Below are 115,343 nucleotides of genomic sequence, written 5' to 3' on the forward strand. Positions count from 1 at the left end.
GCAGGATGGTTTTTGAAACAGATGTAAACTCACTCTCGCCCATTGAGGCACTGATGAAGCTCAATGAACTGAAAAAGGTATTAGAAGGAGGAAAGTAAGTGAATCTTTTTGAAATTAACTATCAAGCCATTTATGCAGATTGGCTGCTAAGTTTTGCTTTGAGCGCATTGTCAATAGCATCTAAGAACTCTTCAGTGTAAAGATAGTGTTTGCCATGTTCCACATTGTTTCCGTGAATACAAATCGCTAAATCCTTAGTCATTTTACCACTCTTCACCACTTCTATACATGTTTGTTCAAGGGTATTGCTAAAATTAATTAATTGCTGGTTGTTGTCCAATTTACCTCTGAACTCTAATCCTCTTGTCCAAGCGAAAATACTTGCAATCGGGTTAGTAGAAGTAGGTTTTCCTTGTTGATGTTGTCTGTAGTGGCGGGTAACAGTACCGTGTGCAGCTTCAGCCTCCATCGTCTTACCATCAGGGGTAATCAGGGTTGAAGTCATTAATCCCAAAGAACCGTATCCTTGTGCAACCGTATCAGATTGTACATCGCCATCATAGTTCTTACAAGCCCACACAATTTTGCCATGCGTTTTCAAAACAAAAGCAACCATGTCGTCAATCAGTCTGTGTTCGTAAGTAATTCCTTTGGCTTCAAATTTAGATTTGAATTCAGTTTGATAAATTTCTTCAAAAATGTCTTTAAACCTGCCGTCATATTTTTTCAGAATGGTGTTTTTGGTACTCAAATACAGGGGCCATCCTTTCATTAATGCTTGATTCATACATGCTCTGGCAAAACCTTTGATTGATTCATCATGGTTGTACATTGCCATTGCAACGCCATCATTTTGGAAATTATATACTTCAAAAGATTGCACTTCGCCTCCGTTTTCAGGAGTGAATGTAATTGTGAGTTTGCCAGGACCTTTGGTTACAAAGTCAGTTGCTCTGTATTGGTCGCCAAATGCGTGTCTGCCAATACAAATAGGTGATGTCCAATTTGGAACAAGGCGAGGTACATTGTCAATTACAATAGGTTCTCTGAATACAGTTCCATCTAAAATATTTCTAATGGTTCCGTTAGGAGACTTCCACATATTTTTTAGTTTAAATTCCTCAACACGTGCTTCATCAGGAGTGATGGTGGCACATTTGATACCTACATTGTACTTTTTGATGGCTTCAGCAGCCTCTACCGTAATTTTGTCATCGGTTTCATCTCTTTTTTCTATACCTAAATCATAATATTTGATATCAAGGTCTAAATATGGAAAAATCAATTTTTCCTTGATTGAGTTCCAGATGATTCTGGTCATTTCGTCTCCATCAAGTTCTACTACAGGGTTGGCTACTTTAATTTTTTGCATAATTTATATTTGTCTGTTTGAATTATAAGGGTCGCAAAAATAACCATTTTCCTATGTAATTACAAACGGGTGTAAGGATTTGTCGTGTGTGTTGATTTTCAAAAAATTAGGGTAAAAGTTGTGCAACAATTGTTAATTCTTGAAAATGCAGGGGCGTACCTTTGCAGAGTAATAAATTTAATAGAATCATGACTTTTTGTTGGCACAACAATTGTCATTAGATTGATAATCAATAATCAGCGATTTGAATTACACAGGCAGTATAAAATCAAAATTCCCAAAAGTCGGTACCACGATTTTTACGGTAATGTCAGCAATGGCAAAGGAACATGATGCACTTAATCTTTCACAAGGCTTTCCTGATTTTGACCCTCCTCCGGCTCTGATACAAGCAGTTTATCAAGCTATGCAAAAGGGTGCAAATCAATATGCCCCCATGGCAGGTCTGATGAGTTTGCGGGAACAGATAGCCAACAAAATGTTTGACCGGTATTCTGCTCAATTTGACCCCGAAAAAGAGATTACGGTTGTTCCGGGCGCTACAATCGGCATTTATGCAGCAATAGCATCTGTTATCAGGGAAAATGACGAGGTGTTAATTTTTGAACCTGCATATGATAGTTATGTACCTGCAGTGGAAGCAAACGGAGGTAAAGCGGTTTTTTCGGAGTTAAAGTTTCCAAACTATAAACCCAATTGGGATGAAGTCAAAAAGCTCATTACAGTGCGCACAAAGATGATTATTATCAATAGTCCGCATAACCCGACAGGCAGCATTTTCTCAGCTCAGGATATGATGAAGTTGGAAAAGTTGGTGAAAGACAGGGATATTGTGATTCTGAGCGATGAGGTATATGAACACATTATCTTTGATGGAGTTGAACATCAAAGTATAGCGCGTTTCCCCAACCTTGCTAAACGCAGTTTTATTGTGTATTCTTTCGGTAAGACTTATCATGCAACAGGATGGAAAATGGGATATGTGATTGCACCGGAGGAACTTACTGAAGAATTCAGAAAGATTTATCAGTACATGGCTTTTGCTTGTAATACTCCTATGCAACACGCATTTGCCGAAATAATGCAACAATCTGATTTGTATGACGAATTGGGAGTTTTGTATTGCGAAAAACGAGATTATTTTTTGCAAGGTTTGAAAAATTCTAAATTCAAGTTTAAACCTTCTTTAGGAACATATTTTCAACTGTTGGACTACAGTAAAATCAGCGAGTCAGATGAAATGGAATTTGCAGAATGGTTAGTAAAAGAAAAAAAGATTGCGGCAATTCCTGTTTCAAGTTTTTACAGAAAAAAAGACAATAATAAGGTGTTGCGCTTTTGTTTTGCAAAAAATAATGACACCCTTAACCGCGCCATAGATATTTTATGCAATCTTTAAAATTAGCTATCATTCAATCCGATATTGTTTGGGAAGATGTTGAGTCTAACTTAACCCATTTTGCTGATTTGCTTGAAACAGTCAAGGTGGATACCGATTTGATTATGTTGCCGGAAATGTTTACTACAGGGTTTAGTATGAATGTCAAAGCACTTGCAGTACATTCTGTGTCAATGGGTTTGCCTTGGATGCAGGAAAAAGCTAAAGAGCATTGCTGTGTGATTGCGGGGAGTATGATGGTAGAGGATTCAGGTAAGTTTTTCAATAGATTGTTTTATGTCTTTCCCGATGGAACACATGCTCACTATGATAAGAAACACTTATTCTCCATGGGTAATGAACAGGAGTATTTTCATGCAGGTACTGAACCTGTCATTGTAGAAGTAAAGGGTTGGCGGATTAAACCTCTTGTTTGCTATGATGTCCGTTTTCCCAGTTGGTGTCGCAATCGTGAGGATTATGATTTGTTGACTTTTCATGCAAGTTTTCCCGAACGCAGAATTCACCATTGGGATATATTGTTACAAGCAAGAGCCGTAGAAAACCTCTGTTATGTGGCTGCTGTCAATAGAGTAGGGGCGGATGCTTTTGGAATTGAACACAATGGCTCATCTCAAATTCTTGAACCCGATGGAACCATTATAAAAATGAACAAAGGCGAAGAAGTGGTCTTGTATGCTACTTTGTCAAAAAATAAACTATTGGAAACAAGACAAAAATTCCCCTTTTTACAAGATAGAGATATCTGAACGATTGCACGGTTATGGACTTATTGCAAAATAGCTTTAAAAAACGAAACCGTTGAATCTACACATCTTTTATTGTATTCGTCATTAAAGCCATGTCCTTGTCCCGGATATTGGAAGTATTTGTTTGAGAGTTTGAGAGAATCCAATTTGTGTACAAAATATTGACTTTGATACAGAGGTACAATGACATCGATATCACTATGAAAAGTAATTGTGGGGATGTAGTTGTCTTTGTTCACAAGATGATATGGGCTTAAACTAGTGTATAATGCAGAGTCCCAATAAACACCTGTATATTTTTTGAAAATTTCTTTTACGTTGCCACCTAAGAAGATATTGAAAGAGTTGTAATAAGTCCAGTCAGCAAAATGGCTCGGACCAAATATATTGCTAACGGCTTTGATATGGTTGTCTGTATTAAATTTATAAGAGTATAGTAAGCTGAGATGTGCTCCTGCGCTTGCGCCAAGCATGGCAAAGTCTTTTGATATGCCTAAGGTAACACTGTTGTCAATCAAATAATTGACTGCACTTTTCAGATCCTCAGATATTTGTGTGTGAATAATACTGCTGCCGTTTGCTAATCTGTAGTTAATATTTGCAATGGCTACTTCGGGCCACTTTTTTTGAATGGATTGAACAAAATATGCCATTTCGGATTTGTCACCGCCTATCCATGCACCACCGTGAATAATGATGATGGTTTTAGTGGAAGCAGTGTTCCTGCCTTCGGGTAAATATATGTCCATTACTTGTTTCGCATCATTGCCATAAGCCACATTCGTATATACTGTGTCAAGATTGGAAGTTTGGTTGTTGTTATTTTTACCCTTGCTCGAATCGGGAGTGCAGGCATAAATAGAAAAAGATAGGCTGATGAGTACTGCTATAATATTTCTCATATTCGATTGGTTATATTGCAAAAGTAAAGCCTTTCTGAATAATTATTGAAAAAACAAAAAGGTCGGTGTCCAACCGACCTTATAAATCAAAAGAATACGAAAAATTAAAACCCTTCTTTGACAATGTTTTCTTCATTGATACCCAATGATGCTAAATGTTGTTCTACAGCTTTCATCATTGGTGGAGGTCCACATAAATAAAAATGTTGATGGTTGTTTTCTCTGTGTTTGTTAATTATTGCTGCAGAAACAAATCCATGCTCAAACCCCGGTACGTTTTCATCTGAAAGGATATTGATGAATTTATCCCCCAACATTTTATTTAATAATGGCTTCTGAATAATATCTTTCTGTGTTTTATTGGCGAAAATCAATTTGTTGTTTCTTAATTGCCCTTTTTGTTCCAAATCTTTCAGAATTGCAATAAATGGTGTAATGCCGGCACCTCCTGCAATAAATATTCCCTCTCCTTTGTAGCGTATGTCGCCATATACATCACCAATAATGACTTCATCACCGACTTTTAAGTTGCGGAGTTCATTGGTTACCCCATTATGGTCTGTGTATGTTTTGATATTGAATTCAAGGTGATTGTCTTCGGGTAGAGATGTGAAAGTAAATGTACGCCATTCTTTCTCCCAATTGGGTTGGTTAATTGCAAAATCTGCTGCTTGACCGGGTACAAAAGTGAAGCCCGGAAGCTTTTCAAGAACAAATTTTAACACATCGTGTGTTAGTGGTTCTATTGATTTGATTTTTACTGTATGTGACATAATTTTTTATTTTGATGTTCGAATGTAGTGTAAGAATTCATTTTTGGTTGCTTCGTTTTTAAACTGCCCTAAGAAACAAGAACTGGTTGTGGAGCTGTTAGTATCATTGATTCCGCGAGATTGCACACAAAGATGATCTGCTTCAATCACCACTCCTACGTCTTCTGTTTGTAGTATTTTTTTGAGTGCATCTGCAATTTGTGTTGTCATTCGTTCTTGCAGTTGAGGACGTTTTGCATAAAACTGAACTATACGATTGATTTTTGATAGTCCTATTACCTTGTCTTTAGGGATGTATGCAACGTGTGCTTTGCCAATTATGGGAACAAAGTGATGTTCACAAGTAGAGAATAGGGTAATGTCTTTTTCAACCAACATGTTGTTGTATTCTCCTTTGTTTTCAAATAGTTTGACTGATGGCATATTGTCGGGATTGAGACCGCTAAAAAGTTCTTTGACATACATCTTGGCTACTCTTAATGGGGTGTCTTTGAGGCTGTCATCAGTAAGGTCGAGACCAAGAATTCTCATGATTTTGCCAAAGTGAAATTCAATTTGCTCAATTTTTTCGTCCTCGCTCAACTCAAATTCACGAAGGTCAATATGTTCTATTATTTCGCTTTCTGGTTGATAGGGCTTGGTTGCGTCTGTTTTTGTTGTTTCTTGCATAATTATATTTGTATTTTCTTTTGTTTTTTAGGACATAAAAAAACTTTGGATATGGTCTGATGAGCTACTTTCATTAGGATGGGACTTTATAGCTTTATCCAAAAGGTACCCAAAGTTTTTAATGAGTTTTGACTTTTTCTATTGCATGTCGTTTATAATGATTTTTCCTTTCATTACCATGTGAATGCTACAATAGTAGTCAGTAGATTTTTGGGGTACAATCTGCCAAGTATCACCATTTTGCATAGCAGGAGATTTCCAAATGCTGTCAACATCAGTAGCATCATGTGCTACAATGTCTTTATTTACAAATATAAGTGTATCACCTTTGTTAATTGTGATTTCCTGAGGTTTAAACTGCATTTCTTCGATGATGATTGTGTCGCTTGCAAAAGCAGGTGTCGCAGCCGAAACAACGGTACTGTCTGCTTGGTTGTCAGCAGTGGTTGTTCCTGTGTTGTTGCAACTGCTTAAGAAATACATACTGAATAATGAAGCTAAACCGATTTGCAATACTCTACGTATCATGATGTTAGTTATTTAGAAAATTCTTTTTGTACCATTTTGGCATGTTCAAGGTGTGCTTTTAATGCAGGTAGCACTTTGACAAGCAGGGCTTTAAGTTCAGCGTTTTGCGCTTGTGGAATTAAAACATTCTCAACAGTGCTGATGACTGCTTCGTGATATGAAACCTCATTGTCAATGTAGGCTTTGTCAAATGCAGCTCCGGTTTTTGAGTTAAGTGTTTTAGTGATTTTTTTAGAATCTGCTAACAATGATTTTGTAATATCATTAGTTTCAGGAGTTACACCAAGTTTGGTTGCTAAATCCACACACATTTTGATAACGCCATTATGGTCGTCAATCATGGTTTGGGCAAATCTTCTTACAGATTCATTTTTGGATTTTTTCAATGCAATTTTGCCGTAGTCCACATCTATTTGGTTTGCGGTTACTGCTATTGAAGCAATTTGGGGGTCTGATACTTTGGGTGCATTTTGTGCACTTCCATTCAAAGGCATTATAAATGTTGCGAAAAGCATTGTACTTGCCAACACAGAAAATTTTCTTAAATTTTTCATTTTACTAATTATTAGATTGTTTTTTTAAATTGAATCATCTTTATATCATTTGATTCACTCAATTAGAGTCGGAGTGTTTCAATTTGGTTACATGTTTTTATGGGATAAAATCATTGTTTTGTCCAAACAAGGGAGTTTAAATTTTGTTTGTTTCTCTTAATACTCTCGCAACCATGTTGTTACAATGAATATCGTGAAACTCAAATAGCTCGGATGGAGAATATGATTGTTCTATTATTGATTGCAGCATTTTCTTAGCCCTGTTTAATTTGGTTTTGACATTGCTTTCACTGAGTTCAAGTAAATGTGCAGTTTCTGCTGAACTTAAACCGTTGATTTCTCGCAGTGCAAATACCATTCGATATTCGTGTGGTACTTGACTAAGGGCGTCTTCTATTATTTTGCCTAATTCACGGTTGTGATAAATTTTAGAGGGGTCAGGGTTGGATTGTATTAACATGGGTGTGTCGTTATCGTGTACTTGAGAAGCAATTTCATGTTTATAGCTTGCTTTTTCTTTTTTCTTATAACAATTATTGAGCATGATACGGATAAGCCAAGTTTGAAAACTTGAGCGTCCTTTAAAATCTCTTAAGTGGCTATATGCCTGAATAAATGTCTCTTGAATGAGGTCTAAGGTGTCGTCATGATTGAAGTTGTAGGAACGCCCGATTTTGTATAAGTGTGCATTGTATTTTCTTACAATGAATTCATACTGTGCACCATTGCCATTAATGATATAATTGATAACCGTCTGCTCTTGAGAAGTTTCAGATTTGCGCATAATTCTTTTGTTGCATTTTCTCTATTAGAGTCGGTAATGCGACAAAAGGTTACAATACAGTTTGATTTTTTTTTAATCAGCACAAAATGTGTTTACTTAGCATTCTTAATCAACGCTTCAAGAAAGTCAGATGTGATTGGGTTCTCTGTAATAGCTTCTAATCCTTCTTTGTGTTGCAGTTGTTCTGCAAGCTCTTTCATTGATTTTATGGCATATTTGAGCAAAGCAGGACCCAAACTCACTCTGGCAACTCCAATTTTTTGCAAAGTGTTAAACGAAGGAATACCTTGCAAAGTAAGAATGTTTACAGGCAATTTAACCGCTTCAACTGTTGTTTGAATGTCTTGTAATTTTTTCATTACGATTGGATATAAGCAGTCAGCACCGGCTTCTTTATATGATAGACCTCTTTCAATGGTTTCAGCAAGGATATCTTCGGCACTGCTTTCCTTGCGATAAATATATGTGTCAGTTCTTGCATTGATAAAAAAGTGAATGTCTCTCTCTTGAGCAGTTTCGCGTATGGTCTTTATTTTGGCTGCCTGTGTCTTGTAATCCAGCAAGCGGTGTGTTTTTTTATCGGAATCTTCGATGTTTATCCCAATAACACCGGCATCTATAAGCGTGTTGATGTGTTGGGAGAGTTGCTCGTTACTGTCGGAATAGCCACTTTCAAAATCTACAGAAACAGGAATGGATACTGCGTTTGCAATTTTGGTAACTTGGGAAAGGAAATCATCAAAAGTCATTTTTTCTCCATCCAAATGACCTTGTGTAAATGCCATTGAAGCACTTGCCGTTGCAATGGCTTTATATCCGATTTCTTGTAATAATAGTGCTCCTAAAGGCTCCCAAATATTTGGCAGAATGAGCAGTTCCCCTGAATGATGTAAGTCAAAAAAGAGTTTGGCTTTTTGCTGTTGATTTGCAAAATTTTTCATGTGAATAGTTGTCAATACTGATGACAAGTGCGAACAAAAATTCAACTAAAGTTTTGGCTTCTTAAATACCGGTACGGTTGAGCAAGGTTCACCAAACATGAGAGATTGAACATGAGGCAATAGCATATTGGTTATTTCAACATAAGCGGCTTCTGAAATTTTGATTTTGCTGCAACCTTTAATTACCAATTTTGCATTGTGATAATCTTGAGAGTTAATGTGTTTGTGCAAATTCTCAAGTAAGAGTATGGTTTCTAATGTATCTAAATTCCCAAAAACAACTTTTTTGGCAATCCCGTTTAATTTACTTGCAACGAGCATATATGCCCAAGTCGGCACGATTGCATCTGCTGTGCATGTTATTGCGACATATTTGTTTGCAAATTCTTGCCAATCATTTGTTTTGATATAGTCTCTAAACTCTTTTTCTTTCAGTATTAAGCCCATGTAGAGATTTTCCCTTAAGTCAATCAATACGCGCTCTCCGGCTGGATAGTATTGCTCTAAATCCAAAGTGATAATGCCACTTGCCTGAATTTTGTTTACGATTTCCATCAGTTGTGCAAAGGTATAGAATTTCTAACCTGTGTAGTTCAAACAGTTTTGGGTGAATAGGTTTTGAAAATTAAAAACACCCTAATATTACGCCAAAGGAAGTTGTAAAACAGACTCTTTCAATTACTTTTGGCAGGTTAAAAGACTATTACTAATCAATCACAAAATGAAACAAATTGCAACCATCTATCTAAGCATAGCCACGCTCTTTATGGCATGTGGCAGACCTGCACCGCACACCGGAGAAGCAACTGAAGTGGCAAAGAAAGAATGGAAAACCCATGAAAACTCAATTTACTCCATTCAATATCCCAAAGATTGGACTTTAGATGAAACGGGGAAGATGGGGGCAGTTTTTGTGTTATTCTCTCCTGAACTTTCCGATCCTACTCAATTTAGAGTAAATATCAACTTGATAACAGAAGATCTGAGCCAACGTAATATTGGTATTGATGAATACATGCAGCTATCAGAAGACGCGCTCAAAGAGTATATTGCAGATGTTAAAATCATAGAGAATAAAAGAATTTCCAGAGATAAAGGTGTATATCATAAACTGGTTTTCTCAGCGGTAAATCAAGGTGCAAAACTGAAATGGGAGCAGCATTTTCATTTGAAAAATCAGACAGCTTATGTGTTAACACTGACAAGCGATGAAGCCAATTTTGATAAATTTAAAGACGTAGGCGAAACAGTATTGCAATCTTTTGTATTAAAGGATTGAGGAGGGAAGGGAATCTTTTTGCTTATTTTGTAGAGTACAAATCTAGTGTGATGGATGCACAATGAATTTATTGTTAAATCAAAAACTTTCAGAGAGTTATAAAAGTAAAGCTCGAATAGCGAGAGTGCTTACTGAGCAGTGGGTCTTCAATAATGCATATTGTCCCGGTTGTGGAAATCCTACTTTAATTTAATATGGAAATAATAAACCCGTGGCTGATTTTTTCTGTAAACATTGTGCAGAACAGTTTGAATTATAGAGTAAGGGACGTAGCTTTGGAAAATTAATTGCTGATGGTGCTTATTCCACTATGATTGAACAGATTACTGCAGATAATAATCCGAATTTTTTCTTTCTTACTTATTCAAGAGATTGGGTGATGAATGATTTTTTTTAATCCCAAAACAGTTTTGTACCCCCGAAATGAATATCAAAAGACCGCCCCTGCCAAAGACTGCAAGAAGAGCAGGTTGGGTTAGTTGTAATATTGATATTTCTAAAGTCTCGGAAGCGGAGAAGGTGCTCATAGTAAGAAAATCAAAAATTATCAATCGTGAAATAGTAAAAGAAACATTTAATAAAACTTTATTTCTCAGGTCATCAAGTAAAGAAGCAAAAGGCTGTATTTTGGATATATTGGCGTGTGTTGATGCAATTAAAAAGGAGACATTTACTCTTGATGAAGTATATAAATTTGAGGAAGATTTAAAGAAAAAATATCACAACAATAACTTTATTAAAGATAAAATCAGACAGCAACTTCAAGTTCTCAGAGATAAAGGAATCATTGAGTTTGTTAGTCGTTGACAATATAAAAAAATAGAATATGGAAATGTTTAAAATTGAAGTACAGGAGTTTTTATCAAGAATAATTGAAGTGGAAGCTGAAACAAAAGATGAAGCGATTTCAAAGGTGCTTCAATTGTATAGGGATGAAGAAATTGTTTTAGATTTATATGATTATGTGTTGACGGAAATTGACGAGTATATTGATTAAATTTTACATTGCATTAGCATTTTTCTACATTTATTCTGCTGTCTTATCGCTAAAATAATTATAAGACTGTGCTGGCTTTAGAGAATGTTTTGGGCAACAATTATGCAATCCCAAATCCCTTATTTTTGCCGCATCGAACTTTATCTGCAATACAGTTACTGGTGGTTAGTTGTAATTCTTATGATAACAGGAGTGGCAACTTGGTGGCTCTATCCAAAAGCGAAAGGAAATTCTAAAACAGATATTCTGTTTTGTTGGATTAAGCGAGTATGCAGATTTGGCGGGCTTTTTCTTTTGTTGTTATTGCTGCTTTCACCTGTGTTAAAGTTTTTGAGTCATGAGCAAGAAAAACCCTTGCTATTATTTTACTTGGACGATTCCCATAGTATAAAGGCAGTGGATTCGGTAGCAGCAACACAATTTCATCAGCAATGGGAGCAGTTTGCAGACCACATGCAAGGCGACTTTGATGTGCGAAAATTCTACTTTACGAGCGAAGTAAAAGATAGTTTTTCGGGATTTAATGGCAGAAAAACCCGCATGGAAGCTCCGACTGAGTACACACGGTCTGCATTTAAAAGAAAAAATACAGGGGCAATGATTGTGGCATCTGACGGTATTCTGAACGCAGGGATTAATCCTGTATATGCTCCTTTAGGTGATGATATTGCTGTGTTTACGGTGGGGTTGGGTGATTCAACACAGAAGAGAGATGTGTTGGTGAAAGAAGTGAATCACAATAGCTTGGTTTTTCTCAATAATGCTTTTACGGTTGTTGCCCATATTCAGGCTTTTGGATTTGAAGGAAAATCGGTCAAAGTAAGTCTTTTGCATGGAGGGAATGAAATACAATCATCAAATCTTACTTTCAGCTCATCTAATGATTATAAAACCATTGAATTTGTTGCTAATGCTGATAAACCGGGCTATCAGCGATATGCAGTTCAAGTGAGCGCTTTAGAAGAAGAACAAACCTTGACGAATAACCAAAAAGACTTTTTTGTTGAAGTCATAGACGGGAGAGAAAAAATTCTTTTGTTGTATCAATCGCCACATCCTGATGTGAATGCAATGGCGAGTGCATTGGCGGGTAATAAGAACTTTGAAGTCAAAACAATGTTTGCACAAGATGCGGAAGAAGCAGATTTGAAGGATGTGAGTTTGGTGATAGGCAATCAATTTCCATCGCGAAACAACAAGGATGCAAAATTGATGACGTTGATTCGTAATAAAAAAATTGCGTTTTGGGGTGTAATTGGAGGGCAAAGTCCGGTGGATCAACTATCTGTAGTATTGCCGGAACTCAGTATTGTGCGCAGGGGAAACTCTTGGAACGAAGCACAGTTAAGCATTAATTCTCATTTTAATGCTTTTTCTTTTTCTGAAAAACTATTGGAGCAACTACCGGATTGGTCTCCACTCTTTGCACCTTTTGGACAATATCGCAGTAAGTCAAATATGGAAGTGCTTGGGTATCAAGCCATCAGTAAGATTGCAACGGAATACCCCTTAATTGCTTTTACTGAAAATGACGGAGTAAAATCTGCATGGACGTTTGGAGAAGGTGTTTGGCGTTGGCGCATCAATGATTATGCGAGAAACAACAGCCCGGAATTGTTTGATGAATTATTCAATAAGATTGCTCGTTTCTTGATGATTAAAGAAGATAAACGAAGGTTTAGAGTGTATCCTATAAAGAATGAATTTGAGGAAGACGAGTCTGTGCGTTTTCAAGGGGAACTTTTTAATCAAAACTTTGAACCCATACAAGATGCTGAGATTGTGGTATCGTTGACAAATGAGGCAGGTAAAGATTTTACGTTCAGAATGAGCAATGCCGGTGCAAATGCCGGATATGATTTGGATGCAGGTAACTTTGAGGTAGGTTATTATAAATACAGTGCATCTGTAACAGGAAGGACGGAGTTTGAGAAAGTGAAAGGAGGTTTTTTAATCAAACCATTGCAAATCGAGCTTACACAATTACGTGCTGATTTTGGGCTTTTAAGAGAATGGGCAGCAAAGTCAGATGGTGCATTTTTTAATCGAGACCAATGGGATGAATTAGAAAAAGCCATCCGAAATGACCCTCGAATCAAACCGTTGATAAAAACAAAAACTAAAATTGAAGAACTGATAAAAATTGAAAATCTGCTCTTGATCATTGCCTTGCTTTTTGGTTTAGAATGGTTTATGAGAAAATGGGAAGGCGCATACTGAGCACAATTGAAGCAATTTTGGAGTCTGAAAATAATCTTGCAGGTTTTTTAATTTCATGCAAATTTGTAGCCCTATGAATTTATTTCGCAACGGAAGGGTAACAAAGGCGATGTTACTCTTTTCTTCTCTTGCATTGTCTTCAACGCTTTTTGGACAATCTGACACTTCCTCACAGCTTATTGATGACGTTATTATTCAAAGTGAAAGGATTCAAATTCCTTTTAATAAACAAAACCGCGACATTGTGATTTTGGATGCAAAAACGATTCAAACTTTGCCGGTGCAGTCACTTGATGAGATTCTGGGTTATATCTCAGGATTAGACATAAGACAACGTGGTCCTTGGGGTGGTCAAGCTGATGTGAGTGTAAACGGAGGAACATTTGACCAAACCTTGATTTTGCTCAATGGGGTTAAAGTCATTGATCCGCAGACTGGACACAACATGATGAACTTGCCAATCAGTCCTGATGCAATTGATAGAATTGAGATTATGCGAGGTTCTGCTGCAAGTGCATACGGAATTAATGCAATCAGTGGAGTAATTAATATTGTTACAAAGAAACCCAATGCAAGCAATGTATGGGTTAATGTAGGTTCCGGTTCTTCATTTGAGTCAGATACCTCTAATAGCATGCTGTATAGCGGTACTAACATAGGGGTGTCGGCAAGTTTTAATCATAAAAAAGTAAATCAATTTTTGTCTTTATATTCTCAAAATAGTTCAGGATATCGCTACAATACTGCGATGTCTAATCAGAAATTATTTTATCAAAATGAATTTGGATTGGGTGGAGAGAGTAAAATACAAATGATGGGCGGTTTTGTTTATAATGACTTTGGTGCTAATGCCTTTTATGCTGCACCGGGTGATATTGAATCGAAAGAGACTGTGCAGACAGGAATTGCTGCGGTCAAAGGAGAGTTTAAGCTAAGTCCGCATTGGAAAATGCGTCCAATGTTGAGCTATCGCTATGGGTTTGATGATTATTTATATACTCGCAAAAACCCTTCACTATATCGCAATCAACATTTTACACATGTAGTTGAAGGAGCTATTCATAATACATTGAAAAATCGTGTTGGAGTTTTTGGTATAGGAACTGAATATCGCTTGGAAACCATCAATAGCAACAGTCTTGGAAAAAGGAAAAGAGATAATGTTGGAGTATTTGTTAATTATAACTTTTCAAAAATTGAAAAACTTACTGCCAATGTTGGCGCATATCTTAACTACAGTGATTTTTTTGGATTGAAACTGTTGCCCTCTTTAGATGCAGGTTATCAACTCAATTCCCAATGGCGCATTTTTGCCAATATAGGCACAGGTACTCGTCTTCCCACCTATACTGACTGGTATTATAGGGGACCTCAGAACATTGGTAATAGCAATTTGATGCCAGAGAATGCAGTTCATTCAGAATTAGGGGTGAGATATAATAACAAAAGAAATTTCCAATCCTCAGTTATCGGTTTCTATCATGAAACAAATGATTTTATAGATTGGGTCAAAGACAGTATAGCGGCACCTTGGCAACCGGAGAATTTTCAAACAATCAGGATGCCCGGAGTAACAGTGAATGCTGACTATATTTTGTTTGTCAATGCAACAAAGAATACAGACAAGATTCAATTCGGATTGTCATATACCCGTTTAGAACCAACAATTGTAATTTTACAAGGCAATGAGAATCTGATTTCGCGTTATGCATTAGAAAACTTGACAGATCAACTTGTGATTCGTATGCAGTATAAGATGAAAGAAAAGTATTCAGTGATGGTTGCCGGAAGGTATGAACAAAGAGTACGTACTAAAGATTATGTGTTATTAGACGCCAAATTTGATGCAAGTTTTGGGAAAGTTAAAGCATATCTCAGTCTGAATAATCTACTCAATGTAACTTATATTGAAGCGGGAGCAGTGCCTTTGCCAGGCAGATGGGCTGTTGTGGGTGTGCAATGGCAATTGAATAGGTAATGCAGTGTTTTTATGGAAACAATCTGCTTTTAACCCATATCCCATCTTTTAAGTCATAGCAAATACGGTCGTGCAAGCGATTGCTTCTGCCTTGCCAAAACTCAAAATGAAATGGAATAAGTCTGAAACCTCCCCAATGGTCAGGGCGCTTTATTTCACTTGGATTTTCTTTGTTTAATTTCTCAAATATTTCTTCCAATTCAGCACGGTTTTTAAGTGTCTGACTTTGTGCTGAAGCAATGGCTCCTAATTGACTTTCGTAAGGTCGAGAATGAAAATATTCATCACTTTCAGCAGCACTCACTTGTTCAACCTTGCCTCTCACTCTGATTTGTCGAGCAATATCTAACCATAACAAGTTAATTGCTGCATAAGGATGTTGAATGAGTTCTTTGCCCTTGGATGAGTTGTAATTTGTATAAAACACAAAACCACTATCCACGCCCTTAAGCAATACTGTTCTTAGGTTAGGATGTCCGCTTTCATCAACAGTAGCTAAATTGATGGCGTTGGGTTCTAAAATATGACATGCTAAAGCATGCTGAAACCAGTTTTCAAACTGTTTAAATGGATTGCTGTCGGCATCTTTTTCGTCAAAGGGAGCCTGCATATAATTCTGTCTGAGGTTTTGAAGTGTTTCTTTGTCCAACATTCCTACAAAAGTAGTACAGAACAGCCTATTTTTGCACTTGATTTTGGAGGATGGAAAAGAATTCTAATACAACAGTTGTAGTAGGACTTTCGGGAGGTGTTGATTCCTCTGTGGCGGCATTGTTGCTCAAGGAACAGGGGTACAATGTGATTGGTATTTTTATGAGAAATTGGAACGATTCCTCTGTGTTGATTGATGATGAGTGTCCTTGGGTCGAGGACAGTAATGATGCAATGTTGGTAGCAGATAAGCTGGATATCCCTTTCCAGACTCTTGATTTGAGTGAACAATATAAAGAACGCATAGTCGATTATATGTTTGCAGAATATGAAGCAGGTAGGACTCCCAATCCTGATGTTTTATGCAACCGTGAGATTAAGTTTGATGTGTTTTTGGAAGCAGCGATAAAGTTAGGGGCGGACTATGTTGCTACCGGACATTATTGCCAAAAGCAAGAGCAAATTGTTGATGGAAAGACAGTGTATTCGCTTATTGCCGGAGCAGATGCCAATAAAGACCAGAGTTATTTTCTTAGCCAAATCTCACAAGAACAGCTTGCAAAAATTCTCTTTCCTATAGGTCATTTGCAAAAGTCCCAAGTGCGGGAACTTGCTCATCAAGCAGACTTGGTAACAGCAGAGAAGAAGGATTCGCAAGGGCTTTGTTTTATTGGAAAAGTGAGTCTGCCTGATTTCCTTCAAAGAAGATTGGCTGTCAAGAAAGGGTTGGTCGTAGAGATTTCACCCGATTCGCCAGCGTTTCAAAGACGTTTGAATGAAAAACCTTCTGATGAACATTCTGAGGAGTTTTTAGAATGGCTCTGTCAGCGTTGGCATTTTGTGAAAGAAGATGGAAAAGTTATCGGTGAGCAAAATGGCGCTCACTTTTATACAATAGGACAAAGAAGAGGACTGAATATTGGGGGGAAAGCGTTGCCATTGTTTGTATTAGCTACAGATGTAATTGAAAACGTGATTTATGTTGGACAAGGTGAGAATCATCCAGGACTTGCGGGCAAAGGGTTGTTTATGCAAGCCAAAGATGTTTCTTTTATTCGTGAGGATTTAGCTCCTGCATTGGGACAGGCTCTCGCTGTAAGGACACGTATTCGCTATAGGCAACCATTATTTGATGCTGCATTGGTTAGAAAGCCTAATGGTTATTATCTTGTATTTGACCACGAACATAATGCAGTAGCCCCGGGTCAGTTTGCTGCATTTTATCTTGAAAATGAATTAATAGGCAGTGGTGCGATTGCTCCATAGTGAGCGTGATCTGACATTTTTTTGTATGTTTGTCAACATGAAAAGACTTGCTCTGCTTTTTTGCATCTTACTTGGGATAGGCACAATTACACAAGCGCAGACAGTACCGGATTCAGTCAGATATTTTAGAATTAACAAAACACAAAGGGATACTTTACCTGATTTAAGTAACGAAATCAATATAAAGGTTAATTTGTTGCATTTGCCTTTTGGAGCAGGTGTTCCTTCTATTCATGCTGAATTCAAAAAGACAAAACACCTTTCCATAAACCTATCTATTTTTTATATATCTGTATTTGATGTATTTACTTTAACGAATTCAAGGTCTTTTGGTAGCAATGTTGTCGGACGTTATTATTTTGGAAAATTGAAACCTGTCAGTGGTTTTTATTTAGGCTTGGGAGCCTCTGCATTTATGGTCAATAGGGATGCGAATGCTACGAAGTCAAATTCAATATATCTGGGACCAAGAGCGGAGTTAGGATATAAAATCAGTCCGCAGCGCTGGGTTTTTGATTTTGGTTTAGGAACAAACTATTATTTCGAGGGTGGATTTCCTACCATGATGATAGGGGTGGGGTATAAAATTAGAAAATGATACATTAGTAAAATGAATGTTTCTAACTTTGCATTCAAAATAAGCAGCACATTGAAAAATGAAGTAAAATTGCTGCATCAATAGCAAGATATAATATGGAAATAAGAGTTCATAAAGAAAATGGTTTTGAATATGTGGAAGAAGGGGAAGGAGAAGTGTTGTTGTTATTGCATGGACTGTTTGGGGCACTTAGTAACTGGCAGCATGTGCTAGATAAATTCGCTGATAGATACAAAGTAGTTATACCCTTGATGCCAATTTTTACTATGCCACTCATGAAATTAGGTGTAAAAGGCTTGTCAGATTTTATCTATTCGTTTGTTCAATACAAGGGATATGATAAAGTAACCTTGTTGGGGAACTCTTTGGGTGGTCATGTTGGGCTTGTATTTGCGACTACACACCAAGACAAAGTCAAAGCGATGATGCTCACCGGTTCTTCAGGATTATATGAAAATGCTTTTGGCGGTTCTTACCCAAAAAGAGGCGATAGAGAGTATATTAGAAAAAAAGTAGAAGTTACTTTTTATGACCCTGCAACTACTACAGAAGAGTTGGTTGACGAGGTGTTAGCTATCACCAGCGATAGGAATATGGTGCTAAGGATTCTTACTATGGCAAAAAGTGCCATTAGACACAATATGCGTAAAGAAATTCCCTCTATCAAGGTTCCGGTTTGTTTAATCTGGGGTAAGCAAGATATTGTAACTCCGCCCCATGTAGCAGAAGAGTTTAGTCAATTGTTGCCTGACAATGAATTGCATTGGATTGATAAATGCGGTCATGCTGCCATGATGGAGCGTCCACATGAGTTTAATGAAATCTTAGACCGCTTTTTAACAAGGGTCTTACCTACAAAATAATAGTATGATTTCCTCTCAACTTCTCAATCCAAATTTATTTCCCTTACAAGCCAGTATGGGAGTGTTGGAGGCAGAGATGTTGTTTGAACAAGCCCAGGTGTTTTATCTCCCCGTTTTGTCACCTGAAAAACAAGTGTTGGGCTTGTTGTGTCTTGATCGTATGTTGGAGTTGAAGGCGGCTAATCAACATGATTTACAGGCTGTATTAGATAAACTGATTACTACAACGATACTACCTGATTCTTGTCATTATTTTGAAATTATTAATTTACTGAACCGATCGGAATCTGATGTGCTCCCTGTTGTGAATGAGCAAGGTCAGTATGTTGGTTGTGTTTCGCTGCATGAAATTATTCGCCAAGCTGCAAACCTACTTTCGGTGGAATATCCTGGAGCAATTGTAGTGGTTGAAACAGATGTTAAAAATTACAGTCTGGCAGACATAGTCAGATTGATTGAAGGCAATGATTGCAAGGTGTTGGGAATAGAGATAGTTGAAGTGCCGCGTTCGAGTAAAATTCATGTACATATCAAACTGAATACGGGTGTGCTCAGGTCTTTACTTGCAAGTTTTGAACGGTTTGGATATACTGTTTATGCACACTTTATGCGCCAAGATATTGCTGATGATACAGATGACAAATATCGTCAGTTAATGAATTACCTTGACTTGGATTGATTGCGGCTTGCCGGTACAAAAAGTGCTACTCTAAGAAAAAAACAATTGTGCTTACTACTCTTGCTTTTTGAAGATAAGGCTCTTGTGGTATAGAACTTTCTTCCTCATCATAGTAGTAATAATTGCCTGCAATGGTGATTTGTCCTTGAGAAGCAGTTTTAATCTTGCCTAATTTTGCTTTTGAATCATTGGCAAATTGCTCACCTGCGATACGCGCATTTTTGGTACTTTCAGCTATGAGTTTTGGTTTTATTGTATTGAGCTCAGGGAAAATATAATTAGCAGAAATGTTGGAGGTAAGGTCTTTGTTAATTAGGTCCATTTTGATTTGAGCAAGTTGTTCTTCTGTTTTTTTGATTTCTATGGATTTGATGTAAATATATTGCCAAACAGTATAACGGTCAATTTTTACATCGACTTGTTTTCCGTTAACCCATGATTTCTCATAGTATCTTTGACGGTCTGTAACATCCTTTTGTCCAATGGTAATCAATGAATCATGAATGCCAAACTCTTTGAGATAAGCCAACACTGCATTCTTTTTATCTTCGCTCGTTCTCAAAATTTCTTGCACATTATCTCCATTCATTGAAAAACTTACATTGATGGTGGCGGATGTAGCTTCCATATTCATTTCTGCGAGTCCTTTCACGGTTACAACGCGGTCTTTATCACTAAAAGTTTTTAGTCCTCTATAAATAAAGACTCCCAAAAGTACGAGCCCTAAAAAGAGGGATATTCCCATGAAGATTGATACTGCTCCTGATTTTCGTGCCATAGTTTATTAATTATTTTGATGAAACGTCTTTGCTTAGTTTTTATTCTGCAAGACTATTCAAAAGTAGCGAAATTTTGATTGCTTTTATTGAAACATTATTGGTTATTTTATATTAGAGGTGATGTTGAATTACTTGTCAATTTTAATATTAATGCTAATAAAAAAGCCAATTTCTCTCTAAGAGAAATTGGCTTCTACTACGAAAAATATTTAGTTATCCCTTTTTGGGTGGTTTGGCAATAGACTCTCTCATGTCAGTGTCCGCCATAATGTTTTTCATTTTATAATAATCCATTATGCCTAAATTGCCATTTCTGAAAGCTTCTGCCATAGCTTTTGGGACTTCGGCTTCTGCCTGAATAACGTTAGCACGTGCCTCCTGTGCTTTTGCTCTCATCTCTTGTTCACTTGCAACCGCCATTGCTCTTCTTTCTTCAGCTTTTGCTTGAGCAATGTTTTTATCAGCTTCTGCTTGGTCAATTTGGAGTTTAGCACCTATGTTTTCACCAATATTAATATCGGCAATGTCAATAGAAAGAATTTCAAATGCAGTACCGGCATCTAAACCTTTTGCTAATACAGTTTTAGAGATTCTATCAGGCTGCGCAAGCACTTCTTTGTGTGAGTTTGATGAACCGATTGTGGTTACAATCCCTTCACCAACACGGGCAAGTACAGTTTCTTCACCCGCACCTCCAACCAATTGGCGTATATTTGCTCGTACAGTAACTCTTGCAGTTGCAATCAACTGGATACCATCTTTTGCTACAGCCACGACCGGAGGAGTTGTAATTACTTTTGGGTTTACAGACATTTGAACTGCTTCAAACACATCTCTACCTGCAAGGTCAATAGCGGTTGCAGAATTAAAGTCTAGAGGGATATTTGCTTTGTCAGCTGAAATCAATGCATTCACTACATTGATGACATTACCGCCTGCAAGATAGTGAGCTTCTAATTGGTCGCGAGTAAGTTTAATACCGGCTTTTGTTGAATTGATTAAGGCTTTCACAATAATTGATGGTGGAACTTTTCGCCATCTCATAAAAATCAGTTGAATTAATGAGATTCTTACACCGGATAACAGTGCAGAGAACCACATTCCAATTGGTACAAAATAGAAGAATACCAAGAAGGCGATTATCATTCCGATAAAGCCGCCCATGTAAATTAGTGGGTTAAATGTGTCCATTTTATTTTAGTTAAGTTTAAATTTTGTTTACGTAAATTTTGCCTTGAGATAATTCAATGATTTGTATATCACAGCTTTGTTCTATCATTTCTCCTCGTGTGGATACTTCTGTTATAATATCTCCAAATCTGGCAGTACCCATTGGGCGTAGTGTGCTTAATGTGCGCCCTTGCATACCGATTTCAGGAATGAAACCTTCGATTTCATTTGATTTGCTTGTGATGTTTGTGTGAACAGTAACCTTTTGCCATAAATTGGTTTTTACTCCCCAAATTACCATCAGTATGAGCAGAGCAGCCATGCCGACAGTGCTCCAATTCCCGATAGTTGTACCATAAAGTTCATATACTTGCCAAATTGCAGCAATCCAACACAGTACACCAATAATGCCAATGACAAGTCCAGGAGTGATAAACAACTCCATTAAAACAAGTAATAAACCTAATCCAAGAAGAAATACTATCCAGCCCATTTTGCTTAAAATCGAGGGGTAAAATTAAAATAAAAATTGCTTTGATTTACAAATACGTTCACAATTCTTGTTTTTGGCTATTTTCGCGGCACTGACAAAACATGAGCAATAGTTTACAAGATATCAATTATAAACACGAAGAGATAGAAGCCAAGTGGCAACGTTATTGGGCTGCTAACAAAAGTTTTCGAGTAGTCAATTCTCCGACTGATTCGAAAAAATCATTTTATGTGTTGGATATGTTTCCTTATCCGAGTGGGGCTGGATTACATGTGGGACATCCTTTGGGGTATATTGCTTCTGATATAGTAGCACGGTATAAACGTCATTGTGGCTTTGCAGTTTTGCATCCGATGGGATATGATTCTTTTGGATTACCTGCGGAACAATATGCAATTCAAACAGGACAGCATCCCGCTAAGACAACCGAGGAGAATATTGCAAGATATAGAGCCCAACTTGATAAAATTGGTTTTTCGTTTGATTGGGAAAGAGAGGTAAGGACTTCTGACCCTGAGTATTATAAATGGACACAATGGATTTTTTTACAGTTGTTTAATGCTTGGTATAACCCAATAAACAATAAAGCAGAAAATGTCAAAACGCTGATTGCTCATTTTGAAAGTAACGGTACAAAAGGTATTGAATGTGATAGAGTTGAATCATTTACAGCTTCTCAATGGGGTACTTTTTCTGAACAACAACAACTTGAGATATTGATGAATTTTCGTTTGGCTTATCTCAGCGATGCATTTGTAAATTGGTGTCCTGCATTGGGTACTGTATTGGCTAATGACGAAGTCAAAGATGGTTTGTCTGAGCGCGGAGGATTTCCGGTTGAACGAAAGAAGATGAAACAATGGAGTATGCGCATTACAGCATATTCCGAGCGTTTGTTGCAGGATTTGGATGGATTAGATTGGAATGAAAATATTAAAGAGATTCAACGTAATTGGATAGGGAAGAGTGAAGGTTGTAGTATTCGTTTTTCGACAGAAGAAGGAGCACAAATTGAAGTTTTTACCACTCGTCCTGACACCCTATTTGGTGTGTCTTATCTCACGCTTGCCCCTGAACATGAGTTAATACATAAAATTGTTAGTCCGGCTCAAAAAGAAAAGGTTGATCAGTATATTGCCTATACGAAAACGCGCAGCGAACGCGAGCGTCAGTCAGATGTTAAAAAAATAACAGGAGAGTTTACAGGAGCTTACGCCATACATCCATTTAGCGGTGAAAGAATACCAATATGGGTTGGAGAATATGTGTTAGCAGGTTATGGAACCGGAGCCGTAATGGCAGTGCCGGCACATGATGAAAGGGATTTTGCTTTTGCAAAATATTTTCATTTACCTATCAAGCAAGTCATAACAACACCACAAAGCTGGGATATCTTGAAAGAACCCTGGTGTGAAAAACAAGGGCAAGCAATCAATTCCGATTTTTTGAATGGATTAGATGTCAACGAAGCTATCCAAACAATGATTGAAAACGTTGTTAAGAAAGGTCTTGGGGAAGGAAAAACGAATTATAGGTTAAGGGATGCAGCCTTTGGCAGACAGCGATATTGGGGGGAACCTATCCCTGTTTATTTTAAAGATGGAATGTCTTATCCGATAGCGGATGAGCATTTGCCTTTGATACTCCCGGAGATTGATTCTTTTTTGCCGACTGAAAACGGAGAGCCTCCATTGGGACGTGCAACCCGTTGGAATTATAATCCGCAAAGAGGAGTTGTTGCAAATGGTGAAGGTTATCCGATAGAACTCACAACTATGCCGGGATGGGCTGGAAGTTCTTGGTATTTTTTCCGGTATATGGATGCACAAAATAAGACTGAGTTTGCTAGTACAGATGCACTCTCTCGTTGGAAACAAGTGGACTTTTATGTGGGAGGAGCAGAGCATGCAACCGGACATTTGCTGTATGCAAGATTCTGGACGAAATTCCTTTTTGATATGAATTTTGTTCAGATTAAAGAGCCTTTTCAAAAAATGCTAAATCAGGGAATGATTTTGGGCGAAAGTGCATTTTGCTTTAGGGTCGAAAATGAAAAGAAATTTGTTTCTAAAAATCAAGTGGGGAACTTGAAAGTGCGTTCTGTTCGTGTTGACTTGTCAGTTGTGAATGATTTGTTAAATGAATTGGATATAGAAAGAATGAGGCAACATCCTCTCTATCAGGAGTTTAAAGATTTTGAATTTTTGTGTGAACCTAATGGGAAGTTCATTGTTGAACGTGAAGTCGAGAAAATGTCAAAATCAAAATACAATGTGGTCAACCCGGATGACATTTGTAGAGAATATGGAGCAGATACATTGCGCTTGTATGAAATGTTTTTAGGCCCGATAGAGGATGCGAAGCCTTGGAGCACTAAGGGAATTGAAGGTGTTTATAAATTTCTGAAAAAGCTTTGGCGTTTATTCTACAACGAAAATGGAAGTTTTTATTTGAGTAATGAAAAGCCGTCTGAAAAGGAGTTGAAAACACTGCATAAAACAATAAAAAAGGTTTCGGGAGATATTGAGAGTCTGTCTTTTAACACTTCAGTGAGTGCTTTTATGATTTGTGTCAATGAGTTACAAGATCTTCAATGTAATAAACGCCAAATATTAGAGCCTTTGTTAATTCTGTTATCACCTTTTGCACCACATGTTACAGAGGAACTATGGGAGCAATGCGGACATGAGGGAGGAATATCAACGTGTCAATGGCCCGAATTTAAGGAAGAATACTTGACCGAAAGCAGTATAGCGTATCCTGTCTCAATCAATGGGAAAACCAGAGTGCAAATTACCTTGCCGGCAACAGCAAATCAAGAACAAGTACAAGAGGCAGTGTTGGCAAACGAGATTGTGATAAAGTGGATGGAAGGGAAGCCGGTGCGTAAGTTTATTTTTGTTCCGGGAAAAATTGTCAATGTGGTAATCTGATTCAGGTTGGATTATTTTTTCGCTCCAAATACCTGAGTCCAATTGTTGCCTGATTTAGCCACGCCCATATCCTTAAACTTACTGTTCATAATGTTTTTGCAATGAGGTTCGCTGTGAATCCATGTTTCAACAACAGTTTCTTCATCAGGATAGTCGCGGGCAATATTTTCACCCCAAGCACTCCAATTATAATTTACTCTTTTGATTCTATCGCCTCCGTTGCTTCCATCAGAACCTTCGTGGTCAAAAAATTGGTTGTTATTCATGTCTTCAGCATGAATAGTGGCAGCTTGAGTTAATAGGTCATCCCATGTAATGGGAGAAACAGCCAGAAATTGGGTGTTTCCACATTTGCAACCATTCATGCGATAGTTATTAACTAACTCAAGTAGTTTTTTTTGAGAAGCTGTGAGGTTTGAGGTGTCGTTTATGTTTTCTATCTTACATCCATTAAAAGAAGCAATGCAATGATTCCTATTCCGATTTTCTTCATGTTCAAAATTTCAAGCCGCAATACTAACAAATTCCGATTTATTCAATCGCTGCTCATTCAATATTTTCGCCCTTTCCATTCGATTTTTGTGGGTGTCAAATAGAAAATAGCCATGATAGGAATTGCAATATATAAATACAAGTCATACAGGAGCATGTTTAACAATGATGGAGATTTTTGACCCACAAGGCGAGAGGTAGTCATGAGTTGTAAACTTTGTAAAATAAATTTAGCAAACCAAATAGCAAGCCATAGTGGAGGATTTGTAAATGCAATCCAAATCATAGCAATGTAGTAGATGGCAAGAACCAACATTAAGGATTTCCAAATAAAAGGAAGTTCCATTCCGCCTCTCATCCAGCGTTTGCGTTGGTGTAGCCAGTCATAAAAAGTGGGAATGGGGTCGCAAGACAGTACGGTTTGAGGATTGATAGGGTTGCGTATTTTATACCCTAACGCATGCACAATTTTAAAAAGTTTATAGTCTTCTGTAATGGAAAAGGGGAGATTTTCATATCCTCCGGAACGTCTGTATGCTTCTGCTGTGATAGCCATATTGTTCCCGACTGCTGTAACATTAGTTCCAATATTTGAAAAGCTATTATTTAGGCTCATAAAATATAGCCAATCTAGGGATAGTAAGTTTTGGAAAAAGCCACCACTTTCGCTCACTGTTATGCCGGATACAATTGCAGTTTTTTCATCAAAAGCTGCAAGTAGTCCTTTCATCCATGCAGGATTCATTTCAATGTCTGCATCTGTGATAAAGAAATATTTGCCTTTGGCTTGATTTGCCAAAAATGCCAATACCCTTGCTTTGCCTTTAGTTTGTTCGTATTCACTCCCGTCCAGATGGAATACCTGAATGTGGGAATGTTGTTTGGCAAAAGATTCAGCAATATTTCCTGTATTGTCTTCTGAACAATCATTGCCTATGAGTATCTCTAACTTGTCTTTTGGATAATCTAATTTTACTAATGTAGATAAGCATCTGGGAAGGTTCTTTTCTTCGTTGCGTACCGCTAAAAGCAGACTGATGAAAGGGAGATGTTCGTCAGGTTGTAAAGGTTCTTTTTGAATAGGAGTTTTTAAAAGTGCATAATAGCCAACAAGTTGCACAACAATATGAGCAATTGCAATGATGATAAAGAACCAGGTGATAAGTGTTAAAATCATGTCGCCTTTAGAGCAGGGCAAAAGTAGTGGTAATCTCTGTAGAATTAATTGACTTTGTTACTCTTCTGTAAAAGTTTGGCAAACTTGTTCCTTTGCTTGAACACATGCCTGTCTCGCATGAAGAAAAGTGACTGTAACCAAAGGATTATTAAGCAAGCGAATTGCTACCTTTGTATCCATTATGGAAGATATCATTCACAATTTAAAAATCGTGCATGAACGCATTGAAAAGACATGTAGAAGAGTAGGTAGAAATCCTGAAGAGGTGAGGTTGCTTTTAGCCACCAAAACTGTTCAACCGGATAGAATTAAGATTGCAATTGAAGCCGGAGAGCGACTGATTGGAGAAAATAAGGTGCAAGAGTTAAAAGATAAAGATGCAGCACTTGCTCCACTCAATATTGAACGACATTTTATCGGACATCTACAAACAAATAAAATCAAAGACGTAGTCAAGTATGCAAGTTGTGTTCAGTCTTTGGACAGGGTAGAAGTTGCAGAACAACTTGACAGACGCATGCAGATGTTAGGCAGAAGTATGGATGTGTTTATTCAAATTAATACTTCTAATGAGGAGAGTAAATTTGGTATTGCACCAAAAGAAGCGGTGGCATTTATAAAGCAAGTTAAGCAATTTCAAGCATTGAAAATTAAAGGGCTTATGACTATCGGACTTTTGGATGCTGATACAGAAATCATGAGACCTTGTCTAAAATTGTTGCGTCAAACAAGAGATATTGTGCTCAATGAAGGCATAGAAGGAGTTGACTCCTTGTTATTGTCTATGGGTATGTCCCATGATATCGAAATTGCAATTGAGGAAGGAAGTAATATTGTTCGTGTAGGTTCTGCTGTCTTTGGGAATAGAATTCCCGGTAAAGAAGTGTGGCATTAAAGTCTAAAGTTCGGATAGATTACCCGTGATTTGCCAAAACATCCATAGCAATAAAAGCCATCAATCCGGCACCGGTTTTAATAGCTTCTTCGTCAATGTTAAATTGCGGATTGTGGACGTTGTTTGTTATTCCCTTGCTCTCGTTGCGGATTCCTAATCTGTAAAAGCATGCAGGCACTTGGTGAGAATACCATGCAAAGTCTTCGGCAGCCATCCATATTCCTAATTCTTCTACTCTGCTTTCATCCAAATATTTGAGTGCAGAAGATTTGCATTGTCTTGTCAACTCAGGATTATTTTTCAAAAAGGGATATCCGTGTTCTATTTTCAAATCAAATTTAGCGCCCCTTGCTTCCGTTATATTTTTGACAAATGTATGAATCAATTCATGTGCCTTTGCTCTCCATTCTTCGTCCAGAGTTCTGAAAGTGCCTTCAATGTAAACTTCGTCCGGGATAACGTTGGTTGCGCCATTCGCTTGAACTTTTCCAAAAGACAATACACAAGGAATATGAGGAGGGCAAAATCTGCTCACAAGTTGTTGTAACTCTACAATCAGTGTTGCAGCAATGGTTACGGGGTCTATGCCTAAATGCGGCATTGCGCCATGTCCCCCTTTGCCTTTGATAGTTAAATATATCTCATCTGTACTTGCCATATACAACCCTTCTCTAAATCCTACGCTCCCAACATTAATCAAAGGCATAACATGTTGCCCCACAATCATATCTACCTTAGGATTGTTGAGTACCCCTTCCTTGATTAATAGGCTGGCTCCTCCGGGTAATTTTTCTTCTCCTGGCTGAAAAATCAATTTGATTTTTCCTTTGATATTTTCTTTGTTTTGATTGAGTATATAAGCTGCTCCCAACAAACATGTTGTGTGCACATCATGCCCACAGGCGTGCATAACACCGTCATTTTGAGACTTGTAAGATACATCATTTTTTTCAACAATTGGCAGTGCATCCAAGTCAGCTCTCAGCGCTATGGTCTTTCCCGGTTGAGTGCCTTCAATCATCCCAATTACTCCGGTAGTAGCCATGCGTTGGTTAGGAATTCCCCATTCGTTTAGAAAAGATTCAACGTACGAAGCCGTTGTGTGTTCTTCAAAAGAAAGTTCAGGATTTGAATGAATGTATCTTCTAATGTTTACCAAACGTTCAAACAATGATTCAGATAAGTTTTTGATATGGTCTATCATAAATAAAGCGCAATAATTAGCTTTTTTTGTTTGCTACAAAATAACGACTTTTGCCAATCCAATTACACAATGAAATTGTCAAAGTATATCATCGCTTTTTTGCTCTTAGGTACTGTTATTTTTATAGGTTGTGATGATGGTAAAGAAGTCGAATTTTACCTTATTCAGCGCACAAAAGATTATTTTAATTTTACTGATAACACCCGTTGGGTATATGATGTTGTTTCAGATTCTTCTCATCCGGTTGAGACATATACACTCCAAAACAAAATACGAAACATTAGAGCGGAAGGCAACTCAGAGATTATGGCGTATGATTTAGTAAGAGATGCTCAATACAAAATCAATGTGCGTTGTGAAGTGGGTCCAACTGAGTTTGCAGATAGAATTTCATTCTTGGTTGAAGAAGGCGCAAGCAAAACTGTTTCTGCATTTGTATGGGCACAAACCCATAGGTTCTATGCTGAAAATAATGATGAGATAAATAATATTGGAGCCGATACGCTTAATGGGAAAGCGTATCAAGATGTATGGCAGCTAAAAACAAAACGTAATGGAGATTTTAAAGAAATAAAATTTGCCAAAGGTTATGGGTTAATTTACATTGACTTTAAAGACGGACGCAAACTTTGTTTGAAAGAACTTAATAAGTAACCCAAAATTTTACTTAAACAAAAGCCCCAATCGGAATGAAGATCGGGGCTTTTTATTTTTAAGGTGTTGTTATTGATGATATTACATAGCCATATCAGAAATAAACTGCAATCTGCAGAGTCTGAGTTCTTCAATTGAAAAATCACCGTCAAATGCTTTGAGTGCTATTTCGATATTGTCTTCTTCTTGTTTTCTGAAAAAGTCAAACACCTCATCCAAGTATTCTTCATCCATGAGTTCGGAGAGGTAATACATTAAATCAAGTTTGGTTCCAGAGGCAACCATTTGTTCAAGTTCATCAATGAAATCACTAATGCTAACTCCTAAAGATCTCGCAATATCTTCAATGTCAACTTTCTTGTCAATATTTTGGATGATTGCAATTTTCTTTCTTGATTTCTCACCGGAAGTTTTTACAACAAAATCGTCTGGTCTGTCAATGTCATTTTCCTCTACATATTTTGCAATAAGTCGGATAAATTCCTCTCCATATTTTTCGGCTTTATTTCTGCCTACACCATGAACCTTTTCTAAGTCATCAATAGAGATTGGATATTTCATTGCCATATCTTCCAATGATGGATCCTGAAAGATGACATAAGGTGGCAGGTTGTTTTTCTTTGCTACCGTTTTCCTTAGGTCTTTAAGCATATTGAAAAGCACAGTGTCAGTTGAGCCTTCTACTGTTGCAGTTTCAAATGCTTCCTCATCCACACTTTCATATTCTATATCCACTGCCATGAGGAGAGAATAGGGGTTTTTAATAAACTCTCTGCCTTTGTCAGCCAGACTATAGAGTCCATATTTCTCAATATTCTTGTAGAGGAAGTTGTTGAGATAAGCTAATCTGGCTATACTTTTCCAAAATAAGTTGTCTTTTTCTTTACCAAAACCAAAGTCTTTCTCTTTATGATGTCCGTAATCTTTGATTGAGTCTGTTTTTTTGCCAATGGCAAAATTTACTAAATGATGGACGTTGTACTCACCTTTAAGCGTGGTATTCATCACTTGTAAAAAATCCACCATTTCATCCCTAACATCTTGTTTAGACTTAGGGTGGCGACAATTGTCGCACATTTCATTACAGTTTATTTCGTCAAATTCTTCTCCGAAATAATGTAATAAGAACTTGCGTCTGCATTGGCTTGATTCTGCATAAGCAGAAGTTTCATCAATTAAGAGCGTTCCAATTTCTTGCTCTGCAACAGGCTTGTCTTTAAGAAACTTTTCAAGTTTTTCTATATCGCTTGGATTGTAATACATGATACAATCACTTGAGATCCCGTCTCTACCGGAGCGGCCTGTCTCTTGATAATATCCTTCTAAGCTTTTGGGTACATCATAGTGCATCACAAAACGCACGTCCGGTTTGTCAATACCCATACCAAATGCAATCGTTGCCACAATCACATCTGCGTCTTCCATCAAAAATGCATCTTGGTTTTTTACTCTAGTTTTTGCATCCAATCCTGCATGATAGGGAAGCGCTTTTATTCCGTTAATGGCTAACATTTCAGCTATTTCTTCCACCTTTTTTCGGCTCAGGCAATATATAATTCCAGATTGCCCGTGGTGAGATTTAATATAGCTGACCATGTTCTTATATACTTTGTCTTTACTCTTCTTGGGACGTATGTCGTAAAATAAGTTTTCACGATTAAATGAAGATTTAAAGACTTGGGCATCTAACATATCAAGGTTTTTTTGGATATCATTTTGAACCTTGGGTGTTGCTGTCGCTGTGAGAGCTATAATAGGAACCGAAGAGTCAAGCTGGTGAACCATGGCTTTGATTCTTCTATATTCAGGTCTGAAATCATGTCCCCATTCAGAAATACAATGGGCTTCGTCAACCGCTACAAATGATACCTTGATTGTTCTGAGAAATTCTAAGGTTTCCTCTTTCTTCAAAGTTTCAGGAGCAACATACAATAACTTGGTGTTGCCTGAGGTAATATCTGATTTTACTGTGGTAATATCGGTTTTAGATAAAGAGGAGTTGAGGAAGTGGGCAATTTTATCGGTGCTGGAAAAGCCTCTGATAGAATCCACTTGGTTTTTCATCAAGGCAATGAGCGGAGATATAATTATGGCGGTACCGTCTTGCATCAATGCAGGCAGTTGATAACACAAACTCTTGCCTGCGCCTGTTGGCATGATTACAAAACAGTCGTTTCCATCTAATAAACATTGAATGACTTTTTCTTGTTCACCCTTAAAAGAATTGAAACCGAAGAACTGTTTCAGTGCTTCTTTGGGAGTCATTGTTTTATTTAATGTATTCATATTCAGTGATATACTCGAAAATTCGGGCTTTTTATTTGGGTGCACTAAATTAACACAAAAAAGTATTCAGAAAAGATATTTATCTTTCATTTTAATTTGCAAAGGTTTTGATAACAGAAAAAGAAATAATTACATTAGGAAAAGGTGCTCTTAGAGCGGAGATTGAAGGATTGAAGCACTTGGAAAATTCATTTCCGGATGATTTTGCACCACTTGTTCAATCAATCTTGCAGGTGAAAGGGCGTATTATTTTAACAGGCATTGGAAAAAGTGCAATCATTGCAGAAAAAATAACTGCCACTCTTAATTCCACAGGTACACCATCGATTTTTATGCATGCAGCAGAAGCAATACATGGAGATTTGGGGATGGTTCAGCAAGATGATTTAATCATAGCGTTGTCGCATAGTGGCAATACACCGGAAATTAAATATCTGGCAGGGCTTATTGTCAAAATGGGTAATCCGCTTGCTTGTATATGTGGAAATAAAGAATCGGCACTTGCAAAACTCTCTCAATGGGTGATAGCATATCATATTGAGCGAGAAGCATGTCCTTTGAATTTGGCACCTACCACAAGTACTACTTTGCAATTGGCATTGGGAGATGCATTGGCGATAGCGCTGTTGAGTAGCAGGAATTTTACTGCAACCGATTTTTCTAAATTTCACCCGGGAGGCAATTTGGGCAAAAAAATTTATTTGACATGCGGAGAAATTGCTTCTCAAAATGAAAAACCCGAAGTGCAATCTACAGATTCAATACAGCAAGTGATTGTTGAAATTTCACGCAAAAGATTAGGCGCAACGGCTGTTTTTGAACAAGATAAATTAGTGGGAATAATTACTGACGGAGATATTAGAAGAATGCTTGAAAAAAGTGTTAGTTTGCAGCATCTTGCCGCAAAGGACATTATGAGTAAAAATCCAAAAGTGTTTTCATCAAAAAGTCTTGCAGCCGAAGCGCTGGAGCTTTTAAAGCAGTTTAAAATTTCACAGTTGATCGTAGCCGATGAAGATGGAAAATATGTAGGCATGATTCATATTCACGATTTATATAAAGAAGGATTAGTTTAGTGATGAAGAAATTCAATCAGAATCATTATGCCATAATTATGGCTGGAGGTATTGGCAGCCGTTTCTGGCCCTGGAGTAAGAAGGCATATCCAAAGCAGTTTTTAGATATATTGGGTACAGGTCAAACCCTGTTACAACTCACTTATAGCAGGTTTCTCAATATAGTTCCGCAGGATAATATTTACATCATTTCAAATGAAATTTACACTCCGCTTATTCAAGAACAGCTCCCCAATATAGCAGTTGACAATATCATAAAAGAGCCGCAAGCCATGAACACCGCCCCTTGTGTGGCTTATGCTTCTTCGAAAATTCACAATTTAAATAAAAATGCAGTTTGTGTATTTGCTCCCAGTGATCATTTGATTTTAAAAGAAACAGTTTTTGTTGATACCGTCTTAAAGGGGCTTGAATTTGCAAGTAAAGAAAATTCTTTAGTTACGATTGGGATTACTCCTAACAGACCTGATACAGGGTACGGTTATATTCAATTCCTGACGCAAGGCTCAGACAATCTTGCACATAAAGTAAAAACCTTTACCGAGAAACCGGATCTTGAGTTAGCGCAGACGTTTGTTGACAGCGGAGAATTTTTATGGAACGCAGGTATTTTTATTTGGTCAACCAAGGCTATCATTGATGCTTTTGAGACACTGCAACCGGATGTGTTCATGCTATTTAAAGATGGTAGTAAGGTTTATAATACACCTGCTGAGGAAGCATACATTCGTAAAATTTATCCTCAAACAAAAAGTATTTCAATTGATTATGCCATCATGGAGAAGGCAGGCAATGTGTGTGTTATTCCGGCTGACTTGGGCTGGAGCGACTTGGGAACATGGAAATCCTTGTTTGAAGTTCGTGAAAAAACACTTGAGAATAATGTGATTCATGGGGATAAAATTTTAGCCTTAGACACAACGGGCTCTTTAGTGCTCAATCAAGAAAAAGAAAAAATAGTGGTTGTGAATGGATTGAAGGAAATGATGGTAATCAATACCCCGGATGCATTGATGATTTGTGAGCTTAACCGCGAACAAGAGGTGAAACACATTGTGAACGAGATTAAAAATAAGTACAAAGACAAATTTTCTTAATCCAATGCCTGTCTTGTTGCATAAACAATGAGTGAATTAGAAATGTAATTACTTACTTTTGCTTATATGAAAAAAGGCTTTATAGCTATTGCGTTTCTCTTACTCACTTTTTATTGTGCTAAAGCTCAGACTATTCTCACACTAAAAGATTGTATTGCACTTGCCTATAAATACAATCCACAAATACGCTCTGCTGAGTTACAAGCTCAAATTGCAAAAATTGATTGGAATAGCGCAAAATATTCTATGCTTCCTTCACTGTCAATGGGTGTGAATCATGGTTATAACTTTGGCCGTTCGATTGATCGATTTAGTAACCAATTTGTTACAAACCGTATTCTGACTGATTACTTTTCTATGAATGCAGATTGGGTGGTTTTTAATGGATTTCAAAAACAAAACAGTCTGAGAGCATCTCGTTTTAATTATCAAGCAGGAATGAAAGAGTTGGAAGCATATAAGAACCAAGTTGCATTGAATGTCGCTTCTGCTTATTTGTCTCTTTTGTTGTCAAAAGAACTTGTTAAGAGTATGGAGAGTCAAGTGAATGCTAGCAGAGAGCAGTTGGAACGAACTAAAAAGTTAGTGCTTTCCGGAGCAGCTGATAGGAGTGCTGAATTGGGATTGGAGGCTCAACTGGCAAATGAGAATTTATCCTTAGTAGAGGCTCTAAACCAAAAGGAAATGGCGCGTGTCAATTTACTTAACTTAATTCTGCTTCCACCTGCTGATAATTGGGATATAGAGGAGCCATCTGTTAATCAAACGGATTCCCCTGTTTTTGAATTAGATGCAGTCTATCAAAATGCGTTGAAAAATGTACCTGATATTCAGAGTAGTTTATTGAAAGTACAGAGTGCTGAAATGTCTGAAAAGGTAAATAGGGGAATGCAACTGCCTATGGTGTCCATCTATGCGAATATGAGTACGGTCTTTTCTCAAAATGCCCTTCAAATTACCAACATGACACCAATAGGTACACAAACAATCGGTTATGTTGATGGTACCAATCAACCGGTGTTACAGCCAACTTATAGAACTGAAACGAAGGTTGTGCCCTTTAATGAACAGCTAAATAATAACTTCGGAAGGACAGTGGGAGTGAGTTTTAGCTGGAATATTTTTAATGGAATGTATGTTCAGCACAATATTCAGAAAAGTAAACTGAATAGGGATATACAACAACAGAATTTACAGCAAACGCAAAATACGCTCAAAGCCAATATTGCCAAGTCAATTGCAGATTATAATGCCTCTATTGCAAAGAAAATTGCTGCTCAAAAGTCATTAGATGCTGCTCAATTGCAAATGGATTTTGCCGTCAAACGTTTTGAAAACGGATTAATGAATTTCTTTGATTATACAAATGCTAAAAATCAATTGCTGAAAGCAGAGATAGCTGTGTTGCAAGCCAAATATGAATGGTTGTTTAACCGAATGGTAGTGGAATTTTATAATGGTAATACAATTGAAATTAGGTAGCTTACAGCTTGTTTAGCACCTGATTGTATTCTCTTGTATTCCCTAAGATATCAATAGCACGTTTAATGTCTTTGTCAAATTTAAAAATAATAGGGTAGAGGTTCTTTTCGCCATAGTAACGTTTCGAAATCTCAATATTCAAAAGGCTAAGTACAATATCCTTGTAGCGTTCCCAATCCTTATCCTTGTTTTTGTTGATTTGAGTTTTCAAAGAAGTGATAGAGTTCTCTACATCTTGATTTAACTGTTCTTGGATAGCGGTGGATTTGATTCTTTCTACTTCTATCTCTGTTTGTGTTTGATATGTGAAACCTTTTGACAGGCAGAATTGTCTGAAATCATCATAAACAGAAGGTTTTAAGCTAAAAGATTCTATAGCAACGGAGTCCGGATTTTGTTTAAAATATTCAGTTGCAAAATCAAAAATATAACTACCGTTCCTAAGAGCAGAGAAAAACGCGCTGGATATTGGTTTTTCCTGTACAATATCCGGCTTTATTCCTGTACCTTCATATACTTTACGTTTGTTTTTAGTAAAGAAAGGTTTAGTAAGCGCAGATGAATCCTTGTGCTTGTGTTTACTGTAATCAATCTCTTGGATGCATCTGCCGGAAGGTATGTAGTATTTGGCGATTGTAACCTTGATTTGGTTTCGATAAGGCAAAGGAATTACATTTTGTACTAAGCCTTTACCGTAGGAGTTTTGTCCGATCACAATGCCTCTGTCCATGTCTTGAATTGTGCCGGCAACAATTTCAGAAGCAGAAGCCGAGTTTTCATTAATCAGAACGACAAGTGGAATAATGGTGTCAAGTGGGGTGTCGAAAGTTTTGTATTCTTGGTAGTATTCATCGGTTCTGCCACGTGTAACGACCAAGACTTGGTCTTTGTTTAAAAATAAGTTGAGAATCCTGATAGCATCAATCAATAAGCCTCCGCCATTGTTCCTTAAATCGAGAATAAGTCCTTCTAATTGTGCATTTTTCTTTAGCTCTAAGAAAGCACTTTTGACCTCTGCGGCAGAACCCTCCATAAACTGATCAAGTTTAATATAGCCATACTCTTTGGTAGCCATACCATAATAGGGGACATTGCTGAAATCCGTTTTTTGCCTTTCGAGGTTAAATTCAAGCAAGTCAGTGCCACGCATTATTTTTATTTTTAATATGCTTCCTACCGCACCTTCGAATGCTTCATAGGTTTCAGAAACAGATTTGTTTGAAAAATCTCTTTGGTTAATTTCCATTATGATGTCACCTAATCTTACGCCCAACAAATCTGCGGATGACCCCGATTTTATAGCAGTAATCACTATACGGTTTTGCATGAGTGCGACTTCTATTCCGGGTGTACCAAAATCGCCTTTTCTTTTAATAAGCGCATCTTCAACCTCCGATTCTGTATAGTAATTAGTGTAAGGGTCAAGGGAGGCAAGCATTGCGTCAATACCGGTTTTCATCAGTTCGCCAGGATTTACTTCTTCAACATAATTCAAGTGTACTTCTTTGTATGCAGACGCAAAAATTTCAAGGTTTTTTGTTACTTCAAAAAAGCCGGAATCTTTGATAGCAGAAAGTCCAATTATCAGCATCACGCCCAATGCAGAGAATCTTTTCCATTTCTTATTAAAGAATTTTGATAACATGCGCACAAATGTAGCAGATTGAACAAAGAAACGCAGTACTTACTCTTTGGTTTTCTTTAAAAATCTACTTACTAAATTGATAGATACCAAAGTCAGAGCCACAATAAACCCTATCCAGATACCGGAGGCACCCATGTCAAACTTAAAAGCAATTAAAATGCCTAATGGCATACCCAACAGCCAATAAGAGCCGCCTATAAGCAAAGTAGGTACTTTGACATCACGAATTCCGCGCAGCGCACCGGCAGCCACTACTTGTGTAGCATCAGGAATCTGAAATAATGCAGCAAGAACCAGTAACCAAGAAGCGATTTGTACTACATCGGGACTGTTATTAAAAAATAAAGGCAGTTGATTGCGAAATACAATAAGCGCAATGGCGAATATGGAGCCTGTTAATACTGTGATCACCAACGTTGATTTTCCGATAACCCTGATTTTGTGTGTGTTCTCTTGACCGTAAGCATTACTAATTCTAATTGAACACGCTTGAGACAGTCCGACAGTTCCCATGTATATAAAAGAAGCAATACTCAATGAGATTTGATGTGCTGCCTGAGATTGTGCGTCAATCGTGCCCACAAGAATTCCTGAAATAGCAAATGCACTCGCTTCTAAAACAATTTGCAACGCAATGGGAATTCCTAAATGTAACAGTTGCTTTATAGCGTCCATAGAGACATACCACTGACGCTTGATGACCTGGATGTATCTTTTGAATAATCTTGAGTTGAAAATATCTATGAGAATGGCTGCTAACATTAAAAACCTTGTGATTAAAGTTCCCCAGCCTGCACCCATAAGTTCTAATCTAGGGAAACCCCAGTTGCCAAATATCAGCAACCAATTAATGAAAATATTTATTGGGATTCCTGCCAATGAAATTGCCATTGCAACCTTTGTGAATTCTAAGCCATCCGCGAATTGTTTGCAAGCAATGAATAATATCATAGGTATCATTGAGAGTGCCATTATTTTTAAAAATGGTTGTGCAAGTTGTGCTACTTCAGGGTCTTGATTTAGATGATAGACTACATTGCTACTCATGTATAACCCAACACTGATGAGAATTGAAGCAATGATACTTATCACCATACCATTAAAAAAGTAGTGAGATACTTTGGGTGAATCATATTGTCCTTTTGACATTGATACCATTTGAGAGATAGCAATAGTAAGACCGATACCAAACACAAAAGGAATGTTGATAATACTAAAGACCAAAGAAGAAGCTGCTAATTGTTTGTAGTGCACAGCTCCTACCATTGCCGCATCAATGATGTGCAGTGCCATTTGAACGACTTCGCCTAAGATAATTGGAATGGCAAGTAAGGTAGTTCGTTTGACTTCTTCTATTGCACTCATTTAATTACATGTTCGATGGCTTCACCTATTTGTAAAAAAAAGTTGAGCACAAATTTAGGGTTATATAAAATAGTTATTGTAACGCCAAACAATGCACCTGATATATGTGCATCATGAGCAATGCCATCTCTTTTGTTTTGCATTTTCGCTTCATACCAAAGATAAATAATTCCAAAAATAAAAGCAGGCACAGGAATAACAAGCATTACACCAAGAAGTTTAAGAGGTTTCATTAAGATAAAGCTGAATAGTACCGCTGAAACCGCTCCCGATGCTCCCACTGCACTGTATGCAGGCGTATCTTTATATTCTTTAAATGCAGGCAGGGCAGAAACAATCAATGCCCCAAAGTACAAAAGCAGATAAAATGGTGTTGCAAGACCGTCAAAATAATCATAAAATACGTCTTCAACAGCAGTTCCGAAGGACCACAAAACGAACATATTGATAAACAAATGTCCGTAATCTGCATGCACAAACCCATGAGTCAACATTCTGTACAACTCTTTATGATGTTTGACTTGAAAAGGGTTGTATTTAAGTTTGTCAAATAATTCTCTGTTTGACAATGCTGCCAAAGACACCAAAACAGAAAGAGCTATGAGAATATAAGTTACCACTATTAATGCAGTTGTTGCGATAATTCTGCAAACGCACTCACTGCATTTGCGTTTTCATAAATAATTTTATAGACTGTTTCCATCATTGGCATTTCTGCACCAACACGCTTATTGAGCATATAAATTTGTTTTGCAGAATAATATCCCTCTGCTACCATTTTCATCTCCATTTGTGCTGAGGAGACAGAATATCCTCTGCCAAGCATACTCCCAAAAGTGCGATTACGACTCAGTTGGCTATATGCAGTTACTAACAAATCTCCCAAATATGCACTTTCATTTACCCTTAGAGAATCAATACCCAATTTTTGCAAAAAAGTTTCAATCTCGCGAATTGCATACGAAATCAAAACTGCTTTGTAATTGTCGCCATAGCCTAATCCGTTGGCAATTCCTGCAGCAATTGCATATATGTTTTTCAAAACGGCAGCATGCTCAATTCCAACAATGTCATCCGAAGCGGTACAATTGATATATCTACAGCGAAACAAAGGCAATAAGAATTCTGCTAATGCAATATTTTCAGAAGCAATCGTGAGATAGGATAGTCTTTCTCGTGCAACTTCTTCTGCATGACAAGGTCCACTGATACAAGCAATATCTTTGTGTGGTATATGTAAATGTGTGTGGATATAATCAGACACAATCTGAGTTGTTTCCGGTATCAAACCTTTGACTGCAGAAACTAAAATTTTCCCCTTAAATGCATCCCTTGTGATGCTGTTAATTGCTGTATGAACAAAAGCGGATGGGGTGGCTATAATAATGATTTCTGAGGAATTAACGCAAGCGGCAAGGTCATTGGTAGCGTTAACCCTCTTTTTGTCAAAGAAAACACTGCTGAGGTAGTTAGGATTATGACCGTATTGATAAAATGAATCCACATAGTCCTTGCTTCTCATCCACCAATGAATTTGGTTGATAAGAGGGCTTTCTGCCAAGATTTTAACAATGGCTGTAGCCCAACTTCCGGAGCCAATCACCGCAATGTTATGAGACATAGCGTTATTTTAGTTTTCTTTTAACTTCTTCTTCAGTGAAGACTTCAATATTGTCGCCAATTTGAAGATCATTAAATTTTTCTATGTGTAAACCACATTCATATCCTTTGGTAACTTCCTTCACATCATCCTTAAAGCGTTTGAGTGAGGCTAACCTTCCTGTATGAATAACTACACCATCTCTGATTATTCTGACATCAGAATTACGTGTGATTTTTCCATCGAGTACCATACATCCTGCAATAGTGCCGACTTTAGAAATATTAAACACTTCTCTTACCTCAACATCGCCAATCACTTTTTCAACTAATTCAGGAGATAACATACCTTCCATCGCAGACTTAATCTCTTCTATGGCTTTGTAGATAACAGAGTAGTGACGGATGTCAATTTGTTCAGATTCAGCAAGTTTTTTAGCACCTTGGGCGGGTCTCACTTGGAAACCTATAATAATCGCATCGGAAGCAGATGCCAGCAATACATCTGATTCTGTAATTTGACCTACACCTTTATGGATAATACTGATTTGAATTTCATCAGTAGAAAGTTTGAGTAATGAATCAGAGAGAGCCTCCACAGAACCATCCACATCACCTTTTACAATTAAATTCAGTTCCTTGAAGTTGCCCACTGCCAATCTTCTGCCAATTTCATCCAACGTAATATGTTTTGTAGAACGTATTCCTTGCTCTCTGAGAAGTTGAAAACGTTTATTTGCTAATTCTTTTGCTGAGGCTTCATCAGGGAATACTTGAAAAGGATCTCCGGCAGTAGGTGCACCGCTGAATCCAAGTACACTCACAGGTGCAGAAGGTCCTGCTTGTTCAATGCGTTGGAATCTTTCATTGAATAGGGCTTTAATCTTTCCATACCAAGCACCGGCTACCATGTGATCTCCAACTCTCAATGTTCCACTTTGAACTAATAGATTGGCAACGATTCCACGCCCTTTATCCATCTTTGCTTCAATTACAGTACCATTAGCAGCTTTGTTTGGATTGGTTTTCAGTTCTAGTAATTCTGCTTCTAACAATATTTTCTCAAGCAGTTTATCTACGTTTTTACCAAATTTTGCTGCAATTTCTTGACATTGATATTTGCCTCCCCATTCTTCAACCAAGATATTCATTTGCGAGAGTTCTTCGCGGATCTTATCCGGGTTGGCAGCGGGTTTATCAATTTTGTTAATAGCAAAAATCATAGGAACACCGGCAGCTTGTGCGTGACTGATTGCTTCTCGTGTTTGAGGCATTATGCTATCGTCTGCCGCAATTACAATAACTGCAATGTCAGTCAATTTAGCACCCCTCGCACGCATGGCTGTGAAGGCTTCGTGTCCGGGTGTGTCCAAGAATGTAATCCGTTGTTTATTTTCTAAAACGACTTCATAAGCACCAATATGTTGGGTAATTCCGCCAGCTTCTCCTGCAATCACGTTTGCAGAACGGATATAGTCAAGTAATGAGGTTTTACCATGGTCAACGTGTCCCATTACTGTAACAATAGGAGCACGAGGTAGTAAGTCTTCAGGACGATCTTTTTCTGTTTCTATATTGATCTGTGCATCCGCATCAACAAAATCTACTTCATAACCAAATTCGTCTGCAACTATGGTAATGGTTTCTGCGTCTAGGCGTTGATTTATAGAAACCATTAAACCTAAGCTAAAGCATGAGGTAATAATATCATTAACTCCAACATTCATAAGCGTTGCAAGTTCATTAGCAGAAATGAACTCAGTAACTTTTAGTACTTTTTCATCGCGTTCAAGTTGCTCCATATTTTTGAGCCTCTCTTCTGCATTGAATTCACGCCTTTGTCTTTTAAATTTAGATTTACTTGTTTTTCCTCTCCCTGATGTGTCAATCCTAGATAATGTTTGTTTAAGCCTGTCTTGAATTTCTTTTTCTGTAATTTCTTTTGGCTTTTCAAATTTCTTTTTGTTATTAAACTGAGTTTTGCTTTTTAGGGCATCTTCAATTTTTACTTTTTCAACTACTTTTCTAACTCTCTTCTTTTTGTCAAATGGTTGTTCTTTATCTTCTTTTGCCTTGTGATGAGGCTTCTTAGTAATAACAGGCTCAGTTTTGAGCTCAATTTTGCCTTTGACACTTAAACCCTTTAGTTTTTCGTATTGTGTTTTGATTAACTCAACTTCTTCGACTTCATTTTGTTGTTCAACATTTTGATTATCCAAATCTTTAGATTCAACAATTTCTTGGGTAGGAGTCTCTTTTGTTTTAGGAGGGGTGGCTTCTTTGTCCTCTTTAGTTTTCTTTTTAGATTGTTTAGAGGGTTTTGTTTTCTCGCTGATTTCATCAAGATTGATTTTACCTACTACTTTGGGTCCTTTTAATACTGAAGTGTTCTCTTGTTCTTTTGTCGGAGTTGTGTCTTTAATAGGTTCTTCAATAACCGGTTTTTCTTCAATTGTTTTATGAGTTTCTTGATTTTCGTTCAGGAGTTTGTTTTTAATAATAACTTGTTCTTCTTCATCCTCTTTTTCGTCTTCCTGTTGTACTGGTTTATTGCCGGGTTTAATTGAAATCTCAGTAGTAGGGGTTTCTTTTATTTTGTGTTGTTGTACACTCAATTTAAGAGACTTGGATTCATCTCTTGCAGCTTTGTCAGATTTGAATTCAGAAAGTAAATAGTCATACATTTCTGCTGATATTTTAGCAGTAGGTTTTGATTCAATATCAAACCCTTTATTTATCAATTTCTCAATCAATGTTTGAAAACTAACATTGAGTTCTGTTGCTACTTTATTTATTCTGTATGTTTTATCTGACATTTTGTTTTTGTTAAGTTGCCTTCTTGATTTTGAGACCTGTTTATTCAAAGGAAGAAGGCAGAACCTTTGAATACTCAGGGTTGTTGGTTGTTTACATCATTTGATTATTCAAATTCTGAAGCTAATATTTTTTTCACCTCAATAATTGTTTCTTCTTCGAGGTCAGTTCTTTTAATTAAATCATCAGTATCGGTATCTAACACAGATTTAGCGCTGTCTAAACCAATTGCCTTGAACTCGTTAATAATCCATTCGTCAATTTCATCAAGGAATTCATCAAGGTCAACATCCACTTCTTCACTCGAACCGGCTTCTCTGTAAATTTCTATTTCAAATCCGGTAAGTTTACCGGCAAGTTTGATATTGAATCCTCCTTTGCCAATTGCTAAACTTACTTGGTCGGAAGGCATGGTTACAATGGCTTTGTTTCCATCTAACTTAATATTAGAAATCTTTGCAGGGCTTAAAGAACGTTGGATAAAGAGTGTAGTGTTTGTTGTATAGTTTATCACGTCAATGTTTTCATTTCTTAATTCTCTCACAATGCCGTGAATTCTGGCACCTTTCATACCTACGCACGCACCCACAGGGTCTATTCTTTCATCATAGCTCTCTACGGCAACTTTTGCCCTTTCTCCCGGCTCTCTCACAACTTTTTTAATTGTAATTAAACCGTCAAGAATTTCAGGAACTTCTAATTCAAATAATCTTTCAAGGAAAACTGGAGAGGTACGAGATAGCACAATCTTGGGAGTTCCGTCATCAAAACGAACATCGGTAACAACCGCACGTGTAACTTCTCCTTTTTTGAAGAAGTCAGATGGAATCATTTCTGCTCTTGGTAAAATCAGTTCATTACCTTCATCATCAAGCAACATCATTTCTTTTTTCCAGATTTGATATACCTCTCCTGATACGATTTCGCCTATTCTGTTTTGGTATTTTTTGTAGATTTCACCTTTTTCCAATTCAAGAATTCTAGACATTAAAGTTTGGCGAGCAGCCAAAATTGCCCTTCTTCCAAAGTGTTCTATTGAAAGGATTTCAGAGGCTTCTTCACCAATTTCGTAGTCATCTTCAAGTTTTTTGGCTTCGGTAATACCAATTTGAAGATTTGAGTCTTCAACTTCGCAATCATCTACGATAAGGCGGTTTCTGTAAATTTCAAAATCACCTTTTTCAGTATTGATGATGATATCAAAGTTGTCGTCTGACCCGTATTTTTTTCTTAATACATTGCGAAAAACATCTTCGAGAACTCTCATCATGGTTACTCTATCAATGTTTTTGAATTCCTTGAATTCTGAAAAGGAATCTACTAGTCCTGCAATTGTTGACATGGTTTTTATTATTTAAATGACAAAATTATTTTACTTTCTTTTATTTGATTGAATGGTATTGTTCTCACCTCTCCTTCCTTGTCGCTGCGTCCTTTCACTTTTGACTTAATCAGGGTTGTTACTTCTATTTCGTCTTGGTTAACAGATTTGAGTCTTGCACTGAATTTGGTATTGTCGTTAAGCTCAAGTTGAAGTTCTCTTCCAATGTGCTTCTGATATTGCCTTGGTAATGCAATCGGTTCTTCCGCACCGGGGGAAGTGATGCTAAAACTGAATTTTTCTCTTTCTGCATCCATTTCCGGGTATTGTTCTATACTCTGCAGGAGTTTTCTGCTTATGTCTCCGCATTGGGCTATACTGAAACCGTCATCTCCATCTATGATAAAAACATAAGAACCTTTGTTTTCTTGGTGCGATTGTCCCACTAAGAAAAGGTCAGGATAGGCTTTGAGTATCCTTTCTAAGTTTTCGTTCAAAAATGTCTTAATATTCATTCTCGCAATTTGCCAAATAAAAAGGGGACATCTGTCCCCTCTTTCAAGTGCGCTGCAAATATAGGATTAAATTATTTCCTATGAAAATGAATTTTGATTTATTTGAATTGACGAGCCCGCCAAAGTGTATTGCCCTAAAATAGGGTTACACCGGATAGTGTAAAAATGGGAAAAAAGTGTAAAGCCATTTCAGGACTAACAATACCCGTAAACATACATCAGGTTTTCATCTTTATCCTGTAAATTTTTTTCAGGACTATACAGACTTTGCGACAGTTACCGAGACTTTTAATTCTGAAGGTAGCGACTTTATCCTTGACAAAAAAATAAAGACTACTTGGCACAAGACCATTACACTTAAACGCAAGACTTCTTTTAAAAATCATTACGTCCAGACAGTTTACCAGCGACTTTTCTTAGGCTTTTATCAATAAGACACTGACAAACAATGTTTAATAGCCTTGGACAGTTTTCTCAATTGCTTAGAGACCGATTGCAGTAAAATTAAATGGGGCGACAACGGAAAATCACTAAAGGCTACACCGACAATTTATTTAATCAACGAAAGAGAAATAATAGTTTGTAAAATTCAATGCGAGCATAAAAACGACTTTTGGACAACATTCAAACACGACTTGACGACAACATTTGGTAACGGGACTTATCGCACTATTGACACAGGTTGTGGCGGACCTATAAACTTCAAAAAAACGACCAATGACAAGTAAATTGGACAATAACAGACAGATAAGAACTGGCTACCAATATTGGTAACCGTTGCACAACTCTCTAAAAAAATAACATCATAAACGGCTTCATTAGAAGTGTTTTAAGCACACTTGATCTTTTAACTATGCTTTTTAAGTTGGTTTTTTTGGTGCCGGTTGTGTTGGCGTGGCAACAAAACAAAATGGACAAAAAGGAAGCGAAGGCATACCACACACACTTATAGCTCAATGGATGAAATAGTGGTAGGTTGAAGATATTAATTCCTAACAAGATCTATTTAGTCGCCCTTTAACATCTACAAAATAGGGTGGTAGAGTATTTGTTTCACTTACAACTTTCCGGAGCCGGTTTTGAAAGCACTTTTGTTTGTTTTGTTCGGTAATTATTCAATAGTCTCAAGAGTATAAGCAATAATCCGGGTTGCTTCCATTACTTGTTCTTTGGAAATGATCAACGGAGGAGCAAATCTGATTGTATGGTCATGAGTTTGTTTTGCAAGCAAGCCGTTGTCTTTTAGAGCCAAGCATACATTCTTAGCAGTTTTCCCATTAAAAGGGATAATGTCAATTGCATTCAGTAGTCCTTTGCCTCGAATAGCACTCACTTTTGAACTTGGTAACTTTCTCAACTCTGCTCTGAAAATTTCACCCATTTGCATTGCGTTTTCTGCCAATTTTTCTTCTACAATTACTTTTAAAGATTCTATTGCAACAACACAAGCCAATGGATTTCCGCCAAAGGTTGAACCATGTTCACCTGGTTTAAGAGTAAGCATTATTTCGTCATTACACAACACTGCGGAAACGGGCATCATGCCTCCAGAAAGCGCTTTGCCTAATACCACAATATCAGGTTTGATATCTTCATGATCGCAACAAAGCATCTTGCCGGTTCTGCCCATCCCTGTTTGCACTTCATCTGCTATAAAAAGAACTCCATATTTTTTACATAACGCTGCTGCATTGCTCAAATACCCATGGTCAGGCACAATAACACCTGCTTCACCTTGTATTGGCTCTACCATAAATCCGGCAATGTTTGCTTCTTTTAGTTTTTGTTCTAATGCCGATAAATCATTGTAGGGTATTAAATCAAAATTAGGCACAAAAGGACCAAAATCTTTGTAACTACTTGGGTCAGTGCTTGTACTTACAGCGGCAATTGAACGTCCCCAAAAGTTCCCTTTTGCAAAAATAATTCTTGCTTGATTTTGAGGGATTCCTTTAACTAAATATGCCCATTTGCGGCAAAGTTTTACCGCTGTCTCACATGCCTCTACACCACTGTTCATGGGTAGCACACGGTCGTAGCCTAAGAGATTGGTAATGTATTCTTCAAATAAACCGAGTTTGTCATTATAGAATGCTCGCGAGGTTAGGGTTAATCTTGCTGCTTGTTCTTGCATCGCCTTTACAATCCGCGGATGGCAGTGTCCTTGGTTGAGTGCGCTATAAGCACTTAGGCAGTCAATATATTTCTTGCCGTATACATCTTCAACGTAAATTCCAAATCCTTTGCTGAGTACTGCCGGTATCGGTTCATAGTTAAATGCACCATATTGTTTTTCTAAGTCAATGTAATATTGAGAACTCTTGTTTTCCATAGTGCTTGCAAAGTTATAGTATTGTAAGCTAATTTGTCCCGACTGTATATGTTGTATTATTCCGAAAAAGTTGACAGGATAAAACAATATTTTTTATTGGACTTTAAGTTTGTACTATCTTTGAAACGGTGAAAGACCTAAAGACAAAATTTCTCTTATTTCTTTTGTTCTTTTCAGTGTTTGTTGATGCTCAACAAGCGGGAATTGGTGTGGGAGAATGGCGAGTTCATCTACCGTATAACCGTTGTCATTACATAGCCGAAAATAAAGATAAAATCTTTGCTGCAGCCGAAAATGGATTCTTTGCTTATGGAAAGACAGATGGTAGCTTGGACAAACTCTCAACCATTAATGGATTTGCAGATGGTGAAGTGAATGTGTTGGGTTATGATCCTGAAACAGATAAGTTGTGGATTTGTTATTCCAATGCAAAAATTGATGTGTTGAGAAGAAATAAAATTACTCCGTTGGATGATGTGTATCGAAGTACAATAGCCGGAGATAAAAGCATTCATCATTTGCTTTTTTCTAATAGAAAGGTTTATATGTCAACCAGTATTGGAATTTTAGTGTTCAATCAAGATAAGATGGAAGTTAGCGAAAATTATTTGAATCTTGGTAAAGACCTTGTCAATTCTACTTTGCCAGTATATGGGACTGCAATTTTAGGAGATACTCTTTTTGCAGTTACCGGTAATAGTATCATGTTTGGTAAAATTGCACCCGGAGTTAATCTTGCCGATAATAGCAATTGGACTGTTATGGATACCTCCATTGGCAGTCGCCATATTGCTGCATTTAATGGGCTGTTATATGTGGAGAAAGACAGTCTGTTGCAAGTGTGGAATGGAAGTTCTTGGAATGTACTTTATGACAAAAGTATGGGGGCAGTGAATTCAATCAAAGTACACAACAATAGATTAGTGCTTACACTTGAACATTTGATAGATGTGATTCATGCAGATAATAGCTCACACAAGATGCAGAAAAATGCCACTGTAATGGGATTAGTGGATATGCAAGACAATTATTGGTATGTAACAAAAGGTTATGGTTTGATTAGGGTGAATAAGGATAGTTCAGAAACATTTTTTACTCCTAATGGACCCAACTCTCTGACTTCGTTTAGAATGTTGAACTATAACCAATCGTTTTGGGTAACCTCCGGTTCTTATTCTTTGGAATATACTCATACATACAACACCAACGGCTACAATATATTCAAAGAGAATCGTTGGACACAGAATCCCTATCGCGATAATGTCATCTTTAATGGGTTGCACGATTTTACATGTTTGACCAAGCATCCGAGCGAAAATAGAATGTTTGTTGGAACACAAGGGAAAGGGGTTATTGAGTTTGAAGGAGATGTTCCGGTTAGGGTTTACAATAGTAAAAACAGTACACTTGAGTACTTTACTTGGGATGGCGGAGGTTCAAAGGTGGATAGTTTTTATTATACTTCGGGTGTTAGTTATGATAAACAGGGCAATTTATGGGTGAGTAATTTTGATGTAGATAGTGCCTTGAGTGTCTATACAGCAGATAAGGTTTGGCTAGCATTTAAACTTCCTACTCGATATGTTGGAGAAGTGATGATAGATAACAATGGATATAAGTGGATTATTACCCCACGCCCGAATTTGTCAGGTAATGGGATTTGTGTCTTTGATGACAATGGAACTCCGTTGAATAAAGATGATGACAGGGGAGTGTTGTTTAATACACAGAATGTTGGTCTCCCAACGAATATGGTGCGTTGTCTTGCGCTTATGCCCAATAATGAGATTTGGGTAGGTACGGATGCAGGTCTGGTTGTTTTTAGAAATCCACAAAATGCGTTTTCAGGTAGTGCTAAAGCAGATAGAATTATCATTGAACAAGGAGGAGTTGGAGGGTATTTATTGGGTTCGGAAATTGTTTATCATATTGTTGTGGATGGAGCGGAGAGACGTTGGGTAGGCACAAATAAAGGAGCATGGTTAATTGACCGAAATGGAATGGATATTCTTCAGCATTTTGACATGCAAAATAGCCCTTTACCTTCTGACAACGTATTGAGTATAGGAGTGGACGAAAATACCGGAGAAGTGTTTTTTAATACAGACAAAGGTCTTTTCTCAATGAAAGGAAATGCCACCAAACCACAGACTGAAATGAGCAGTTTGAAAATATTTCCTAATCCTGTCCGCAGTGATTTTGATGGCGATGTTGCAATAGAAGGGTTGGCATTGGATTCTAGGGTTAAAATTACAGATATTAATGGCAATATTATTTTTGAAACGGTGAGCAATGGCGGTCGTGCTACTTGGAACTGTAGAACCTTTTCGGGAGTCAGACCTGCAACCGGGGTTTACCTTGTATTTGCTATTGATGGTAATGGTGAACAAAAAACAATGGGGAAGATTCTGTTTGTTAAATAAGGTGTTGTCATGTTAGCAAAAACAGAAGGGTTTATTCTACATAACGTGAAGTACGGAGATGCTTCCGTAATCTGTAAAATCTTTACACGTGATTTTGGCTTACAGAGTTTTATCTTTCAAGGAATTGCGTCCGGAAAGGGGAAAAAAGTTACACGTGCGCACTTGACTCCATTAAATTTGTTGGAAATAGATTTCTACCATCATCCGGTTAAAAACTTAAAACGTGCTAAAGAAGTAGTATGTAATCCAATTTTGCATAACCTGCATACAGTTCCGGCAAAACGTGCGCTCGGGGGCTTTATCCAAGAGGTGTTGAACAGATGTATTGCTGAGGAGGAAATCAATGCTGCATTATATGACCTTGTAAAAGAAACAATCTTGTTGATAGAGAACGAAGAGAAAGTGCCTGAATGGCTGCCACATTTGTTTATTATTCGTTTGTGTCGTATGCTTGGACATGGTATTTATGCTGATGATTATGCTCAAGGAAAGGTTTTTAGTATTGCAGAAGGGGGGTTTACAGCCTTGTTACATGCAAAACAATGCTTACACCCCGATATGTCCCATCAATTTGCTATGTTGTTGCGAGATAAACAAGCCTCTTTGACGTTCAGAAAAGAATTGCTTCAAAGCTTGATACAATTTTTGCAATACCATGTTATAGGCTCTAAACCCATTCAATCCATAGAAATCTTTTCGATGGTGATGGCTAGGTAGGAATTCGCCATATTTAAATCCACCAAAATCAATACTTAATAAACTTTCTATCCTAATTGAATTGGGCAAGTTATAAATTTGCGCAATGAAAAAGGCGATTTTGCTCATTCTTGATGGATGGGGCATTGGCAAAGGAGACAAGACAGATGCAATAGCAACAGCTCAGACTCCATTTACGGATAATTTATACCATAAATTTCCTCATGCACGTTTAACAACTTATGGTAATGCTGTTGGTTTGCCCGAAGGGCAAATGGGTAATTCAGAGGTTGGACACATGAATATTGGTGCAGGTAGGGTGGTGTGGCAAATGTTAGAAAGGATTAACAGGGCTTTTCATCATGGTGATGCAGAAAAAAATACTGAATTGAATCTGCTTTTTGATTACTGTAATCAACACCAAAAACCTTTGCACTTAATGGGTTTGGTAAGCGATGGAGGTGTACATTCATCTTTAGAACATTTAATTGCGTTAATTGAATTAGCACATAAGAAGCAAGTAAAGAAAATCTATATCCATGCTTTTACAGATGGCAGAGATACTGATCCTAAGAGTAGTGTTGGTTTCTTACAACTTCTCACAAAATCAGTTGGACATACGAATGCAAAATTAGCCACAGTCATTGGCAGATATTATGCAATGGATAGAGATAAACGATGGGAAAGGGTAAAAATGGCTTATGATTTATTACTAAATTCTCAAGGAACATATACCCAAGATGTAAATGAAGCGATTTATGCTCAGTATAATGCTGGTGTAACAGATGAGTTTTTGAAACCCATTGTAGTTTGTGATGCTGACAATACTCCCGTAGCCAATATAAAGGAAGATGATGCAATTTTGTTTTTTAATTTCCGAACAGATAGAGGACGACAGTTAACGAAAGTGCTTACACAAGAAGATTTGAGTGAATTTGGTATGCACAAACTGAATCTTCAATTTGCAACACTCACTGAGTATGAAAAAGATTTTAAGAATGTTGCAGTTATTTTTGAAAATCAAGATATACCCAATACACTTGGTGAATACTTGTCTAATCTTGGTAAGAAGCAGATTAGAGCTGCCGAAACTGAAAAATATCCCCATGTAACTTTCTTTTTTAGCGGTGGTAGAGAAGAAGTTTTTCCTAATGAGAAAAGAATTTTAATAAACTCACCCAAAGTTGCTACTTATGATTTGCAACCACAAATGAGTGCTCCTGAACTCAAACAAGCAGTCATAGCAGAAATTAAGAAAGCAGAAACCGATTTCTTCTGTGTCAATTTTGCAAATCCTGATATGGTTGGACATACCGGTGTGTTTTCTGCAATAGTCAAGGCAGTTGAAACGGTGGATGCTTGTATATCAGAAATTGTTACAGAAGCATTGGAACACGGATACACCTTGCTCATTACTGCCGATCATGGGAATGCCGATAATGCTGTCAATGCAGACGGGACACCCAATACCGCACATTCAATGAACCCCGTACCTGTGTGGATAGTTTCAGACCCGGTTATAAAAGAGTCAATGCACGATGGGGTTTTGGCAGATATTGCACCCACCATCCTGAAAATAATGCAAATACCTCAACCTGAAGAAATGTCCGGTAATGCGTTATTTTAATTCTTTCTTTTTCGTGTTTTTACTATTGATATCATGCTCTCATCAGCAGGATACAGGGCAGGTTCACCCTCAGTATTTTAGTTTAACGGAGTTTTTTAATCAAGAGATTGCACGCTTGGATTCACAAAGTCTTTATTTGTACAGAACAGTTCGTATTGGCAGCAAGGTTAGTGAAACAATTGACTCAACTCCGGAATGGAAAGAGGAGTTTTCGTTATTTCAAGACTGTGATATTAATAAACCTGAATTGGTGTCAGATTACTCGGTCGATTCGGTAATACAAGGTAATGAGAGACATTATTTGTATGAAAATATTTCAGCTACGAATAGAGTGAGCAACATTCATGTCTATTGGAAAAATAATTCACTGCCGGAATTGATTGAAATAACTGTTAAAGAGAAAAACTATTTCAAAGATGAAGAGTTTGTTTATAGTTATCAACCTTCATTAGCAATTGGTGTGATGGGAACACGCAAAAATCTCACTTCAGAAGAAAATGAATTTGAAATCTTAAGCGAAATCAGAAAAAAGTAGGTATAAAACCTGTATATAAGTTCAAACTGAATACCTTTATAATCTGAACCAATTAGCCCAATTTTGTAATCGTATATGAACCAATATGAAGATTTTTTACGGTATGTGTATCAAACAGGCGTTTTTAAAGGAGATCGCACAGGTACAGGTACTAAAAGTGTGTTTGGAGGACAGTTGCGTTTTGACTTAAATGCCGGTTTTCCTCTGGTTACTACTAAGAAAGTACACCTAAAGTCTATCATCTATGAATTATTGTGGTTTCTAAGAGGTGAAACCAATATTGCTTATTTAAAGGAGAACGGAGTAAGTATTTGGGATGAATGGGCAGATGCTGAAGGTAATCTTGGTCCGGTATATGGAAAACAATGGAGGAGTTGGGAATGTCCTGATGGAAACGTGATAGATCAAATCTCAGAACTCATTCAAGGGCTTAAAAATAACCCGGACAGCAGACGACATATTGTTACAGCTTGGAATCCGGCAGACTTGCCTAAGATGGCTCTCTCTCCTTGTCATTGTCTATTTCAGTTTTATGTTGCAGATGGTAAATTAAGTTGTCAATTATATCAACGCAGTGCAGATTTGTTTTTGGGTGTGCCCTTTAACATTGCCTCCTATGCATTACTCACAATGATGGTTGCTCAAGTTACAAACCTTAAGTTAGGAGAATATGTACACACGTTTGGTGATGCACATATCTACTCCAACCATTTTACGCAAGTAGAGACTCAATTATCCAGAAGTCCATTTCCGTACCCAACCATGAAAATTAATCCGTTAGTGAAAGACATATTTGACTTTAAATTTGAAGATTTTACTTTAGAGAATTATCAAAGTCATCCTGCTATCAAGGCTCCGGTTGCCGTTTAACTTATAATTTTGGAAAATGACATATAACAATATTTTATTAGATACAGAAGAAGGGATACTCACCATCACAATTAATCGTGAGGATAAAATGAATGCCCTCAATATTCAACTATTACAGGAAATTAAGTATGCAGTAACTGCTGCCCAAGTTGATTCAACAATAAAAGGAATAATTCTTATAGGAATCGGTTCCAAGGCTTTTGCAGCTGGTGCTGATATAGCAGAATTTGCAAATTTCACTGTTCAACAAGGTACAGAAATGAGTAAAGCAGGACATGAAGTCCTATTTGCAATTGAGCGTAGTGCCAAACCTGTTATTGCTGCTGTGAATGGCTTTGCATTGGGAGGAGGATGTGAATTGACGCTCGCATGTCATTTAAGATATGCTTCTGAAAATGCTAAATTTGGACAACCTGAAATCAATCTTGGTGTGCCTCCAGGATATGGAGGTACACAACGCTTGGCTCAAATTGTTGGAAAGGGCAGGGCATTGGAGATTTTACTCACCACAAACCCAATTGATGCTCAAAAAGCATTACACATTGGTTTGGTTAATGAAGTATTTTCATCTGAGAGTCTGATTGCAGAAACACGTTCAAGAATGAAAAAAATTATCTCAAAATCACCCAATGCAATAAGACAAGTAATTGAGTGTGTAAATGCTCATTATTTAAACCAACACAATGGATTTGAAAAAGAAATTCAAGAATTTGGAGCTGCTTTTGGCACAGGTGATTTTAAAGAAGGTACAAGTGCATTCTTAGAAAAACGTAAAGCGAGTTTTTAGTAAGAAGCTTCTTAATTGTATGGATACAAAAAATGGCTTGAAATATTCTCAAGCCTTTTTTATTAATAGATAATCAATACAAATGATTATCCACCGAAATCGTCAAATGATACATTCTCTTTAGGTACTCCAAAGTCTTCTGTCATTTTAACAACGGCAGCATTCATCATTGGAGGTCCACAGAAATAAAACTCAATATCTTCCGGAGCTTTATGTTTACTTAAATAATTGTCTATGAGAGCTTGGTGTACAAATCCGGTAAATCCGTCCCCTTCTCTGTCATCTACGTCTTTCATTACTTTCCAATTATCTTCAGGAAGAGGTTCTGAAAGAACAAGATAAAATCTAAAGTTTGGAAATTCTTTTTCGATTGCTTTGAAGTCATCTATATAGAAAAGCTCTCTTTTTGAACGACCACCATACCAGAAAGAGACCTTTCTGTCAGTCTGTTTTAATGTATGGAAAAGATGGAAAAGGTGAGAACGTAAAGGAGCCATTCCTGCACCACCACCAACATAAATCATTTCTGCTTTGGTATCTTTGATAAAGAATTCACCATAAGGACCAGAGATGGTAACTTTATCACCCGGCTTTTTACTGAACACATAAGAAGAGCAAATACCGGGGTTTACATCCATCCATCCATTTTTTGCTCTATCCCATGGTGGTGTTGCAATACGAATGTTCAGCATTACAATATTGCCTTCAGCGGGGTGATTAGCCATAGAATAAGCTCTAAAAATAGGTTCATCATTTTTCATCTTCAAATCCCATAGTTTAAATTTATCCCATTCTGATTGGAATTCGTTAGCGGGTTTGCCCATTCTTGGGTGAGATGTAATATCAATATCTTTATAATTAACATCACAAACAGGAACATCCACCTGTACATATCCCCCTGCTTTAAAATTAAGTGTTTCTCCTTCAGGTAATTTAACAACAAATTCTTTTATAAAAGAAGCAACGTTGTAATTTGATACAACTTCACATTCCCATTTTTTGATTCCAAATACCTCATCAGCAACTTTTATCTTTAAATCGTTCTTGACTTTTACTTGACAAGAAAGTCTCCAATGTTCTTTTTGCGCTTTGCGTTTAATATGTCCGGTTTCAGTAGGAAGTATAGAGCCTCCACCTTCAAATACTTGACACTTACATTCAGCACAAGTACCCTTTCCACCGCATGCAGAAGGCAAGAAAATTCCTGCACTTGATAATGTAGTGAGTAAGCTGCCTCCGGCTGGTACGCTCACAACTTTTTCATCATTAATGGTTATTTTAACATCGCCTTGCTGTACCATTTTCTTGGCTGCAATTATGATCAGGACAACCAAGAAGACAAGTATAATTAGGAATACAATTACACTAACAACAACAAGTGTCATATTTATGCTTAGTAGATTCATTTTCTTAAATTGTAAAACCGATAAAACTTAAAAACCCGAAAGCCATTAACCCGATAATAATAAAAGTGATTCCCACACCACGTAGAGGTCCTGGCACATTTGAATATTTGATTTTTTCTCTTAAAGCAGCTAAAGAAGTAATTGCTAAAAACCAACCAGTTCCTGAACCTAAACCATAAGCAGTTGCTTCGGCTAAGTTATATGGACGACCAACCATGAATAAAGAACCGGCTAATATTGCACAGTTTACTGCAAGTAGTGGAAGGAAAATTCCCAATGTGTTGTAAAGTGAAGGGTAGTATTTTTCTACAATCATTTCCAATAATTGAATAAATGCTGCTATAATAGAAATGTAGGTTAACAGTCCTAAGAAACTCAGGTCAATGTTTGCAAGTGCAGGAATACCTGTCCAAGCTAACGCACCTTCCGCTAAAAAATAATGATAAAATATCCAGTTGAGAGGTATGGTTACTGTTAATGCAATTATTACAGCAATACCTAATGAGAATGCTGCTTTAACTTCTTTTGAGATAGCAATAAATGTACACATCCCGAGGAAGTATGCGAAAATCATGTTATCTACGAAAACAGATTTTACGAATATTGAAATTATGCTTTCCATTTTATTTACTGTTTAATTTTATTCTTCTCTATAACCGTTTCTGGCTCTTTGCATCCAAACCACTAAACCAATGACAAAGCAAGCTCCGGCTGGTAAAATCATTACGCCATTACCTACATAACTGTCTCCGAGTAATTTATATCCGAAAAGTGATCCAGAACCTAATAACTCTCTGAAAACTGCTGTTATCATCAAGATAGCTCCGTAACCTGCACCATTTCCTATACCATCAAGTAAAGAAGGCCATGGTTTGTTGCCCATTGCAAAAGCTTCAATACGACCAAGCAAAATACAGTTGGTAAGAATCAAACTTATGTAAACGGACAATTGCTTAGATATGTCATAAGCATATGCCTTGAAAACCTGATCAATAATAACAACTAAGGTTGCTGCAACCATTAATTGTGCGATAATTCTAACCCTGTTTGGAATCAAATTTCTCATAAGAGAAATGATAAAACTTGATAATCCAACAATAATAGTTACACCAACTGCCATAAATAGAGCTGGTTTCATTTGCACTGTTACAGCTAATGCAGAGCAAATACCAAGTATTTGTACTGTAACCGGGTTATCAGCATCTAATGGGTTTGACAGGAGTTTTCTATTTTTTTTGCTGAACAAAGGTTCAGACTTGTGCTTGATAGGTTGTTCTATACTTTCTGTGCTCATAATTTACTTTGTTGTTAATTTAGAATTTAAATAAGCAGTATATGCTTGTAAATATGTCTCAAACATTACGTTAATGCCTTTACCTGTATTGGTTGCACCTGATAGACCATCAACTTTATGAGGTTCGTTTTCAAAAGCTTTGATGCTCACTTCGCCTCCACCCTTTTCACCTTTTTGCATGGTGATAGTGATAATATTGCCTTTGTCATCTCTAATTGATTTCCCCTTATATCTATCAGCAATTTGCTTTTCAGACATACGTGCTCCCAATCCGGGTGTTTCGCCTTTGTTATCTAATACAACACCTTTAATTGTTTTCATATCGGGTTCTATAGCTACATAAGCCCAAATGTCATCATAGAGTCCATGTCCATAAAATGGGAGTACAGTATATTCAACTTCTCCTTTGTCATTCAATATTTCATAGACAGGAAGATGTCTTTCTTTTAGGTCTTTTCTGTATTCATCAGATACTTTCACAGTTGCTTCGCTCATATCGAGTTCTTTAGAATCAACAGAAACTACTTTAGTCTTAACTTTACTGTCATATAATTTGTTGATTTCTTCTTTACTCATAGTTGACACATCAAGGAAAGTCCCCAGAATAGATTTCTTTTTCTCCAACTCAATATTTGCAATTTGAGCAGGTTTTAAACTTTCAGAAACGAAAGCAAGGATAACAGCTGAAAATACAGACAGCGTTATCATAAAAATTAAAATGTAAGAATTAGTTGGTTTTGGCACGGCTTAATCTCCTTTTTTTATTAGCTTCAATTACGTAATAATCTATTAATGGTGCAAACACATTCATTAATAGAATGGAAAGCATCATACCTTCCGGGTATGCAGGGTTCCAAGCTCTAATCATAACAGTTAGAATCCCTATAAGTAACCCGTAAATAATTTTTCCTTGTTCAGTTTGTGAGGCAGATACAGGATCAGTTGCCATGAACACTGCACCAAATGCAAATCCCCCTATAATTAAATGTTCCCAAGCCGGTAGTTGCATAAAGGCATTGCCACCGGGGATGAGGTTCATAAATGTCCCCATTAAGAATCCTCCTGCAAAAACAGAAACGATGATTTTCCAACTGCCCACACCGGTTATTCCCAATATGAGTGCTCCAATTAAACAAGCAAGTGTGGATGTTTCTCCAATTGAACCCGGTATTGTACCTAAAAATATATCCCAAGTTGAACTATTAATAGGGGTAGCAGAAGCCAAGTCTGCAAGTATTGTTGCTCCTGAATAAGCATCCGGTTTTCCTGCAATCCATACATCTCCTGACATTGCAACTGGATAAGCAAAGAACAAAAATGCACGGGCTGTTAGTGCCGGATTTAATACGTTCATTCCTGTACCGCCAAAGACTTCTTTTCCAATAATTACACAAAATGCAGCACCAACCGCAACCATCCATAGCGGTATGGTTGGAGGCATTACCAACGGAATTAACATACCGGTAACTAAGTACCCTTCATTAACCGAGTGTCCTCTGAGTTGTGCAAAAATAAATTCGATTCCTAACCCTACTACATAAGATACAATGATGATTGGGAGGACTTGCATGATACCATAGTTGAATTGTTGCATGAAAGTCGCTTCAATTCCTAAAGCTCGGAAGTGTTGTAATCCAACATTCCACATTCCAAATAATAGTGCAGGAAACAAGGCAATGATGACTGTCATCATTGTGCGTTTCAAATCAATCCCGTCTTTTATGTGTGTGCCACTATGTGTTGTGTGTCCGGGGACAAACAAGAATGTAGCAAAAGCATCATAAGTAGAGCCAAGTTTCTCAAACTTGCCTCCCTTTTCAAAATAGGGACGAGTAATTTCTAATTTTTTTCTAAAAAACTCTTTCATTGTTTTTATGACTCACTTTCTAAATAAGTAATTGCTTCTCTTAATATTTGTTGTAAAGGCATCTTAGAAGTGCAAACGAATTCGCAAAGAGCGATATCTTCTTCCACTATTTCATAAATACCCAAGCCTTCCATATTGTTAATGTCGAATGTGTAACATGCCTTCATAAGTTGTAATGGGAGAATGTCCATTGGTAAAACCTTTTCATATTCACCGGAAACAACAAAGGCTCTTTCTTCACCATGCATATTGGTATTTACATTATACTCAGTTTGAGGGTTCATATAAGATGTAAATGTTTTTGAAAGCGAAGGTCTTTTATAGCTTGGGAATAACCAGCCGAAAAACTCAGGCTCTGTACCTTCTTCTATTACCGAAATTGAAGTATGAAAAGTGCTAATAAACCCGTTGATATCAATTTTATCTCCTGTCAAAGGGTTGCCACTGATAATACGAACAGCCTTGTTCTGGATGTTGTTTTCCAATACCTTACTTACTTGACAGCCAATATTTGATTTAAAATAACCTCTTTTGTTTACTAAGTTGCCTGATATTGAAAAGAATCTTGAAGTGTCATACACACCGTTGTTAAACAAACGACCAATAGTAACTAAGTCTTGAGCATTAACAGTCCAAACGGTTTCATCTTTGTTTATGGGAGCAGTATGATGTATTTGAATTCCAACATTGCCTGCCGGATGAGGACCATCAAAATATGTAATGACAACATTGTGCAATTTTTCAAATATGCTATGACCTTTTTGCGCAACAGAAAGACCTACGTAAATCTTGCCTTCAGTGATTTTGCTCAAAGCATCTATTGCGGTTTGTAATTGCTGCTCTTCTCCGGCCACTGCAAATTCTAAATCGGTAGCATAAGGAGATGAATCAAATCCGGAAATAAAAATGTTCTTTGGTGTTAATTCTGTTTGAGGCACCTTGTTAAAAGGACGTTGACGAATGAGTGTCCAACATCCGCTTTGTAGTAACTTAGATTTAATCTCCTCTGCGGACAGTGTACTTGGATTTGCTTTGCCGAAATCAACAAATTCATTCTTAGCATCAGCGAGAATATGGATTTCTAATATAACCCTTCTTTCACCTCTTACAATCTCTACAATTTCACCGCTAACCGGAGAAGTAAAAATTACTTTATCATCCGCTTTATCATGAAAAATAGGAGAACCGGCTTTTACTTCAGAACCTTGTTCTACCATTAGTCTGGGGATGAGTCCTTTAAAATCAGGCGGTTTTACCGCGAATACACGAGATGAAAACGAAGGAAGCTCGAATTTTGTAGCTGTCCCGGTGAGTTTTATATCGTAGCCTTTTCTTAATTTTATTGTGTTTGACATGCCTAAGCACTTTTTAAAACCGCTGCGAAATTAGATGTTATCTTCAATCTGCAAAGTGAATTTTGGATAAAATGTTATTTATATGATGCTATTGCTTACACTTCTTTTACGCATTAGCTTCTGCATACATTTCTATGGGAGGACAAGCGCAAATTAAGTTCCTGTCACCATAAGTACTGTTTACTCTTGAAACCGTAGCCCAAAACTTGTTTTGCAAAACAAATGATGCCGGATAAGCTGCTTTTTCTCTGCTATATGGATGCGCCCATACATCTGCAATTACAGATTTAGCTGTGTGGGGTGCATTAACCAACACATTGTCTTCTTTTGGCATCATTCCTGTTTCGACTTCTCTGATTTCTTCTCTGATTGATAACATAGCGTCAATAAACCTGTCAAGTTCACCTTTTGACTCACTTTCTGTTGGTTCAATCATCAGCGTATTTGGTATCGGGAAAGACAGGGTTGGTGCATGGAAGCCATAATCCATAAGCCTTTTTGCAATATCTTCTGCTTCGATACCGCTGGTAGCTTTAAATGGTCTTATATCAAGAATAAATTCATGTGCAGCATATCCATTTTTGCCTGAATATACTGTTTGATAAACTGTTTCAAGGCGTGCTTTCATATAGTTAGCATTCAGTATAGCTATTTGTGTAGCTCTTTTTAATCCAGCAGCACCCATCATTTTGATATAAGCATAAGAAATTAGAATAATGTTAGCACTGCCAAATGGTGCAGCAGAGACTGCTCCAATTCCTTTATTACCACCTGTAGAAACTAAAGAATGTCCGGGTAAGAAAGGAACAAGGTGAGAAGCAACACAAATAGGACCCATACCCGGTCCGCCTCCTCCATGAGGTATGCAAAAGGTTTTGTGTAAATTCAAATGACAAACATCTGCTCCGATATTGCCGGGGCTGGTTAAACCTACTTGAGCGTTCATGTTCGCTCCATCCATGTAAACTTGTCCGCCATAAGAATGGATCAGGTCTGTTACTTCTTTTACTCCTTCTTCAAATACCCCGAATGTTGAAGGGTAGGTGAGCATTAGACATGCTAAGTTGTCTTTGTTTGCTTCCGCTTTGGATTTTAAATCTTCAAAGTCAATATTTCCTTTTGTGTCTGTTTTAACAACCACCACTTTCATCCCTGCCATTACTGCACTTGCCGGGTTTGTACCGTGTGCAGATTCCGGAATCAATGCAACATTCTTATGTGCTTCACCTTTGTTTAAAAAGTATTCTCTAATGACCAAAAGTCCGGTATATTCACCTTGTGCACCGGCATTTGGCTGCAGTGATACACCGGAGAATCCTGTGATTTCTGCTAAGTCATTTGAAAACTCTTTTAAAAGCTCGGTATATCCTTCTATTTGATCAGCAGGACAGAAAGGGTGTAGGCTATTAAACTCTGTCCATGTAACAGGAATCATTTCTGTTGTTGCATTCAATTTCATTGTACAGCTACCTAATGAAATCATGCTTTGGCATAATGATAAGTCTTTGCTTTCTAACCTCTTTATATATCTTAACATTTGATGTTCGGAGTGATGGCTGTTAAACACCGGATGGGTTAAGTAAGCAGAGGTTCTTACAAATTCTCGCTCCCAACTTAATTCACTGTTTTCATGGAAAGTGCAAGTGTGGTTTTTGCCTGCTGTTTGCGCAAATAAATTCACTATTGTTTGAATATCTTCTTCTGAACTTGTTTCATCAATCGAAATTCCTATATGATTGTTTTCAAAGTATCTAAAATTAATATTTGCACTGATTGCAAAGTTTTTAATTGCATTTAAATTAGAACCTGCATCTATATATAAGGTGTCAAAGAAATTTTTATTTACTTGTTTAAAACCGAGTGATGTAAGTGCATTTTCAAGTGATTTGGTTAGGAAATGAACTTTAGAAGCAATAGCTTTTAAACCGTTTGGACCATGATATACAGCATACATGGATGCCATGATAGCAAGTAGCACCTGAGAGGTACAAATATTACTAGTAGCAGCTTGTCTTCTAATGTGTTGTTCTCTGGTTTGCAGTGCCATTCGCAGTGCAGGGTCATTATTTGCATCAATTGAAACGCCTATAATACGACCGGGAACCTGTCTTTTATATTCATCTTTTGTGGCAAAGAATGCGGCATGAGGTCCGCCAAAACCCATCGGTACGCCAAACCTTTGCGTAGAACCAATTACACAGTCTGCACCCCATTCAGCAGGAGGGGTTAACATGGTGAGCGCTAACAAATCAGAACCGGCACACACTAAAATATTTGCAGCATGACATTTTTCTGTAAATGATTGATAACTCACTATGTTTCCTGTGTTGTTAGGATATTGAATATAGGCGCCAAAGAAATCAACCGAAGGGGAGAAAGTATTATAATCGCCAACGACAACTTCCCATCCAAGAGGCAGTGCACGTGTCTTGATTACATCTATAGTTTGTGGAAATACTTCTTTATCAACAAAAAATTTAGTAGCTGATTTATTTACTGAAAGATTCTTGAACATGCTCATTGCCTCAGCAGCAGCAGTAGCTTCATCTAATAATGAAGCATTCGCGATTTCCATTCCCGTTAGCTCGATGATAAGTGTTTGGAAGTTTAATAGAGCTTCAAGTCGTCCTTGAGAAATCTCTGCTTGGTAAGGAGTGTATTGTGTGTACCATCCAGGGTTTTCCATGATATTGCGTAAAATCACACCCGGAGTGTAAGTGTCATAGTATCCCAATCCAATGTAGTTTTTGTAAACTTTATTTTTTGCACCAATTACTTTAAGCTTTGCGAGCAATTCATTTTCTGAAATTGCCGGAGCAAGATTGAGTTCTTTTGCAAGACGAATATTCTTAGGAATTGTTTTGTTAATTAATTCATCTACTGAATTTAAGCCTAATGTTTTAAGCATCTGCTCTACTTCGCTTTGGTTAGGTCCGTTATGCCTGTCAACAAAGCTGTGAAAGGGTTGAGTTGATAATTTCATGATTGATTTTTGGTTGTGCAAAAGTAGTATTTTTTAACATGAAAAAATGGGTGTTAGTTTTTATCCTTTTATTAACAAATTGCACTGTGTTTCTTTATTTGGCTTTACAATTAATGATTTGTCAAGAAGTTGTTTAAAGTCGTCAATTTTCAACATAACACATCTTTGGTTATGCAATTCAAGTTTGTGCGTTTAAAATAAAAAATTAGTTTTGCCGTTTACAAAAAATGCAAAATACCCTTCAACCCATACTCAATAAGGTAGGATATTTAATGAAGCGAGGCTTTTTAATATTGAGCCTTTTCGCTCTGCATACCACAATTCTTGAAGCATCTGAAGGAGATAAAGTCAACTCAATTAATCGTATTGATAGCTTAACAATGCAGTTATTGCGTTTTGATTCTAAGTTTGAGAATAAGATTAATGTATTTGAACAACCCATCACAGAGGAGTTGTTTTATTCTAAAATGAAAATGTTGGGCAGTAGGTTTGATTTTAAATACAATGCTGATGTTGCGCGTCAAATTGGTTTTATGACCAATCCGGCAAGCACATTTATGGCTAAAACCTTACCTAATAGTGTTACATATCTTCCAATCTTTAGTGAGGTTTTAGACAAAAGAAAGTTGCCGGATGAAATTAAGTATCTTGCGGTAATAGAATCTGCGCTAAATCCCAATGCGGTTTCATGGTGTGGCGCGACTGGTTTGTGGCAGTTTATGCAGGGGACAGGTAGGTTGATGAACTTGCAAATAAATGGTGAAATTGATGAACGTAAGGATATTGTAAAATCTACAGAGAAGGCTTTCTCCTATTTAGAAAGTATGTACACATTGTATGGTGATTGGTTTATGGCGCTTGCTGCATATAACTGTGGTCCGGGTAATGTTAACAAAGCAATTGCACGTTCAGGAGGCAAAAGAGATTATTGGTCAGTTAGAAAGTTCCTTCCGCGCGAGACACAGCAATATGTACCAAAATTTATTGCAGCAGTTTTTGTAATGAACTTTGTTGACTTGAATTCACTTTTCGCTTGTGAGGATAAGTATTATAAAATAGTTCCTGTAGAATTATCAAAGCCGATGAACCTTAACTTAGCCTCAGCTTTATTGGACTGGGAACCGGGTTTTATTAGTGAATATAATGCCTTTTATAAAATGGATTTTATCCCTGAATTTTACAATGATAAACGCCTTTACTTGCCGTATTATGCAGCAATGCAGTTTATTGAAATGGAGGAGTTTATTTATTCTGTTCAGGATAATTTAGTATTCAGCAATAATTACCAAAGTTCAAAGAAATTGGTATATCACAAAGTACACAAAGGCGAAACCCTGTATCGTGTTGCTTCTAAATACAATGTTACTGTTGATGATATTATTCGTTGGAATAAACTTAAAAAGAAAGTAGTTTTTGCGGGTCAATCACTCAAAATCTATAAAACCGTTACTCCTGATGTGAATGTAAATTTTGCAAACCAAGAATATGCTTATTATGTCGTTTTAGACGAATATGAAACATTAGGAGCTATTTGTGAGAAAATCGGAATGTGTGACTTTGAAAAAACAATCGCAAATAATGATATTATTTCAGAATGTGATTTGTTGAGCAGAGGTACTGTTATTAAAATTTACCCTAAATGCCAGGGGCTATGAGATTTGTTGTAGTATCACTCATTGCATTATTTTTTGTTTCTTGTTTTAATGATTCACCGGTTGTAACATCCAAAGGTGAACCTGGAAGATTAGTTTTAGTTACTTCCGATCAACTATATCATGAAATTGATTCAACATTAGATAAAGTGTTTTATGAGCCGCAACCTTGGTTAGCAATGTCTGAAGCGTACTTCAAACTATCCAAAATGGATAAGGATGCCTTTAAAAGAAGTTTCATGGAGTATCAAACAATTTTGTTTTTGATAACTAAAGAGAATTACGAAGAGTTTAAAATCTTAGTACCACAAATTGCATCAGCTGACTTAGAAGCATATTTTAATGATGAATCAGGTATGCCTATTCATATTAATAATAAATATGCAGAACCTCAAAAGATTTACTTCTTATTTGCTAGGGATGCAGCCGAAATGAAAGAAAAGCTGCTTAAAATACAGGATAATTTATTAACCACTCTTTATAACAATGAAGTCAAAGATTTTGCGCTTAGATTATTTCCTAATAATGCTGATACATCCAATGCAAAATTTAAACAAATTAAATCAGTCTTAGGAAGTGGAGTTGCCATACCCGACAATTTTGAATTATTGAAAAAGTCAGGAGAGTTCTATTGGTATGGTGAACGTTTTTCAAACGAACAACAAGGGATATTTTGCTATCGCGTTCCATACAGCGATACTGCACAATTCAATGATGAATATCTATTTAATTATAGAGACAGTATGATGAAAGCACAAGTGCCAGGTCCAAGAGAAGGAACTTACATGACTACGTCTGCAAGTGATGTTTATCCAAGGTTCTCCGAATATCAAACTATAAATGGACTTTATGCAAAAAAACTAAGAGGTTGGTGGACTGTGCAAGGTGAATTTATGGGAGGTCCTTATGTGCTTTATGCTGTCTTGTCAAAGGATAACCGATATATATTTTTCTTCGAAGGATTTATTTATGCTCCAAATAAATCAAAATCAAAGAATCTGAGGACATTGGAGGCTTTAGGATATACGATTCAATGATACAAAAGAAAAGAGTTGTTATTTTCGCTTCAGGGAGTGGTTCCAATGCAGAACAGTTGTGTAGGAAGTTTAAATTTCATAAATCAATCGAAGTAGTAGCAGTTTTTACCAATAATCCGCAGGCTGGAGTAATAGATAGAGTTTCAAAATACCATATTCCGATTTATCTGTTTTCTAGAATCGAATTTAGAGACTCGGATGTAGTAGCAAATGAGTTATTAAAACTCAAAGCTGATTTTATTGTGTTAGCAGGATTTCTATGGTTAATTCCGCAGAAATTGATCCATCTTTTTCCGGAAAGGATTATCAATATCCATCCGGCACTATTACCCAAATATGGAGGCAAAGGAATGTACGGGATGAATGTCCATCATGCAGTTATTCAGGCAAAAGAAGAAAAGTCCGGTATAACAATTCACTTAGTTAATGATGAGTATGACAAAGGCAGAATCCTTTTTCAAGCGGAAATTCAAATTGCTCCCCAAGACACACCCGGAACGCTAGCAGAGAAAATTCATGCGCTAGAGTATGAAAATTTTTCAACAGTTATTGAAAGATATATTACTTCCTATCATTAACATTCCGACAGTTGCTATATTGTTACGTGTCAAATGTGGATATGTAAGTGTTTTGATAATGACGTACAATTATTATAAGTGATTATATTTGCCGGTCAATAATTAAATTATTCTCAATGAGGGAGTATTAGTTATGTTATGTAGTTGTTGTTGAGAGTAATTATTTTGAGTGCAAGTTATGAAAAATATACAAGTCTTTTATGTCATTTTGGTTATTTTTGGAATAATATTTAGTGTTAATAATAGCTGTTCTGCACAACAGTATATTAATGCTTATGCAAAAGTAACAAATGTTAATTCTGTTACCAAAGTTTTAACTTTAAGTACAAGTGCAGGTGAATGCGATTATACAAATGACACTTTTAATGTGGGTGAACAAGTAATGATTTGGCAAGTCCAAGATGATGTAATCGGTTCGAATACTAGTGATACATCAACATTCGGAGATCTTTCAAGTATCAGTAATGCCGGCAAGTTTGAAATATGTGTTATAACCAATCGTACGATGAGTGGTCCTAATGTGAGCACGTTGACGCTGGATAAAATTGATAATTCTTATAATATTGGCTCAAACTCTTCTGTACAAGTAATTTCAGTGAGGCATTTTGTTTCATATACTACAACAGGGGATTTAACAGCTTTGGCTTGGAATGGTAATATTGGTGGGGCGTTGATCATGGTTGTGGATGGCACTCTAACGCTTAATCATAATATTAATGTAGATCGTAAAGGGTTTAGAGGTGGAGCACCAGGATGGAATACAGCCTCTGGAGATTGTAATTCAAGCGAAGAAACACGCTATATTGAAAATAATACTTACTATGGTGAAAAGGGTGAGGGAATCTATAGAGATACTAATTCGACCTTTAATAATAGAAGAGGAAAAATATTAACAGGCGGTGGCGGTGGCAACTATCATAATGCAGGAGGCGGTGGTGGCGGAAACTTTTCTGCCGGGGGATTAGGTGGAAACGGTTGGGGAGGTGGCAATCCTTCTTTTAATGGGTTGTGTACATATACATCCGGAGGGATTGGCGGTATTGCTTTGCAAGGGCACATAGCTCCCGATAGATTGTTTTTGGGTGGAGGCGGTGGTGGAGGTCAAGGGAATCAATCGCCCAATCAAGCAACAAAAGGCGGTGATGGTGGAGGAGCAATCTTTATTCAGGCAAATACTATTGAAACTGCATGTTCCGGAGGTCCTTTAGTAATCAGTGCAAATGGAGAAAGTGCAAATCCAACGTCAGGAAATGATGGAGGAGGTGGCGGTGGTGCTGGTGGTACGATTGTTTTTAATGTAAATAATTGGAATGCAATTAGTGCTTGTGTGTTAAATATTTCTGCAAACGGGGCAAATGGTTCAAGTGTTATTCATACAGATGCACATGGAGGAGGAGGAGCCGGTGCCCAAGGTGTAGTGGTTTTTAGTACTCCGACAATACCAACGAATAATATTAATACAACTACACTCAATGGAGCACCAGGGCAGAATTGTAATGGTTGTACATCCAATACTGCAGGTAGTGCATCCAATATTGATAATCAAGGAATTTTTACATTTTGGAAAACCCCCTTACCGGTAGATTTACTTTTCTTTAGAGCTACATCTGTCAATAATGAGGTTGCTTATATTGATTGGGCTACTTCTATGGAAATGAACGCCAGTCATTTTACTATTTATAAAAGTACTGATGGAGTTCATTGGAAAGAATTGGGACAAGTTGAGGCAGCAGGTAATAGTAACCAATATCATTCTTACCAATTATATGATAACGACCTGCTTACAGGAAAAAATATTTATAAACTCAAGCAAACTGACTTTAACGGTCAAACTGTGGAGAAAGGTCTTGCTTCTATCTTTGTGATTTCTCAGCTTAAATCATTCGAGATATTTCCTAATCCTAATAATGGTAACTTTACTGTTACATTCAGTGATGATGTTGCCGGAGCTAAGGTTGAGATTTTTAATCCATTAGGACAACTCGTGTCTTCTTTTGGACAGAAAGACCATAGTACAGAAGTACAACTACCTGAGTTAAAAGGTATCTATCTGGTCAAAATTCAAATAGGAGAAAAAATTACGTTAAGTAAAATAGTAAATCAATAACTAAAGATAGCTATTGATTCTTTTTCAATGCTAAAATTGAGAAATCAGTCTGTTCAGCAATAATTGTGTTAGAGAGCCTTCCAAGACCTGTAACTTCCATTTCCACCACATCATTGGGTTGGAGCCATTGAGGTTTGTAACTTGGGTCATTCAACAAGCCTGTCCCATTTAATTCCAAGAAACAACCGGTTCCTACTGTGCCGGAACCAATCACTTCACCAGGGAAAATATTTACTCCGTATGCACATCTTTCAATAATCTCTGCAAATGTCCAGTCCATGTCAGCTGCGTTGCCATGAGAAACTAACTGTCCATTAACCCAACATTTCATATCGAGGTTGTAATTATTGCCGTTGTGCCCCGGTTTGGCAGCAGTTTTATACTTTGCAAGCTCATCTGGTGTAACCAGCATGGGACCAATTACAGTTGAGAAATCTTTTCCTTTTGCAGGACCAAGATTCAGTTTCATTTCCTCCATCTGTAAAGTGCGCGCACTCATGTCGTTCATAATCGTGTATCCGAAGATATACTCGTCTGCATTTTCGGCTTTTACATTACGTCCATTTTTACCTAAAACAACCGCCACTTCTAATTCGAAATCAAGTTTTTGGAAATGATCAGGCATGCAAAGAATTTCACCGGGTCCTTGAACTGCATTGTGGTTGGTAAAATAGAAAATAGGGTATTCGTCAAACTCTGGAATCATTTCTACTTTGCGATTCCTTCTGGCTGCTGCAACATGTTGTCTAAAAGCATAGCCATCTCTTGTGCTAACCGGATTTGGAACAGGTGCCAACAGTTGTGTGGTCTGAAAGTCTAATGCAAATTCCATATATTTTCCTGAAGAAACACTTTGCTCCATCGCTCTTATTTTATCTAAGGTAGCATTTCCCGCTTTAATGATGCTAAGCATATCATCAGGGATTGAGTTGTCGATGGTGTGAATAGGTAAAATGTGATTATTGCTTACAAATCCAACATGAATTTGATTGTTTTTGCTATATGTTATGAATTTCATTTTTTGATTTTATGTTTGATTTACTTTAAATAATCTTTGAGTTTCTCAATGTTCTTTACACTCATGTTATCTACTGATTTTGCATTTGAGAGCAAAATACTCGCCCAATCGAGAATATAAATTATTCTAAGAATTTCTTTCAGATCAGAACCTTTAATGTCTATTTTGGTAACTGAATTGCCATTTGTATGTAGCAAGTCTTCTAAGAATTTGAATCGCATGTTTACTCTGGAATTATTGCCTGAATTCAAAAACAAGATGTTTGCATTTAGATGACCATAAATACTTTCTGTTACATTATGATTCACTTCAGGAAGTACAAATGCGAAGGCTTGCCCTTTTGCATTTTCTTGCACCTGCTGGCAAAATCGAGTGGCAACACCTGAATAATATTCATCGCAAAATACATGGATTGGCAGTTGAGGAGCGTTGCTCCACTGCTTGAATAATACATTTGCCGATTGTTGTAGTACGTCTTTGTTAGCGTAAATTTCTAAGCTGTCCTTGAGTTCTTGTTGTATATTACTACCAAATATTTTTCCAAGAATTAGCAAGTTCAAAGCGAGCGAAAAACCTAATGCCATTCTAGGTTGGTAACCCTTTGGTACCATGAAAAATGGAAGATTGTACTCTTTAAGTTTTGTTGCGAGCTCACCTCCGGAACAGATCCCAATGATTTGACAATTTGCTTGATGTGCACGTTCAAACATTGCTAAGGTTTCTTCTGTATTTCCTGAATATGATGATAAGACTACCAATGTATTTTGATTGATATAGTTTGGGAGGAAATAGTCCGAATATACTTCTATCGGGCAGTGTGATGTTTGAAGAAAGTAGCCTCTTGCAATTCTCCCACCTATACCGCTGCCTCCAAGACCACATAATACAATGTTTTGAATAAGCTTTGAAGGAACTTTATTTTCATCAAATTCTTTGAGAGCATATTGAATCTGTTCTTCAAAGGCTATTAATGAGCTTTCGTGTGTTATCATAAACAATAATAGGCGGGCAAAGATATAAGTTTAAGTGTTTTGAAAAAAATGTTACACAAAGGAGGAAATCAGCGTTTACTGTCTCTTGTAAACGGCAGGCTGTCAAGTGAAATAAAATCTTTCTTTTGGAAAGCAAAATGTGCAGCCATTGCAATCATTGCTGCATTATCTGTGCAATATTCAAATGTTGGAATCAATACTTGCACATTCGTACTGTAACCTAAGGACACTAATTTTTTTCGTAAATCTGAATTGGCAGAAACCCCTCCCGCTATTGCAATGCTCTTAGGGCTGTATATTGTTTGTGCCTTATGTAGCTTGTCAATAAGGTAAGAGTTAATTGTATGTTGTATAGAAGCACAGAGGTCATGGATATGTTGATTAACAAAGTCAGGGTGTTGTCGTTTTTGCTTGTTAACAAAGTATAAAATGGCAGTCTTTAACCCACTAAAAGAAAAGTCCAATCCGGATACTTTTGGTTCCGGAAAGGAAAATGCAAGTGGATTGCCTTGTTTTGCAAGTCTGTCTATATGTTGCCCACCCGGGTAGGGAAGTCCTAATAATTTTGCAGTCTTGTCATAGGCTTCTCCGGCAGCATCGTCAATAGTCTGTCCCAATAGTTCAAAATCAGTGTGGTTTTTTACAAAAATCAATTGGGTGTGTCCGCCTGATACTAATAAGGTTAAGATTGGGAATTGGGGTGTGGGATTGTCAATAAATAGTGCTGAAATATGTGCTTGCAAATGGTGTACCCCAATCAAAGGGATTGATAAACTCCATGATAAACCTTTGGCAAAGGTATTCCCAACCAATAATGCCCCAAGCAAGCCAGGTCCTTGTGTAACTGCAATAGCATCAAGGTCTTGAAGTAACTTGTCAGCTTTTTTTAGAGCCTCTTGTGTAACCGAACTGATATATAAATCATGGTTACGTGAAGCTAATTCAGGAATTACGCCACCATATTGTGAATGAATTTCTTGTGTTGCTATTATATTGGCAAGTATTTTGCCACCTGAAATAATTGATGCTGATGTTTCGTCACAAGAGGTTTCTAAAGCTAATAGAGTGGGGGACACGGCTGAATTTTAATTACTTTTGCAAAGTTTGAAAGTGGGCACAAAAATAAGAAAAATACTGCGTTGGACTTTGATTGTCTTTCTGTCTTTGCTTGTGCTTTTGTTTATTTTCTTAAATACAAAAACTTTTCAAAATATTGTACTGAAGAAGTTTGTAAATGGCGTGTCACAAGATTTGGGTGTTGAGCTCAGCTTTTCTGATTTTGCTTTTTCTTTACCTAATACGATTAGTCTCAAAGATGCATTTGTGCCAGATCAGAAAGGGGATACACTGTTTTATTTAGGTGAGGTAAAAGTAGGTCTACGAAGTATTAATATATTTAAGCATTATGTTGGTATTGGAAAAATTAGCATCAAAAATGGTTATATTAATTTTGGCACACATTCAGGTGAGCGATATGCAAACCATAAATTCTTCTTTGACTATCTAAGTCCTCATCGATATGACACTATTCCTTTGAATCGTCCTATTTGGACAATTTATTTTGATAAAATTCAATTTGAGAATACTCGCTTTAGGCAGTTTGATGAAGATTTAGCAGGTGAGCTTGTTCCCAATGTGTTTAATTCACATGATATCAGATTTAATAAGATTAATGGCGAGTTAGAGAAATTCAAGATAGTAGGAGATTCTCTGAATTTTATAGCCAAACATTTAAGTACAGAAGAAAGGTCCGGTTTGGTGGTAGAACACTTTGAAGCTGATTCAAGAATTTATGATAAAGGACTTGAGTTTGATAATCTTCGTTTGCAAACACCTAACTCAAGCGTAGGAAATTCCTTGTATTTTAACTACGATGGCTTCCCTGAATTGGCTGATTTTGTTCAAAAAGTCCAAATGAAGGGCGATATTACGAATAGTTTTTTGGCAATCAAAGATTTGCTGCCTTTTGGCTCAGGCTTAAAAATATTTGAGAAATCAGAATTCAAAATAGAAGGAGATGTTACCGGCACTATTGCAAGAATGAAATGTCGTAATGTAAATATTACGAGTTTAGATAATACGACATTGAAAGGCAAGTTTGATTTTACCGGTTTACCGGACATTCAAAACACGTACTTGAATTTTACTATTGAGCAACTGCATTCTGTGCCAAAAGAACTTTTTAAAATCCTGGATATTGCTGATATGCCTCCGGATTTGAATCGTTTGGGATACATTGAATATACAGGGAGAATGAATGGATTCTACAACAACTTTGTGGCATTTGGATTGGTTGGCACTGAATTAGGGTCTGTTAAAACCGATATTAACCTTGATTTTAGAAATGGTATTGAAGACGCACTCTATTCGGGTAAGATTACATCACAAGGATTTAATCTGGGTAAGTTTATTGCGAATCCCAATGTTGGGCAAGTTGAGTTAGCTGCTCATTTGCATAATGGCGTTGGATTGAAACCGGATAAGTTTTCATTTGATATTCATGGAGATATTGCAAAAATCCAAATATATGGTTATCCCTATAAAGCAATTAAGGTTGAAGGGAATTTTACGCAGTCTTTGTTTAAAGGGAAAGCTATCGTAAAGGATCCTAATTTGAAACTTGACTTCGATGGTATTATTGATATGAAAGCCCACGAAGAGATGTCTGATTTTACAATGCAGATTTATGACATGAATCTCAAGGCGCTTGGGCTGGACACGATAGAGTCAGGCTTCAAGGGCAATATGTTGCTTAGTACAAAGGGATTTGATATTGATAAAATTACAGGTATGCTCCATACCAAAGGGATTGAAGTCTATAGAGGTGATAAACGTTTTGCCATTCATGATTTTAATGTAATTGCGGATTTTGATGGCGAGAAGCGGAATGTATCATTAGTAAGTGATTTGGCTGATATTGAACTCAAAGGACAATATAATTTTAAAATTTTGCCTGATGCATTTCAAAATTTTATATCCAACCTGTTGCCTGGTATTGTGAGTCCGGCTAAACGGAAAACACCCGCTGAAAGAATTGATTTCTCAATTTCTTTGAAAGAAATGAATAAGGTTGCCACACTTTTTGATATTGGGTTAGAAGTTGGCAGAGGTAAAATACAAGGTGCTTTTAATTCGCAAAAGAAGATTTTTGGGTTAAGAACTTCACTTGACAGGCTTGTTGTGGGAGGAGTGAATTTTGGAAATATCAATCTTAGGGCAAGGAAAGGTGAGGAGAAAGATATGACGCTTAAAGTGTCGTCAAGCATTTTCTTTGATGGAGTCAAATACAAAGCGGATAGTGTAATAGTGGATGCTGTTGTGGTTGAAAACCTGATTTCCTACCAATTATTTGCAAAAGATATTGCCGATGCTATTACCTTGCAGAACAAAGGCCGATTTTCTTTCCACTCTTTGCATAAAGCAATCTTGTCAATAGAAGATGTTGTGTTGGATTTGCAAGGCAAAACTTGGAATCTTAAAGATACTTCCGGTATTATGTTAGGTTCAGAGTTTTTATTGTACCCAATCGAACTTTATAATGGCGAAGAGAGTGTAAAAGCAGAATATGTTGGTTCTGTTGGAAGTAGAAAAACTACTTTGAGTTTGCATAAGTTTCAGATTGAGAATATCAATGGGTTTATCCCTGATAATTATCCGAATTTCTTTGGTGAAGGCAATGGCAATATTGACTTTAGACCCAAGGAGAATGGAATGTTAGAAATTGTGTCTGATATCAGTATCCAAAATTTTGCACTGAATTCAGATACTGTAGGCACCATTGCACTTAAAACAACAAGGGTTAATGCCTACCAAAATGAAATAAATTGTGAAATCAAAAGTGGTATTTTTAATGGTGTTAGCCTAATCGGGACGATTGGTAATGCTAAAAAGTTTGATGAACTGAACTTGATGTTAGGAATGCCACAATCCAATGTGTCTATTTTTGGTCAATTTCTTAAAGGAATTTCAGGGTTAAAAGGTCAAGTAGGAGGTAGTGTACTCATAACAGGTGTGCCTTCAAATCCTATTCTGAATGGAAATCTTTATGCAAAGGATGTGAGTTTTGTTATAGATTACTTAAAAGTCCCATTTGTTATTAATTCCAAAGTAATCGTAGAGCAAAACAAAATCACCCTTGATCAGGGCTCTACAATCAAGGATGATAAAGGGAAAGTTGGCAATATTACCGGAGTTCTAAATCACTCCAATTTTCACAAATGGAATTACAACGTGAAGATAGATAATCTAAAGGACTTTCATGTATTAGGAACCTCGCGCAAAGACAATGACTTGTATTACGGAAATGCCTATGCAGATGGAAACGCTGTAATTTTTGGAACTTTTGAAAAGTTTAATATTTCAATGAAGGCAAAATCAAGACCCGGTTCGTTAATTATTATGCCTATTGGAAGCACAGAGGCTGCAGGTCCTGTATCTTATATCTCTTTTAAATCCCATACTCAAGATACTGCGGTCAAAAAACAGTTAGATGTAGGATTCTTGAATACCATGTTAATCGAAATGGAAATTACACCGGACATGGAACTCCAGCTTGTGTTGGACGAACAAACCGGTGAGACAATCAAAGGTGCAGGAAGCGGGCGTATCACTATGGAACTTGGAGAAGATGATGTGTTCACAATGCGTGGAGGAATTGTAGTTGACAGAGGGGATTACAATTTTGTTGCTTTTAATAACATGGTGAACAAACGTTTTTTTATTGAGAAAGGAGGGACTATTAAGTGGGATGGAGATCCTCTGCAAGCCACCATCAACCTCGTTACCTACAATATTCAAAAAGTTTCGCCCAATCCATTACTGGGCAGATCGTCAGGAAGCAGTGGCTCCAGCCAATCACTCACTATGGTTCAAGCTCGAAGTGAGATTAAGATTAAAGGCAATTTATTTTCTCCCGATATTACTTTTGAATTGCAAATACCTGATTTGGCAGACCAAGGAATGAGTGAACTATCCAGTGTGCTCCAAAGGATTCAAGGAGATTATGACGAGGTAAGTCGTCAAGTATTCAGTTTATTGGTATTTGGTAGCTTTATGACACCTACTTTTGTTTCAACCGATATAGGGAATTTGGCGCTTAACCCACGTTCAATGGTGAACAATGGTATTGCAGACTTAATTTCAAGCCAGATTGATGCTTGGTTGTCGCAGATTGACGATAGGTGGTTGGTAGATTTTAGTATGACGAATGTTACACCGGACCAACGAGCGGATATGATTTTTAAGTTAGGGAGGAAGTTCGCCAATAATCGCTTTGTAATTGATGTTACTTACGGTACCACACAGTTTGGGTATGCAAACAACAGTTTTAACATGGAATATTTGGCTGCAAAAGATGGCAGAGTCAGGTTGAAAGTGTTTTCAAAAAATCAATCCATCTATAGTGATGCGAATATTGCTGCAGCACCGGTTAATACCTTTGGTTTTGGGGTGTATTATAGAAAGGAGTTTAATAGCCTGAGAAAGTGGCAAAGAGTGGACACTTTGCCCGTTTCCCGTCCGGATACTGTTGCACCCAAAGATTCGTTCAAAGGTTCTTTCATGGATTATAAAAATAATACAAACAAAGCCAGTCTATCATTGGGAATTGAGATGTCTCTTGTGAAGCTGAATTTCCTTACGATATGTTTTGTGAAAGAGGAGGAACTTTTCATGTCATGAGGAGCATTTAGAAAATCAGTGTTTGTTTTCATTGTTTTATAGGCTGAAATTCCTTTTTATTCTTACTTTTGTGTTGCAAGATTGAAGCGCCATTTATGGAAATTGATTTTTCTAGATATGATTGTATCCACTGTAAATCAAGAGATTGTTCAATCTTGAAAAACTGTAATTATGAAACCTTGCAAACTCTCAGCACATTTAAAATTTGCGGTGTGTTAAAAGAAGGTGAAGCACTCTTTGTCAAGGGAGATGAGATTAAAGGTGTATATTTTATCAAAGAAGGATTTATTAAAATTGAATCAATGAGCAGGGGGAACAGACCTCTGATTCTTAGGGTCGTAGGTAAAGGTTCCATTCTTGGAAGTCGTATCAACCTCAACGAAAAACATAAACATCACACATTTTCTGCAGTAGCCGGTTCGGAAGTCGCTTATTGCTATGTGCCTAACATTGTCTTTAAAAACATCGTAGCCCGATCATCTGTGCTAAGACAAGAAATTTTAGACAAGTCTATAGAAGAATTACAATTTGCAGAAATGAAAGCCGTTAATTTGGCTATTAAAAATGTGAGAGAAAATCTGGCTGAAGCCTTGTTAATGTTGGCTGAAGTCTATCAATATGAGGGAGAGTATCAAAGTTTTAAAATTAATTTTCAGCGACAAGATATTGCTGATATGATAGGCACCACCAAGGAGCAAGTTTCTAAAATTTTAAAAGATTTTGAAAAAGAAGGCTTAATTAAATGTAAAGCCAAGAAATTTCAATATTTGAATGTCAAAGGTCTGTTAGCTCTTTCTACCGGTACAAATTATGATGAAATAGCCAATAGCGCTGTGTAACCCCCTTTCCCCTTTCTTATTTTCTTCATTTGAGATTCAAAAAATACGTTTTCGTATTTTTTGATACATTTTTATGCCGTTTTATGCTCTGTTCATCCGTTGCGAAAATAGCTTTGCCGATGAGTTCTCAATATTTACTTATAAAATATCAATCAACATGGAACAAGAACAACAACAGCAAGAACAAAAGAAAGTTCCCTTTTACAGAATGATAATGGATGATTTTATGCTATTATTATTCTTAGGGGTTACTATTTACGCCATTTTCTACCTTTTATGGGGAGTTATGGAATTATCAAATCTTCCGTCAATTCCGGATGAAATCAAACAGAATCTTATTAAATAATCATCTAAAAAAATTTAAACTATGAGTCTATTAAGTCCAAAAGAAGGTTGGTACGACACGAAGGTCTCTAAAGATGAAAAAATGTGGATGGTAATCGCGCTTATCCTCTGCATTGCAATGTTTGTATGGATGATTTTGTGGCACGTGTATGGCAAACAAAATCCTTCAAGCATTACTTATCGTACTACAACAACTGAATTTGCAAGGCTGAGCGAAGCCTATATTAAACGCAATATGGTGGGCATGGATAACGGTGTGCCGGTTGTTCGCCCTGAGCCAAACAGTGATGTTTTCCTATTGGCAGAAATGTGGAGATTTAGTCCTGCCATGATTTTAATTAAAGATCAATCTTATAATTTTCATATCGCTTCCAAAGACTTGGTGCATGGTTTTTCGTTGCAACCGGTTAATATGAACTTTCAGATTTATCCGGGCTATGACTATGTATTAAAATTTACTCCAACAGAAACAGGAGAGTTTAAGATTGTGTGTAATGAGTTTTGCGGCATCGGACACCATACAATGATTGGGAAAATTATTGTAATCGAAAAAGAGGAAGAACTTGCACAGTTTGGCTATGATAAGTTTTTGAAAACTCCGGCTCCAATCATTGAGGTGAGTGAAGATAAACCTTTGTCTGAAGAACAGATGATTACCTTAGGCGAACAATTATACAATCTTAAAGGTTGTGTAGGTTGTCACAGCACGGACGGCTCTGTTTTATTAGCTCCTTCTTGGAAGGGATTGTATGGTAAATCTGAAGATATTAAGGAAAATGGCAAGAAATCGACTGTGGTTGTTGATGATGCTTACATCAGCGAATCAATCAGAGAACCTCAAAAGAAAATTACAATCGGTTTTGAAAACACGATGATGCCTCCTACTCAAATGACTGATATGGAGATACAGCAGATAACAGCTTTTATTAAATCAATTAAATAACCCCTCTTAAAAATTAAAAATTATGTTTAGAACATGTGATATAACCGGATTTAAAGTTGACCTAAGGTCAGAAAAACTTATCCGATACAATGCGGTTTTTGCTGTCATTTCATTGTTGATGGCGGTTGTTGCCGCGCTTTTATTAGTATTTACAAGATATCAACCCATTCACTTATTGGGTGCGGAGTGGTATTATCGTTTGGTAACATTCCATGGTTTGAATGCGCTCATATTTTGGATTATATTTTTTGAAATTGCCGGCTTGTACTTTGGCTCGACAGTCATTTTAAACACCCGATTCTGTTCCCCAAAAACAGGGTGGTGGGCATTTGCACTTATGGTAGCCGGATTAGTGATGTCAAATGTGATCATCCTGATGGGTAAAGCAGATGTCATGTTGACTTCATATACTCCTCTTAAAGCACATCCGCTCTATTATCTCGGAATTATTTTATTTGCTGTGGGTGCTTTGATTGGTGTCATATTGTTTTTTGGTAATCTAATGATTGCAAGACGTGAGAAGACCTATGGCGAAACAATGCCGTTAGTGGCTTATGGACTTATGACAGCCGCAATTATTGCAGTTATTACATTGGCTTCAGGTGCGCTAATCTATATTCCTACTTTCTTGTGGTCTTTAGGTTTGATTGAAAATGTTGACCCTGCAATGTATAAATTGATTTGGTGGGGCTTAGGCCATTCTTCACAACAAATTAACGTGGCTGCAATGGTGTCCATTTGGTATATGACTTCCTTCTTAACGGTGGGGGGGACATCTATTAATGAAAAGGTGTCGCGTTCTGCTTTTGTACTTTACATTTTATTTATCTGTTTGGCATCTGCTCACCATTTGTTGACTGACCCCGGAGTAAGTAGTGCGTGGAAGGTATGGAATACCAGTTATGCAATGTACCTTGCTGTGCTTGCTTCCATGATTCACGCTTTTGCTGTTCCTTCTTCTTTTGAGGTGGCTCAACGCAAATGGGGATTCAATAAAGGTTTGTTCCAATGGTTAGCAAAAGCCCCTTGGGGAAATCCTGCCTTTTCTGCAGTTATTTTAGCAATTATTGGTTTTGGTTTTATTGGCGGAACTACAGGTGTTATTTTTGGAATGGAGCAAACCAACATTATTGTACATAATACTATTGCAATTCCCGGACACTTTAAAGGCACTGTGGTAATTGGTACTACATTGACTTTTATGGGTATTACTTACTATTTAATTCCTCTCATTTTTAGAAGGAAGATTGTTGGTTTTAAACTTGCCCAATGGCAACCTTGGTTGTTCTTTATTGGCATTGCGATGCTTTCTATTGGTATGATTGTTCTTGGACAACTTGGAGTGCCAAGAAGACATTGGGACAATACATTCTCAGGCGGTCCTTTTACACACAATTTTAACCCTGCCGTTGACTTTTTCTGGGTGATTACAATGTTGGGTGGTGTACTTGCATTCCTTGCTACTCTGATTTGGATTTTGATTGTTGTATTTTCTGTATTCTGGGGTCCCAAAGTGAATGGTCCACAAGATATGCAGCTTACAATTTCACCGCTTCCTCCAGAAGGCAAACCGCATAAGGGCTTTGAAGCTCCAGGTACCCTTGTGCTGACTTTCTTATTCTTGTTAGTCTTTCTTGCACTCTTCTTCCTGAATTGGAAATGGCTGGCTGCAACATGGAACGTTAATTAATAACTTGGAAGGGTTGTTGTGTTTGCAATAACCCTTCTTTTAAACTTGGTTTATGAGGAAACTGATTGTGTGTTTGGTGTTTGTTTGGCTTTTGACAAGTAGTTTTAATTTGCCAAACGAGAAGAAGTATCTTGCGCAAAAGGTAGCAGATATTCCCATGTTTAATTCCAAAGGTGAAATGCTGTATTTTTCGTCCTTATTGAATGACAAGCCTATTATTATTTCACCTGTTTATACTCGTTGCTATTCAATCTGCGGCATTGTTACTAGCGGAGTCCAAAATGTAGTAAAGGATTTAGAGGGCTTGGGCAAGGATTATAGTGTGATAAGTTTTTCTTTTGATAGTACTGAGACCCCAAAAAGTCTTGCAGTCTATGAAAGCCGCTGGATACTGGACGGGACAAATTGGCGTGCACTCTCCGCATCACCCGAAAATATTAGAAAGTTTATGACTTCAATAGGAGTGGAATATGATTTCATACCTGCAACAAATGAATATAATCATCCACCTATTTTAGTGGTACTTACCCCGGACGGAGCAATATCTCGCTACATTTACGGTGTTAGTCCCTCTGTTAAAGATCTAAAAATCTCTGTGATGGAAGCTCAAGCTAAGAAAGTGCGTCCCGGACTTTTTACAGGATTTTATCTTAGGTGTCTCAAATATGACCCTTTATTACAAACGTATAAAGTTGATTGGCGGTTTGTTATCGGAACCACTGCCGGTCTGCTTATTATTTTTCTCGTTACCAGAATGTTTATTAAATCCTTTATTATCAATTAATCATGAATAAACCTCAATCAGAAGATTCGAATCAAAAAAATATACATACACACGGACATCAGATTTTTCAAAAATTCGCAACCCTATTTGGCAAAATTTTCTCTACCGAACTAAATCCCCTCTATCATCTTGGAGGTATTGCAGTTATTATGTTCACAATTGCTTGTGTGTCGGGAATTTATGTCTTTATTTTTTATAACATTAATCCTCGATTAGCGTGGGAGTCAGTAGATGCTTTATCTGCTAATGTTTTTAATGGATACATGCGAACTGTGCATAGATATTCTTCTGATTTGTTAATGATATTTATGACACTCCATTTTATTCATACCTTGCTAACATCTAAGTTTAAAAGGTTGGTGTCATGGATTAGCGGAACGATTTCTATTATGGTTGTATTGATTATTGGGATTACGGGCTTTATTTTGGTTTGGGACCAAAAAGCTAAGTTGACCGGATATCTGACTGCAAAACTTTTTTCGGCTTTGCCAATTTTTGACCCTTCTATTGCCGGAGCATTTTTGATGAATGATTTGAATACGGTTGGAGGTTTTTTCAAGGTTACGGTGTTTGGACACATTGCCTTGTCATTGCTTACTGTATTTATTATTTGGATACATGTAATGCGCATTTCCAAGCCAAAGATATTCCCTCCTAAGCAACTCACACTTTATACTTTGATTGCATTAACCGTCATTTCATTAGTGTTTCCTGTAAAAAGTGACCCACCTGCTCAAATGTCTTATCTGCCCACTCAGACGACATTTGATTGGTATTATTATTTCGGTTATTATTTTATGAAGGTGTCAAGCATTAACATGAATTGGGTTTATCTCATTGTTTCAGGTTTGTTTCTAGCTTGTATCCCATTTATTTTTAAAAGAAAAGATAATGCTCCGGTGCAGATTGATTTGGATTTATGTGATGGTTGCAACCTTTGCTCCTATGACTGTCCTTATGAAGCAATAGACATGATGGATAGAAATGGCGAAAGAAAGGCTATTTTATCTCCTGACAAGTGTGTGGGTTGTAATATTTGTATTGGTTCTTGCAAGGAACATGCAATCACACATTCACTTTTCCCTCAATTACATGTTGGAGTCGAGTACTTGAGAACTGATGTTACTTTGTTCAGTTGCAGCTATTTTCCGGAGCCTGAATTGCCTCAAGATTTAAATATTACGCATTATAGAGTGCCTTGTATTGGCAGTGTTTATCCTAGAGAAGTTCAAGATATGTTGGATAATAATACAAAGAAAGTTGCGCTCTTGAGTTGCGAAGATTGTTATTATAGATTAGGAAAAACATGGACAGTCAATAGGTTTTCACGCAAAAGACCGCCTTTGTTCTCTAAAAAATATGATGCAAGTAATGTTAAGTTGTTTACGCTTACTCAATATTCAAAAGAGAGACTGGCTGCATTTTCACATGGGCAAGAGTCAAATGGAGGGTATAATGAACCCGAAGTAGCCGATAACAAAAAGAAACGCCCCATTTTATCAGTATTGGTGATGACACTCTTTTTTGCATTGATGATTCCATTGAGTAGCACTACTATTCATTTCTTTAATCCTAAAGAGAAAACATTGATTGTAAACTTTAAATATATCTCAAGTCCTGAAGAATATGAACAAAGTACATCGGGTGCTGCACACATGAGAACATTGGCTCCGGTAGTCAAAAAACGCAGTGATGTGGTTTTGAATATTTATTCATCCGCAGATAAAAAGATGCTGTACCAAAAGGTTTATAAGCCACGTGGGGTGCGGAGTGATATCGCCATGTTTATTTATTCTCAATTGGTTCTTGATGAAGATGCTGTGGATGTTGAGATGCATGAAGTCGCCTTCCCTGAAATTCGCTACAGAATTGATAACATTTCGTTAAAGGAAGGAGATGGGACTTTTGTTATTTTTAAAGATGGAGCTTTACATGAAGTAAAATAGATTGTCCTCATTACATTCCTGTTTTTTTTAGATAAATCGTAGAGTAGTAATTCTCTATCTTTGCCTTGTGAATATTCAGTTAAAGAGAAGTCTCATTGTATTAGATATTGAGAGTACAGGAGTTAATTTTATAAAAGATAGAATTGTTGAACTATTTTTGCTTAAAATCAAACCGGATGGCAGCAGGGAGGAGTATCTGCAACGCTTTAACCCTCAGCTTGTCATGTCCGCAGAAGTTATTGCTGTCCATGGTATTACCAATGAGATGGTGGCAAATGAACCATTGTTTGCAGACAAAGCAAAAGAAATCATGGCGTTTATTGGTGATGCAGACTTAGCCGGGTTTAATTCTGATAAGTTTGATATTCCTATGCTGATGGAAGAATTAGGAAGAGCCGGAGTTGATTTGGATATTGAAAAGCGTAAAACTATTGATGTGCAAAGGATTTTTCATAAATTGGAACCCCGCAACTTGTCCGCAGCTTATATGTTCTATTGTAAAAAGGAGTTAGATGGGGCTCATTCGGCAGCTGCTGACACACGAGCTACTTGGGAAATTTTGGAAGCGCAAATTGAAAAGTATCAGGAGTTGTCAAAAACTGTTGCAGGGTTATCCGCATTTACTTCTAATGGAGAAACACTTGATTTGTCAGGTAGAGTAGTGCTCAATGGGAGTAAGGTTCCTGTATTTAACTTTGGTAAATACAAAGGACAGGAAGTGAAGACAGTGTTTATGAAAGAACCTTCCTATTATGATTGGATTATGAATTCCGATTTTTCAATGCAAACAAAAAAGGTAATTACTCGACTTCGCTTAGAAATGATGAATGATAATAGTGCAGTAAATTAAAACATGGCAAAGAAGAATCAACGTCTCACTATCATTTATGAAGATGAAAATTATCTGGTAATTGATAAACCATCAGGGGTTGCAAGTTTAGATGAACATGTTTTTACCGTTCCTTCCATTTTGCGATTGTTAAAAATGGATTTTCCCGATGCTCAGCTTTGCCATAGATTAGATAAAGAAACCTCAGGATGTTTGCTTGCATCCAAACATAATGAGGCATATCGCCATGCTGCCATTTTGTTTGAAAAAAGATTGGTTGAAAAATCATACACCGCCATTTGCAATGGGACATCAAGTTTTGATAAGTTGACCATCGATTTGCCTCTGATGACCGGTTCTAAACGTGTCCGCATTTCACATCGTTATGGAAAGACAGCACAAACAATAATTTCAACTATTGAGCAGTTCAAGCATTTCTCTGTTATAGAATGTAAACCATTGACAGGACGTACGCATCAAATTAGGGTACATCTCTCCGAACAAAACAATCCTATTGTGAACGATACATTGTATGGAGGAGAAGCTCCTTTGCTGTCCAAAATCAAACACCACTTTCATCTTTCAAAAAGCGAAGAACAAGAAAGTCCTATTATAGAAAGAATCGCATTGCACGCTTCTGGTTTGTCTTTTGATAGTATAGATGGTAGAAGAATTGAGGTGCGATGCCCTTTAAGCAAGGAATTGGAAGCACTTTTGAAAATATTGAGAAGATATGATGTTTAATGCAAGTGTTGCAGCTTTGATTGTGCTTTAATCAATCAAGTCTTCAGCCTTTGCAATTAATTCTGCAATATCAATAATCTTCATATTGTTTTCTTGACCACATGCTTTTACACCGTCTTGCAACATAATCATACAGAAAGGACAATTTGAAGCAACAATGGTTGCACCCGTTTCAACAGCTTGTTCAACTCTTGCAGTATTGATATCTTTATTTCCTTTTTCAGATTCTTTAAACACTTGTGCGCCACCGGCTCCGCAGCACATGCCTTTGCTCCTGCATGTTCTCATTTCTACAAGGTCAGCCTCAAGTTTTGCTATAACCTCACGAGGAGCTTCATATATGCCGTTTCCGCGACCTAAATAACAGCTGTCATGATAGGTAATTTTTTTGCCTTTGTAAAAGCCACCTTTAATCTTTAATCGCCCTTCGTTGATAAGGCTTTGCAAGAATTGTGTATGATGCAGTACTTCGTAGTTGCCACCTAAAGCCGGATATTCATTCTTTATAGTATTAAAACAGTGAGGACAGGTAGCTACGATTTTTTTTACTTCATATCCATTGAGTACAGCTATATTATTGCTCGCTTGTAGTTGAAACAAAAATTCATTTCCGGCTCTCTTTGCAGGGTCGCCTGTACAACTTTCTTCGTTACCCAACACGGCAAATTTCACTCCGGCATATTCTAAAATTTTGGCAAAAGCCTTAGTTACACGCTGTGCCCTTTGGTCAAAACTGCCTGCACAACCCACCCAGAAAAGGATTTCGGGTGTTTCACCTGCTGCTATATAGTCTGCGTATGTTCTAACTTTCATTTTGATTGCTTTGTTTGTCTTCGTTTTCAAGTTCTATGGTCCAGTTGGCTCTTTCGCTTTGTGCGAATTGCCATGGAGCGCCATTGTTTTCAATATTGCTGAACATCATGTTCCACTCTTGAGGTGCATTTGATTCTTCCATTACTAAATACTGCCTCATGTTAACAATGATTTCCATTGGGTTGATATTAATCGGACACACCTCAACACAAGCGTTGCATGTAGTACAAGCCATTAATTCTTCTTTGGTAATATAGGTGTGTAAATCTTTAGGCTCAGCGGGTTCAGGCAAAATTCCTTCTTTGATTTTTCCTACTTCTTCCAATCTGTCCCTTGTGTCCATCATTACTTTGCGGGGAGAGAGTAGTTTACCTGTTGTGTTTGCAGGGCAAACAGAGGTGCAACGTCCACATTCGGTACAAGAGTATGCGTCAAGTAAGTTCTTCCAAGTCAAATCTTCCACATCCTTGACTCCAAATCTGGGGTTTTCTACAGTGGGTGGCGTGAATGAAGGGTCTAACATTGCCTTGACTTCATTTGATACTAATTCATTGTTTTTGAACTTTGCTTTAGGCTCTAAATTAGTATAGTATGTATTTGGAAAAGAAAGGATAATATGCAAATGTTTGCTGTAAGGAACATAGTTTAAGAACCATAATATTCCTACAAAATGGAACCACCAAGCTGTCTGCACCCAAATGTGTGCTGTTGCTGCGCTCATGTTTTGAAACATGGGAGCCAGAAAACTGCTTACCGGCATATTTGTGTCTTGCTGAAATGCCTGATCGGCAGCGTTCATAACCAATAATGCTACCATCAGAACTATTTCTACTATTAGGATTACATTGGCATCCAAAAAGGGCCAGCCTTTGAGTTCAGGTGAGCGAAATCGGTAAATATGCATAAGGTTTCTCCTGAATAAGAATACTGCACAAGATAGGATAACCAATACACCCAGAATTTCAAAGAACCCGATTGAGAAATCATATAAATTACCCAGAATAGGTCTGAAAATTCTGTGAGTGCCGGCAATTCCGTCAATGATGATTTCGAGAACCTCAATGTTGATCAAAACAAAACCTAAATAAACAAATACGTGTAAAATACCGGCAATGGGCTTAATCTTGGTCATTTTGCCTTGACCAACTGCAAATCGAAGCATGTTTTTCCATCGTGCTGCTTTGTTGTTGCTTAGGTCAATGTCTTTGCCTATATGAATGTTGCGAACAATTCTGCGGATACTCTTGTAGAAGAAATAAATCCCTACTCCAAGAATGAGAATAAAGATAATTTGAGATAAAACCTGCATGTGGATTTATTTTGGGTTCAATAATAGAGAAAAAAAACGCTCATTTTGACTAACATCAGTATATAAAAGCATTATAAATAAGGTCTTGAATCCTTGTTCTATAATTGCCTTTAATCAGTTCCTTGTTTTCTTCGTCCGGAAAGATTCGGTTAGACAAAAATACATACACTAAATCGTATTCAGGGTCAACCCAAATACAAGTCCCTGTAAAGCCGGTATGTCCGAATGTTTTTTCAGAAGCTAATTTAGAAGAAGGAGAAAGTTTTGCTACAAATTCAGGTCGGTCAAAGCCTAGTCCCCTGCGTGATATACTACTTTGTTTACTTGTAAATAACTTGATTGTTGAAGGTTTTAATATTTGGGTTCCATTATATTCACCACCATTGAGCAACATTTGACCGATTGCAGCTAAATCATAGGCAGTCGAAAATAATCCTGCGTGTCCAGATACACCGCCAAACATTGCAGCACAAGGGTCGTGAACATAACCTTGCACAAGTTGCATGCGAAATGTTTGGTCATATTGCGTTGGAGCCATACGGTCTCTGTCATAACAGCACAATGGGTTGAATGTAATGTTGTCTAAACCCATTGGACCGTAAAAATTTTCATGTAGAAACCATTCAAAAGGTTCTCCGGAAGCTTGTTCAATTATTTCTTTGAGTAAAATCATCCCTAAGTCGCTATATACATACTTCTTAGGACCCAATGGGGCTTCCACAATCTGTGTATATATTTCATAGCGATAGTCGCTGTTCATGAAAAGCCTGTCAGCAACGGGCACACAGTACATGTCGTCAGCCCGTTTTTTATATAAGCTGTCAAACATCACCCCTAAGGTGTTTTTATAGAATGGGAGCCAAGCGGGTAGTCCGGATTCATGGAGTAAGAGTTGCCTGATAGTGATGTTTTCTTTGTTGCTTTTGCGCGTCCACACTAAGTATTTACTGATTTTGTCATCTAATTTTAATTTTCCGTCCTCATAGAGTTTCATAACAGCCAAAGTGGTTGCGGCAACTTTGGTTACAGAAGCCAAATCGTAAAGATCATAAGGATTAACAGGTTCTTTTTTGTCGTAAGTGTGATAACCGTAGCTTAAATCATAGATATTTTTGCCTTTATAGAGCACTAACACTCTACAACCGGGTGCTGCATGTTTTGAAACTAATTCCATGGCAATTGTGTCAATGGATTTCAGTTTGTTGATATCGATTTTGTGTGATGAGCCTCCCGTTTTTATAGTAGGATTTGTTTGAGTTTTTTCAATGGTTTTGATACTGCTTCCTTCGCCAGATTTAAAACCTCCTATACTTACAGGCATGATACCTTTGAATGGAATTTTGCCTTTTAGTAAGTCAATAACAGCTAATTGAAATGGAATTCCATCTTCATGTGCAATGACAGCAGTTTTGAGTGTTTTGAACTTGTCTAAAATATAAGGGTTGGAGAAGAACACCAAGGTGCTTTGAGACAGGTTGTTCATGTTTTGCATGAATTTGATTTCATTGTCTGTAAAACCATAATTTTTGTTGTTCCAAATCTTGGGTTGATGTATTGAAATGACATAGTGCATTCCTTCTGTTCTTTTGTTTATTATGTTTTGATAAGCGTCCCATGCGCTGCCTCTTTTGATAAAAATTACTTCTACACTGGCTAATTCTTTCTTTGCTTTTTGAAAGTAGTCTTCCGGACGTTCATTACCCAAAACAATCAATGTGATTTTTGTTTTTGGGTTTGCACCCAAAGGCAACATTCCGTTGGCATCTTTCAACAGAATGATACTTTGTTCAGCAATGGATTTAATCAAGGAATCCGCTTCTGAAGGGAATAAATTCTTTTGAAGACTTTGGATGTCAATGGGTCTGTAGTGGCTCAAACCGGCACGTTCTTTCCATTTCAGAATTTCCATAACGCGGGTGTTTAATTCTTCTATGGAAATGCTGCCATCTTTAATGGCTTTTTTGATTTGCTCAATGGCAGACGGAATGTTCTCGGGGAAAAGAATAATATGGTTGCCGGCTAAGAATGCTTCTAATTCACCTTTCCCGGCAGGGAAAGCATTGCGTACGCCTTTCATGTTCATCGCATCTGTAATTGCAAGCCCTCTAAACTCCATCTCATTTTTGAGAATGTCAGTTACAACTGTTTTAGATAAAGAACTGGGTCTGCTTGGGCGGTTGTCTAATGAAGGAACATACAAATGTCCAAGCATAACTGCTGCAATGTCACGTCTAATGAGGTATTGAAAAGGATATAATTCCAATGAGTCTAATCGTTCTCTACTATACGGTATTACGGGTAATTCTTTATGACTGTCTGAGTCTGTGTCGCCATGTCCGGGAAAATGTTTGGCGCATGCCAGCACCCCCACGTCTTGCATTCCGTTTGCATAAGCCCAAGCCTTTTCAGCGACTTTGTATTTATTTTCTCCAAATGATCTGAAGTTAATAATAGGATTAGCAGGGTTGTTATTAATGTCGGCAACGGGTGCAAAGTTGATATGAATCCCCAGAGTTTTAAGTTGCAGTCCGATTTGTTTGCCCATTTCATAAATTAATGAGTCATTGTCCAAACTGCCAAGCGTAAGTTGGTAAGGGTATTTCATGCTTGGCTTTATTCTCATATCTAATCCCCACTCTGCATCAATACCAATAAACAAAGGGTATGTGGATATTTCTTGATAGTAATTTGTTAAGTATGCTTGTTTGAGTGGGCTACCTTGAAAAAATATCAGGCCACCAATTTTGTAATTGCGAATCAAGTCTTCGATTTCTTTTGTATGTGCTTCATCTTTATTTGAATAGGCTGCAACCATAAACAATTGCCCTATTTTTTCATCCAGTGTCATTTGTTTTATTGTATGCTCATACCATCTTACATCGATAGTACGACTAATCACAGGTGGAGGCTCTTGATTGTGAGCATGTTGAGTTGCGGAACCTGCGCCAAGACCAATTATGAATAAAATTGAGAGTATGATTGATTGTTTAATTCGCATGAATACTTGTATCTGTAATGATTTTATACTTTGCAAATTTTATTCCGTCTGAGTTTATACTGAAAAATACTTGCAAACACTTGTGGACTGAAACACTGTGAACGTTCTTAATAGAGGAAAGTGTTTTTATCTACCTTTGTCGTGTTGCTCTGAAGGGATGTTTATCAATATTCATCATGTAAAAAATATGGCAGTGCGAACTGCTGTTTTTAGCATTTTTTCTAATGCATGTCTTGCATTGATTAAATGGATAGCCGGTGTGTTTGGCAACTCTTATGCACTGATTGCAGATGCAATTGAATCCTCTGCGGATGTGTTCTCGTCATTATTGGTCTTTTTTGGAATTAAATATGTTCAAAGACCTGCAGATGAGAATCATCCCTATGGACACGGAAGGTTAGAGCCGTTAATTACTTTTACTGTTGTTGCCTTTTTGGTGTTTTCCGCAATTGCCATTGCTTATCAATGCATTGTCAATATTAATACTCCTCATGAAAGCCCTAAGTTGTTTACCTTGTTTGTACTTGCACCTATTATTATCTGGAAAGAAATTACTTTTCAAATCGTGTTAAAGCGAGCCAAGCAGTTGGGCAGTAGTTCTCTCAAAGCAGATGCTTGGCATCATCGAAGCGATGCCATTACTTCTGTTGCTGCATTCATTGGAATCAGTATTGCCTTAATCATGGGCAAAGGTTATGAAGCTGCAGATGATTGGGCTGCTTTGTTCTCTTCGGTGTTTATCCTTTATAATGCATACAGAATATTCAGACCTGCGTTGAGTGAAATTATGGATGAGCATTTGTATGATGAATTGGCTGATAAAATTCGTGATAGGGCAATTAAAGTGAAGGGGGTAAGAGCTACTGAGAAATGTTTTATTCGCAAAATTGGCATGATGTATCATGTGGATTTGCATGCTTTGGTTGATGCAGATTTGTCTGTTCGAGAAGGTCATGCTATTGCGCATAGATTGCAAGATGCACTAAAGGAAGGTATTCCTCAAATTTCCAATGTCTTTATCCATATAGAGCCTTTTGAGAAGGAATAATGCGAACTCTTTTCAATTTTATGCATTACTTTGAGCTGAAAATAGCGCGCGTAATTGAAGTGTAATAAAGGCTGATATAACAAAAGGGAAAGTGAGTTGCATGAATGCAAATTTTGACATCAATAAACTGAATGTTGTTGCAAGAATTACCGAGCATAACACCCACAAACCGTCTGAAATTTTATTACCTGCAAAAACAATTGCACATAAAACTGCATTGAAACTGAATAGTCCTAACTGTATCGCTTCATATTGTGAAGTAAATGCAGAAGATAGCATTGCTGCAATAACAGATGCAGCTAATCCATACAGCGCAGCAATCGGAGTATGAATGAAGATAGCACAGAAAAAGAGCAGACCTGCAATTGCTGAACTCTGAAAGATAACTTGACCAAAACCTCGAAATGCGAAAGCAAAGTCGTTTGTAGAGTCAATTGATTCCATTGCAGGAAAGATTGCCAATTCCGGACTAAATAAGTTGAGCAGGTAAACTGCACCCCATGTTACTACAACAAAAGGGAGTGTGAATACAGAGATTTTTTTTAAAATAAAGAAGTGCTGCAAGATGCTTGCAAGCGCACTGCCAATAATGATAAATATCCACACAATGAAGGATGGTTCAAACATGAGGGTAAGTGCAACGCCTACCAAAGCCGCACTAAAACCATATAAACCTTTGCCAATATTTGTGTTGTCAAATTGTAACATCTTTGCGACAAAAGTTCCGGTAAGTGTTGCAATTAGAGCTGCCAGACCCATAGTCCAAGAACCCATACAAATCCCAATTAAGAATACGCTGCCTGTTACGGCATTTTCTTGTAACATGATTTGTCCGAGACCTTTCATTACGATTGTCAAAAGATCAATGGAGTGCTGAAAGAATGTAGGTCTTGTTGTTATGCTATTGAGTTTAAAATTGCTGATTGTACTGATTTTATGCAAAAATATAGTGGTTTTATTCAGGTTTGAGAAACCGCCATTCTAATTTATGCATATTTTTAGCAGTTTCTTCAAAAATATGAATATTCTTTTTCGGTACGGCTAAAGTAAAATTGCCTTTGGAGTCGTAATTTTTTTCATGAACCCTTGCATTGTATTGTTTTGCTAATTGCCATACCAGTGCCTCATCAACAAAATCAAAACTTATTGAGTAATAAAATTCAATTGCCTTTTCAATCAATGGAGTTGATTGTAAAACAAGTTTCGCTGTTTCTCCGTATGCTTCAATTAATCCGGGTACACCCAACAGTTTGCCGCCAAAATACCTTACAACAACAATCAATGTATTTGTCAAATCTAAGGATTGAATTTGGCGGAGTATAGGTCTGCCGGCAGTATTGGCAGGTTCGCCATCATCATTAAACCTTTGATTGGACTTGTCTATATTGAGGATGTAGGCATAACACCAATGTGTTGCATCAGGATATTGTTGTTTTATCTGTTCCAGATGTGCTTTGATTTCATTTTCGGATTTTACTGGAAAAAGAAAGCCGTAGAATTTACTTCCTCTAATGTTTAATCTTGAAGTTGCAGGGGTTTGCGGTTCTTTGTATGAATCATCAAACAGCATGCGAATTATAAATGGTTGTTAAGGTGTCTTCTTTTAAGTCTTGAAAGAGTGGAGTAAAATTTTTAGGTAAATCTGGACTTTCTATTCCTGATTCAAATTGTGTTTTTTTTGATTTTAATACTCGAATTTCATCCCAGCAATTTTGCTGAATGAAACTGTCCAATAACTTCCTTCCTCCTTCTACCACCACTGAACTATATCCTTTATTTAAGATAAAAGTCAATATCTGCTCGAGTTCGTATGTGTCCATCTCGACAAGTGTTGCACCATTCAGGTTGCTGATTTTATGTTGATTGCCTATGACAAAAATTGGCAATGACAGCGAAAAAAAATCCAATGCTCCAAACTCCTGTGTAGCACTGCCTAAGACGATTCGTGCAGGACTGCTGCCTGTCCATAGTCGGTTGTTTAACAAGGGCTTGTCTTGGAGTAGAGTGTTCTTGCCTATCATAAATGCAGATTCTTCGCTCCTCCATTTGTGTAAAAGAGTTTGAGCCATTGAACCGCTTATTTGTTTTTGATTGATTTTGCTCCCACTCATGAAGCCATTGCTTGTTTCAGCCCATTTAAGAATCACATAAGGTCTATGCTTTTCTTGGTTGCAAATAAATCTGCGGTTGGCAAACTCGGCTCTTTCTTTTAGAACCCCCGTATCGACCTTGACTCCATTTTGTTTCAACATTTCCAATCCTTTGCCACTCACTTTTGGATATGGGTCTAACATTGCAATAACAACATGGGGTATTTGATGTTGCAAAATAAGTTCAGTACAAGGAGGTGTTTTCCCTTGATGACAACAAGGTTCAAGCGTTACATAGAGCGTAGCATCTTTTAATAATGTACAGTCTTTACCTGAAACACTTTGTATTGCCTCCACTTCTGCATGTGCACCTCCGTATTGTTTGTGATACCCCTCCCCAATAATTCTGTTATTGTGAACAATAACACAACCAACCAGAGGGTTTGTTTGTGTATGCCCTAAACCTTTGAGCGAAAGGTCAATAGCGCGTTGTATGTATTGTTCAGGAGAAGGAACCACAATCAAAAGTTTATTGGTGAGTAGAAGCCCATGCAGCAGGGTCGCTGCTCCATGATTCGAGGGTGGCTTTGTGTTGTGTTGAAATATAGCCTGATTTAACCGCTTCTTCCAACAAAACTGTATAATTGCTTAAATATATATATGGACAAGATGCCTGTTTGAAACGTTCTAGAGCATCAGGAAAGCCATAAGTGAAGATTGAAACTAACCCTAATGCGTTTCCACCACTCGCACGTAAATTCTCTAAAGCAGCTAAACTGCTTTTTCCGGTAGAAACTAAATCCTCAATCAACACAACGTTGGCTCCTTCTTTTAAATAGCCTTCTACGGAGTTCTTCATTCCATGTTTTTTGGCTTCAGGTCTTATGTAAATATATGGCAAACCCATTGCATCTGCGATTAACGCACCTTGGGCAATACCGGCAGTGGCAATCCCTGCGATACATTCAACATCTTTGAAATACTTTTTGATGATTGTTACAAATGTGTCGCGGATAAAAGTCCTTGCTTCCGGATAGGATAAGGTGATTCTGTTGTCACAGTAAATGGGTGAAAGTAAGCCGGACGTCCAGGTGAAAGGATTGTCGGGACTAAGTTTTACAGCCTTCACTTCGAGTAAGTAATTTGCTACTTTTGCAGATATTTCTTTGTCAGTCATGAGCAAACAAAATTATACTATTTTCATTAATCAATCTTCGATTTCATTAGTGCCGATTGCTCAAAACTTAAACATAGAAATCTCGTTATCGCGCTTTAAAATTTTGGCAAATAAATGCTTGAATGCAGCCAATGATGTCATTGAGCATTTTGAGGTTCCTACAAAATCCCCAATTAAATTATTGCACCTATTAAAAAAAGAGTATTGTTATATACAGGCTGCAGGAGGGATAGTTGAACACGATAGTCAATATCTTTATATAAAGAGATTTGGTCTATGGGATTTGCCTAAAGGCAAAATTGAGAAAGATGAATCAATAAAAAATGCTGCACTACGAGAAGTAGAAGAGGAGTGTGGGATTACCAATCTTAAAATTGTCAGAGATTTGCCAAATACATATCATATTTATAATTTTAAATCTAAGCCTGCTCTTAAAGAGACGTTTTGGTTTTTAATGAGCATCACAGGGCAAATCTCAAATTTGAAACCACAGACAGAAGAAGGAATTACTGAATTGCGTTTTGATCGTAAGGATTTCTTGTTACAAGATTCAACAGAATCATACAGTAGTTTGAAATTTTTGATGCATTCGTTTGTTCATTCATAGTCATTGTGTTCACGAGGTTTTTATCTTTATAGGTGTGTAGAAGGGACATGGCAAATCAATTTTTTAAATTCAAGCAATTTGAAATTCTTCAGAAGAAGAATTCTATGAAGGTTACTACCGATGCATGCATCTTGGGTGCAATGGCTGACTTTTCAGGTTGTAGTGAAATTTTAGATATAGGAGCGGGGACGGGATTACTTACGTTGATGCAAGCGCAAAAGTTCCCAAATGCTTCTTATACAGCAGTTGAAATTGAAGAATCGGGATTTGAGGAGTTGGTTGAAAATTGTAAACAATCTGCTTGGAGTAAAAGGATTGATTGTGTAAACAAAAATATTCTTGATTTTGCACAAGAGCCTTCGAATCATTATAGGTTTGATGGAATTATTACAAACCCTCCATTCTTTCGTGCAAATCTAAAATCTCCTGTTTCAGAACGAAACCGTGTGCGACATGAAGACGGTGTGTTGAGTATGACGGAGTTGTTGGCATGTATTGACTTGTTGTTAAAAACGCATGGCAAATGTTTTTGCTTATATCCGTACAGACGATTTGAAGAGTTTTTACATTCAAGTAATGCACAACAATTAGTGTGTAGAAACGTGGTTTTCCTACAAAATTCACCGAATAAAGAACCTCAGTTATTTATTGCGGAAATAGGAAAGGAGTCTGACACACTTTCTTTCCAAGAGCGGAAGTTCAATATACGGAATTCTGATTTAAACTATTCCAAGGAGTTTGTTGAGTTGATGAGATCTTATTATTTGTAAAGAAGAACACGTCTGTTGACTTTGTGTTTCTTTTGAATTGTGCTTAATCTTCAGTAACTTTGCAGCCCTTTTTAATTAGGCATTCATGATTACTTGTAACAACTTGTCACTGCGTTTTGGAAAACGTGTTTTATTTGATGAAGTAAATGTAAAATTTACGAGCGGAAATTGCTATGGAATTATAGGCGCGAATGGTGCCGGCAAATCTACTTTTTTGAAAATTATCACCGGTGAAATCGACCCTAACACAGGCTCGGTGGATATCGAAAAAGGAAAACGTATGGCCGTCCTTAAACAAAATCACTTTGAATTTGATCAGTTTGAGGTGTTGCAAACGGTGATTATGGGGCATAAAGATTTGTATGCAATTATGCAAGAAAAGGATGCGTTATATGCCAAATCTGATTTTAGTGATGAAGATGGGGTACGTGCTGCAGAGTTGGAAGAAAAATTTGCGGAAATGGAAGGTTGGAATGCCGAAAGTGATGCAGGTACTTTGCTCAACGGCTTAGGAATTTCAGATGATTTTCACTACAAAACAATGCACGAGCTAAGTAATAACCAGAAGGTGCGCGTATTGCTTGCTCAAGCTTTGTTTGGCAATCCTGATATCCTGATTATGGATGAGCCGACTAACGACCTTGATGTTCATACTATTGCTTGGTTGGAAAATTTCTTAGCTGATTTTGAAAACCTTGTATTGGTTGTAAGTCACGACCGACATTTCTTGGACTCCGTTTGTACTCACGTAGCGGATATTGATTACAGCAAAATTCAAGTCTTTACAGGTAACTATAGCTTCTGGTATCAAAGTAGCCAATTGGCATTGAGACAAAGACAAGAACAAAATAAGAAATCAGAAGAAAAACGTAAAGAGCTGCAGGAATTTATTGCACGATTTAGTGCCAATGCTGCTAAGTCTAGACAAGCAACAAGTAGGAAAAAATTACTTGAAAAGCTGAATATTGAAGAGATTAAACCTTCGAGCAGAAAGTATCCTGCAATTTTTATAATCCCGGAACGAGAAGCAGGTGATCAAGTGTTAAAAGTGGAAAATTTGAGTTATAAGCAGGATGGAGAAAATCTGTTTACTAAGGTGAATTTCACTGTTAATAAAGGCGATAAGATTGCATTTCTATCTAAAAACACTCTTGCATTAACAAGGTTTTTTCAAGTGTTGGCTGATGAAATGAAGCCGACAACCGGAAGCTATCATTATGGTGTTACCATAAAGAAAGGGTATTTGCCCAATGACAATTCAAAGTATTTTGAAGGTATAAATCTAAACCTTGTTGATTGGCTGAGACAATTCTCAAAAGAAAAAGATGAAACTTTTATTCGCGGTTTCTTAGGAAAAATGTTGTTTAGTGGTGAAGAATCACTTAAAAGTGCAAAAGTGTTATCAGGAGGAGAGAAAGTTAGGTGTATGTTGAGTAAATTAATGTTAGAACAACCCAATTTTGTCATCGCTGATGACCCCACTAACCACTTGGATTTGGAATCTATTCAATCGTTGAACAATAGTTTTGTTGATTATAAAGGCACAATTGTATTTCAATCTCATGACCATGAGTTTATTCAAACTGTGGCAAACCGTATCATTGAAATTACACCAAATGGAATCATAGATAAGATTTGTACTTATGATGAATATTTGGAAGACGAATCGGTTCAGCAAAGAAAAACAGAGCTATATGGTTCTGCCCCGAGTGCTTAATTCATATCAATGAAATTCCTTGTCTTACACGGACCTAATCTCAATTTGCTTGGAAAGCGGCAACCTGAAATCTATGGATTTGAGCGTTTTGAAGACTTTTTAATTGAAATGCGCAATCGTTTTGCAGGTGTGCAGATTGACTATTTTCAGAGTAATCACGAGGGAGATCTGATTGATTTTGTTCAAAAAAGCGAATCACAATACCAAGGTGTTATTTTTAATGCAGGAGGATTTTCTCATACTTCTGTTGCGATAGCTGATGCGGTTGCTGCAGTGAATGTTCCCTATGTTGGGGTGCATATCAGTAATGTTTATGCACGCGAACGCGAAAGACATATTGATTTGCTGGCGAAATATTGCGTAGGTACTATTACAGGGTTAGGAATGAAAGGCTATGAGTTAGCATTGCAGTACCTTATTGATATTCAAAAGTAACTAGTTTATATTTGTTGAATAGGCTTAGTCCTCAAGTTGAATAAGGAAGCCTAATGTATGTTGGTTAAATGTTCTATAATCTTGCCCGAGTTTTTGATTCCAAGTATAGCGATATCCGATATTTAATTTGTCGGCAATTGGAATCCAACATCCTACACCAAAACATACACTGCTTATCATGCTGTTAAATCCTGCTCTATGGTTTTGATTGATAATGTCAATATTGTACCCAATTAAGCCATAAGGTTCTACCATCTTAGGTTTTTCACTCAAAAAGAATTTCCCGTTATTGGGATTTAAGATCATGCCGAAACCGATACGCTCAAAGTCAGAGCCAAACTCGGCTTGAAAATCAGGTCCCATGTTTTTAATATGCCCTAAAGCGATTTGTGTATATGGAGTTAAGTATTTAGAAATCGGATATCCATACTCAATTTGACTAAAGGCGGACATTCTTTTGTTGTGTGGTGTAGGGTTGTTAAGCCATTTTGAAGAGAAATCAATTGCCCCGCCTTGAACAGCAAGATATTGCTTGTTGACGATTTGAGCCTGCGTTGTGCCACAGAGCCAATTGAAAACAAAAGTCAATATGATGATACTCCTAAATGGCATTGAGCAAAGTTATGGATTTGTTAGAATTTGCGGTTGTGCTCTCTTTCTATATCTTTCTTTTTAATGTCTTCGCGTTTGTCAAAGAGCTTTTTCCCTTTGGCAAGTGCAATTTCGATTTTAATAAAACCACGTTCACTCAAAAAGATGCGCACAGGGATAATCGTATATCCTTCTGTTTCTATACCTTTTTTGAGTTTTCTAAGTTCTTTTTTTGTAAGCAATAACTTGCGCGAACGCAAAGGATCGTGATTTAAATAGCTGCCAAATTTCCATTCGGAAATGTGCATGTTCTTTATGAACAGTTCAGTGTCTTCAAATACACAGTAAGCCTCAGAAATTGAGGCGTTGTTTTGTTTGATTGATTTAACTTCGGTTCCTGTCAAAGACAAACCTGCGGTAAACCGTTGCTCTAAAGCATAATTGAACCCTGCTTTTTTGTTTAGTATATTCAAATTTGCCATGATTGATACTATTGCAAAGATTGAAAGATTGAGTTGATTTTTTCTTTAGTCAAAATCTTTTGACCTTGTGTCCCGGTTGCTATTACCCGATTACCAACACGAGCAGTAAAGTTGCAATGAATAGCGTTCCCTTTCAATTCGCAAATTGTAACTTCAAACTCAACCTTTTGCCCCACCAGTGCAGGTGATAAATGTTGAATTGTTAGAAATGTGCCAATTCCTTCTTCGTGCGCTTCTTTCATTTCTAATACAAATTGACGACAAGCCCATTCTGCATCCCTTCCCAACGCAAACGTGCTATATACAGGGTGCACCTTGTCGTCTGTGAATGACGCAATGTCGTTTTCTGTTACTGTTTTTGACCAAAATTTGGTGTTGCCTACACTAAAGAGATTTTTCATTATTCGCCTTTATGCTTTCTTTCTTCTTCTTCCTTTTTCTTTTTCTCTTCTCTTTCTTTTTCGATTAATTTATTAATGTATTCTTGATCAATCATTTGATTCTGTTTGTTGTCGGGTTGGTTGGTGGTTGTTTCTATGTTCTCTACAACAGGAGCAACAGGGTTGTTGGGGTCGATTTTGAACCGCAAAAGAATATCCTTATACATACGTACAAGTGAGTCTAATTCATTGTTCTTTTCTTCAAGTTGATTTATTCGCGCATCGCGTTTGATGATTTGATTTGAAATAGAGGTGTTGTCCGATTTTAATTGTCTGTTTTCTTCTTCTAATTGAGTGATTTTGTTTTCTAATTCGGTAACCTTGTCTTTTTGTGTAGTTACAAGATTGGTAAGATTGATAACAATGTCTCCGCTTTGTTGTGATTGCACTTCATCCTTAAACTTTTGAAGGCGCACTAATTCTGCTTTTGATTTAAGTAATTCTGCTTTTAATGCATCGTTTTCATTACTCAGTTCTCTTACCTTAGACCCAAGTTCTCTGTTTCTGTTAACCAGCGCGGTGTCCATCCCGTAGTTCTGATTAGTATTCACAGAAGGAGTAGTATTGCAGTTCTTTAATCTTGTTTTGAGTTCCTCAATTTCAGCATCTTTCTTTTCTAAATCTTTGCGTAGTTGAATAATGATTTGAGATAAAGCCAAGTCTTCCGGACTCGCGTTGGGATCTACGATAGGATTCTGTTTAATACTTTCTTCACCGGATAATTGTACAAAACCAAAAGATGCTCTGGAAGAAGGTCCAATATAAAGACCAAATGAGCCTTTGGAGAGTTCTATTTCAGAAAATGTAGTTATGTATTTTTGGTTAATATAGAGGTCATATACCTTGTTGCTTGTCTTTACCGTGATTTCATTGTAATCTTTTGTGATTGCAAATGAATTATTTACCCATCCATCCTTACCTTTTGATATGGGTGCTAATCTATCAGGATACACTCTGCTAATTCTGTATTGTCTTTTTTGATTTACCTCAATCAGTATGCCCGATGATTTCTCTTTGTCTGCCATCACAATGATACCCGCAGCGGATTTTTTTCCATTGTATTTAATAAGCGTAAACCCAACTCTGACCTCATACGATTGGTGCTTTTCATTTAGATTTGGAATGACAAAATATCCAAGTTGAGGATTTTTGCGTATTAGATCAAAGCTGTTTGCTTGTTTAATAAAAAGATTATCTATGTTGAATGTTTGAGTCCAAATCTCATTTTTAGTGGAGGTAAAATCGTCTTTAAACAAGATTTTGTTAAAATCCTTTGCTACTTCTTGACTAAATAGGCTCGTTGGTATAAAAGCAAGTAAAATGAATTTGAAAAGTTTCATATTTGCGCTTCGTTTTAGCGTATGGCAAAAGTACTAAAATCAATGGGATTGAGTTTAAACATAATATCAAGGTATATAGAGAGGTGGCTTATCGTTTGTTTAGTATTGATTCCCCTTGTTATTCAACAATCTTGCAAAAATGATATTGAAGTTTTTACAGAATATAAAGAACAAGCTATTGTGTATGGATTACTTGATTTAAGCCAAGAAACACAGTATCTGAAGATTCAGCGGACCTTTCTGAATCCAAATTCAACAGCACATGAGATTGCCCAACTCAAGGACTCTCTTTATTTTGAGGATGCATCCGTAAAGTTAATAGAAGAACAAACAGGTAAAGAAATAGAGTTTCAACGGATTGACAGTATTCCGAAGGATTCGGGTTTCTTTCAAAATAGTACCAACTATTTATATGCATCGAATGTACTTTTAGATGCAAAATACACGTATAGGTTATTAATTAAAAACAATAAAACCGGTTATACTGCAACAGGAAGAACACAAATTGTTCGTGCGCCAATAGTGAATTTCCCTGTATCAATCAATAATCCCTTTTTCTCTGTTTCACCAAAACTCAATGTCAATCTTAGATTTGTCAATGGACTGAATGCGAAGTCTCAAGATGCATATTTTGAATTTACTGTGGCAGAGTTTCCCGAATCCGATACTACACAAACAACATTTAAGAAAATTCAATGGCATTTTGTAACAAACTTAGTCAATGAGGGAGGAGCTCCCTATATGCCCGGTAATCGCGCTACTTCAGTACCCGGAATTGGTTTCTATGATTTCTTTTTGGGGAATATGGATAATGGTGTTTTTAATACAGATAAGTATGTTCAGAGAAGAATTGTACGTACTGATTTTGTCCTGATTAGTGCTTCACAAGATTTGGCTGATTTTGTCGCTGCTTCTACACCATCTATTGGTATTGTTCAAAAGCAAATAGATTTTAGCAACGTGCAAAATGGTCTTGGAATATTCTCAAGCAGGTACACTTATCGTGTAAATAAAGTTGCAATAGATCCTGCTATCATTGGGTACTTCAATAGCTTGGATTATAAGAAGTATAACGTACTAAGATTTATTGAATAAATCAGTTATGCAGTTGCTGCTGCACCGGTATTTCTTTGCTCGTTAACTTTTTTGTAAAAATCTTCTTTGCTTATTTCTTCTTCTTGAATTGTAACAATCTCTTTTAGTTTGTTTGTTACCTTCCTTCTCAATGCTATGTCATGCATTTTTTGAACAAATGCATATTCTTTAAGCTGTTTAAGGGCGTAATCTTTAACCATGTCAGGAGTAGCATTAGGAATGCCATATTGTCTAAAAAGTCCAATGCTATAAGCAATTGCAGTATCTTCTAATTCTTCAGGAGCAATTTCAATTTTGTTCTCTGCAGCAATCTTTTCGCGAATCAACATTCTTCTTAATGCAAATGCCTCTTGTGCATAACGATCTTCAATATTGCTTTCATTGTATTCACCATCTTTGCTCTCAATGAGCCATCTTTTCAGGAAATTGTCGGGCAATGACAAAGGATGGTTTTCGTCCAATTTCTTGTCAAGATAATGTTCAAATAATTGTTCAGCTTCTTCTGCATAATATTCGCTCATGTTTTCAGACAATTTGGCTCTAAAGGCTGTTTCATCTGTGATGCCGCTGTTTGGAAATACTTTGTCAAAAAGGCTTTGGTTGATTTCGGAAGGGACGTGTGATTTTACTTCATGAATTTCTAACTCAAACACAGGGTTTAAGTCGTTCACCACTTCTTCACCTACTTCCAAAGTCCTTGCAATCATTGCATGATCATTCTTGTATATCTTAAATACATCAATCTGGAATACATCATCTTTCTTCTTGCCAATCAACAAGTTTTTAATTTCCTCATCCTCAATGTTTTTTAAAGAAAAAGAGATGTGTTTATGATGAATGCCGCCTTCCAGATGTTTGCCGTCATTGTCAAGCTCGTTGATAGCAGCGTAAATTAAGTCGTCTGCTTCCACAATATCCTTTTCTTTCATGTCGCCAAATCTTTCTGTAAGGAACTTGATTTCTTCTTCTATTTCATTTGCCGGTAATTGTATTTTATATCTTTTAACCGTGTCTTTATCTGAGATGTTTAATGAAACTTCGGGAGCAAGTCCTATGTCAAAAGAAAGCGTAAAATCCTTTGGGTTAGCAAAGTCAAGAGGCTGTTGGTCTTTTGATTCAATTGGACGTGCCAAAATTTCAATGTTATTATCCTTTAGGTAGTCATTTACAGATTTGTTGGTGAGTTCATTGATTTCATTGATAAGTATAGATTCACCATACATTTTCTTCACCATACCCATAGGTGCTTTACCGGTTCTGAAACCTTTGATAGCAACTTTCTTTTGTTGTTTCTTTAGTTGATTCTCAACATTTGGTTGATAGTCATCGGGTGTAAAAGTAACTGTCAGTGTTGCAGACAGGTCAGCATTTTTATTAAATTGAATATCCACGGATTAATAATATAAATTGAATTGAAATTTTCTCAAAAAAGAGTGCGGATGAAGGGAGTCGAACCCCCACGGGTTGCCCCGCTAGATCCTAAGTCTAGTGCGTCTACCAATTTCGCCACATCCGCATTCGATAAAATAAAGAACACTTCTTTTTGAGGGGTGCAAATATAAATCTTTTTTGTTGCCAATGAAATTCATTTTTAAAAATTCTATGCTAAGTAAATTCCTCATTTTTTCACACTATGCGTACATTTTTAATTCTAAAGACTTGTTGAATATCTTAGTTTTGCATAACAGAAACACTAATAAAATCTATGGTTACAGAAGTGAGTGAGTCGGAGCTTGAAAAACACACAAAAGAAGAGCTTGAAAACAAAGAAATTATTAATCGTTACAGGCGGCTCTTGCGTTCGGTAAGATTTCCTTTGTCTAAAGAAGATAAAAAACTAATTCGTGATGCTTTTGATCTCGCCTTGGATGCACATAAAGGAGTCAGAAGGAAGTCCGGTGCTCCATACATTTTTCATCCTATCGAAGTTGCCAGAATTGCTGCACGCGAAATAGGGTTGGGCGCAACCTCAATAGCCTGTGCTTTAATCCATGATGTGGTAGAAGACAGTGATTATACACTGGATTATATCAAACGAAAATTTGGAACCAAGGTTGCTCAGATTGTAGATGGATTAACCAAGATTTCAGGGGTGTTTGACTACACTGATTCAATGCAGGCAGAGAATTTTCGCAAAATGCTGCTTACATTGTCAAAAGATGTTAGAGTGATATTGATTAAACTATGCGACCGATTACACAATATGCGCACATTGGATTCAATGTCGCGAAAAAATCAGCTCAAGATTGCTTCCGAAACGTTGTTTTTTTATGCTCCCTTAGCGCATCGATTGGGTTTGTATGCCATCAAAACTGAATTGGAAGACTTAGCGATTAAATATACTGAAAGAAAAAAGTACAATGATATAAGCAATAAGTTGAAGGAAACTAAAGCCTCTCGTGATCGCTATATGAGACGCTTTGCTGAACCCATTAAAACAGCTTTGGATAGTCAAAAAATTCAATATGAATTAAAAGGTAGGGTAAAGTCAATTTACAGTATTCTTCAAAAAATGGAAAAACAACAAGTGCCATTTGAAGAAGTGTATGACTTATTTGCAATCAGAATCATCATTGATTCAAAAATGGAAAACGAAAAGGCGGATTGCTGGAAGGTGTATTCGTTAATAACAGATATTTATTACCCCAATCCTTCAAGATTGCGAGATTGGATATCGCAACCCAAAAGCAACGGATATGAATCGTTGCATACAACAGTGATGGGACCCGGAGGGATGTGGGTAGAAGTGCAAATTCGAACTAAACGAATGGACGAAGTGGCTGAACAAGGTTATGCCGCACATTGGAAGTATAAGAATCACGGGGCAGAAAAGGAAGCCGGACGTGGTTTGGATGACTGGTTGTTAAGGGTGAAAGATGTGTTGGAGAATCCTGGCCCCAATGCAATGGATTTCCTTGATCAATTCAAAAGTCAATTGATGGAAGATGAGATTTTTGTTTTTACCCCAAAAGGAGAACTCAAAAGTCTGCCTGCTAATTCTACCGCACTTGATTTTGCATTTGAAATCCATACGGAAATTGGTATAAAATGTATTGGTGCTAAGGTTAACAATAAGTTGGTGCAACTCAAAACCAAGTTGTCAAATGGTGATCAGGTGGAAATATTAACCTCTGATAAGCAATCGCCTAAAGAGGAGTGGTTTGGATATGTTGTTTCGGGTAAAGCTAAAAACAAGCTTAAAGATTACTTTAATGAGGAAAAGCGCAAGGATGCGGAAAAAGGAAAAGAAATACTCAAAAGAAAGTTCAAAACTACAAAAATTGTTTTTTCGGATGAACATATAAACAGGGTTGTTGAATTTTATAAAGAACGCTCAGCTACTGATTTGTTTGCTTCTATTGGTAAGGGGTTGTTCCCAATAGAAAATGTTGATATTAAAAAAGTATTTGCAAAAACAAAAAAACAGAAGACAATTGAAATCAAACCGGCTCCGGTCATTAAGTTTCCTGATAAAGGCTCGAGTATTATTGTAGGCGATACTCCGGAATTGTCTTACAAATTAGCTCCCTGTTGTAATCCTATACCGGGTGATGATATATTTGGGTTTGTTACAGTAGGTGAAGGGGTGAAAATTCATCGAACTAACTGCCCGAATGGTATCTCCTTGATGTCAAATTATGGCTATCGAGTGATTAAAGCTGAATGGCAAGAGCAATATAGCAACAGTGCCAAGCAGTTCTTAGTCGGAATCAAAATTGAAGGAATTGACGATGTTGGGGTTTTGAGTAGTTTAACTGATATTATCTCAAAATCCATGAAGGTAAATATCAAATCAATTACTGTGAAATCAAATGCCGGTACTTTTGAAGGCAAGATTCTATTGTTTATCACAGACACGAAACACTTAGATGAGTTAATTAACAACATAACCACAAAACATCAGTACATGAAAGTAACTCGGATAGATGTTTCAGGATAGGAGTAGCTAAATAGTAAGTTCCAAGCCGTCAAAACCAAGGTGGATACCCTGTGGAAGCTCTTTTTCGACTTCGTTATGCAAGCCAAGTTGATGGCTTATATGTGTTAAAAAAGTTCTCTCTGCTTTTACCTCTTGCACAATCGCAATCGCTTCATCTAATGTGAAGTGTGAAATGTGTTTCTGTCGTCTAAGCGCATTTAATACTAAGACTTTTGCACCTCTTATCTTGTCAAGTTCCTTAGGTTCAATGTGGTTTGCATCTGTAATATAAACGAAATCTTGAATCCGAAACCCCAAAACCGGTAAATAGTAATGCAAGACTTTGATGGGTGAAACTTGAATGTCTTCTATCAAAAATGGGTGCTCAGTATTAATAGTGTGTAATTTGACTTCAGGAATGCCTGGATATTTTTCATCAGAAAAAACATAATGAAACTCACGTTTTAGTGCATCTTGGACATTTGTTGTGGCATAAATATTTATTGCCTTTTTTGAAAAATAATTGAAAGCACGAATGTCATCCATGCCTGCAATGTGGTCTTTATGTTCATGTGTAAAGATGAGCGCATCTAATTGCTTGGTATTGCTCCGTAACATTTGCTGCCTAAAGTCAGGACCTGAGTCAATGACAAGTACCTTGTTATTTATTTCAATTTTAATAGATGTTCTTAAACGTTTGTCTTTGGGGTTGGACGATTGACAAATTTCGCAAGGGCAGGCAATTACAGGTACACCTTGTGAGGTTCCGGTTCCCAAAAAAGTAACTTTCATTTGTTGTGCAAATATAGAATCGGCTTACGGCTTATATTTGACTTTCCGCAAAAATGTTTCTGCGTCACTCATGTTCATTAATTCCTTTAATGTGATTGAAGGATTTTTTTTCATAAAAGCATGTACAGCTTGCCAGCCTACAAACTTTCCTAACATAGGAGGGGTGTTGGGAGGTACTCCTGGAGCGGTTGTAAATGGTCCTTCTGTAAAATATCTCATATACGTTCGCTTTTCGGTTGAATATAGAATATCCTCCTTGATGATATATTCCCAAATGTTCTTTTCTTCTTCTTTGCAAAACTTATATTCTTCTGGAGTGTAGCCTATAATCAGGTGTTTGGGTAAATTCGGCATCATCGCTTCAGTGAAATACAGCAGTCTGCCCCAGTAAAACATGTTGTCTGCAAAACTGTTCTCGCGATTTGTAGTATAAAACATGTCATTTCCTAATGCCACCAGTGTTAAAGCTGAGATGTTATCGGGGACGAGCAGTTTGTGAAAATAATTTTCGATAGGAGGTTGCAAACTCTTATACATATAAAAAGTGTCGCCTAAGTGCATGTCTAAAGAAATCCCAACATAGCCTTGCCCGATTGGGTTAAGTGTCATGCTGAAATTAGAAAAGAAGGTAACAATATCCGGTATGCTGTCGTTTGGGAAGTAGTATTTAAAATGTTTGAAAGCATTTGTCAATTCCTTTTCTTGAGATGAAAAATCTTTGAAATGAGCATTCATAATAGACATTAATCTGTCTAATGTTTGACTTGCAAGTATTTTTTTGAGCACTTGTTTTGTTTCGGGAGCATCAGCGTTTCCAATGCCCATCATGCCGGGAGCTTCTATCCAGTCATAATAAAACTGCCCATATTTGTTTTTGAGTTCTGATAATCCTTGTTCAAAAGCCGCATCAGACTGAAGTGAGCCTTTTAGTTTGTAGAAATCTTGCTCAAATCGCTTGATTTGAATTTTAATGTCTATTTTGCTTGTGTCCACATCAAGAGGATTGTCGTTGCAACCTACAATTATCAAAGAGAATAGCACTATAAATAAGTTTTTTAATCGAGTATGCAGCATTGAATTTTTTTTCTGATTTTTGCGCAAAATAAACATCAAATTCGCATCTTGTATTATGAAAGCAAATTTTAATTTCAAATTATTGTCAGTTCTCTTCATCCTTTTTGGTTTTTCTTATTCATCAAAAGCCGCAGAAGGGGATAATAAGATGTTCCAATTAGGTTTAACCGGTTCGGGAAATTTCTGTTGGAGCAGTGGTGCTGTGAAACCACTTTATTCTAATGGTTTAGGACTCGGTTATTCTATAGGAATAATGGGGGATTGGAACTTGATGAAATCTAAGAGCAATTATTTTATGTCATTTGAACTACTCACTTCCAATCTTGGCACGAGAACCAGATTTGATAATAGCTTTGTTTTAACAAATAAGAAAGATAGTATTTTGTATGAAAATATTGAACACACTTATAGGCTGACCTATATTGAAGTTCCTATTTCACTTAAGTTGAAAATTAATGAGATTGGTTATATTACTTGGTTTGCACAGTTTGGGCTGGCTCCCAGTATTTTATATAAAACAAAAGCAAAGTTCAGGGCTGAAAGGGTGGGAACACATGACAAACTCACAACCGAATATTTTAACAATAATGCAAAAGAAGGAGACGATATAAACCAAGAGTTTTATGATTACAAAGATGATGTTCGTTTTTATAGAATTGCAACTTTCCTTGGTGCAGGAATGGAATATCGTTTTTCAGGTAATACCGCTTTTGTAGCCAGTGTTAGGTTTAATAATGGATTAAATGATATACTGACAGAGAAGAAATTGAAAGTTCACAATGCTTTTGTTGCACTGCACGCAGGAATATTGTTTTAATTAAAGCACGTTTTTAAAAATGAAAGAACTGAATTCCGCTTTAGAACAAGGAATCAAGGATTTCTTTTTAAAGGCAGGGTTTCAAAAAGCAGTAATAGGAAGTTCAGGGGGGATTGATTCTGCATTAGTACAAACCTTGGCATCTAACGCACTTGGAGCAGAAAATGTAACTGCTTTCATAATGCCTTCTGAGTTTTCCTCTCAAGGATCTGTTGATGATGCTGTTGCATTATGTAACAACCTTGGGAATCCGTTTCATATTATCAAAATTGCCCCTCTCTATGAGCTTTATCTCCATACCTTAAAAGAGGTTTATGGCAATACTAATTTTGACTTAACCGAAGAAAATCTTCAAGCTCGAATCCGCGCCACTTTGTTGATGGCATATAGCAATAAGAAACACGCATTATTGTTAAATACAAGTAACAAAAGTGAATTGGCTGTTGGATATGGGACTCTTTATGGTGACTTATGTGGAGCAATCTCTGTAATTGGTAATTTATATAAAACTCAAGTGTATCAACTTGCGCGACACCTGAATAAGGATCAAGAAATTATTCCTAATCATATCATCCAAAAAGCCCCAAGTGCAGAACTGCATCCGGGGCAAAAAGATTCAGACTCGCTACCTGAGTATGCAGAATTAGATAAAGTTCTTGTTGAGTTAATAGATAATCAAAAGTCGGTTGAACAGGTTGTAGCACAAGGGTTTAGCGAAGAATTAGTTAGCAGAATAGTGAAACTTGTTCAAAGGAGCGAGTTTAAGAAAGCACAAGTTCCACCTATACTGTATGTGTAAAGATTCTTAATCTTTTATCAGTAGCCGGTGATTATTTTTTAATTCGTCTTGCCTGATTTTAACATCTTTGATTGCAGCATCAAACAAGATTGTACTTTCTGTAATTTGTTGTTCTATTTTCAGTGTGAGTGAACTCAAATCAGTGTCTGTTTGAGATGAAAATTTGTCTGCATCTTTTAATTCCAGAAGCGATTCTGAAAGTTCCTTTTTCTCGCATTGTTGCCAGTGCTCAAGAATTGTAATTTCTAATTGGTAAGAAAACAACTCTGCTGCAACCCATTTTTCTAAATCATTTTCCTTCTCAGGGTCTTTCGATAATTTCCAGTGTCGCTTGATTTCGTTGTGGTAATTATGGGTATTAATAAATAAGCTCTGTGATGCAGATTCCCATTCATCTGTTTCAGCGTTGTTGGAAACGGATTTCTTGAGTTCAATTTCGAATTGTGTTAAGAATTTTTGATACTCATCAATGGCTATCGCAAGCTGTGTATTTTTCTTAGGCTTGCTTGGAGTGCAACTTATCCCCATGCTGCAAGCTAAAGAGATATAGAACAAAAGATATTTCACAGTGAGAATTTAGAGGGTAAAGGTGTTGCGAATATCTTGAATGATTGTCTCCTTGTTGTGAAAAGTATTGACGAATTCAATTCCATTCTTGCCTAAGCGTTGTAATTCATCAAAATTGTTTAATAAGATATTTTTAATACTTTCTACATCTTCCTCATCACTTCTTACTTCATATAATATACCTGCTTTCCCGTTTTCAATAATCTCCTTAAATCCAACAATGTTCGCAGCAATGATAGGTAATTCCAACTGAGCACATTCAATTCCAACAAGCGGATAACCTTCAAATCTGCTGGGAAACACTGCTACATCAAACATAGTAAAGAACTTTTCGGGATTTTTAGTAGCTCCTGTATAGGTGAGGTTGGTAAGTGATTTTATTTTGGGCATAAGCGATTCTAACATAGGTCCATCGCCAACCATAACAAAATGATAGTCATTATTACTTTGCATTTTATATGCTAATTCAACAAAAATATCAGGACGCTTTTGGTCATGGAATCTGCCTAAGAATCCAATGATTTTTTTGTTCGGGTCTATGCGATATTTGTTGAGTTTAACGTCTCTGTTTCTTGGCTCTTTTAAAAATGCGTTGTAATCAATCATATTGTATATGACAGATATTTTTTGTGCTTGTTCACCATACTTGCTTATTAAAACATCTTTCCAGAAGTTACTGGTTACAATCCGTTTATCAATATGTTTTTGATAGTGTAAAGCTGCTTCAAACCAACCATTATTGTCAAATTCTTCGCAATGCAATAAGTCGTAAATAACAGTTTCCGGGAACTTTTGTTTAATCAGAGGAGTTAAAAGATAGAGCATGGGATTGCTCATATTTAATATCAGACGTGGTTTTTCAATTTTAATGATTTCCCACAATGCGAGCAATTTTGGATAGGGTCCTTGTGCAAAGTCCGAAAGAGAAAGTTGAGAATCAGATACTTTTTCAAACACATCCTTTAAAGTTCTTGCTACGCCCTCTGAATCCATTACTACATCAACAACCTTGTAATTCAAGTGCTTGATTTCATGCATATAGTCATATAGAATGTTTTCAGCACCTCCGGTATGCCACCAAAAATGTGTACATAACGCAGTTTGATTATATGCAGTACAAACAGGATAATCTTTGTCAAACTCTATTGGGAACCCTGACTTGAATCCCGCCATTTTATGTGTCTTCGTAAATTTCTTTTCACTTTCCAGCCTCTTTTTTATAAGTAATGACGGTGCAAAAACAAATCGAAAAGCGTCTTTGACTGAGAAAGTTGTGGGAGCGCGATGTGTAAAAAAGTAAATAGTCTTGCGCAATAAATTGGTGAAAAATCCACTATGTCCTGCAAATTTGTTGTTATCTTTTTTAAAAGATTCTTGTGCAGCAGAGAGATTAAAGATGCTACGCCAGTTTTGGCGATATGCCAAAAGTGTTCCCAGATTTCCTTCTTCCTCAGTTCTGGTTAGTAGCGACTTTATATTTTGACGATAGTTAAATATTACTTTTTTGACCGGTACTCCAAATTTGCCTTTGCCCAGTGCCCTTTGCCAAAAATCCCAGTCTTCAAATAGTTTAACATTTTTAGAAAGTACTTTGGTTTTTTGACCCTTTAACTTTTCCCATAATTCTCGCTTGATTGGAGAGGTAACCACTTGATAGTTTGATAGAAATAATTTTTTGGCTGAAAAATCAGGAGCTATATCCACTTTGTTTCTATATCCAAATTTTCGCAAACTGGGATAAACCCAAGATGCATTTGGGTGTGCGCAGTGTGTGATATAACAATATTTCAGATATTCAGGTTCTAATGTGTCATCACTGTCCAAACATACAATATACCTACCTTGTGAATGTCGTACCCCTATGTTGCGTGTCTCTGCTAACCAACTGTTTTTTTCATTGATTACCACCTTGATAGGGATTCCTTTATAGTTGCCTTGTTCTTTAAGTGCAATTATTTGTTGTTGAGTCGCTTTATCTGTTGAACAATCATCTACGATAATGATTTCGATTTTACTTAAATCAAAGTCTTGTGTAATGACAGAGTCAAGACATTCTTCAAGATAAATACCGGTATTATAAACAGGGATAATAAAACTAAATAGGATTTCTGTTTTGTTAGCCATTTTTAAGTTCGTAATTCTTAGAAATCCTTGTTAGGTTATCGTTGTAAAAGGGGTCGTTTTTAATCATTTTATCCCATTTGTTTAATAAATAATTCTTTTCATTGCTTTGGTGTGCGCGTGCTTGAGGACGTAGCATTGGGTTGCCTCGAGTAAGACACTCGTAGTGATACATAGAGACGTGAGGGATATAGATATTAAAATATCCAACTGTATAGAGTTTGCAACATAAGTCCACGTCATTACAATCTACAGCCAGATTTTCATCAAAACCGCCAACCATTTCAAACTTCTCACGCGAAACCATCATACATGCTCCGGTTACCGCTCCATAATTTGTTATACAATTTGCATTGTTAAAATATCCCGATGTGTCTTTGTGTGCTCCTGAATAAATATGTGCTCCTGTTTCATCCAATGATAAAATAATGCCCGCATGTTGGATTGTGTTGTTCGGATATAACAGTTTCACACCAACTGCTCCGGCATTCTCTAACTGAGCAAATTTTATCATCTCTTCTAATAAATTCGGGGAAATGACTTTGGTGTCATTATTTAAGAATAGTAAATATTCACCGTTTGCGATTTTTGCGGCTCTGTTATTCAAGATTGAATAATTGAACGGGATATCAATACGAATTGAACGAATTTTGTTAGGATGATTGTACTCGTATTGTGCGAGGGTACTCAAGAAAGTTTTCTCTGTGCTTCCATTATCAACTACAATGATCTCGTAGTTAGGATAGGAAACTTGTTCTAATATTGAATCAATACACTCTTGTAAAACCGCACTCTTATTCTTTGCCGGAATAATAATACTCACGGTTGGGGAATTTGCTAAATTAAATTTAGGGGTAAAACAGCCTAATGCAGTTTCGGATAGCTTTGCATAGCTGTTCTGATAATACATTGCAAGGAAGTGATTTAAGGCTTGGTGGTTCTCTTTTATTTCTTCACTTGTAATATTGCGTTGGTATTTATGATATAGTACTTTTTGAATATGATGCACGCTCGAAGCATGATGAGTCAAATTCAAAATCAGGCTATACACATTGTTGTAATATTGAATGTTTGCCTTATGAAGTAACTCCGAACTTGTAACAAACATATCCCCAATATAGTTTCTTGCTAATAAAGTGTGAGGGCTCCAGTCAGGTTTGAAATAAGGATTCTCAGTTGTATCAGGATAATTTTTATTGTAAAAATCATTGTCTGAATAAATAAAGTCTATTATCGGATTATTGTTAATAGCATTGGCAATATGATACAGATAATGAGGTGCAGGAATGCAATCTAATTTAGCAAAAACTATATGATTTTGTTCAGGAACCTTGTCTATTGTTTGCTCATCAACGAGAGAAAAACGAATATCAGTAGATACTATTTTTTCTATGGTGTAACTAATTATTTCACTAGGATTTTGAAGAAAAAACTGTATGTCAAACTTTGTATAAACTTGACTTTCAATCGCTTTAAGAAAATGATTGAGTTGTTTAAAGTTGTTACGATTGATAAATACGATTAAATTGAAATGAGGTTTGATTGCAAAACGTTTGATATTATCTTGCATTAATTCAAAATCACTTTCTCTTGGGAAGTTTTTTTGCTTGAATTTTTCATAATTAATAGGTTCGTACCCTTTTCCAAAACCAATAATAGAATTTACCTTGCCAAAAAGTAATGTAAACAGTTGTCTGAAGAATTTTCCAATTAAGAAGAGTCCATGTCTTGAGAATAAGAATCGCACTCTCTGAAAAAATTTCCATTTTTCATCCTTTAAGTAACTGTCGCTGGTAAGAATTAGTTTGGTTTTGGTGAAGAATAAATACATCTTCCAATAAGGACTGTCTTCAATCTTCTTGATTCTTTCTTCATAATTACGCACTGCATTAAACAGAACTTCATAGTCCTCTTCATTTTTTGCTAAGGCAGGATTTGTGTTTTTAGAAATCCGTTCGTTGGTAATTTTAACTTCGTTCACGTTCAGTTGTTAAATAATTGTAAATACTTTTCACCTACGGACTGAACATCTCCAAACATTTCTAAGCGTCCATTGTTTATGAGAGCAGCTTTTGTACACATATTCTGAACCTCACTCATACTATGAGAAACATAAACCACTGTGGTTCCTACAGCTTTTAATTCTGTTACTTTCTTCAAGCATTTTTCTTGAAATCCTAGATCCCCAACTGCCAACACTTCGTCAATTAATAAAATATCCGGTTGTTTCATTATAGCTATACTAAATGAGAGTCTGCTCATCATGCCCGTACTATACCTTTTAACAGCCCAATGTATTGTGTCCCCTAATTCCGAAAATTCAATTATTTGAGGAATCAATTCTTTTGTTTCTGCAATAGAAAGCCCCATGAGTGCACAGCTAAGCTTTATGTTTTCCAATCCGGTCATTTCTTGTTCTAAACCGATGCCAAGTCCAAGCAATGGAGCAACCTTTCCTTTGATGGTTATTTTTCCTTTTTCAGGTTCAATTATCCCTGATAAAGCACGTAAGAGTGTGCTCTTGCCAGAACCATTTTTCCCTAACAAACCAATGCTCTCGCCTTTGAATATTTCAAAGGTAATATCTTTCAATACAAATTGTTTCTGTAATAAATTAGTCCTACCCAGTTTAAATATAAACTCTTTTAATGATACGTGTCCGCTATCTCTAACATAAAAGCATATATCTACATTCTCTAACTTTATTACAGGTTCGCGTGTCATCTTTTATATGTTTGAAATAAAGCCCTTGCGATATTTATTGAAGAAATACAAACCTAACACAAGCACACAAAGTGCAATGAAAGTACAAATCAGAAGATTCGTTGCATCTGGAAATCTGGAATAATAAAAAATGTCATGATAACATTCCATAAAGTAATAGAAAGGGTTCATTTTGATGTATTTCTGTGACTCGGTTGGAATAATATCAATTGTGTATGCAATGGGAGTGAAGTAGAAGAAAGCAGGCATGATGCTGGTCCAGAGTAATTGTACATCTCTGAAATAGACATTGGTGGTACCTAAAAACATGCCTAAGCCTAAAATGAATGTTGCGGTTATAAGCAATAAAGGTATCAAGGCAATAATACTAATGTCTAATTTGTAGCCAAGAAAGAACATCAGGATTGAGAAAGGAATCAGCGAAAGCATGAGGTTGAAAATTGCTGCCAAGACTGCCGATAATGGAAAACTCAGCGGATGTAAGTTGATGGACTTGAGTATGGAAGCATTATCAATAAAAGATGTTAAAACTTGTAAAACCGATGCCGATAAAAAATTCCAAAAAACTAATCCGCTTAGAGCATAGAGTGCATAATTAGGTATTGAAGCGATTTCTCTAAAAATGATTAACATTATGACTAGAAAAATAAGCGGATTGAGCATGCTCCAAAATACACCTAATAGGGAATTTTTATAGCGTAGTTTTATTGTTTTGACCGCCAAACTTAGTACTGCATTTCTGAATCCCTTATCTGATAACGAAGAAAGCACCGTTTAAAAATTTCGGCAAAATTAGCTTAATTGTTCTTTATGCCCAAACTTGTTTTCTGTTCAATTGCAAGTACATAGAAAAGTAGAATGGTAGAGGATTATTCTTGATTAGAAGTAACGCTTATTAAGCATTAAGCAGGTTTAACAATTTTTCATATTGTTTCACGCGAAATTCTTGATTTCGCATTGCGTATGAGTTATATAAATTGCGCAATACTCTAATGACAATATCTCTATTTGAACATGGGTAAAATTGCTCGGGAGCGACATTGTCAATATTAATTTGTTGTAGAAATATTTCAACATGTTTCTTTCCAAATACAGAACCTTCATTAAAAGGGTTGATATAAAAAAGTACATCATAACCTTGTGGTGCATCAATCATTAGTCCCTTGGAATCTGCGTTAGGAGAAGGCAAATCAGGTATGTCTAAATAAGCTAAAATAAAATGTTGAGGAAGATTGACCCCATAAATTGGTATAAAGAGTCGCTGTGCTACAATTGAATATAATATAGCCAAAGAGATAGGATTCCCTTTTTTCTTCTTTATAACTCGGTTGAGAAAACTGTTGTCAGGATTGTGATAGTCGGAGTTGTCTCCTTTGAAATTAAACCGCTTAAAAAATACATGATTCAAGATGTTCACCTTCTCTAATGCAGTTAAGTCATTTCTTAAATCAAGCCATACCTCAAGTTTGATACGCTCAATTTCTTTATTAAGTTCATTAAAGTCAATATCAGAACCACTAGTGAGATTAGTCAACCATATCCCTTTTAGCAAATCCTCAGGAGAGGAAGCCCATTGAACAATATTGTCAGATACTTTCGAAAGCTCAATTTCACGAATTAAGTTATTTAACCTCTCAATACCTTCAGGACTGTCAAAAGGTAAATTTTCTAAACTCTGTTTCAAGGACGGCAATATTGTGTCTCCCAGTTGAAGAATCTTGTTTGTAACTTCTTCTCTAACTGTTTTATCCGGGTCGTCAATTAGGTATATCAACGCATTGAAGTCCATGTTGTACAACTATTTTTCACTCCTTTTTTTCTTTGACGTTGATTTTGCAGGGGTATTTTTAATAATTTCTTCTGCTTGTTCAATTGTCAATGCTTCCGGATTAATATTACCTAATTTGTAGTTGTTACCACCAAAAGAGAAATATGGACCATATCTGCCGTTTTGGATTACGATTTCTTTGTCTCCACTTCCCAGTTTTTTGATTACTTTTTTCTCTTCTTCTTGAGATTTGGCAAGAATAATTTCAATAGCCTTCTCTTTGTTTATCTCAA

The 115,343-nt window shown here is 36.9% G+C and carries 102 protein-coding genes, 1 tRNA gene and 1 pseudogene (2 of these 104 cut by a window edge); 47 read left to right on the top strand and 57 right to left on the bottom strand.

The window, feature by feature from the left end; genetic code table 11:
- Nucleotides 1–98, top strand: the final stretch of a protein-coding gene (gene mutS / locus M0R38_04880) for a DNA mismatch repair protein MutS (protein ID MCK9481079.1). 2,476 nt of this gene lie to the left of the window's left edge; only the last 98 of its 2,574 coding nucleotides appear in the window; the start codon falls outside the window, past its left edge; its stop codon occupies nt 96–98.
- Between the two features lie 32 nt (nt 99–130).
- On the opposite strand, the gene M0R38_04885 is transcribed toward mutS, so the two are convergent.
- Nucleotides 131–1,372: an isocitrate dehydrogenase (NADP(+)) gene (locus M0R38_04885; protein MCK9481080.1), complete on the bottom strand. Its 1,242-nt coding sequence runs from the start codon at nt 1,370–1,372 to the stop codon at nt 131–133.
- A gap of 316 nt (nt 1,373–1,688) precedes the next feature.
- On the opposite strand from M0R38_04885, the gene M0R38_04890 reads away from it, so the two are divergent.
- Nucleotides 1,689–2,771, top strand: a complete 1,083-nt coding sequence (locus tag M0R38_04890) for a methionine aminotransferase (GenBank protein MCK9481081.1) — start codon at nt 1,689–1,691, stop codon at nt 2,769–2,771.
- Complete coding sequence (locus tag M0R38_04895; GenBank protein ID MCK9481082.1) at nt 2,759–3,520, top strand: amidohydrolase; 762 nt, start codon at nt 2,759–2,761, stop codon at nt 3,518–3,520. Before M0R38_04890 ends, M0R38_04895 begins: the two co-directional genes overlap by 13 nt.
- Before the next feature lie 20 nt (nt 3,521–3,540).
- On the opposite strand, the gene M0R38_04900 is transcribed toward M0R38_04895, so the two are convergent.
- The 8 genes from M0R38_04900 to M0R38_04935 form a co-directional block, all read right to left on the bottom strand.
- Nucleotides 3,541–4,422, bottom strand: coding sequence for an alpha/beta hydrolase (locus M0R38_04900; GenBank protein MCK9481083.1), 882 nt, complete (start codon nt 4,420–4,422; stop codon nt 3,541–3,543).
- 104 nt (nt 4,423–4,526) lie between these two features.
- On the bottom strand, nt 4,527–5,195 hold the full coding sequence (locus M0R38_04905) for an FAD-binding oxidoreductase (GenBank protein ID MCK9481084.1): 669 nt from the start codon (nt 5,193–5,195) through the stop codon (nt 4,527–4,529).
- Nucleotides 5,196–5,201: 6 nt separating this feature from the next.
- A complete protein-coding gene (folE, locus tag M0R38_04910) occupies nt 5,202–5,864 on the bottom strand; it encodes a GTP cyclohydrolase I FolE (protein ID MCK9481085.1) in 663 nt (220 codons plus the stop codon).
- Nucleotides 5,865–6,002: 138 nt separating this feature from the next.
- Nucleotides 6,003–6,392, bottom strand: coding sequence for a plastocyanin/azurin family copper-binding protein (locus tag M0R38_04915; GenBank protein MCK9481086.1), 390 nt, complete (start codon nt 6,390–6,392; stop codon nt 6,003–6,005).
- 8 nt (nt 6,393–6,400) lie between these two features.
- Nucleotides 6,401–6,946 carry a DUF4142 domain-containing protein gene (locus M0R38_04920; protein ID MCK9481087.1) on the bottom strand — a complete coding sequence of 182 codons (546 nt, stop codon included), beginning with the start codon at nt 6,944–6,946 and terminating at the stop codon, nt 6,401–6,403.
- A gap of 136 nt (nt 6,947–7,082) precedes the next feature.
- Nucleotides 7,083–7,730, bottom strand: a complete 648-nt coding sequence (locus M0R38_04925; protein ID MCK9481088.1) for a sigma-70 family RNA polymerase sigma factor — start codon at nt 7,728–7,730, stop codon at nt 7,083–7,085.
- Between the two features lie 92 nt (nt 7,731–7,822).
- Nucleotides 7,823–8,671, bottom strand: a complete 849-nt coding sequence (locus M0R38_04930) for an isocitrate lyase/phosphoenolpyruvate mutase family protein (protein ID MCK9481089.1) — start codon at nt 8,669–8,671, stop codon at nt 7,823–7,825.
- A gap of 45 nt (nt 8,672–8,716) precedes the next feature.
- Nucleotides 8,717–9,226: a DUF2480 family protein gene (locus tag M0R38_04935; protein MCK9481090.1), complete on the bottom strand. Its 510-nt coding sequence runs from the start codon at nt 9,224–9,226 to the stop codon at nt 8,717–8,719.
- A gap of 166 nt (nt 9,227–9,392) precedes the next feature.
- On the opposite strand from M0R38_04935, the gene M0R38_04940 reads away from it, so the two are divergent.
- The 5 genes and pseudogenes from M0R38_04940 to M0R38_04960 all read left to right on the top strand — a co-directional run bounded on the left by M0R38_04940 (nt 9,393) and on the right by M0R38_04960 (nt 15,145).
- Complete coding sequence (locus M0R38_04940; protein MCK9481091.1) at nt 9,393–9,950, top strand: hypothetical protein; 558 nt, start codon at nt 9,393–9,395, stop codon at nt 9,948–9,950.
- A gap of 61 nt (nt 9,951–10,011) precedes the next feature.
- Nucleotides 10,012–10,757 (top strand): annotated as a pseudogene (locus M0R38_04945) (restriction endonuclease).
- A 19-nt stretch (nt 10,758–10,776) separates the two neighbouring features.
- On the top strand, nt 10,777–10,947 hold the full coding sequence (locus M0R38_04950) for a DpnD/PcfM family protein (protein ID MCK9481092.1): 171 nt from the start codon (nt 10,777–10,779) through the stop codon (nt 10,945–10,947).
- 102 nt (nt 10,948–11,049) lie between these two features.
- Nucleotides 11,050–13,167 carry a hypothetical protein gene (locus M0R38_04955; protein ID MCK9481093.1) on the top strand — a complete coding sequence of 706 codons (2,118 nt, stop codon included), beginning with the start codon at nt 11,050–11,052 and terminating at the stop codon, nt 13,165–13,167.
- A gap of 73 nt (nt 13,168–13,240) precedes the next feature.
- On the top strand, nt 13,241–15,145 hold the full coding sequence (locus M0R38_04960) for a TonB-dependent receptor (protein MCK9481094.1): 1,905 nt from the start codon (nt 13,241–13,243) through the stop codon (nt 15,143–15,145).
- A 10-nt stretch (nt 15,146–15,155) separates the two neighbouring features.
- Here the strand turns inward: M0R38_04960 and pdxH are convergent, their stop codons facing one another.
- A complete protein-coding gene (pdxH, locus tag M0R38_04965; GenBank protein MCK9481095.1) occupies nt 15,156–15,797 on the bottom strand; it encodes a pyridoxamine 5'-phosphate oxidase in 642 nt (213 codons plus the stop codon).
- Nucleotides 15,798–15,847: 50 nt separating this feature from the next.
- On the opposite strand from pdxH, the gene mnmA reads away from it, so the two are divergent.
- The 4 genes from mnmA to M0R38_04985 all read left to right on the top strand — a co-directional run bounded on the left by mnmA (nt 15,848) and on the right by M0R38_04985 (nt 19,202).
- On the top strand, nt 15,848–17,062 hold the full coding sequence (gene mnmA / locus M0R38_04970; GenBank protein ID MCK9481096.1) for a tRNA 2-thiouridine(34) synthase MnmA: 1,215 nt from the start codon (nt 15,848–15,850) through the stop codon (nt 17,060–17,062).
- Nucleotides 17,063–17,099: 37 nt separating this feature from the next.
- Nucleotides 17,100–17,660 (top strand): DUF3575 domain-containing protein, encoded by a 561-nt coding sequence (locus M0R38_04975; GenBank protein ID MCK9481097.1) that lies wholly within the window; start codon nt 17,100–17,102, stop codon nt 17,658–17,660.
- A gap of 95 nt (nt 17,661–17,755) precedes the next feature.
- On the top strand, nt 17,756–18,523 hold the full coding sequence (locus M0R38_04980) for an alpha/beta hydrolase (protein ID MCK9481098.1): 768 nt from the start codon (nt 17,756–17,758) through the stop codon (nt 18,521–18,523).
- Between the two features lie 4 nt (nt 18,524–18,527).
- On the top strand, nt 18,528–19,202 hold the full coding sequence (locus tag M0R38_04985) for a CBS domain-containing protein (GenBank protein ID MCK9481099.1): 675 nt from the start codon (nt 18,528–18,530) through the stop codon (nt 19,200–19,202).
- A gap of 25 nt (nt 19,203–19,227) precedes the next feature.
- Here M0R38_04985 and M0R38_04990 read toward each other — a convergent pair whose 3' ends face one another.
- The 3 genes from M0R38_04990 to M0R38_05000 form a co-directional block, all read right to left on the bottom strand.
- Complete coding sequence (locus M0R38_04990) at nt 19,228–19,980, bottom strand: SIMPL domain-containing protein (GenBank protein ID MCK9481100.1); 753 nt, start codon at nt 19,978–19,980, stop codon at nt 19,228–19,230.
- Nucleotides 19,981–20,194: 214 nt separating this feature from the next.
- On the bottom strand, nt 20,195–21,145 hold the full coding sequence (floA, locus tag M0R38_04995) for a flotillin-like protein FloA (GenBank protein ID MCK9481101.1): 951 nt from the start codon (nt 21,143–21,145) through the stop codon (nt 20,195–20,197).
- Nucleotides 21,146–21,188: 43 nt separating this feature from the next.
- Nucleotides 21,189–21,644, bottom strand: coding sequence for a hypothetical protein (locus M0R38_05000; protein MCK9481102.1), 456 nt, complete (start codon nt 21,642–21,644; stop codon nt 21,189–21,191).
- 122 nt (nt 21,645–21,766) lie between these two features.
- Here M0R38_05000 and leuS point away from each other — a divergent pair, with 122 nt between their 5' ends.
- Nucleotides 21,767–24,577, top strand: coding sequence for a leucine--tRNA ligase (leuS, locus tag M0R38_05005; protein ID MCK9481103.1), 2,811 nt, complete (start codon nt 21,767–21,769; stop codon nt 24,575–24,577).
- 11 nt (nt 24,578–24,588) lie between these two features.
- Here leuS and M0R38_05010 read toward each other — a convergent pair whose 3' ends face one another.
- Together M0R38_05010 and M0R38_05015 are read right to left on the bottom strand one after the other, a co-directional pair.
- Nucleotides 24,589–24,942, bottom strand: a complete 354-nt coding sequence (locus M0R38_05010; protein ID MCK9481104.1) for a CAP domain-containing protein — start codon at nt 24,940–24,942, stop codon at nt 24,589–24,591.
- 185 nt (nt 24,943–25,127) lie between these two features.
- Nucleotides 25,128–26,246 carry a glycosyltransferase gene (locus M0R38_05015; protein ID MCK9481105.1) on the bottom strand — a complete coding sequence of 373 codons (1,119 nt, stop codon included), beginning with the start codon at nt 26,244–26,246 and terminating at the stop codon, nt 25,128–25,130.
- A gap of 181 nt (nt 26,247–26,427) precedes the next feature.
- On the opposite strand from M0R38_05015, the gene M0R38_05020 reads away from it, so the two are divergent.
- The gene (locus M0R38_05020; protein MCK9481106.1) at nt 26,428–27,141 is read left to right on the top strand and encodes a YggS family pyridoxal phosphate-dependent enzyme; all 714 of its coding nucleotides are present in this window, start codon (nt 26,428–26,430) and stop codon (nt 27,139–27,141) included.
- Between the two features lie 19 nt (nt 27,142–27,160).
- Here M0R38_05020 and M0R38_05025 read toward each other — a convergent pair whose 3' ends face one another.
- Complete coding sequence (locus M0R38_05025; protein ID MCK9481107.1) at nt 27,161–28,345, bottom strand: M20 family metallopeptidase; 1,185 nt, start codon at nt 28,343–28,345, stop codon at nt 27,161–27,163.
- 69 nt (nt 28,346–28,414) lie between these two features.
- Between M0R38_05025 and M0R38_05030 the strand changes: the two genes are divergently transcribed.
- The gene (locus M0R38_05030; protein ID MCK9481108.1) at nt 28,415–28,999 is read left to right on the top strand and encodes a hypothetical protein; all 585 of its coding nucleotides are present in this window, start codon (nt 28,415–28,417) and stop codon (nt 28,997–28,999) included.
- Between the two features lie 81 nt (nt 29,000–29,080).
- Here M0R38_05030 and recQ read toward each other — a convergent pair whose 3' ends face one another.
- The gene (gene recQ, locus M0R38_05035) at nt 29,081–31,285 is read right to left on the bottom strand and encodes a DNA helicase RecQ (GenBank protein ID MCK9481109.1); all 2,205 of its coding nucleotides are present in this window, start codon (nt 31,283–31,285) and stop codon (nt 29,081–29,083) included.
- A 107-nt stretch (nt 31,286–31,392) separates the two neighbouring features.
- On the opposite strand from recQ, the gene M0R38_05040 reads away from it, so the two are divergent.
- From M0R38_05040 to M0R38_05050, 3 genes are all read left to right on the top strand, one after another.
- On the top strand, nt 31,393–32,361 hold the full coding sequence (locus M0R38_05040; GenBank protein ID MCK9481110.1) for a KpsF/GutQ family sugar-phosphate isomerase: 969 nt from the start codon (nt 31,393–31,395) through the stop codon (nt 32,359–32,361).
- A gap of 2 nt (nt 32,362–32,363) precedes the next feature.
- Nucleotides 32,364–33,458: a sugar phosphate nucleotidyltransferase gene (locus tag M0R38_05045; protein ID MCK9481111.1), complete on the top strand. Its 1,095-nt coding sequence runs from the start codon at nt 32,364–32,366 to the stop codon at nt 33,456–33,458.
- Between the two features lie 66 nt (nt 33,459–33,524).
- Complete coding sequence (locus M0R38_05050) at nt 33,525–34,940, top strand: TolC family protein (protein ID MCK9481112.1); 1,416 nt, start codon at nt 33,525–33,527, stop codon at nt 34,938–34,940.
- 1 nt (nt 34,941) lies between these two features.
- Here M0R38_05050 and M0R38_05055 read toward each other — a convergent pair whose 3' ends face one another.
- From M0R38_05055 to M0R38_05085, 7 genes are all read right to left on the bottom strand, one after another.
- The gene (locus M0R38_05055) at nt 34,942–36,585 is read right to left on the bottom strand and encodes a S41 family peptidase (protein MCK9481113.1); all 1,644 of its coding nucleotides are present in this window, start codon (nt 36,583–36,585) and stop codon (nt 34,942–34,944) included.
- A gap of 39 nt (nt 36,586–36,624) precedes the next feature.
- Nucleotides 36,625–37,950, bottom strand: a complete 1,326-nt coding sequence (locus tag M0R38_05060) for an MATE family efflux transporter (protein ID MCK9481114.1) — start codon at nt 37,948–37,950, stop codon at nt 36,625–36,627.
- On the bottom strand, nt 37,947–38,570 hold the full coding sequence (locus M0R38_05065) for a rhomboid family intramembrane serine protease (GenBank protein ID MCK9481115.1): 624 nt from the start codon (nt 38,568–38,570) through the stop codon (nt 37,947–37,949). Before M0R38_05065 ends, M0R38_05060 begins: the two co-directional genes overlap by 4 nt.
- Nucleotides 38,571–38,572: 2 nt before the next feature.
- Nucleotides 38,573–39,571, bottom strand: coding sequence for an NAD(P)H-dependent glycerol-3-phosphate dehydrogenase (locus tag M0R38_05070; protein ID MCK9481116.1), 999 nt, complete (start codon nt 39,569–39,571; stop codon nt 38,573–38,575).
- A gap of 4 nt (nt 39,572–39,575) precedes the next feature.
- The gene (infB, locus tag M0R38_05075; protein ID MCK9481117.1) at nt 39,576–42,365 is read right to left on the bottom strand and encodes a translation initiation factor IF-2; all 2,790 of its coding nucleotides are present in this window, start codon (nt 42,363–42,365) and stop codon (nt 39,576–39,578) included.
- 104 nt (nt 42,366–42,469) lie between these two features.
- Nucleotides 42,470–43,705 (bottom strand): transcription termination factor NusA, encoded by a 1,236-nt coding sequence (gene nusA / locus M0R38_05080; protein MCK9481118.1) that lies wholly within the window; start codon nt 43,703–43,705, stop codon nt 42,470–42,472.
- An 8-nt stretch (nt 43,706–43,713) separates the two neighbouring features.
- Entirely contained in the window at nt 43,714–44,199 is a 486-nt protein-coding gene (locus M0R38_05085; protein ID MCK9481119.1) for a hypothetical protein, read from the bottom strand.
- 461 nt (nt 44,200–44,660) lie between these two features.
- Between M0R38_05085 and M0R38_05090 the strand changes: the two genes are divergently transcribed.
- Nucleotides 44,661–44,927 (top strand): hypothetical protein, encoded by a 267-nt coding sequence (locus M0R38_05090; protein ID MCK9481120.1) that lies wholly within the window; start codon nt 44,661–44,663, stop codon nt 44,925–44,927.
- Between the two features lie 383 nt (nt 44,928–45,310).
- On the opposite strand, the gene rocD is transcribed toward M0R38_05090, so the two are convergent.
- Nucleotides 45,311–46,531 carry an ornithine--oxo-acid transaminase gene (gene rocD, locus M0R38_05095; protein ID MCK9481121.1) on the bottom strand — a complete coding sequence of 407 codons (1,221 nt, stop codon included), beginning with the start codon at nt 46,529–46,531 and terminating at the stop codon, nt 45,311–45,313.
- A gap of 128 nt (nt 46,532–46,659) precedes the next feature.
- On the opposite strand from rocD, the gene M0R38_05100 reads away from it, so the two are divergent.
- The 6 genes from M0R38_05100 to M0R38_05125 all read left to right on the top strand — a co-directional run bounded on the left by M0R38_05100 (nt 46,660) and on the right by M0R38_05125 (nt 53,469).
- Nucleotides 46,660–48,954, top strand: coding sequence for a hypothetical protein (locus M0R38_05100; GenBank protein MCK9481122.1), 2,295 nt, complete (start codon nt 46,660–46,662; stop codon nt 48,952–48,954).
- A gap of 9 nt (nt 48,955–48,963) precedes the next feature.
- Nucleotides 48,964–49,671, top strand: coding sequence for a DNA repair protein RecO (gene recO, locus M0R38_05105; GenBank protein ID MCK9481123.1), 708 nt, complete (start codon nt 48,964–48,966; stop codon nt 49,669–49,671).
- A gap of 85 nt (nt 49,672–49,756) precedes the next feature.
- Nucleotides 49,757–51,277 (top strand): 2,3-bisphosphoglycerate-independent phosphoglycerate mutase, encoded by a 1,521-nt coding sequence (gene gpmI / locus M0R38_05110; protein ID MCK9481124.1) that lies wholly within the window; start codon nt 49,757–49,759, stop codon nt 51,275–51,277.
- A 115-nt stretch (nt 51,278–51,392) separates the two neighbouring features.
- Nucleotides 51,393–51,812, top strand: coding sequence for a hypothetical protein (locus M0R38_05115; GenBank protein ID MCK9481125.1), 420 nt, complete (start codon nt 51,393–51,395; stop codon nt 51,810–51,812).
- Between the two features lie 75 nt (nt 51,813–51,887).
- Nucleotides 51,888–52,682 carry a thymidylate synthase gene (locus M0R38_05120; GenBank protein ID MCK9481126.1) on the top strand — a complete coding sequence of 265 codons (795 nt, stop codon included), beginning with the start codon at nt 51,888–51,890 and terminating at the stop codon, nt 52,680–52,682.
- Nucleotides 52,683–52,698: 16 nt separating this feature from the next.
- Nucleotides 52,699–53,469 (top strand): enoyl-CoA hydratase-related protein, encoded by a 771-nt coding sequence (locus M0R38_05125; protein MCK9481127.1) that lies wholly within the window; start codon nt 52,699–52,701, stop codon nt 53,467–53,469.
- Nucleotides 53,470–53,555: 86 nt separating this feature from the next.
- On the opposite strand, the gene nqrF is transcribed toward M0R38_05125, so the two are convergent.
- The 7 genes from nqrF to gcvP all read right to left on the bottom strand — a co-directional run bounded on the left by nqrF (nt 53,556) and on the right by gcvP (nt 62,374).
- A complete protein-coding gene (gene nqrF / locus M0R38_05130; protein MCK9481128.1) occupies nt 53,556–54,875 on the bottom strand; it encodes an NADH:ubiquinone reductase (Na(+)-transporting) subunit F in 1,320 nt (439 codons plus the stop codon).
- 4 nt (nt 54,876–54,879) lie between these two features.
- Nucleotides 54,880–55,497 carry an NADH:ubiquinone reductase (Na(+)-transporting) subunit E gene (gene nqrE, locus M0R38_05135; GenBank protein ID MCK9481129.1) on the bottom strand — a complete coding sequence of 206 codons (618 nt, stop codon included), beginning with the start codon at nt 55,495–55,497 and terminating at the stop codon, nt 54,880–54,882.
- 18 nt (nt 55,498–55,515) lie between these two features.
- Entirely contained in the window at nt 55,516–56,169 is a 654-nt protein-coding gene (locus tag M0R38_05140) for an NADH:ubiquinone reductase (Na(+)-transporting) subunit D (GenBank protein ID MCK9481130.1), read from the bottom strand.
- Nucleotides 56,170–56,172: 3 nt separating this feature from the next.
- Entirely contained in the window at nt 56,173–56,913 is a 741-nt protein-coding gene (gene nqrC, locus M0R38_05145) for an NADH:ubiquinone reductase (Na(+)-transporting) subunit C (protein MCK9481131.1), read from the bottom strand.
- Complete coding sequence (locus M0R38_05150) at nt 56,897–58,036, bottom strand: NADH:ubiquinone reductase (Na(+)-transporting) subunit B (GenBank protein ID MCK9481132.1); 1,140 nt, start codon at nt 58,034–58,036, stop codon at nt 56,897–56,899. The genes nqrC and M0R38_05150 overlap by 17 nt, the downstream gene beginning before the upstream one ends.
- A gap of 5 nt (nt 58,037–58,041) precedes the next feature.
- Nucleotides 58,042–59,391, bottom strand: a complete 1,350-nt coding sequence (locus M0R38_05155; protein ID MCK9481133.1) for a Na(+)-translocating NADH-quinone reductase subunit A — start codon at nt 59,389–59,391, stop codon at nt 58,042–58,044.
- A 106-nt stretch (nt 59,392–59,497) separates the two neighbouring features.
- Entirely contained in the window at nt 59,498–62,374 is a 2,877-nt protein-coding gene (gcvP, locus tag M0R38_05160; GenBank protein MCK9481134.1) for an aminomethyl-transferring glycine dehydrogenase, read from the bottom strand.
- A gap of 272 nt (nt 62,375–62,646) precedes the next feature.
- Here gcvP and M0R38_05165 point away from each other — a divergent pair, with 272 nt between their 5' ends.
- From M0R38_05165 to M0R38_05180, 4 genes are all read left to right on the top strand, one after another.
- Entirely contained in the window at nt 62,647–64,029 is a 1,383-nt protein-coding gene (locus M0R38_05165) for a transglycosylase SLT domain-containing protein (protein MCK9481135.1), read from the top strand.
- A complete protein-coding gene (locus tag M0R38_05170) occupies nt 64,026–65,063 on the top strand; it encodes a DUF4837 family protein (protein MCK9481136.1) in 1,038 nt (345 codons plus the stop codon). The genes M0R38_05165 and M0R38_05170 overlap by 4 nt, the downstream gene beginning before the upstream one ends.
- Nucleotides 65,060–65,641 (top strand): phosphoribosylglycinamide formyltransferase, encoded by a 582-nt coding sequence (locus M0R38_05175; protein MCK9481137.1) that lies wholly within the window; start codon nt 65,060–65,062, stop codon nt 65,639–65,641. Before M0R38_05170 ends, M0R38_05175 begins: the two co-directional genes overlap by 4 nt.
- Nucleotides 65,642–65,819: 178 nt before the next feature.
- Nucleotides 65,820–67,748, top strand: coding sequence for a T9SS type A sorting domain-containing protein (locus M0R38_05180; protein ID MCK9481138.1), 1,929 nt, complete (start codon nt 65,820–65,822; stop codon nt 67,746–67,748).
- Nucleotides 67,749–67,758: 10 nt separating this feature from the next.
- On the opposite strand, the gene M0R38_05185 is transcribed toward M0R38_05180, so the two are convergent.
- From M0R38_05185 to tsaD, 3 genes are all read right to left on the bottom strand, one after another.
- Entirely contained in the window at nt 67,759–68,766 is a 1,008-nt protein-coding gene (locus M0R38_05185) for a fumarylacetoacetate hydrolase family protein (protein MCK9481139.1), read from the bottom strand.
- 20 nt (nt 68,767–68,786) lie between these two features.
- On the bottom strand, nt 68,787–69,758 hold the full coding sequence (locus M0R38_05190) for an SIS domain-containing protein (GenBank protein MCK9481140.1): 972 nt from the start codon (nt 69,756–69,758) through the stop codon (nt 68,787–68,789).
- A 68-nt stretch (nt 69,759–69,826) separates the two neighbouring features.
- Nucleotides 69,827–70,834, bottom strand: a complete 1,008-nt coding sequence (tsaD, locus tag M0R38_05195) for a tRNA (adenosine(37)-N6)-threonylcarbamoyltransferase complex transferase subunit TsaD (protein MCK9481141.1) — start codon at nt 70,832–70,834, stop codon at nt 69,827–69,829.
- Between the two features lie 163 nt (nt 70,835–70,997).
- On the opposite strand from tsaD, the gene M0R38_05200 reads away from it, so the two are divergent.
- The 9 genes from M0R38_05200 to M0R38_05240 all read left to right on the top strand — a co-directional run bounded on the left by M0R38_05200 (nt 70,998) and on the right by M0R38_05240 (nt 83,557).
- A complete protein-coding gene (locus M0R38_05200; GenBank protein MCK9481142.1) occupies nt 70,998–75,437 on the top strand; it encodes a translocation/assembly module TamB in 4,440 nt (1,479 codons plus the stop codon).
- A 95-nt stretch (nt 75,438–75,532) separates the two neighbouring features.
- Complete coding sequence (locus M0R38_05205; protein MCK9481143.1) at nt 75,533–76,276, top strand: Crp/Fnr family transcriptional regulator; 744 nt, start codon at nt 75,533–75,535, stop codon at nt 76,274–76,276.
- A gap of 73 nt (nt 76,277–76,349) precedes the next feature.
- Entirely contained in the window at nt 76,350–76,622 is a 273-nt protein-coding gene (locus tag M0R38_05210) for a hypothetical protein (protein ID MCK9481144.1), read from the top strand.
- A 21-nt stretch (nt 76,623–76,643) separates the two neighbouring features.
- Nucleotides 76,644–77,564, top strand: coding sequence for a c-type cytochrome (locus tag M0R38_05215; protein MCK9481145.1), 921 nt, complete (start codon nt 76,644–76,646; stop codon nt 77,562–77,564).
- A gap of 22 nt (nt 77,565–77,586) precedes the next feature.
- On the top strand, nt 77,587–79,254 hold the full coding sequence (locus M0R38_05220; protein MCK9481146.1) for a cbb3-type cytochrome c oxidase subunit I: 1,668 nt from the start codon (nt 77,587–77,589) through the stop codon (nt 79,252–79,254).
- 52 nt (nt 79,255–79,306) lie between these two features.
- Complete coding sequence (locus M0R38_05225; GenBank protein MCK9481147.1) at nt 79,307–80,038, top strand: SCO family protein; 732 nt, start codon at nt 79,307–79,309, stop codon at nt 80,036–80,038.
- Between the two features lie 2 nt (nt 80,039–80,040).
- Nucleotides 80,041–81,984 carry a 4Fe-4S binding protein gene (locus M0R38_05230; GenBank protein MCK9481148.1) on the top strand — a complete coding sequence of 648 codons (1,944 nt, stop codon included), beginning with the start codon at nt 80,041–80,043 and terminating at the stop codon, nt 81,982–81,984.
- A 67-nt stretch (nt 81,985–82,051) separates the two neighbouring features.
- Nucleotides 82,052–82,834 (top strand): 3'-5' exonuclease, encoded by a 783-nt coding sequence (locus tag M0R38_05235; GenBank protein ID MCK9481149.1) that lies wholly within the window; start codon nt 82,052–82,054, stop codon nt 82,832–82,834.
- Between the two features lie 3 nt (nt 82,835–82,837).
- Complete coding sequence (locus tag M0R38_05240; protein MCK9481150.1) at nt 82,838–83,557, top strand: RluA family pseudouridine synthase; 720 nt, start codon at nt 82,838–82,840, stop codon at nt 83,555–83,557.
- 27 nt (nt 83,558–83,584) lie between these two features.
- On the opposite strand, the gene M0R38_05245 is transcribed toward M0R38_05240, so the two are convergent.
- Genes M0R38_05245 through M0R38_05255 form a run of 3 tightly spaced genes read right to left on the bottom strand, consistent with a single transcriptional unit; the run spans nt 83,585 to nt 88,677 of the window.
- A complete protein-coding gene (locus M0R38_05245) occupies nt 83,585–84,370 on the bottom strand; it encodes a (Fe-S)-binding protein (GenBank protein MCK9481151.1) in 786 nt (261 codons plus the stop codon).
- Complete coding sequence (locus M0R38_05250) at nt 84,360–85,679, bottom strand: (Fe-S)-binding protein (protein ID MCK9481152.1); 1,320 nt, start codon at nt 85,677–85,679, stop codon at nt 84,360–84,362. The genes M0R38_05245 and M0R38_05250 overlap by 11 nt, the downstream gene beginning before the upstream one ends.
- A gap of 55 nt (nt 85,680–85,734) precedes the next feature.
- Nucleotides 85,735–88,677 (bottom strand): serine hydrolase, encoded by a 2,943-nt coding sequence (locus M0R38_05255; GenBank protein ID MCK9481153.1) that lies wholly within the window; start codon nt 88,675–88,677, stop codon nt 85,735–85,737.
- Between the two features lie 157 nt (nt 88,678–88,834).
- Here M0R38_05255 and M0R38_05260 point away from each other — a divergent pair, with 157 nt between their 5' ends.
- Nucleotides 88,835–89,725, top strand: a complete 891-nt coding sequence (locus M0R38_05260) for a cation diffusion facilitator family transporter (protein MCK9481154.1) — start codon at nt 88,835–88,837, stop codon at nt 89,723–89,725.
- Nucleotides 89,726–89,743: 18 nt separating this feature from the next.
- On the opposite strand, the gene M0R38_05265 is transcribed toward M0R38_05260, so the two are convergent.
- The 4 genes from M0R38_05265 to pyrE are packed head-to-tail and all read right to left on the bottom strand — an operon-like array spanning nt 89,744 to nt 92,992.
- Nucleotides 89,744–90,667: an urea transporter gene (locus tag M0R38_05265; GenBank protein MCK9481155.1), complete on the bottom strand. Its 924-nt coding sequence runs from the start codon at nt 90,665–90,667 to the stop codon at nt 89,744–89,746.
- A gap of 13 nt (nt 90,668–90,680) precedes the next feature.
- Entirely contained in the window at nt 90,681–91,295 is a 615-nt protein-coding gene (locus M0R38_05270; protein ID MCK9481156.1) for an IMPACT family protein, read from the bottom strand.
- Complete coding sequence (ribD, locus tag M0R38_05275; protein ID MCK9481157.1) at nt 91,285–92,334, bottom strand: bifunctional diaminohydroxyphosphoribosylaminopyrimidine deaminase/5-amino-6-(5-phosphoribosylamino)uracil reductase RibD; 1,050 nt, start codon at nt 92,332–92,334, stop codon at nt 91,285–91,287. Before ribD ends, M0R38_05270 begins: the two co-directional genes overlap by 11 nt.
- A 10-nt stretch (nt 92,335–92,344) precedes the next feature.
- Entirely contained in the window at nt 92,345–92,992 is a 648-nt protein-coding gene (pyrE, locus tag M0R38_05280) for an orotate phosphoribosyltransferase (GenBank protein ID MCK9481158.1), read from the bottom strand.
- On the opposite strand from pyrE, the gene M0R38_05285 reads away from it, so the two are divergent.
- From M0R38_05285 to aroQ, 4 genes are all read left to right on the top strand, one after another.
- Nucleotides 92,991–93,599 (top strand): NUDIX domain-containing protein, encoded by a 609-nt coding sequence (locus tag M0R38_05285; GenBank protein ID MCK9481159.1) that lies wholly within the window; start codon nt 92,991–92,993, stop codon nt 93,597–93,599. The two genes, pyrE and M0R38_05285, sit on opposite strands and share 2 nt — an antisense overlap.
- Before the next feature lie 47 nt (nt 93,600–93,646).
- Entirely contained in the window at nt 93,647–94,369 is a 723-nt protein-coding gene (locus M0R38_05290; GenBank protein MCK9481160.1) for a methyltransferase, read from the top strand.
- 85 nt (nt 94,370–94,454) lie between these two features.
- Entirely contained in the window at nt 94,455–96,086 is a 1,632-nt protein-coding gene (locus tag M0R38_05295; protein ID MCK9481161.1) for an ATP-binding cassette domain-containing protein, read from the top strand.
- 9 nt (nt 96,087–96,095) lie between these two features.
- A complete protein-coding gene (aroQ, locus tag M0R38_05300) occupies nt 96,096–96,521 on the top strand; it encodes a type II 3-dehydroquinate dehydratase (protein ID MCK9481162.1) in 426 nt (141 codons plus the stop codon).
- Between the two features lie 24 nt (nt 96,522–96,545).
- Here aroQ and M0R38_05305 read toward each other — a convergent pair whose 3' ends face one another.
- The 4 genes from M0R38_05305 to M0R38_05320 are packed head-to-tail and all read right to left on the bottom strand — an operon-like array spanning nt 96,546 to nt 99,374.
- Nucleotides 96,546–97,133, bottom strand: a complete 588-nt coding sequence (locus M0R38_05305; GenBank protein ID MCK9481163.1) for a hypothetical protein — start codon at nt 97,131–97,133, stop codon at nt 96,546–96,548.
- A gap of 20 nt (nt 97,134–97,153) precedes the next feature.
- On the bottom strand, nt 97,154–97,594 hold the full coding sequence (gene smpB / locus M0R38_05310) for an SsrA-binding protein SmpB (protein MCK9481164.1): 441 nt from the start codon (nt 97,592–97,594) through the stop codon (nt 97,154–97,156).
- Nucleotides 97,595–97,602: 8 nt separating this feature from the next.
- Nucleotides 97,603–97,995 (bottom strand): hypothetical protein, encoded by a 393-nt coding sequence (locus tag M0R38_05315; GenBank protein ID MCK9481165.1) that lies wholly within the window; start codon nt 97,993–97,995, stop codon nt 97,603–97,605.
- On the bottom strand, nt 97,995–99,374 hold the full coding sequence (locus M0R38_05320) for a hypothetical protein (GenBank protein ID MCK9481166.1): 1,380 nt from the start codon (nt 99,372–99,374) through the stop codon (nt 97,995–97,997). Before M0R38_05320 ends, M0R38_05315 begins: the two co-directional genes overlap by 1 nt.
- Before the next feature lie 21 nt (nt 99,375–99,395).
- Between M0R38_05320 and M0R38_05325 the strand changes: the two genes are divergently transcribed.
- Nucleotides 99,396–100,469, top strand: coding sequence for a hypothetical protein (locus M0R38_05325; protein MCK9481167.1), 1,074 nt, complete (start codon nt 99,396–99,398; stop codon nt 100,467–100,469).
- Nucleotides 100,470–100,474: 5 nt separating this feature from the next.
- Here the strand turns inward: M0R38_05325 and tig are convergent, their stop codons facing one another.
- Nucleotides 100,475–101,860, bottom strand: a complete 1,386-nt coding sequence (gene tig, locus M0R38_05330) for a trigger factor (protein MCK9481168.1) — start codon at nt 101,858–101,860, stop codon at nt 100,475–100,477.
- Nucleotides 101,861–101,903: 43 nt separating this feature from the next.
- A tRNA-Leu gene (locus M0R38_05335) sits at nt 101,904–101,985 on the bottom strand.
- Between the two features lie 189 nt (nt 101,986–102,174).
- Between M0R38_05335 and M0R38_05340 the strand changes: the two genes are divergently transcribed.
- Nucleotides 102,175–104,409 carry a bifunctional (p)ppGpp synthetase/guanosine-3',5'-bis(diphosphate) 3'-pyrophosphohydrolase gene (locus M0R38_05340; GenBank protein ID MCK9481169.1) on the top strand — a complete coding sequence of 745 codons (2,235 nt, stop codon included), beginning with the start codon at nt 102,175–102,177 and terminating at the stop codon, nt 104,407–104,409.
- Nucleotides 104,410–104,415: 6 nt separating this feature from the next.
- Here M0R38_05340 and M0R38_05345 read toward each other — a convergent pair whose 3' ends face one another.
- Together M0R38_05345 and M0R38_05350 are read right to left on the bottom strand one after the other, a co-directional pair.
- Nucleotides 104,416–105,180: an MBL fold metallo-hydrolase gene (locus M0R38_05345; protein MCK9481170.1), complete on the bottom strand. Its 765-nt coding sequence runs from the start codon at nt 105,178–105,180 to the stop codon at nt 104,416–104,418.
- Between the two features lie 24 nt (nt 105,181–105,204).
- The gene (locus M0R38_05350) at nt 105,205–106,254 is read right to left on the bottom strand and encodes a hypothetical protein (GenBank protein ID MCK9481171.1); all 1,050 of its coding nucleotides are present in this window, start codon (nt 106,252–106,254) and stop codon (nt 105,205–105,207) included.
- 55 nt (nt 106,255–106,309) lie between these two features.
- On the opposite strand from M0R38_05350, the gene M0R38_05355 reads away from it, so the two are divergent.
- Complete coding sequence (locus M0R38_05355; GenBank protein ID MCK9481172.1) at nt 106,310–107,071, top strand: PorT family protein; 762 nt, start codon at nt 106,310–106,312, stop codon at nt 107,069–107,071.
- Nucleotides 107,072–107,090: 19 nt separating this feature from the next.
- Nucleotides 107,091–107,870 (top strand): NAD(+) synthase, encoded by a 780-nt coding sequence (nadE, locus tag M0R38_05360; protein ID MCK9481173.1) that lies wholly within the window; start codon nt 107,091–107,093, stop codon nt 107,868–107,870.
- Nucleotides 107,871–107,876: 6 nt separating this feature from the next.
- On the opposite strand, the gene M0R38_05365 is transcribed toward nadE, so the two are convergent.
- From M0R38_05365 to topA, 7 genes are all read right to left on the bottom strand, one after another.
- Nucleotides 107,877–108,398: a hypothetical protein gene (locus M0R38_05365; GenBank protein MCK9481174.1), complete on the bottom strand. Its 522-nt coding sequence runs from the start codon at nt 108,396–108,398 to the stop codon at nt 107,877–107,879.
- 48 nt (nt 108,399–108,446) lie between these two features.
- A complete protein-coding gene (locus tag M0R38_05370) occupies nt 108,447–110,561 on the bottom strand; it encodes a glycosyltransferase (GenBank protein ID MCK9481175.1) in 2,115 nt (704 codons plus the stop codon).
- A complete protein-coding gene (locus M0R38_05375; protein ID MCK9481176.1) occupies nt 110,554–112,539 on the bottom strand; it encodes a glycosyltransferase family 2 protein in 1,986 nt (661 codons plus the stop codon). Before M0R38_05375 ends, M0R38_05370 begins: the two co-directional genes overlap by 8 nt.
- 2 nt (nt 112,540–112,541) lie before the next feature.
- Nucleotides 112,542–113,282, bottom strand: coding sequence for an ABC transporter ATP-binding protein (locus M0R38_05380; GenBank protein ID MCK9481177.1), 741 nt, complete (start codon nt 113,280–113,282; stop codon nt 112,542–112,544).
- A 3-nt stretch (nt 113,283–113,285) separates the two neighbouring features.
- On the bottom strand, nt 113,286–114,053 hold the full coding sequence (locus M0R38_05385) for an ABC transporter permease (protein MCK9481178.1): 768 nt from the start codon (nt 114,051–114,053) through the stop codon (nt 113,286–113,288).
- Nucleotides 114,054–114,177: 124 nt separating this feature from the next.
- Complete coding sequence (locus M0R38_05390) at nt 114,178–115,071, bottom strand: transglutaminase-like domain-containing protein (GenBank protein MCK9481179.1); 894 nt, start codon at nt 115,069–115,071, stop codon at nt 114,178–114,180.
- A 9-nt stretch (nt 115,072–115,080) separates the two neighbouring features.
- On the bottom strand, nt 115,081–115,343 hold the end of the coding sequence (topA, locus tag M0R38_05395) for a type I DNA topoisomerase (GenBank protein MCK9481180.1). The gene runs 2,242 nt beyond the window's last position; only the last 263 of its 2,505 coding nucleotides appear in the window; its start codon lies off the right edge, out of view; it ends in the stop codon at nt 115,081–115,083.

This window comes from Bacteroidia bacterium (genome assembly GCA_023228875.1).
Lineage (GTDB): Bacteria > Bacteroidota > Bacteroidia > NS11-12g > UBA955 > JALOAG01.

Excerpts from the sequence above, each read along its gene's own strand:
- M0R38_04895 (MCK9481082.1), top strand. The coding sequence starts at position 2,759 with ATGCAATCTTTAAAATTAGCTATCATTCAATCCGATATTGTTTGGGAA.
- recO (MCK9481123.1), top strand. The coding sequence starts at position 48,964 with ATGTTAGCAAAAACAGAAGGGTTTATTCTACATAACGTGAAGTACGGA.
- M0R38_05340 (MCK9481169.1), top strand. The coding sequence starts at position 102,175 with ATGGTTACAGAAGTGAGTGAGTCGGAGCTTGAAAAACACACAAAAGAA.
- M0R38_04885 (MCK9481080.1), bottom strand. The coding sequence starts at position 1,372 with ATGCAAAAAATTAAAGTAGCCAACCCTGTAGTAGAACTTGATGGAGAC.
- M0R38_05125 (MCK9481127.1), top strand. The coding sequence starts at position 52,699 with ATGACATATAACAATATTTTATTAGATACAGAAGAAGGGATACTCACC.
- M0R38_04915 (MCK9481086.1), bottom strand. The coding sequence starts at position 6,392 with ATGATACGTAGAGTATTGCAAATCGGTTTAGCTTCATTATTCAGTATG.
- M0R38_05170 (MCK9481136.1), top strand. The coding sequence starts at position 64,026 with ATGAGATTTGTTGTAGTATCACTCATTGCATTATTTTTTGTTTCTTGT.
- pyrE (MCK9481158.1), bottom strand. The coding sequence starts at position 92,992 with ATGACTGACAAAGAAATATCTGCAAAAGTAGCAAATTACTTACTCGAA.
- M0R38_05030 (MCK9481108.1), top strand. The coding sequence starts at position 28,415 with ATGAAATTGTCAAAGTATATCATCGCTTTTTTGCTCTTAGGTACTGTT.
- M0R38_05355 (MCK9481172.1), top strand. The coding sequence starts at position 106,310 with ATGAAAGCAAATTTTAATTTCAAATTATTGTCAGTTCTCTTCATCCTT.
- M0R38_05070 (MCK9481116.1), bottom strand. The coding sequence starts at position 39,571 with ATGTCTCATAACATTGCGGTGATTGGCTCCGGAAGTTGGGCTACAGCC.
- M0R38_04935 (MCK9481090.1), bottom strand. The coding sequence starts at position 9,226 with ATGGAAATCGTAAACAAAATTCAGGCAAGTGGCATTATCACTTTGGAT.
- M0R38_05185 (MCK9481139.1), bottom strand. The coding sequence starts at position 68,766 with ATGAAATTCATAACATATAGCAAAAACAATCAAATTCATGTTGGATTT.
- M0R38_04980 (MCK9481098.1), top strand. The coding sequence starts at position 17,756 with ATGGAAATAAGAGTTCATAAAGAAAATGGTTTTGAATATGTGGAAGAA.
- M0R38_05025 (MCK9481107.1), bottom strand. The coding sequence starts at position 28,345 with ATGATAGACCATATCAAAAACTTATCTGAATCATTGTTTGAACGTTTG.
- M0R38_05325 (MCK9481167.1), top strand. The coding sequence starts at position 99,396 with ATGGCAAAAGTACTAAAATCAATGGGATTGAGTTTAAACATAATATCA.
- M0R38_05140 (MCK9481130.1), bottom strand. The coding sequence starts at position 56,169 with ATGAGCACAGAAAGTATAGAACAACCTATCAAGCACAAGTCTGAACCT.
- M0R38_05045 (MCK9481111.1), top strand. The coding sequence starts at position 32,364 with ATGAAGAAATTCAATCAGAATCATTATGCCATAATTATGGCTGGAGGT.
- nadE (MCK9481173.1), top strand. The coding sequence starts at position 107,091 with ATGAAAGAACTGAATTCCGCTTTAGAACAAGGAATCAAGGATTTCTTT.
- M0R38_05255 (MCK9481153.1), bottom strand. The coding sequence starts at position 88,677 with ATGCGAATTAAACAATCAATCATACTCTCAATTTTATTCATAATTGGT.
- M0R38_05245 (MCK9481151.1), bottom strand. The coding sequence starts at position 84,370 with ATGAAAGTTAGAACATACGCAGACTATATAGCAGCAGGTGAAACACCC.
- M0R38_05150 (MCK9481132.1), bottom strand. The coding sequence starts at position 58,036 with ATGAAAGAGTTTTTTAGAAAAAAATTAGAAATTACTCGTCCCTATTTT.
- M0R38_05180 (MCK9481138.1), top strand. The coding sequence starts at position 65,820 with ATGAAAAATATACAAGTCTTTTATGTCATTTTGGTTATTTTTGGAATA.
- gcvP (MCK9481134.1), bottom strand. The coding sequence starts at position 62,374 with ATGAAATTATCAACTCAACCCTTTCACAGCTTTGTTGACAGGCATAAC.
- M0R38_05305 (MCK9481163.1), bottom strand. The coding sequence starts at position 97,133 with ATGCCATTTAGGAGTATCATCATATTGACTTTTGTTTTCAATTGGCTC.
- M0R38_04975 (MCK9481097.1), top strand. The coding sequence starts at position 17,100 with ATGAAAAGACTTGCTCTGCTTTTTTGCATCTTACTTGGGATAGGCACA.
- M0R38_05010 (MCK9481104.1), bottom strand. The coding sequence starts at position 24,942 with ATGAATGGTTGCAAATGTGGAAACACCCAATTTCTGGCTGTTTCTCCC.
- M0R38_04925 (MCK9481088.1), bottom strand. The coding sequence starts at position 7,730 with ATGCGCAAATCTGAAACTTCTCAAGAGCAGACGGTTATCAATTATATC.
- M0R38_05270 (MCK9481156.1), bottom strand. The coding sequence starts at position 91,295 with ATGCTGTTTGATGATTCATACAAAGAACCGCAAACCCCTGCAACTTCA.
- M0R38_05000 (MCK9481102.1), bottom strand. The coding sequence starts at position 21,644 with ATGGGCTGGATAGTATTTCTTCTTGGATTAGGTTTATTACTTGTTTTA.
- M0R38_05320 (MCK9481166.1), bottom strand. The coding sequence starts at position 99,374 with ATGAAACTTTTCAAATTCATTTTACTTGCTTTTATACCAACGAGCCTA.
- M0R38_05205 (MCK9481143.1), top strand. The coding sequence starts at position 75,533 with ATGGAAATTGATTTTTCTAGATATGATTGTATCCACTGTAAATCAAGA.
- M0R38_05290 (MCK9481160.1), top strand. The coding sequence starts at position 93,647 with ATGGCAAATCAATTTTTTAAATTCAAGCAATTTGAAATTCTTCAGAAG.
- nusA (MCK9481118.1), bottom strand. The coding sequence starts at position 43,705 with ATGTCAACAATTGCAGGACTAGTAGATTCCTTTTCAGAATTCAAGGAA.
- M0R38_05120 (MCK9481126.1), top strand. The coding sequence starts at position 51,888 with ATGAACCAATATGAAGATTTTTTACGGTATGTGTATCAAACAGGCGTT.
- M0R38_05155 (MCK9481133.1), bottom strand. The coding sequence starts at position 59,391 with ATGTCAAACACAATAAAATTAAGAAAAGGCTACGATATAAAACTCACC.
- M0R38_05365 (MCK9481174.1), bottom strand. The coding sequence starts at position 108,398 with ATGGGGATAAGTTGCACTCCAAGCAAGCCTAAGAAAAATACACAGCTT.
- M0R38_05210 (MCK9481144.1), top strand. The coding sequence starts at position 76,350 with ATGCCGTTTTATGCTCTGTTCATCCGTTGCGAAAATAGCTTTGCCGAT.
- folE (MCK9481085.1), bottom strand. The coding sequence starts at position 5,864 with ATGCAAGAAACAACAAAAACAGACGCAACCAAGCCCTATCAACCAGAA.
- M0R38_05190 (MCK9481140.1), bottom strand. The coding sequence starts at position 69,758 with ATGATAACACACGAAAGCTCATTAATAGCCTTTGAAGAACAGATTCAA.
- M0R38_05225 (MCK9481147.1), top strand. The coding sequence starts at position 79,307 with ATGAGGAAACTGATTGTGTGTTTGGTGTTTGTTTGGCTTTTGACAAGT.
- M0R38_05215 (MCK9481145.1), top strand. The coding sequence starts at position 76,644 with ATGAGTCTATTAAGTCCAAAAGAAGGTTGGTACGACACGAAGGTCTCT.
- M0R38_04905 (MCK9481084.1), bottom strand. The coding sequence starts at position 5,195 with ATGTCACATACAGTAAAAATCAAATCAATAGAACCACTAACACACGAT.
- pdxH (MCK9481095.1), bottom strand. The coding sequence starts at position 15,797 with ATGTTGGACAAAGAAACACTTCAAAACCTCAGACAGAATTATATGCAG.
- M0R38_05240 (MCK9481150.1), top strand. The coding sequence starts at position 82,838 with ATGGCAAAGAAGAATCAACGTCTCACTATCATTTATGAAGATGAAAAT.
- M0R38_05060 (MCK9481114.1), bottom strand. The coding sequence starts at position 37,950 with ATGAGTGCAATAGAAGAAGTCAAACGAACTACCTTACTTGCCATTCCA.
- rocD (MCK9481121.1), bottom strand. The coding sequence starts at position 46,531 with ATGGAAAACAAGAGTTCTCAATATTACATTGACTTAGAAAAACAATAT.
- M0R38_05345 (MCK9481170.1), bottom strand. The coding sequence starts at position 105,180 with ATGAAAGTTACTTTTTTGGGAACCGGAACCTCACAAGGTGTACCTGTA.
- nqrE (MCK9481129.1), bottom strand. The coding sequence starts at position 55,497 with ATGGAAAGCATAATTTCAATATTCGTAAAATCTGTTTTCGTAGATAAC.
- M0R38_05055 (MCK9481113.1), bottom strand. The coding sequence starts at position 36,585 with ATGTTATCAAAATTCTTTAATAAGAAATGGAAAAGATTCTCTGCATTG.
- mnmA (MCK9481096.1), top strand. The coding sequence starts at position 15,848 with ATGGAAAAGAATTCTAATACAACAGTTGTAGTAGGACTTTCGGGAGGT.
- M0R38_04955 (MCK9481093.1), top strand. The coding sequence starts at position 11,050 with ATGCAATCCCAAATCCCTTATTTTTGCCGCATCGAACTTTATCTGCAA.
- M0R38_05175 (MCK9481137.1), top strand. The coding sequence starts at position 65,060 with ATGATACAAAAGAAAAGAGTTGTTATTTTCGCTTCAGGGAGTGGTTCC.
- M0R38_05380 (MCK9481177.1), bottom strand. The coding sequence starts at position 113,282 with ATGACACGCGAACCTGTAATAAAGTTAGAGAATGTAGATATATGCTTT.
- nqrF (MCK9481128.1), bottom strand. The coding sequence starts at position 54,875 with ATGAATCTACTAAGCATAAATATGACACTTGTTGTTGTTAGTGTAATT.
- recQ (MCK9481109.1), bottom strand. The coding sequence starts at position 31,285 with ATGAATACATTAAATAAAACAATGACTCCCAAAGAAGCACTGAAACAG.
- infB (MCK9481117.1), bottom strand. The coding sequence starts at position 42,365 with ATGTCAGATAAAACATACAGAATAAATAAAGTAGCAACAGAACTCAAT.
- M0R38_04950 (MCK9481092.1), top strand. The coding sequence starts at position 10,777 with ATGGAAATGTTTAAAATTGAAGTACAGGAGTTTTTATCAAGAATAATT.
- M0R38_05260 (MCK9481154.1), top strand. The coding sequence starts at position 88,835 with ATGTTTATCAATATTCATCATGTAAAAAATATGGCAGTGCGAACTGCT.
- M0R38_05250 (MCK9481152.1), bottom strand. The coding sequence starts at position 85,679 with ATGCAGGTTTTATCTCAAATTATCTTTATTCTCATTCTTGGAGTAGGG.
- M0R38_04920 (MCK9481087.1), bottom strand. The coding sequence starts at position 6,946 with ATGAAAAATTTAAGAAAATTTTCTGTGTTGGCAAGTACAATGCTTTTC.
- M0R38_04900 (MCK9481083.1), bottom strand. The coding sequence starts at position 4,422 with ATGAGAAATATTATAGCAGTACTCATCAGCCTATCTTTTTCTATTTAT.
- M0R38_04960 (MCK9481094.1), top strand. The coding sequence starts at position 13,241 with ATGAATTTATTTCGCAACGGAAGGGTAACAAAGGCGATGTTACTCTTT.
- M0R38_05295 (MCK9481161.1), top strand. The coding sequence starts at position 94,455 with ATGATTACTTGTAACAACTTGTCACTGCGTTTTGGAAAACGTGTTTTA.
- M0R38_04940 (MCK9481091.1), top strand. The coding sequence starts at position 9,393 with ATGAAACAAATTGCAACCATCTATCTAAGCATAGCCACGCTCTTTATG.
- aroQ (MCK9481162.1), top strand. The coding sequence starts at position 96,096 with ATGAAATTCCTTGTCTTACACGGACCTAATCTCAATTTGCTTGGAAAG.
- M0R38_05285 (MCK9481159.1), top strand. The coding sequence starts at position 92,991 with ATGAGCAAACAAAATTATACTATTTTCATTAATCAATCTTCGATTTCA.
- M0R38_05230 (MCK9481148.1), top strand. The coding sequence starts at position 80,041 with ATGAATAAACCTCAATCAGAAGATTCGAATCAAAAAAATATACATACA.
- M0R38_05350 (MCK9481171.1), bottom strand. The coding sequence starts at position 106,254 with ATGCTGCATACTCGATTAAAAAACTTATTTATAGTGCTATTCTCTTTG.
- M0R38_05370 (MCK9481175.1), bottom strand. The coding sequence starts at position 110,561 with ATGGCTAACAAAACAGAAATCCTATTTAGTTTTATTATCCCTGTTTAT.
- M0R38_05165 (MCK9481135.1), top strand. The coding sequence starts at position 62,647 with ATGAAGCGAGGCTTTTTAATATTGAGCCTTTTCGCTCTGCATACCACA.
- floA (MCK9481101.1), bottom strand. The coding sequence starts at position 21,145 with ATGGGCGGCTTTATCGGAATGATAATCGCCTTCTTGGTATTCTTCTAT.
- M0R38_04985 (MCK9481099.1), top strand. The coding sequence starts at position 18,528 with ATGATTTCCTCTCAACTTCTCAATCCAAATTTATTTCCCTTACAAGCC.
- M0R38_04990 (MCK9481100.1), bottom strand. The coding sequence starts at position 19,980 with ATGGCACGAAAATCAGGAGCAGTATCAATCTTCATGGGAATATCCCTC.
- M0R38_05315 (MCK9481165.1), bottom strand. The coding sequence starts at position 97,995 with ATGAAAAATCTCTTTAGTGTAGGCAACACCAAATTTTGGTCAAAAACA.
- M0R38_05390 (MCK9481179.1), bottom strand. The coding sequence starts at position 115,071 with ATGGACTTCAATGCGTTGATATACCTAATTGACGACCCGGATAAAACA.
- M0R38_04890 (MCK9481081.1), top strand. The coding sequence starts at position 1,689 with ATGGCAAAGGAACATGATGCACTTAATCTTTCACAAGGCTTTCCTGAT.
- smpB (MCK9481164.1), bottom strand. The coding sequence starts at position 97,594 with ATGGCAAATTTGAATATACTAAACAAAAAAGCAGGGTTCAATTATGCT.
- M0R38_05015 (MCK9481105.1), bottom strand. The coding sequence starts at position 26,246 with ATGATTTTAACACTTATCACCTGGTTCTTTATCATCATTGCAATTGCT.
- gpmI (MCK9481124.1), top strand. The coding sequence starts at position 49,757 with ATGAAAAAGGCGATTTTGCTCATTCTTGATGGATGGGGCATTGGCAAA.
- M0R38_04930 (MCK9481089.1), bottom strand. The coding sequence starts at position 8,671 with ATGAAAAATTTTGCAAATCAACAGCAAAAAGCCAAACTCTTTTTTGAC.
- M0R38_05050 (MCK9481112.1), top strand. The coding sequence starts at position 33,525 with ATGAAAAAAGGCTTTATAGCTATTGCGTTTCTCTTACTCACTTTTTAT.
- M0R38_05220 (MCK9481146.1), top strand. The coding sequence starts at position 77,587 with ATGTTTAGAACATGTGATATAACCGGATTTAAAGTTGACCTAAGGTCA.
- M0R38_05020 (MCK9481106.1), top strand. The coding sequence starts at position 26,428 with ATGGAAGATATCATTCACAATTTAAAAATCGTGCATGAACGCATTGAA.
- M0R38_05085 (MCK9481119.1), bottom strand. The coding sequence starts at position 44,199 with ATGAATATTAAGACATTTTTGAACGAAAACTTAGAAAGGATACTCAAA.